The organism is Rothia nasimurium, from assembly GCF_928381415.1.
GTDB classification, from domain to species: domain Bacteria; phylum Actinomycetota; class Actinomycetes; order Actinomycetales; family Micrococcaceae; genus Rothia; species Rothia nasimurium_H.
In genome coordinates this window covers 1-115,343 of the sequence record NZ_CAKMSF010000005.1, presented here as the reverse complement: position 1 = coordinate 115,343, position 115,343 = coordinate 1, and the positions used below count along the sequence as shown (strand labels likewise).

87 protein-coding genes (1 of these 87 running past the window's edge) are annotated in these 115,343 nt (G+C 59.4%); 45 read left to right on the top strand and 42 right to left on the bottom strand.

Going from position 1 to position 115,343, the window contains the following annotated elements; genetic code table 11:
• On the bottom strand, positions 1 to 1,090 hold the 5' portion of the coding sequence (locus L7A20_RS06985; protein WP_237222902.1) for a tyramine oxidase subunit B. 95 nt of this gene lie to the left of the window's left edge; only the first 1,090 of its 1,185 coding nucleotides appear in the window; the start codon lies at positions 1,088 to 1,090; its stop codon lies off the left edge, out of view.
• A 262-nt stretch (positions 1,091 to 1,352) separates the two neighbouring features.
• Here L7A20_RS06985 and L7A20_RS06980 point away from each other — a divergent pair, with 262 nt between their 5' ends.
• Complete coding sequence (locus L7A20_RS06980; protein ID WP_237222901.1) at positions 1,353 to 1,778, top strand: low molecular weight phosphatase family protein; 426 nt, start codon at positions 1,353 to 1,355, stop codon at positions 1,776 to 1,778.
• A 4-nt stretch (positions 1,779 to 1,782) separates the two neighbouring features.
• Here L7A20_RS06980 and L7A20_RS06975 read toward each other — a convergent pair whose 3' ends face one another.
• Positions 1,783 to 2,340, bottom strand: coding sequence for a DUF4870 domain-containing protein (locus tag L7A20_RS06975; RefSeq protein ID WP_237222900.1), 558 nt, complete (start codon positions 2,338 to 2,340; stop codon positions 1,783 to 1,785).
• A gap of 223 nt (positions 2,341 to 2,563) precedes the next feature.
• Between L7A20_RS06975 and L7A20_RS06970 the strand changes: the two genes are divergently transcribed.
• The 3 genes from L7A20_RS06970 (at position 2,564) to nadE (ending at position 11,470) form a co-directional block, all read left to right on the top strand.
• The gene (locus L7A20_RS06970; protein WP_237222899.1) at positions 2,564 to 6,451 is read left to right on the top strand and encodes a S8 family serine peptidase; all 3,888 of its coding nucleotides are present in this window, start codon (positions 2,564 to 2,566) and stop codon (positions 6,449 to 6,451) included.
• A 221-nt stretch (positions 6,452 to 6,672) separates the two neighbouring features.
• The gene (locus L7A20_RS06965; RefSeq protein ID WP_237222898.1) at positions 6,673 to 10,551 is read left to right on the top strand and encodes a S8 family serine peptidase; all 3,879 of its coding nucleotides are present in this window, start codon (positions 6,673 to 6,675) and stop codon (positions 10,549 to 10,551) included.
• Positions 10,552 to 10,645: 94 nt separating this feature from the next.
• Positions 10,646 to 11,470, top strand: coding sequence for an ammonia-dependent NAD(+) synthetase (nadE, locus tag L7A20_RS06960; RefSeq protein WP_237222897.1), 825 nt, complete (start codon positions 10,646 to 10,648; stop codon positions 11,468 to 11,470).
• On the opposite strand, the gene L7A20_RS06955 is transcribed toward nadE, so the two are convergent.
• The gene (locus L7A20_RS06955; protein ID WP_237222896.1) at positions 11,439 to 12,176 is read right to left on the bottom strand and encodes a phosphatase PAP2 family protein; all 738 of its coding nucleotides are present in this window, start codon (positions 12,174 to 12,176) and stop codon (positions 11,439 to 11,441) included. The two genes, nadE and L7A20_RS06955, sit on opposite strands and share 32 nt — an antisense overlap.
• Before the next feature lie 106 nt (positions 12,177 to 12,282).
• On the opposite strand from L7A20_RS06955, the gene L7A20_RS06950 reads away from it, so the two are divergent.
• Positions 12,283 to 12,738 (top strand): carboxymuconolactone decarboxylase family protein, encoded by a 456-nt coding sequence (locus L7A20_RS06950; protein ID WP_237186266.1) that lies wholly within the window; start codon positions 12,283 to 12,285, stop codon positions 12,736 to 12,738.
• A gap of 224 nt (positions 12,739 to 12,962) precedes the next feature.
• Here the strand turns inward: L7A20_RS06950 and L7A20_RS06945 are convergent, their stop codons facing one another.
• The 7 genes from L7A20_RS06945 to L7A20_RS06915 all read right to left on the bottom strand — a co-directional run bounded on the left by L7A20_RS06945 (position 12,963) and on the right by L7A20_RS06915 (position 19,089).
• Positions 12,963 to 14,267, bottom strand: a complete 1,305-nt coding sequence (locus tag L7A20_RS06945) for a M18 family aminopeptidase (protein ID WP_237222895.1) — start codon at positions 14,265 to 14,267, stop codon at positions 12,963 to 12,965.
• Positions 14,268 to 14,277: 10 nt separating this feature from the next.
• Entirely contained in the window at positions 14,278 to 15,405 is a 1,128-nt protein-coding gene (locus L7A20_RS06940) for a CPBP family intramembrane glutamic endopeptidase (protein WP_237196653.1), read from the bottom strand.
• Between the two features lie 106 nt (positions 15,406 to 15,511).
• Positions 15,512 to 16,024 carry a hypothetical protein gene (locus L7A20_RS06935; protein WP_237196651.1) on the bottom strand — a complete coding sequence of 171 codons (513 nt, stop codon included), beginning with the start codon at positions 16,022 to 16,024 and terminating at the stop codon, positions 15,512 to 15,514.
• Positions 16,014 to 16,673 (bottom strand): hypothetical protein, encoded by a 660-nt coding sequence (locus L7A20_RS06930; protein ID WP_237196649.1) that lies wholly within the window; start codon positions 16,671 to 16,673, stop codon positions 16,014 to 16,016. The genes L7A20_RS06935 and L7A20_RS06930 overlap by 11 nt, the downstream gene beginning before the upstream one ends.
• Positions 16,674 to 16,791: 118 nt before the next feature.
• The gene (locus L7A20_RS06925) at positions 16,792 to 18,093 is read right to left on the bottom strand and encodes a glycosyltransferase 87 family protein (protein ID WP_237196647.1); all 1,302 of its coding nucleotides are present in this window, start codon (positions 18,091 to 18,093) and stop codon (positions 16,792 to 16,794) included.
• A 6-nt stretch (positions 18,094 to 18,099) separates the two neighbouring features.
• Entirely contained in the window at positions 18,100 to 18,567 is a 468-nt protein-coding gene (locus tag L7A20_RS06920) for a hypothetical protein (RefSeq protein ID WP_237186279.1), read from the bottom strand.
• A gap of 18 nt (positions 18,568 to 18,585) precedes the next feature.
• Positions 18,586 to 19,089 carry a DUF456 domain-containing protein gene (locus L7A20_RS06915; RefSeq protein ID WP_237196645.1) on the bottom strand — a complete coding sequence of 168 codons (504 nt, stop codon included), beginning with the start codon at positions 19,087 to 19,089 and terminating at the stop codon, positions 18,586 to 18,588.
• A 199-nt stretch (positions 19,090 to 19,288) separates the two neighbouring features.
• On the opposite strand from L7A20_RS06915, the gene L7A20_RS06910 reads away from it, so the two are divergent.
• The 3 genes from L7A20_RS06910 to L7A20_RS06900 all read left to right on the top strand — a co-directional run bounded on the left by L7A20_RS06910 (position 19,289) and on the right by L7A20_RS06900 (position 23,453).
• Positions 19,289 to 22,129, top strand: a complete 2,841-nt coding sequence (locus L7A20_RS06910) for a multicopper oxidase domain-containing protein (RefSeq protein ID WP_237222894.1) — start codon at positions 19,289 to 19,291, stop codon at positions 22,127 to 22,129.
• 141 nt (positions 22,130 to 22,270) lie between these two features.
• The gene (locus L7A20_RS06905; protein WP_237222893.1) at positions 22,271 to 22,888 is read left to right on the top strand and encodes a lytic transglycosylase domain-containing protein; all 618 of its coding nucleotides are present in this window, start codon (positions 22,271 to 22,273) and stop codon (positions 22,886 to 22,888) included.
• 163 nt (positions 22,889 to 23,051) lie between these two features.
• Positions 23,052 to 23,453 (top strand): cupin domain-containing protein, encoded by a 402-nt coding sequence (locus L7A20_RS06900; RefSeq protein WP_237222892.1) that lies wholly within the window; start codon positions 23,052 to 23,054, stop codon positions 23,451 to 23,453.
• Between the two features lie 110 nt (positions 23,454 to 23,563).
• On the opposite strand, the gene L7A20_RS06895 is transcribed toward L7A20_RS06900, so the two are convergent.
• The 4 genes from L7A20_RS06895 to L7A20_RS06880 all read right to left on the bottom strand — a co-directional run bounded on the left by L7A20_RS06895 (position 23,564) and on the right by L7A20_RS06880 (position 27,443).
• Entirely contained in the window at positions 23,564 to 25,057 is a 1,494-nt protein-coding gene (locus L7A20_RS06895; protein WP_237222891.1) for a DUF1846 domain-containing protein, read from the bottom strand.
• A 77-nt stretch (positions 25,058 to 25,134) separates the two neighbouring features.
• Positions 25,135 to 25,866, bottom strand: coding sequence for a glycerophosphoryl diester phosphodiesterase (locus L7A20_RS06890; protein ID WP_237222890.1), 732 nt, complete (start codon positions 25,864 to 25,866; stop codon positions 25,135 to 25,137).
• A gap of 134 nt (positions 25,867 to 26,000) precedes the next feature.
• The gene (locus L7A20_RS06885) at positions 26,001 to 26,312 is read right to left on the bottom strand and encodes a hypothetical protein (protein ID WP_237222889.1); all 312 of its coding nucleotides are present in this window, start codon (positions 26,310 to 26,312) and stop codon (positions 26,001 to 26,003) included.
• Between the two features lie 3 nt (positions 26,313 to 26,315).
• Positions 26,316 to 27,443 carry a hypothetical protein gene (locus L7A20_RS06880; RefSeq protein WP_237222888.1) on the bottom strand — a complete coding sequence of 376 codons (1,128 nt, stop codon included), beginning with the start codon at positions 27,441 to 27,443 and terminating at the stop codon, positions 26,316 to 26,318.
• 220 nt (positions 27,444 to 27,663) lie between these two features.
• On the opposite strand from L7A20_RS06880, the gene L7A20_RS06875 reads away from it, so the two are divergent.
• Positions 27,664 to 30,777: a PD-(D/E)XK nuclease family protein gene (locus L7A20_RS06875; protein WP_237222887.1), complete on the top strand. Its 3,114-nt coding sequence runs from the start codon at positions 27,664 to 27,666 to the stop codon at positions 30,775 to 30,777.
• On the top strand, positions 30,774 to 34,280 hold the full coding sequence (locus L7A20_RS06870; protein ID WP_237222886.1) for a UvrD-helicase domain-containing protein: 3,507 nt from the start codon (positions 30,774 to 30,776) through the stop codon (positions 34,278 to 34,280). Before L7A20_RS06875 ends, L7A20_RS06870 begins: the two co-directional genes overlap by 4 nt.
• 91 nt (positions 34,281 to 34,371) lie before the next feature.
• On the opposite strand, the gene L7A20_RS06865 is transcribed toward L7A20_RS06870, so the two are convergent.
• From L7A20_RS06865 to L7A20_RS06830, 8 genes are all read right to left on the bottom strand, one after another.
• Positions 34,372 to 35,976, bottom strand: coding sequence for an McrC family protein (locus L7A20_RS06865; RefSeq protein WP_237222885.1), 1,605 nt, complete (start codon positions 35,974 to 35,976; stop codon positions 34,372 to 34,374).
• Positions 35,977 to 36,024: 48 nt separating this feature from the next.
• Positions 36,025 to 37,971 (bottom strand): McrB family protein, encoded by a 1,947-nt coding sequence (locus L7A20_RS06860; protein ID WP_237222884.1) that lies wholly within the window; start codon positions 37,969 to 37,971, stop codon positions 36,025 to 36,027.
• A gap of 318 nt (positions 37,972 to 38,289) precedes the next feature.
• Complete coding sequence (locus L7A20_RS06855) at positions 38,290 to 39,576, bottom strand: PLP-dependent aminotransferase family protein (protein WP_237222883.1); 1,287 nt, start codon at positions 39,574 to 39,576, stop codon at positions 38,290 to 38,292.
• A 2-nt stretch (positions 39,577 to 39,578) separates the two neighbouring features.
• The gene (gene speB, locus L7A20_RS06850) at positions 39,579 to 40,598 is read right to left on the bottom strand and encodes an agmatinase (protein WP_237222995.1); all 1,020 of its coding nucleotides are present in this window, start codon (positions 40,596 to 40,598) and stop codon (positions 39,579 to 39,581) included.
• A 389-nt stretch (positions 40,599 to 40,987) separates the two neighbouring features.
• Positions 40,988 to 41,920, bottom strand: coding sequence for an aldose 1-epimerase family protein (locus L7A20_RS06845; protein ID WP_237222882.1), 933 nt, complete (start codon positions 41,918 to 41,920; stop codon positions 40,988 to 40,990).
• Between the two features lie 8 nt (positions 41,921 to 41,928).
• Positions 41,929 to 43,263, bottom strand: coding sequence for a galactokinase (gene galK / locus L7A20_RS06840; protein ID WP_237222881.1), 1,335 nt, complete (start codon positions 43,261 to 43,263; stop codon positions 41,929 to 41,931).
• A 12-nt stretch (positions 43,264 to 43,275) separates the two neighbouring features.
• Positions 43,276 to 44,400: a galactose-1-phosphate uridylyltransferase gene (gene galT, locus L7A20_RS06835; RefSeq protein ID WP_237222880.1), complete on the bottom strand. Its 1,125-nt coding sequence runs from the start codon at positions 44,398 to 44,400 to the stop codon at positions 43,276 to 43,278.
• Complete coding sequence (locus L7A20_RS06830; RefSeq protein WP_237205416.1) at positions 44,397 to 45,167, bottom strand: DeoR/GlpR family DNA-binding transcription regulator; 771 nt, start codon at positions 45,165 to 45,167, stop codon at positions 44,397 to 44,399. The genes galT and L7A20_RS06830 overlap by 4 nt, the downstream gene beginning before the upstream one ends.
• A gap of 246 nt (positions 45,168 to 45,413) precedes the next feature.
• Here L7A20_RS06830 and L7A20_RS06825 point away from each other — a divergent pair, with 246 nt between their 5' ends.
• From L7A20_RS06825 to L7A20_RS06810, 4 genes are all read left to right on the top strand, one after another.
• Positions 45,414 to 48,479 (top strand): glycoside hydrolase family 2 TIM barrel-domain containing protein, encoded by a 3,066-nt coding sequence (locus L7A20_RS06825; RefSeq protein WP_237222879.1) that lies wholly within the window; start codon positions 45,414 to 45,416, stop codon positions 48,477 to 48,479.
• 27 nt (positions 48,480 to 48,506) lie between these two features.
• On the top strand, positions 48,507 to 49,916 hold the full coding sequence (locus L7A20_RS06820) for an MFS transporter (RefSeq protein WP_237222878.1): 1,410 nt from the start codon (positions 48,507 to 48,509) through the stop codon (positions 49,914 to 49,916).
• A gap of 203 nt (positions 49,917 to 50,119) precedes the next feature.
• Positions 50,120 to 51,538: a sodium:solute symporter gene (locus L7A20_RS06815; protein WP_237222877.1), complete on the top strand. Its 1,419-nt coding sequence runs from the start codon at positions 50,120 to 50,122 to the stop codon at positions 51,536 to 51,538.
• A 1-nt stretch (position 51,539) separates the two neighbouring features.
• The gene (locus L7A20_RS06810) at positions 51,540 to 52,412 is read left to right on the top strand and encodes a GNAT family N-acetyltransferase (protein ID WP_237222876.1); all 873 of its coding nucleotides are present in this window, start codon (positions 51,540 to 51,542) and stop codon (positions 52,410 to 52,412) included.
• 8 nt (positions 52,413 to 52,420) lie between these two features.
• Here the strand turns inward: L7A20_RS06810 and L7A20_RS06805 are convergent, their stop codons facing one another.
• Positions 52,421 to 53,482 carry a sugar phosphate isomerase/epimerase gene (locus tag L7A20_RS06805; protein ID WP_237222875.1) on the bottom strand — a complete coding sequence of 354 codons (1,062 nt, stop codon included), beginning with the start codon at positions 53,480 to 53,482 and terminating at the stop codon, positions 52,421 to 52,423.
• A gap of 257 nt (positions 53,483 to 53,739) precedes the next feature.
• Here L7A20_RS06805 and L7A20_RS06800 point away from each other — a divergent pair, with 257 nt between their 5' ends.
• Positions 53,740 to 55,389, top strand: coding sequence for a thiamine pyrophosphate-binding protein (locus L7A20_RS06800; protein ID WP_237222874.1), 1,650 nt, complete (start codon positions 53,740 to 53,742; stop codon positions 55,387 to 55,389).
• Between the two features lie 101 nt (positions 55,390 to 55,490).
• Here L7A20_RS06800 and L7A20_RS06795 read toward each other — a convergent pair whose 3' ends face one another.
• From L7A20_RS06795 to L7A20_RS06780, 4 genes are all read right to left on the bottom strand, one after another.
• Entirely contained in the window at positions 55,491 to 56,786 is a 1,296-nt protein-coding gene (locus L7A20_RS06795; RefSeq protein WP_237222873.1) for an ABC transporter permease, read from the bottom strand.
• Entirely contained in the window at positions 56,783 to 57,472 is a 690-nt protein-coding gene (locus L7A20_RS06790; protein WP_237222872.1) for an ABC transporter ATP-binding protein, read from the bottom strand. The genes L7A20_RS06795 and L7A20_RS06790 overlap by 4 nt, the downstream gene beginning before the upstream one ends.
• Before the next feature lie 3 nt (positions 57,473 to 57,475).
• Positions 57,476 to 58,972 carry an efflux RND transporter periplasmic adaptor subunit gene (locus L7A20_RS06785; RefSeq protein ID WP_237222871.1) on the bottom strand — a complete coding sequence of 499 codons (1,497 nt, stop codon included), beginning with the start codon at positions 58,970 to 58,972 and terminating at the stop codon, positions 57,476 to 57,478.
• A gap of 144 nt (positions 58,973 to 59,116) precedes the next feature.
• Positions 59,117 to 59,509: a hypothetical protein gene (locus tag L7A20_RS06780; protein WP_237222870.1), complete on the bottom strand. Its 393-nt coding sequence runs from the start codon at positions 59,507 to 59,509 to the stop codon at positions 59,117 to 59,119.
• A 252-nt stretch (positions 59,510 to 59,761) separates the two neighbouring features.
• Here L7A20_RS06780 and L7A20_RS11990 point away from each other — a divergent pair, with 252 nt between their 5' ends.
• Positions 59,762 to 60,214, top strand: a complete 453-nt coding sequence (locus tag L7A20_RS11990) for a DUF805 domain-containing protein (RefSeq protein WP_272879215.1) — start codon at positions 59,762 to 59,764, stop codon at positions 60,212 to 60,214.
• A gap of 232 nt (positions 60,215 to 60,446) precedes the next feature.
• Here L7A20_RS11990 and L7A20_RS06775 read toward each other — a convergent pair whose 3' ends face one another.
• A complete protein-coding gene (locus L7A20_RS06775) occupies positions 60,447 to 60,863 on the bottom strand; it encodes a tautomerase family protein (RefSeq protein WP_237222869.1) in 417 nt (138 codons plus the stop codon).
• A gap of 183 nt (positions 60,864 to 61,046) precedes the next feature.
• Here L7A20_RS06775 and L7A20_RS06770 point away from each other — a divergent pair, with 183 nt between their 5' ends.
• From L7A20_RS06770 to L7A20_RS06760, 3 genes are all read left to right on the top strand, one after another.
• Positions 61,047 to 61,784, top strand: a complete 738-nt coding sequence (locus L7A20_RS06770; protein ID WP_237222868.1) for a GntR family transcriptional regulator — start codon at positions 61,047 to 61,049, stop codon at positions 61,782 to 61,784.
• A 29-nt stretch (positions 61,785 to 61,813) separates the two neighbouring features.
• Positions 61,814 to 62,707, top strand: a complete 894-nt coding sequence (gene iolB, locus L7A20_RS06765; RefSeq protein ID WP_237222867.1) for a 5-deoxy-glucuronate isomerase — start codon at positions 61,814 to 61,816, stop codon at positions 62,705 to 62,707.
• Between the two features lie 70 nt (positions 62,708 to 62,777).
• Positions 62,778 to 63,527 carry a sulfite exporter TauE/SafE family protein gene (locus L7A20_RS06760; RefSeq protein ID WP_237222866.1) on the top strand — a complete coding sequence of 250 codons (750 nt, stop codon included), beginning with the start codon at positions 62,778 to 62,780 and terminating at the stop codon, positions 63,525 to 63,527.
• Positions 63,528 to 63,582: 55 nt separating this feature from the next.
• Here the strand turns inward: L7A20_RS06760 and L7A20_RS06755 are convergent, their stop codons facing one another.
• The gene (locus L7A20_RS06755; protein WP_237222865.1) at positions 63,583 to 65,031 is read right to left on the bottom strand and encodes a sugar porter family MFS transporter; all 1,449 of its coding nucleotides are present in this window, start codon (positions 65,029 to 65,031) and stop codon (positions 63,583 to 63,585) included.
• 40 nt (positions 65,032 to 65,071) lie between these two features.
• Positions 65,072 to 65,950 carry a sugar phosphate isomerase/epimerase family protein gene (locus L7A20_RS06750; protein ID WP_237222864.1) on the bottom strand — a complete coding sequence of 293 codons (879 nt, stop codon included), beginning with the start codon at positions 65,948 to 65,950 and terminating at the stop codon, positions 65,072 to 65,074.
• A 247-nt stretch (positions 65,951 to 66,197) separates the two neighbouring features.
• Between L7A20_RS06750 and L7A20_RS06745 the strand changes: the two genes are divergently transcribed.
• Together L7A20_RS06745 and L7A20_RS06740 are read left to right on the top strand one after the other, a co-directional pair.
• Positions 66,198 to 67,178, top strand: coding sequence for a Gfo/Idh/MocA family protein (locus L7A20_RS06745; protein ID WP_237222863.1), 981 nt, complete (start codon positions 66,198 to 66,200; stop codon positions 67,176 to 67,178).
• Positions 67,179 to 67,246: 68 nt separating this feature from the next.
• Positions 67,247 to 67,519, top strand: a complete 273-nt coding sequence (locus L7A20_RS06740; protein WP_237222862.1) for a hypothetical protein — start codon at positions 67,247 to 67,249, stop codon at positions 67,517 to 67,519.
• A 56-nt stretch (positions 67,520 to 67,575) separates the two neighbouring features.
• Here L7A20_RS06740 and L7A20_RS06735 read toward each other — a convergent pair whose 3' ends face one another.
• From L7A20_RS06735 to iolC, 6 genes are all read right to left on the bottom strand, one after another.
• A complete protein-coding gene (locus L7A20_RS06735; protein ID WP_237222861.1) occupies positions 67,576 to 68,451 on the bottom strand; it encodes a TIM barrel protein in 876 nt (291 codons plus the stop codon).
• A gap of 109 nt (positions 68,452 to 68,560) precedes the next feature.
• Positions 68,561 to 69,475 (bottom strand): sugar phosphate isomerase/epimerase family protein, encoded by a 915-nt coding sequence (locus tag L7A20_RS06730; protein WP_237222860.1) that lies wholly within the window; start codon positions 69,473 to 69,475, stop codon positions 68,561 to 68,563.
• A 187-nt stretch (positions 69,476 to 69,662) separates the two neighbouring features.
• The gene (locus L7A20_RS06725; RefSeq protein ID WP_237222859.1) at positions 69,663 to 71,168 is read right to left on the bottom strand and encodes a CoA-acylating methylmalonate-semialdehyde dehydrogenase; all 1,506 of its coding nucleotides are present in this window, start codon (positions 71,166 to 71,168) and stop codon (positions 69,663 to 69,665) included.
• 137 nt (positions 71,169 to 71,305) lie between these two features.
• Complete coding sequence (gene iolD / locus L7A20_RS06720; protein WP_237222994.1) at positions 71,306 to 73,222, bottom strand: 3D-(3,5/4)-trihydroxycyclohexane-1,2-dione acylhydrolase (decyclizing); 1,917 nt, start codon at positions 73,220 to 73,222, stop codon at positions 71,306 to 71,308.
• 48 nt (positions 73,223 to 73,270) lie between these two features.
• Entirely contained in the window at positions 73,271 to 74,179 is a 909-nt protein-coding gene (locus L7A20_RS06715; RefSeq protein WP_237222858.1) for a Cgl0159 family (beta/alpha)8-fold protein, read from the bottom strand.
• A 19-nt stretch (positions 74,180 to 74,198) separates the two neighbouring features.
• Positions 74,199 to 75,167, bottom strand: a complete 969-nt coding sequence (iolC, locus tag L7A20_RS06710; RefSeq protein WP_237222857.1) for a 5-dehydro-2-deoxygluconokinase — start codon at positions 75,165 to 75,167, stop codon at positions 74,199 to 74,201.
• 418 nt (positions 75,168 to 75,585) lie between these two features.
• On the opposite strand from iolC, the gene L7A20_RS06705 reads away from it, so the two are divergent.
• The 4 genes from L7A20_RS06705 (at position 75,586) to L7A20_RS06690 (ending at position 81,620) form a co-directional block, all read left to right on the top strand.
• Positions 75,586 to 76,764, top strand: coding sequence for a Gfo/Idh/MocA family protein (locus tag L7A20_RS06705; RefSeq protein ID WP_237222856.1), 1,179 nt, complete (start codon positions 75,586 to 75,588; stop codon positions 76,762 to 76,764).
• 342 nt (positions 76,765 to 77,106) lie between these two features.
• Entirely contained in the window at positions 77,107 to 77,868 is a 762-nt protein-coding gene (locus tag L7A20_RS06700) for a LamB/YcsF family protein (RefSeq protein WP_237222855.1), read from the top strand.
• A 141-nt stretch (positions 77,869 to 78,009) separates the two neighbouring features.
• Positions 78,010 to 79,803 carry a carboxyltransferase domain-containing protein gene (locus L7A20_RS06695; RefSeq protein WP_237222854.1) on the top strand — a complete coding sequence of 598 codons (1,794 nt, stop codon included), beginning with the start codon at positions 78,010 to 78,012 and terminating at the stop codon, positions 79,801 to 79,803.
• An 8-nt stretch (positions 79,804 to 79,811) separates the two neighbouring features.
• The gene (locus L7A20_RS06690) at positions 79,812 to 81,620 is read left to right on the top strand and encodes an acetyl/propionyl/methylcrotonyl-CoA carboxylase subunit alpha (RefSeq protein ID WP_237222853.1); all 1,809 of its coding nucleotides are present in this window, start codon (positions 79,812 to 79,814) and stop codon (positions 81,618 to 81,620) included.
• Between the two features lie 167 nt (positions 81,621 to 81,787).
• Here the strand turns inward: L7A20_RS06690 and L7A20_RS06685 are convergent, their stop codons facing one another.
• Positions 81,788 to 82,444: a hypothetical protein gene (locus L7A20_RS06685; RefSeq protein WP_237222852.1), complete on the bottom strand. Its 657-nt coding sequence runs from the start codon at positions 82,442 to 82,444 to the stop codon at positions 81,788 to 81,790.
• A gap of 156 nt (positions 82,445 to 82,600) precedes the next feature.
• Here L7A20_RS06685 and L7A20_RS06680 point away from each other — a divergent pair, with 156 nt between their 5' ends.
• Entirely contained in the window at positions 82,601 to 83,287 is a 687-nt protein-coding gene (locus L7A20_RS06680) for a GntR family transcriptional regulator (RefSeq protein WP_237196589.1), read from the top strand.
• Between the two features lie 87 nt (positions 83,288 to 83,374).
• Here the strand turns inward: L7A20_RS06680 and L7A20_RS06675 are convergent, their stop codons facing one another.
• The gene (locus tag L7A20_RS06675) at positions 83,375 to 84,610 is read right to left on the bottom strand and encodes an NRAMP family divalent metal transporter (RefSeq protein ID WP_237222851.1); all 1,236 of its coding nucleotides are present in this window, start codon (positions 84,608 to 84,610) and stop codon (positions 83,375 to 83,377) included.
• A gap of 186 nt (positions 84,611 to 84,796) precedes the next feature.
• Complete coding sequence (locus tag L7A20_RS06670; RefSeq protein WP_237222850.1) at positions 84,797 to 87,526, bottom strand: choice-of-anchor M domain-containing protein; 2,730 nt, start codon at positions 87,524 to 87,526, stop codon at positions 84,797 to 84,799.
• Positions 87,527 to 87,651: 125 nt separating this feature from the next.
• Between L7A20_RS06670 and L7A20_RS06665 the strand changes: the two genes are divergently transcribed.
• The 8 genes from L7A20_RS06665 to L7A20_RS06630 all read left to right on the top strand — a co-directional run bounded on the left by L7A20_RS06665 (position 87,652) and on the right by L7A20_RS06630 (position 96,641).
• Entirely contained in the window at positions 87,652 to 89,748 is a 2,097-nt protein-coding gene (locus L7A20_RS06665; protein ID WP_237222849.1) for a TIGR03773 family transporter-associated surface protein, read from the top strand.
• Complete coding sequence (locus L7A20_RS06660) at positions 89,714 to 91,321, top strand: anchored repeat ABC transporter, substrate-binding protein (RefSeq protein WP_237222848.1); 1,608 nt, start codon at positions 89,714 to 89,716, stop codon at positions 91,319 to 91,321. Before L7A20_RS06665 ends, L7A20_RS06660 begins: the two co-directional genes overlap by 35 nt.
• Positions 91,322 to 91,358: 37 nt before the next feature.
• A complete protein-coding gene (locus L7A20_RS06655) occupies positions 91,359 to 92,399 on the top strand; it encodes a choice-of-anchor M domain-containing protein (protein WP_237222847.1) in 1,041 nt (346 codons plus the stop codon).
• Complete coding sequence (locus tag L7A20_RS06650; RefSeq protein WP_237205377.1) at positions 92,396 to 93,187, top strand: anchored repeat-type ABC transporter ATP-binding subunit; 792 nt, start codon at positions 92,396 to 92,398, stop codon at positions 93,185 to 93,187. Before L7A20_RS06655 ends, L7A20_RS06650 begins: the two co-directional genes overlap by 4 nt.
• 149 nt (positions 93,188 to 93,336) lie before the next feature.
• On the top strand, positions 93,337 to 94,188 hold the full coding sequence (locus L7A20_RS06645) for an anchored repeat-type ABC transporter permease subunit (RefSeq protein WP_237222846.1): 852 nt from the start codon (positions 93,337 to 93,339) through the stop codon (positions 94,186 to 94,188).
• A 128-nt stretch (positions 94,189 to 94,316) separates the two neighbouring features.
• Complete coding sequence (locus L7A20_RS06640) at positions 94,317 to 94,637, top strand: putative quinol monooxygenase (protein ID WP_237222845.1); 321 nt, start codon at positions 94,317 to 94,319, stop codon at positions 94,635 to 94,637.
• A gap of 322 nt (positions 94,638 to 94,959) precedes the next feature.
• Positions 94,960 to 95,784 (top strand): NUDIX hydrolase, encoded by an 825-nt coding sequence (locus L7A20_RS06635; RefSeq protein WP_237206920.1) that lies wholly within the window; start codon positions 94,960 to 94,962, stop codon positions 95,782 to 95,784.
• A complete protein-coding gene (locus L7A20_RS06630; protein ID WP_336603567.1) occupies positions 95,781 to 96,641 on the top strand; it encodes a hypothetical protein in 861 nt (286 codons plus the stop codon). Before L7A20_RS06635 ends, L7A20_RS06630 begins: the two co-directional genes overlap by 4 nt.
• Before the next feature lie 96 nt (positions 96,642 to 96,737).
• Here L7A20_RS06630 and L7A20_RS06625 read toward each other — a convergent pair whose 3' ends face one another.
• The 3 genes from L7A20_RS06625 to L7A20_RS06615 all read right to left on the bottom strand — a co-directional run bounded on the left by L7A20_RS06625 (position 96,738) and on the right by L7A20_RS06615 (position 99,646).
• On the bottom strand, positions 96,738 to 97,715 hold the full coding sequence (locus L7A20_RS06625) for a thermonuclease family protein (RefSeq protein WP_237222844.1): 978 nt from the start codon (positions 97,713 to 97,715) through the stop codon (positions 96,738 to 96,740).
• Between the two features lie 162 nt (positions 97,716 to 97,877).
• Positions 97,878 to 98,510: a superoxide dismutase gene (locus tag L7A20_RS06620; protein WP_237186488.1), complete on the bottom strand. Its 633-nt coding sequence runs from the start codon at positions 98,508 to 98,510 to the stop codon at positions 97,878 to 97,880.
• Between the two features lie 617 nt (positions 98,511 to 99,127).
• Positions 99,128 to 99,646, bottom strand: a complete 519-nt coding sequence (locus tag L7A20_RS06615; RefSeq protein WP_237199677.1) for a MarR family winged helix-turn-helix transcriptional regulator — start codon at positions 99,644 to 99,646, stop codon at positions 99,128 to 99,130.
• 414 nt (positions 99,647 to 100,060) lie between these two features.
• Here L7A20_RS06615 and nhaA (L7A20_RS06610) point away from each other — a divergent pair, with 414 nt between their 5' ends.
• The 11 genes from nhaA (L7A20_RS06610) (at position 100,061) to L7A20_RS06560 (ending at position 115,269) form a co-directional block, all read left to right on the top strand.
• Positions 100,061 to 101,410 carry a Na+/H+ antiporter NhaA gene (gene nhaA, locus L7A20_RS06610; protein ID WP_237222843.1) on the top strand — a complete coding sequence of 450 codons (1,350 nt, stop codon included), beginning with the start codon at positions 100,061 to 100,063 and terminating at the stop codon, positions 101,408 to 101,410.
• Between the two features lie 233 nt (positions 101,411 to 101,643).
• Entirely contained in the window at positions 101,644 to 103,002 is a 1,359-nt protein-coding gene (gene nhaA, locus L7A20_RS06605) for a Na+/H+ antiporter NhaA (protein WP_237222842.1), read from the top strand.
• Positions 103,003 to 103,311: 309 nt separating this feature from the next.
• Positions 103,312 to 104,862, top strand: a complete 1,551-nt coding sequence (locus L7A20_RS06600; RefSeq protein WP_237222841.1) for an alanine/glycine:cation symporter family protein — start codon at positions 103,312 to 103,314, stop codon at positions 104,860 to 104,862.
• Positions 104,863 to 105,038: 176 nt separating this feature from the next.
• Positions 105,039 to 106,541 (top strand): APC family permease, encoded by a 1,503-nt coding sequence (locus L7A20_RS06595; protein ID WP_237222840.1) that lies wholly within the window; start codon positions 105,039 to 105,041, stop codon positions 106,539 to 106,541.
• A 455-nt stretch (positions 106,542 to 106,996) separates the two neighbouring features.
• The gene (locus L7A20_RS06590; RefSeq protein ID WP_237222839.1) at positions 106,997 to 107,455 is read left to right on the top strand and encodes a hypothetical protein; all 459 of its coding nucleotides are present in this window, start codon (positions 106,997 to 106,999) and stop codon (positions 107,453 to 107,455) included.
• Between the two features lie 98 nt (positions 107,456 to 107,553).
• Positions 107,554 to 108,972, top strand: coding sequence for a TIGR01777 family oxidoreductase (locus L7A20_RS06585; protein WP_237222838.1), 1,419 nt, complete (start codon positions 107,554 to 107,556; stop codon positions 108,970 to 108,972).
• Positions 108,973 to 109,075: 103 nt separating this feature from the next.
• Entirely contained in the window at positions 109,076 to 111,526 is a 2,451-nt protein-coding gene (locus L7A20_RS06580) for a 5'-nucleotidase C-terminal domain-containing protein (protein ID WP_237222837.1), read from the top strand.
• A gap of 145 nt (positions 111,527 to 111,671) precedes the next feature.
• Entirely contained in the window at positions 111,672 to 112,016 is a 345-nt protein-coding gene (locus tag L7A20_RS06575; protein WP_237222836.1) for a PLD nuclease N-terminal domain-containing protein, read from the top strand.
• 64 nt (positions 112,017 to 112,080) lie between these two features.
• Positions 112,081 to 113,145 carry an NAD(P)-dependent alcohol dehydrogenase gene (locus L7A20_RS06570; protein ID WP_237222835.1) on the top strand — a complete coding sequence of 355 codons (1,065 nt, stop codon included), beginning with the start codon at positions 112,081 to 112,083 and terminating at the stop codon, positions 113,143 to 113,145.
• 137 nt (positions 113,146 to 113,282) lie between these two features.
• Positions 113,283 to 114,221 carry a DUF808 domain-containing protein gene (locus L7A20_RS06565; RefSeq protein ID WP_237222834.1) on the top strand — a complete coding sequence of 313 codons (939 nt, stop codon included), beginning with the start codon at positions 113,283 to 113,285 and terminating at the stop codon, positions 114,219 to 114,221.
• 259 nt (positions 114,222 to 114,480) lie between these two features.
• Entirely contained in the window at positions 114,481 to 115,269 is a 789-nt protein-coding gene (locus tag L7A20_RS06560) for a hypothetical protein (RefSeq protein ID WP_237222833.1), read from the top strand.
• The last annotated feature ends 74 nt before the right edge of the window (positions 115,270 to 115,343 follow it).

Below are 115,343 nucleotides of genomic sequence, written 5' to 3'. Positions count from 1 at the left end.
CGATGGGCATGCCGCCGACGGAGTAGACGGTGATTTTTTCTTCGTCGTCCTCGGGGGCGGGGTGGTTGAGGGCTTCGCCCATGTCGCGCAGTTCTTCAGGGGCCATGAGGCCGTTGTGGATGCGGTCGTTGAACTTGCAACCGATGATGGATACGTAGTTGTGGGACTTGCCGGGTTCGGTTTCTTCGGCCCAGGCGTCGTACATACCGGCGTTGTCGACGAGTTTACGCACGTCAGGTTCGAACATACCCTCGTCGAGGTTGCAGGCGGCGGGCATGGCGAAGAAGGCACCGGGCTTGACCCATTCGCGGCGGACGGTGGGGTAGGTTTCGGGGTCGCCCACGTGGATTGAGGTGCAGAAGGTGACGATGTCTGAGTCGCACACGACTTCTTCGAGTTCTTCAACGGCGATGACGTTCATGCCGGGGTAGGTTTCTTCGGCCCAGCTGATGAAGGTATCGATGCCTTTTTGGGAGCGGCCGAGTACTTTGATGGTGTCGACGGTGGGGCGGGCTTCGATGAGGGCTGCGACGGTTGCTTTGGCGATGACGCCGGGGCCCAGCAGGCCGAGCACCTTGGCGTTCTTGGGGGCGAAGCGGCGGGCGCCGACGCCGGAGGCGCAGCCGGTGCGGTAGGCCGAGAGCAGGTTGGCGCTCATGTAGGCCAGGGGGGCGCCGGAGGTCGCGTCGTTGAGGGTGAGCATGAGAATGGAGCGGGGTAGGCCAATCTCGCGGTTGTCGATGTTAGAAGCGTAGGTTTTGACGCCCATGGTGCGGAAGGAGCCGCCCAGGTAGGCGGGCATGGCGACGTAGCGGCGGTCGGGGCCGTCGGCGGGCATGCCTTCGTGGGCGGGGTTGACGGGGAACTGTACCTTAGCGCCGTGGGATTCGCCGTTGTGGCCGGCCATGCGGTAGTCGCCGCGGGCGTGCAGGGCCAGGGCTTCTTCCATGGCATCGGTGCAGGCGGCGACGTCTTCTACGCCCGCTGCAATCATGTCGGCTTCTGAGAGGTAGCGGAAGTCGATGCGGGGGAAGACGGGGTTGAGTTCGGGGTCAACGGCTGCGTTGAGGTAGGCGTCGTGTGAAGTCAAGCGGGGGATCTCCAACTGTGAGTGTTAAAAGTTCAGACGAATCAACATAACACTTTTGCCGGGTGCAGATAAATGAGTTTTTGGGCATACCTGGCAGGTGGTAGGGCCCTGTTCCGCGTGCTTTCGCTGTAGAGCGGCTCAGTCTGCTAGACAGGTCGTTGAAGAATTCATGCGATGTTAAGCAAGAGGCGGTAAGGTCGTCTCTGTACGCGTCTCACCAGGGTGGGTAGTAGCCCACCCGCACCAGTCCCGAGGAGGCCCCGTGAACCCCACCCCCAGCGTCCTTTTTATTTGCCAGTCCAACAAGGGTAAGTCGCAGATGGCTGAGGCCCTCATGAACCTTCATGCGCAAGGACGCGTGCGCGCGACGTCCGCGGGTACCAAGGCTGCGGTGGGTAGTGCGGTGAACGCTGAGTCGGCCGCTTCGCTGGCCGAAATTGGGGCAGATATGAGCGCAGGTACCCCCAAGTTCGCGTCGGCCGAAGATCTAGCTGCCGCGGACCGCATTGTTATTGTGGGGGCTGCTGCCCAGCTTGAAACCGATGCCCCTGAGATCCTGGCTAAGACTGAGCGTTGGGAAACGGTAGAACCTTCTCACCAGGGTATTGAGGGTGCAGAGCGTATGGCCCTGATTCGCGACGATATTGATAGCCGCGTCAGGGCCCTGCTCGACGAACTCACCCGCTAAGGCTTTATTTCAGCACGGTGAGGGTCATAGGGTAGGTGAAAACCTCACCGTTATTGGCCTTCACCGCTGCAAGAATATGCACGACAATCAGGGCTACCCACACTGCAACGAAGACAATCCAGGTAACCAGCCCCGCTATCCCAAAAGTCACGATAGTAAGTACCAAGGCGGCAATATTCACTAGCCAGAGGGTGAAATTGAAGTTGAAGGCGCCCGCAGCGGCCACGCGTACAAAGGCGTACCCCGGCTTGTCCTTGTAGATAGCCCAGAAGATCAGGGGCCCCACAAAGCTCGCGAAAGATGCGGTCAGTATCAGGCCCAGCAGGCCCGAGAGATGGGCAAACATGGCCATACTCTTGGCATCAGCAGGAATAAGGTTGCCGTAAGCATCATAGGTCGGGGAAGCAACATTGGAACCCTGCCCATAACCGTGCTGGCCACTGTAGGGTTGTCCCGGGGCGCCAGGTTGCTGGTATGCGGGGCCAGGCTGACCAACGGGGCCCTGCCCCGGCCCGCTCTGATTGCCGTAGTTGCCGTAGGGGTTGTGATTCTGTTCAGTCATGGTAGTACGCCTTTGCTTGTCTCCACTGTGCTATCTAGCTTATCTATTCGACCGTCTTCGCCAGGGCATGGCACCCCATAAGCATATGTATTTCTGTGTTACGCCAGCGCTTCAAAATCACGTTGTTTTTGCAAAACACTTGACACAGAACCCCCACAGACTGCTTATTAGATAGTGACATACACCACTCATGTATGCAGAACATGCACACCTAAGGAATCCCATGAAAGAATCCTCCTTCCACAAGAAAGCAGCTCAGGGTAGCGCTGCAGCCTTGCTGGGCCTGGCTCTTTCCCTGCCGCTTGTCGCACCCCCGGCGCAGGCATACGACAGCGATCTGGCACCCCAGTCCAGCAACACCGCAGGCAAGATCAGCGAATCCCTGGCTAATGCAGAGGGCACCGTTGAGGCCTTCGTCCAGTTCCGCGGCACCGGTGCTTTTGAGAGCACCCAGCCCCAGAACGTCCGCTCCGGCCAGCGTGAGCCTGTGAGTGCTCAAGCCCAGGTGAATGCCATTGCCCAGCGCGTTGAGTCGCAGGCCCAGCAGGTTGCCTCACAGGCCGGCGCAGAGATTATCTACACCACCCACAACACCGTACGTGGCACCGCCATCACCGGTGATGCCGAGGCTATCCGCGCCCTGGCAGAGCGTGGCGATGTGGAACGAATCTCCCGCATCATCCCCAAGGAGCGCACCACCACAGGTACAGCCCTCGATACCGAGACGGTCAATACTTGGGTACAGACCGGCAAAACCGGTAAGGACGTTACCATCGCCGTAGTCGATACGGGCATCGACTACACCCACGCCCTTTTTGGCGGCCCCGGCACGATTGATGCCTACGAAGAGGCTATCCGCATGGCTGATTTGCCTGCGGAAGACTCCGGCCTCTACGACCCTGAAAAGTTTGTTGGAGGTTACGACTTCTCGGGCGACAGCTACAACGGCATGAACCGCCCCAAGCCCGACACCAACCCCATTGACTGCTCTTTTGCAGGCCACGGAACCCACGTCGCCGGTAGCGCCGCAGGCTACGGCATCAACGCCGACGGCAGCACCTTCGAGGGCGACTACACCACCCTGCAGCCTGAAGACGTCAAGGACATGCTCATCGGCCCGGGCTCAGCCCCCGAAGCTAAACTTCTAGGCTTCCGAGTATTCGGCTGCTCCGGCTCAACCTCCCTGACCGGTCAGGCTCTCGACCGCGCCCTCGACCCCAACGGTGACGGCGATTTCTCCGACAAGGCAGACATCGTCAACCTCTCCCTGGGCACCGACTTCGGCCCGGCCGACGACCCCGAAAACGCAATGATGGACGCCCTGTACCGCAACGGCGTCCTGGCTGTCACCGCAGCCGGTAACGCCAACAACAACCAGGGCGTTGGCGACACCTACAACATCCTGGGCAACCCCGCCAATAACGTAGCTTCACTGGCGGTTGCCAACTCCGTAGGCACCTACTCCTACGGCGACGGCGCCGAAATTATCGCCCCCGAAGGCCTCGCCGGCAAGGTCGTTGGCGATTACAGCGTCAACTTTAACTACGCTGACGCCACCGAAGAGCGCCTCACCGGCGAAATTGTCATGACCACTCCCGAAAACCCCTACGCCTGCGACGCCTACCCAGAAGACGTTGATTTTGAGGGTAAGTGGGTCTTCATCGACTGGGCAGACTCCCCCACTACCTTCCCCTGCGGCTCAGCTGTGCGATTCAACAACATCGCTAAGGCTGGCGGTGCAGGCGTCGTCCTCGCCTCCCGCGTCAAGGACGAGACCACCGGTATCGCGGGCAACAACACTATCCCCGGCGTCCGCCTGACCGTGGACGATGCCGAGAAGGTGCGCGCAGCCGTGGCAGCAGGCGAGAATGTCACCATCCGCCTCAATGCAGACTGGATTGGTAACACCGTCAAGGAAACCGGCGCACTCGATACCCTGAACACCTCGACCTCCCGTGGCCAGCACGGCAGCAAGGGCTTTACCAAGCCGGACGTCGCAGCCCCCGGAACCTCCATCCGTTCAGCTGCCGCAGGTGGCGGCACCCTTCATGCCACCATGACCGGCACCTCGATGGCAGCTCCTCACGTTGCTGGTATTGCTGCGCTGGTTGCTGAGGCACACCCTGACTACGGCCCGGCCGATATCAAGGCCGCCATCATGAACACCGCTGTTCACGATCTGCGCGACGCTGAGGGCGACATCTTCACCGTGGAGCGCGTGGGCTCAGGCCGCGTAGACGCCTACAAGGCCGTCAATACTGACGTCCTGCTCTACAATGCAGACCGCAAGGAACAGGTATCCAGCAGCTTCGGCGTAGTTGAGGTTGCCCCGGGTGATACCCAGACCCTCACCCGGAGCTTCATCGTAGAGAATCGTGGCGATACCACCCGCACGTTCAAGGTCGGCTTCACCGGGAGCAACACCCTGCAGGGCGTAAGCATCTCTGCCCCCGAAACCGTCACCGTGGCCCCGGGTGCTACTGCAGGTATCCCCGTCACCGTTACTATCAACGGCTCAGAGCTGGCCAAGGACCTTGACCAGAGCACCTTAGCCACCCACTACTCGGGTGATTTGAAGACTGACATTGCCCGTCAGTACATTGCCTCCCTCTCTAGCCGCCTCACCCTGACCGACGGCGACGAGCAGCTGCGTGCCCCCGTGCAGGTAGCTCCCAAGCCCGTTGCTAATATGAGCGTCGATGGCAATATCAACTTTGAACCCTTCGAAGAAACTGCACCGGTTACCCTCAAGGGCACCGAGCTCAACCAGGGTAACTACGTCTCTGCGGTAGCAGGTTTTGAGCTGGGCTACTCAAGCCCCCGCCAGCAGACCAGCACCCTCGGTGTACCTTCTGCCCAGGCTGGCGACCTGCAGTACGTAGGTGCCAACAGCAACTACGCCTACCAGCTCTACACCGATACCACCGACCAGGACACCTACCTGAGCTTTGGTATCTCAACCTGGGCTAACTGGGAATCACTTACGCCGGCACTTACCTTCAATATCGAGGTAGACACCAACGGCGACGGCGGTGCCGAATACCTGATTGTCACCCAGCGCCTCCCCGGCGTGGATTACCCGGTAGCAGTGGTCTACGGCAGCAACGGTTGGAGCCGCAAGATCGTAGATATCGTCCCCATCAACGGTGTATGGGGTGATGTTGATACCAACATCATGGATAACAACGCCATGGTCATTCCTATCTCACTGACCAAGCTCGGCATCACCAAGGACTCCCTGAAGTCACTGCGCTACCTGGTATATACCGTAGCTGCAGGCCACGACACCCTTGTAGATACCACCGGCTGGATTTCCTACAACCCCTTTGTGCCCGATCTGGCGTTCGGCTCTGATCAGCAGATTGGCCCCGGTCTCTACGTAGACTCCCCCGATAACGAAATCACCGCCTACCGCGGCACCGACAATAAGGCCCAGGGCCTCTTCTTACACCTGCACAACGCCACCGGCGACCTGAGCGGCATCAAGAAGGGCGAGGACGGCGGACGCGCCGAAATCGTGAACGCCGGCAGCGCGGCCCCTGTCCAGGTGAATGCACCGCGTTTTACCGACGTCCAACCTGGTGATCTCTTCTATGAAGAAATTTCATGGCTAGCCCAGCGTGGCATTAGCCGCGGCTGGTCAGACGGCACCTTCCGCCCTCAGGAAGAAGTAAAACGCGATGCAATGGCAGCATTCTTCTACCGCCTCGCAGGGTCACCCCAGTACACCGCACCGACGGTCTCACCCTTTACCGATGTGCCCACCGATCATACTTTCTACAAGGAAATCACTTGGATGCACTCCATGGGTATCACCACCGGTTGGCCTGATGGTACTTACCGCCCCGATGCACCCGTCAATCGAGATGCGATGGCTGCCTTCTTCTATCGCTACGCAGGTTCACCGGACTTCACTGCTCCCGCTGAATCTCCCTTCGTTGACGTAAGCTCAGCAGATATTTTCCACAAGGAGATTCTCTGGCTACAGTCAACCGGCATCACCTATGGCTGGGAGGACGGCACCTACCGTCCATACACCCCCATCAAGCGTGATGCGATGGCAGCATTCCTCTACCGCTACGACCAGAGCGTCCTGGCTAAAAAGAGGTAAACCTGTAGCAGAAGGTTCGCACTGAGTCGGATCCTCTCACTAGCGACCCCTATACGTTCTACTGATTACCCCAGTAAAACGATAGGGGTCGCTCACTATCTGTCCAGTTAATTCCGTACACATTATGAGAAACCCCTTGACAGAGACCCACCTCACAACGGTTAGATAGATAATGACACTCACCACCCGTGGGCGTTAATACACACACCCTAAGGAAACCCATGAAGAAGAATCCTATGCGACGGAAGGCCGCACAAGGCAGTGCAGCTGCCCTGCTTGGTCTCGCGCTTTCCTTGCCTATGGCCGCTCCACCGGCCCAGGCATACGATGTAGACCTCAACCCTTCAACCCAAGCTAACGATGTCACCAGCAAAATTGGGGGCTCACTGGCAGAGGCTGAAGGCACAGTTGAGGTCTTCGTTCAGTTCCGAGGAAATGGCGCCTACGAAAGCACCCAGCCCCGCAGCGTCCTTTCTGGCGAAAGCGACCCTGTGCAGGCCCAGGCCCAGGTTGAAGCCATCGCCCAGCGTGTAGAATCCCAGACCCAGCAGGTCGCCACCCAGGCTAATGCAGAGGTCATCTACACCACCCACAACGTCCTGCGAGGAACCGCTCTGCGCGGTGATGCCGAAGAGCTCCGCGCGCTGGCCCAGCGTAGCGACGTTGTTCGCATCTCCCGCATCGTCCCCAAGGAACGCACCAACGGCGGTACCGCTATCACCACCGAGGCCCTCAACACCTGGGTACAGACCGGCAAGACCGGTAAGGACGTCACCATCGCTGTCATCGACTCCGGTGTGGACTACACCCACGCAGCGTTTGGTGGCCCCGGCACCGTTGAAGCCTACAATGAAGCTAAGGCCTCAACCGATATGCCCGCTGCAGACAGTGGCCTCTACGACCCCAAAAAGTTCGTCGGTGGCTACGACCTAGCCGGTGACGACTACCTCGGCTCTAACGCACCGAAGCCCGATAACAACCCCCTTGACTGCACCGCCAACGGCCACGGCACTCACGTGGCAGGTAGCGCTGCGGGCTTTGCCGTCAATGCAGATGGCAGCACCTTCCGCGGTGACTACACCAAGCTCACCCAGGACGATGTTCTGGGCATGAAGATTGGCCCGGGTGCAGCCCCCGAAGCTAAGGTCGTCGGCCTACGTGTCTTCGGCTGTGACGGTAGCACCAACCTCACCGGTCAAGCCCTCGACCGTGCCCTCGATCCCAACGGCGACGGCGATTTCTCCGACAAGGCAGATATCGTCAATCTCTCCCTGGGTGCTGACTTCGGCGCGGTAGATGACCCCGAAAACTACATCATTGACTCCCTCTACCGCCAGGGTGTTCTCTCGGTTATTGCAGCCGGTAACGCCAACAGCTACCAGGGCCAGGGCGATACCTACTCGATCCTGGGTACTCCCGGTAACACCATCTCAGCTCTGACCGTAGCTAACTCCATCGGAACCTACGCCTACGCTGACAAGGCCGAGATTCTCTCCCCTGCCAATATCGCTGGCCCCGTCCAGGGCGACTACAGCATCAGCTTCAACTACGCCGCAGCATCTGAAGACCAGCTCACCGGTGAAGTTGTCATGGCCCCCGAAAACAACCGCTACGGTTGTGAAGCTTTCCCCGCGGGAACCGACTTCAACGGCAAGTGGGTCTGGATTGACTGGGCCGAAGACCTCGAAGGCAACTTCCCCTGTGGCTCCGCCGTCCGCTTCAACAACATTGAGAAGGCCGGTGGCGCAGGTGTCGTCCTTGCGTCCAAGGTACTGAAGGAAACCTCAGGTATCGCCGGTAACTCAACCATCCCCGGCGTCCGCCTGACCGTAGCAGATGCCGAGAAGGCTCTGCCTGCCGCCCAGGCCGGCACCCTGCGCATCAAGCTGGATTCTGACTGGATTGGCAAGACCGTCTTTGAGACCGGCGCGCTCGACACTCTCAACTCATCAAGCGGCCGTGGCCAGTTTGGTGTAAACGGCTTCACTAAGCCCGACGTCGCTGCTCCCGGTACCTCCATCAGCTCCGCTGGTGTTGGTCTGGGCTCTGACCCGATGATTATGACCGGCACCTCAATGTCATCTCCCCACGTTGCAGGTATCGCTGCCCTTGTGCTGGAGGCCCACCAGAATTACGGCCCTGCCGAAATCAAGGCCGCCATCATGAACACCGCTAACCACGACCTGGTTACCGATGAAGGCAATGTCTACTCTGTTGAACGAGTTGGCTCGGGCCGTGTTGACGCCCTGGCTGCCGTCAACACCGACGTTCTGGTCTACAACTCCAACCGCCCCGAGCAGGTCTCAACCAGCTTCGGTGCACCCGAAGTTCCCGTAGGTGAGTCTCTGACCATCTCCCGCAACGTCACCGTTGAGAACTACTCCGACCGTGAGCGTACCTTCAAGGTAGCCCTGGCCGATAGCTCCACCGTAACCGGCGCGACCATCAGTGCCCCCAGCACCGTCACCGTTCCTGCCGGTGGCCAGGCTGAAATCACTCTCACCGCAACCCTTGACGGTTCCCAGCTCGCTAAGGACCGTGACCCTGCGGCTCTCGAAACCCATAAGGAAATTGCCCGCCAGTACCTGGCAACCGTTTCTTCACGTCTGATTCTGACCGAGGGCGATACTCAGCTGCGCGTACCTGTTCAGGTAGCTCCCAAGCCCGTTGCCGATATGAAGGTAGCTAACTCAGCTATCGAGTTCGGCCCCGGCTCAAACGCCACCGAAGTCACTCTCTCCGGCACTGAACTCAACCAGGGCGGCTACCGTTCCGCTGTTGGTGCCTTCCAGCTGGGTGTTGAAAGCTCCCGCATTCCCACCAGCTCCCTGGGCAGTGTCTCATCTCAGGTAGCTGACCTCATGTATGCAGGTGCTAACTCAACCGCCCCTGTTCTGGAAGCTCAGGGTGAAGACCCCACTACCGGCTACCTCAACATCGGTATCGCCTCTTGGGCTAACTGGGCAACCATTAACCGCACCTGGTTCTATGAAGTAGACCTCGATGTCAACGGTGACGGCCGCCCTGACTTCTACGCTATTACTACCCGCATCCCGGGTATCGACCTGCCCGTTGTGAACCTCTACAAGCAGGTCAACGGCCAGTGGTCAGTGATTGACTCACAGCCTGTCAACGGCACCTTCGGTGACGTAGACACCAACCTGATGGGCTCCAACACCCTGGTTATGCCTCTTAGCCTGGAGGCTCTGAACCTGACCTCAGCTCAGGCCCAGGCTCTGCGCTACAAGATCTACTCAGGCACCTGGTACCACAACGGTGATATCGAAAGCACTGAATGGGTCAAGTACAACCCCTACGCACCCGCTCTCTACTTCAGCAGCGAGCAGGCTGTGGGTACCTCCCTCTTCGTTGATTCACCGGCCAACACTCTGACTGCCCACCGTGCAGCAGACACCACCGATGCTCGTGCACTCTTCCTGCACATGCACAACGCCACCGGTGACCTGGCAGGCATCAAGGCAGGTGCTCGTGGTGACAAGGCTCAGGTTGTAAACGTTAGCGGTTTGAAGACCCCTAATACCAACAACCCGCGCTTCACCGACGTACCCACTGACCATGTCTTCTACAACGAGATTGCATGGCTGGCTAACCGCGGTATCACCACCGGCTGGTCCGATGGCACCTTCCGCCCCTACGAGCCCGTCAAGCGCGATCAGATGGCAGCCTTCTTCTACCGCATGGCTGGCTCACCTCAGTACACTCCGCCCGCTGTCTCCCCCTTCTCAGACGTACCGACCGATTACGTCTTCTACAAGGAGATTGCTTGGATGGCTGAGCAGGGTATCACCACCGGCTGGCCCGATGGTACCTTCCGCCCCGCTGATCCTGTGAACCGTGACCAGATGGCAGCCTTCTTCTACCGCATGGCTGGCTCACCTGAATACACCGTTCCTGCAAACAGCCCCTTCAAGGATCTTTCAGCAAGCGAGCACGTCTTCTACAAGGAGATTGCTTGGATGGCTGAGCAGGGTATCACCACCGGCTGGCCCGATGGTACCTTCCGCCCCTACGACCCGGTTAACCGCGATCAGATGGCAGCTTTCATCTACCGCTTTGACCAGAAGGTCCTTAACAAGTAATCCGCTTGTGTAAGGAAGGTTAGAAGCGCCCCGACCTCTGTTACAGAGGTCGGGGCGTCTTTCTGTCTGTAGGAGCTGGCAGTAGCATAGAGTCATGCGCGATTTACAGGCTCACATCATTGAAGAACTGGGCGTGAAGCCCTCCATCGACCCGGCTGAGGAGGTGCGCAAGCGCGTCCAATTCCTCGTGGACTACCTCAAAGCCACCGGCACCCGCGGTTTTGTGCTGGGCATTTCGGGCGGGCTGGATTCCACTCTGGCCGGACGCCTGTGCCAGCTGGCTGTGGAGCAGCTGGAACTAGAGGGTGTTGAGGCTGAGTTTATTGCCGTCCGCCTACCCTACAAGGTGCAGGCCGACGAGGACGACGCCCAGGCTGCCCTGCGCTTCATCATGCCCCAGCAGACCGTCACCTACAACATTGCAGAGGCTGTTGACGGCTTCGAGTCCGCTTTTGCTACCGCGACCGGCCGCCCCATCGCTGACTTCAACAAGGGCAACGTGAAGGCCCGTGCCCGCATGATTGCCCAGTACGCCCTGGCGGGTGAGAAGAACCTGCTGGTGGTCGGCACCGATCACGGCGCTGAGGCTGTCACCGGCTTCTTTACCAAGTTCGGTGACGGTGGAGCTGACATCATGCCCCTCTTCGGTCTGAATAAGCGCCAGAACCGGGCTCTGCTCAAGGTACTGGGCGCTGATACCCGCCTGTGGGAGAAAGTACCCACTGCCGATCTGCTCGACGGCAAGCCCGGCCGTACCGACGAGGACGAACTGGGCGTCACCTACGACCAGATTGACGACTACCTAGAAGGTAAGGACATCGACCCGGCGGCAGCAGAAAATATCGAGGGCAGGTTCCTGCGGTCGCGCCACAAGCGCACCACCCCGGTCACGATTTTTGACTCCTGGTATAAGCAGTAACCAGAACCAGGTGGACCAAGCAGGCGATGGCTAGCCCCAGGGCTAGGCCGCCTAGCACATCGCTTGCCCAGTGCACCCCCACATAGATACGGGAAAACCCGATGGTCACCGCGAGGACGCCGAGCCCTACTCCCAGGGCGCGGCGTCCTCGCTGCGTCAGGGCGGGGTAGGCGGTAAGGAAGAGGGCAGCGCAGAAGGCAGCGGTGCTGGTGGAATGCCCCGACGGGAACGAGAAGGTCAGCTCCTCAACGAGGCGGTGCGTGAGGGAGGGACGCGGGCGGTCCACAAGGTTTTTGATGAGGGTGACGGTGAGCGGGGCCAGAATCATGGTTACGCCCAGGGTCGCCAGGGGCCAGGCAGAGCGGTAGCGCCAGATGAAGAACCCCAGAGTCACCAGCACATAGATTGTCATGGGCAGGGTGTTGAAGGCCTGGGTGAGCACCGAGAAAAAGGCATCGAGCGTGCCCGTGCGCCAGGTCAGCGACGCCTGCCAGACGGCGTTATCCACGGGGTTGGTGAGGGACTGGGCGTTGACCAGCCACATTGCTATGAAAACCAGAAAGCCCGTGAGGCTGGCACGGGCCAGACGGGCCCGGAGCCCCGCCAGCTCGCCGGGGGCTGGAGCGGGCGCGGGGGCGTCCTTGGGCGCAGCGGGCGGACGGACGCGCGACCCGGCAGGGCTGGACGGTTCAGGGGTGGGGTTCACGGGTTTACCTCTTCTTGACGGGGCACCCTCTAGATTACCGGCCCTCCTCGGCTGAGGGGCAGGCTGGTGGTCAGCACAAGGAAGGTGGGGCACGTAAGCTGGTGCTATGTCTGATACACCCAAAGAGTTTTATCTCGATAAATCCGACCCGGCAGCCTGGGCAGCTTTTGGTGCCCTGAGCAAGCAGGCGGGCGAGTCAGCCCGCGCGGCGGGCCTGGACGACCAGCTCATTGAACTGGTCTGCCTGCGTATCTCGCAGATTAACGGCTGTGCCTACTGCCTGAAGGTGCACACAAAGCGAGCCATCAAGGCGGGGCTGAGCGAGAACCGTCGGGCCCTGGTGAGCGTCTGGGAGGAAAGCAGCGAATACAGCCTCACTGAAAAGGCGGCGCTCTTCCTGGCTGAAACCGTCACGAAGCTCCCCTGCCCCGAGGACCGCGACTTTGCCCGCACCTACGCCCGGGGTGTGCTCACTGATGAGCAGTACAGTGCCGTGCAGTGGCTAGCGATTTCTATGAACGCAGCTAACCGTATTTCAATTATGTCGCAGCACCCGGCCTAGCCACCCGCCCTTATTCAGCAGGTTACACAGGCTCACGCTGGATGGAGCCCAGCAGATTCCGAGCGCGCGAGGAAATAAATCTGCGGGCGCAATAGGCGCAAGCCTGACCCTCACGCCCCGCCTAACGGCGGATTCCGTTCGCTCTTATGTGCTCGCGCGCTCGCACCCGCTCACTTCATCCAAGCCAGCAGCTTCGCTGTGAACCTTCGTCGCTTCTTTCCGCGTTAGACCCGGTAGAACCCCTCAATCGCGCGGGTCAGGTGGGCCATGTCGGCTACGGTGGTGAGTTCGCGGGCCGAATGCATGGAGAGCAGCCCGACGCCAACGTCCACGGTGCGCATGCCTAAGCGGGTGGCGGTGATGGGACCGATAGTGGAACCGCAGGGCACATTGTTGTTGGAGACAAACTCCTGGTAGGGCACCTTGGCCAGGGCGCAGGCCTGGGCGAAGATTCCGGCGCCGACGGCGTCGGTGGCGTAGCGCTGGTTGGCGTTGATTTTGAGCAGGGGCCCGCCACCGGGCACGGGGCGGACGGTCGGGTCATGGTGCCCGGCGTAGTTGGGGTGCACCAGGTGGCCAGCATCCGAGGAGAGACAGACCGACTCAGAGATGGAGCGGCGGTAGGCTTCAGCGGACTCGCCGCGGGCTTCGGAGAGCCGAACCAGGACGTCCTCAAGGAAGGGCCCGGCGGCCCCGGAGCGCGATTCTGAGCCGATTTCTTCGTGGTCAAAGGCGGCGAGCACGGCGGTCTGGGCCGACTCTACCCCGGCCTCGGCGTAGCGGATGAGGGCGGTGAGGCCTGCGTGGACGGAGCTGAGGTTGTCCAGGCGGCCCGACGCAAAGAGCTCGTCGTTTTCACCGAAGACGCGGGGTTCGGCGGAGTCGGCGAACATGAGGTCGTAGCCCACGATGGTTTCGGGGTCGATGGGCCCGCCCTCGGCACGTTCGGCCAGGTAGGCGAGCACGTCGCCGGTGGAGTCGCCGAAGCCCCAGACGGGGTAGAGGTTGCCTTGCTTATCGAGTTTGAGGCCCTCGTTGGCGGCGCGGTCCAGGTGGATGGCGAGCTGGGGGACGCGGGCGATTGGCCCGGTGGCGACCAGGTGGGTTTCGAGTGCCCCGTCGACCAGGATGGTGAGACGCCCGGCCAGGCGCAGTTCGCGGTCCAGCCAGGAGTTGAGCAGGGGGCCACCGTAGACTTCAACCCCCACCTGGTTCCAGGTCAGGGTGCGCACCGAGGACTTGGGCTTGACCTTGAAGCCGGGGGAATCGGTGTGAGCCCCCAGCACCCGGTAGCTCTCATGCTGAGCACTACCGGCCCAGGCGATGATGGCACCATCGCGCACCACGAAGTGCTTGCCGGTCGCCGCTGTGCTGCCCCAGGCGTCCTGCTCACTCAGCTCGGTGAAGCCGGCGGCGGTGAGGCGGCGGGCGGCCTCGGCCGCCGCGTGGAAGGAGGTGGGGGACGCGGTGACGAAGGCGGCTAAATCATCAATGTTGGTTCGGGCATCAAAGGTCTGTGAAAGAGTCATAGACCACATTTTACCGGACAGGCTGCGACTCTTCAGGGTGGCCTTCCTTGACCCAGACCAGGGCTGGGCGGGTACGTTCTAGCCCGCGACGGTTCGCCGCCCAGATAACGACCAGCACGAACAGGCCGTTCGACACCAGCGACGAGATGAACATACCCACGGTGGAACCTTCCTGCAGGAAGGGGTCGGCCATGCCCAGCACACCGAAGCTCATGGCCAGCAGGTTGTTGACCACGTGTAGGGCGATCGCCGCTTCGAGCCCGCCGGTGCGCCAGGTGATGTACCCTGCAGCCAGGCCCATGACCAGCACGGAAAGCTGGCCCCACAGGTCGTAGAGGTGCCCCAGCATAAAGAGCGGGGCCGGAATCACGATGGCCCAGGCGGGGTGTTTGAGCCAGCGGCCGATGGTCTGCATGAGGTAGCCGCGGAAGACCAGTTCTTCTGCGTAAGCCTGCACCGGTACCACCAGGGCGATAGCGACCAGCATAGCGATGAGGCCGCTCACCGGCAGGGTCGTGCTGGGAACGTAGCGGGCCCCCAGGGCCGTATCAAAGGCGAGGGGCAGGGCCACAATGAGCAGGGCGGCTATCCCAAAGCAGGTAGCCAGCCAGCCCCAGCGCATACGCCCGGCGACCGAGTGAATCAGGCCCCAGGGCTTGGGTCCCAGGATCAGGCGGGCAACCCAGAGGGCGGGGAACATGAGGGCTACAGACCCGAACAGGAAGACGAACGTGGCGGGGCTCCGCAGGGCCTCTTGTTCAAGGATTCCCGGGCTCGCAGCGAGGATGAGGTAGCTGGGGTCAGCGGGCAGGGCGGGGTCAAGACCCAGTAGGAGCACGAAGAAGAAGGCGACAACCAGTAGCAGAGAGAGCACCAGGTAGAGTGGCACCCCGATGACAGCTTCGACCGGGGGCTTCCACCAGGCACCTTTAGGGTCGGCGTGGGAGAGCCGGTGGTAGCCCAGGTTCTGCTTCTCCTGCCGATAACCGGGGCGCCAGCCGACCGGTGGCAGGGGCACCGGGTTCGGGTGGGTTGCTAGCGGGTGGGCGGACGCCGCCCCGTAGCCCGGTGCCGCAGCCTGCGGTGGATTGGGGGCGGGCGTCTGCCAGGGAATACGAGGCTCGTTGGGTGTGCTCATGCCTCTACCCTACAGGGCATGTTTACAGAGAAAACCGAGGAAGGGCTTTCTTACACAGGTCTAACGCTCGAGAATTTTAAGCAACCGGTTAAGCGATTCAACTGACTCAGCATCTGAAGACGCGCTCAACGAACCCTGGATTCCTTTTTCGGTTAACGATGCCTTGACGCTCGTTCACCTGCACCAGCACCTTTTCGACATCAAATAAAACGAATTGCGCTCCCCGAGTCGGCAAAAGCTTGCCAAATCCCGGGTAGTTCCACGATAGCGTCCTCAAGCTCAACCCAGAGGGAACAAGAACATCAATCTGAGCTCGGCCTCGTACCCACCGATGATTCTGCCCACTTGCATTATGTCCATCTACAGAAAATCCAACCCGGTCAAGAGCCTCATAAAACTCGGAGACATTTGCACGACGAGCTCTCACATCAAGTACAACGTCAATGTCGTTTGTCGCCCGCGCGCCAAGGTGCTGTCTTTCTTCAAGAAGAAGTCTCATGAGACTTCCACCGGTTATTGCCCACCCGTCTGGCATTTGGAGGGCAATATCAAAGAGGGCCCACCAGGTCTCTTTTTCAGCTTCACTAAGAGCATTGATTTTAACGACGTTAGTCTCCATGGCTTAGTCCTTGTTGCATTACTTGCTCAAAGAGTTCTCGTGCACGAGTTTGTGAACGAGGAGTAGCATCCTCATAGAGGTCAGCGGCAATATGCAAACGTGAGATGTTCTTAGGTACATCCCCTACTCTGAGCCGCACATTATGGTGTGCTTTTGTTGCGGGAGATAGAGAGTAGAAAAGTACGATATCTTCTAGCTGTTCCCTGGATACGTAGGCGTCAACGAGAGTTCCGTTTATTCCTGCTATCGGATTACTAACGCCGGTGAGCTGTGAAGCAAGCTCTTGAGAAAGTTCAGCAATCTCCTGGTGGGAGAGCAAGAAGTACTGCACATCGAGATCTGTTCTACGAGCAAAACCAAGAAAACTGCTAAAGCCTTCTACTTTTAGCTGTTGAAGTCTTTGTTTAGCCCGGTGCTTGCGCTGAGGTGGAAGTTCTGGGGAAAAATTGTCAGCAATAAGAGCTAAGTCGTTAAAAGCCCGAGTTGAGAGGGGGCGACCAGCAGATAACTTTTCAGCAGATGAGGGATCTTCTTCGATAACCCACTGATTTCCAAATTTATGTGCCTTTATCAGCCCCCGCTGAGCTTTGGCTCGCACTGCCCTGGGGGTTATGCCTGCTTTTTGGGAGTAAGCTTCAACGGTTATCATTCCATAATTGTACTGCCTCCGGCACAATTATGGAATGTCTCTCCGTCAGGCTCCACTATCAAAGCACTAAATTGTCTCACTCCCCTAAATTTCAGGCGTCCTCGTGAAAACTTGCACGTCACACGGCCTTGCGGGCAGAAAGATAGCTGGCAAGCACCCGCCGGTAGCGCACCGCAACCGCGACCCAGAGCAACACCGCTGCGGTGAGGCAGATGATGGGGGCAGAGGACACCGCCAGGGCCGCCTGGCTGAGCTCGTCGAGGTTGTGGGTGGTGGGGTCGAGGCGAATGCCGATGCGCATAGGCCCGTAGATGAGCCCGGCGAAGCCGATGATCGTTAGGGCACCGGCCAGTAGGCGGACAGCGCGGGGGACGAGGGTGAAGAAGGTGGGGAAGGCGTCCAGCCAGAAGGCGGCAATCAGCAGGGGTAGCCAGATGTTGTGGTGGGACCAAGAAATGGGCGACATGGCCATCATGAGAAACCCGTTGAGAGCTATCTGGGAGAGCACCATGCCGCGGCGGTACAGCACCGGAATTAGGTAGGCTACGCCCACCAGCAGGGCCAGAATAAGGCCGTAGCGCAGGGCTGAGAGCAGCGGCCCTTCAGCAAGACCCAGGTGCAGAAGCCAGCCCAGGGTGGAGATGTTATCGACATAGGCGATGTTGCCCACGCGGGAGGGGTCTGAGATAGCGAAGAACCAGAATTCGCGGGCGGTGGCGGGCATGAAGATGAACCCTGCCGCGACCGTGGCTGCGAAGGTGGCGCCCAGGGTGAGCACCCCCTTGATGTCCCGGCGCATGAGCAGGATTAGGCCGAAGGCTAGCGGGGTGAGTTTGATACCGCCAGCGATACCGATGAGTACACCGCGGGGCACCCGGGTGGCTGGGCGGAGCAGGTCGATGAGCACCAGCAGCAGGATTAGGGCGTTGATTTGGGCTAGGCCAATACCTCGGTCCCAGGGGCTGAACATGGTGATGCAGGTAGCCATCACTACAACCGTTGAGCGGCTACCCAGCAGGGCCTCGCCGGGGACGGTGATTCCGCGAGCGCGCGCGTGGTTGAGAATCAGCACCGAGATCCAGAGGGCTGCTAGGACGGCCAGGAGGGTCATGACCCCGGCACCGGTCCAGAGGGGCAGGAAGGCGAAGGGGGCGAAGACCATGACCGCAAAGGGCGGGTAGGTGAAGGGCAGAGTGATGGGCTGCCCGTCTTCGAGGTAGTAGTTGTAGAGGGTTTTACCGGGGTAGAGGTCGCCGAAGACTACGCCTGCGCCGGTGCGGTAGACCTCGAAGTCTTGGCCGTTGAGGATCATGGAGTGGCGGATGTGCCACTGCATGACCGCTATGAAAAAGATGCCGGTGAGGGCCGGCCAGATGATGTGCCGGGCGGGCAGGCGGGTGGTGAGGCTGAAGAGGGGCACCTGGGGCTACTTTTCGGTGGGGGTTGCGGCGTCCTGGTCTGCGGTCTTGCGGACGGCTACCAGGTTGGTGCCGCGCTTGGTTTTGGCGCGGCCGGGTAGGCGTTTGGCAGGACGCTCCTCGGCGGCTTTCTTGGGCAGGGCGGCAATGCGCAGGGCGAGTTCGAGAACGAGTAGGCCAAGGGCTGCGTAGAAGACGTAGTAGGAGGGGTAGAAGTAGTAGAGGCTAGCGCTCCACCCAGCGATGGTGGCGCCCAGGGCTACAACGGCGAGGGCAGCGATGATGATGTGGGCGAGGGGGAAGGCACCGTTGTTTTCTTTGTTGCGCCAGGTGATGTAGATGGCCATGAGCGCAAAGAGCACGGGGAAGAAGATTTGACCGGAGAGGGCCATGGTGTCTTCGGTGTAGCGGAAGATACCGAGGGCCTGGACGATGGCGGTGGCGGCAAGGATGAGGGAAGCAGGCAGTGTTTTCACGGGAAACCAGTCTACCGGCTAGGCGGTGATGAAGTAGGTGATGGCGCAGATAGTGAAGATGGTGCCGGTGGTGAGGGCTGCGGCGAGTTCGATGAGGATGCCGATGCCCATTGATTTGAGGGCGGCCAGGGTGCTGCGTGCTGAGGTGGCGATATCGCCCTGGCTGCGCACGGTTTCGCTGAGCAGCAGGGCTACCGCGAAGCCGACGAAGAGGCCGATGACGGGGATTACGAACATGCCGATTACCGCGCCGAGCACGCCCCAGAGAATAGAGCGGTTGGGAATGGCTCGCTGTTTGAGGGTCTTGCCGGTGAGTAGGGCCTGGGCGGCCATGCCCGCAATCATGATGGGAAGGCCTAGGCCGAGGAGCCACCAGCCTTCCGGACCGCGCAGGGTAAGCCCCCAGAGCAGCACGCCGCCGAGCACGGCGAAGGAGCCGGGCAGGATGGGGTAGACGATACCGACGATACCAACGGCAATGAGGACGACGGCGATAAGGGTCATCACGATAGCTAGGGTCATACTGTTCAGTTTACCGGTGCGGTTACTGGCAAGCATTGGGCATGCCGAAGCCTATTGGCCGGGGCTGGCGTGAATTGCGACGAGCCCCCAGGCGAGGAGCAAGAGGGTCGATAGGCAGAGGTATGCCCAATGCTTAGCTATCTCATCGTAAAACCACACTGATATAATCAGCATTACGCATACAAGTTTTGGAGTAGAGATGCCAGATAAGGACGCCACCCCCCGCCCCGGTTACCGCGAGCAGCTGACTCTGGGGGCGCGTCCGCTCGATGCCCCCGGCGCACCTATCACCGACCGGCAGGCCCGCGATATCGCCACCGGCCGCCGCACCTGGCACCGCAGGGCTTCTAAGCCGGTGTCCCTGTGGATGTTCGCCCTGTTCATTGTGCTCATGACCCACCGGTGGATTCCAGAGTCTCTTTGGCTGATGGTTCATATGGTCACCCTAGGTCTCATCACAAACTCGATTCTGGTGTGGTCCCAGCATTTCACCGAGGCCCTGCTCAAGCACAAGCTCCCCGACACCGCTCGACCGGTGCAGCTGGCCCGTATCTACGCCCTCAACGCCTCGATGGTGGTGCTGATGGTGGGTGTGGTCTTTTCTCTCTACCCGCTGACGGTGCTCGGATCGGTGGGCGTGGGCGCTGCGGTGGCCTGGCACGGGGTTGCCCTGCTACAGCAGATGCGTGCTGCCCTACCTGCCCGCTTTGGGGTGACGATTCGCTACTACATTGCGGCCTCCTGGCTGCTGCCGGTGGGCGCTACTTTTGGTGCCCTGCTGGCCTATGACGGGCTGAGTGCCACCTGGCACGGTCGTCTTTTGCTGGCCCACGAGGCTATCAATGTGCTGGGCTTTGTGGGTATCACGGTGGTGGGCACCCTGATGACCCTCTGGCCGACCATGCTGCGCACGGTCATGGTGCCGGACGCCGTTGCCCGCTCCACCCGCGCCCTGGCAGGCCTGTGCGCGGGGTTGGGGCTCACCGTGACCGGTGCCCTGGCAGGTCTCACCTGGCTGGCTGTTACCGGCCTGCTGCTCTACGCCGGTGCCCTGGGGCTAGTTCTTGCCCTCATGGTGCGCACCGCTGCCGCCAAGAAGCCTGCCGACTACGCAACCTTCTCGGTAGCTGCCGGCATGGTCTGGCTGACCGCGGGCGTCCTTTTCTCTGCCTATCTGGTCGCTACCTCCCCCTTTGATTCCCTGACCCTGCGCCCGGTCACCCCCATATTTGTTGCCGGTTTCCTGGCTCAGACCCTGCTGGGTGCCATGACCTACCTACTGCCCGCCCGTATGGGCGGCGGCCCCAAGGCCGTCCGCGCCGCTAACAAGGAGTTCAACCGTTTCGCTGCGGGCCGCACCGTCATGGTCAACCTCTCCCTGCTCATCTTCATCCTGCCGGTTTCCCTCACCGGCTCTTGGGTGCGCACCGGCGCCTCCCTGCTCGGAGCCTTTACCCTCTTCGCCTTCATCCCCCTCATGATGCGCGGGGTGCGGGCCTCCGTCAGTGCGCGCAAGGCCATGATTCAGGCCCGAGCCCGCGGCGAGGCGCCCACCCCCGACCCCGAGGCGCTCGCGCCGACTCCCGTACCCCACCTGCGCAATGCCCTCATCGGTGCCCTGGCTGTGGCTCTGATCGTAGCCCTAGGGGTCGCGGTTGACCCGGCGGCCCGCGCCCGACTTGCCGCGCCCACGTCCGCCGGGATCGCCACCGGCCAAACCACCACCCTGGCCGTCGAAGCCACCGCCGACATGCGCTTTACCCCCGATACCGTGGAGGTGCCGGTGGGCAACCGCCTGGTCATTGAGGTCACCAACACCGACACCAAGAACGCCCACGACCTGACCTTCTCCAACGGAACCTCCACCGGCCGCATCGACCCCGGGGCAACCAAGAGCGTGGACGTCGGCATCATCACCGGTGACCTAGAGGGCTGGTGCTCGGTTGTCGGGCACAAGGCCATGGGTATGACCTTCACGGTGGTAGCAAGCGGGGCGGACGCCGCCCAGGCGGGCACCAGCGCCGCCGATAGTTCAGCCCACGCCGGGCACAGCACCGGCGGGTCGACCGACTCAGTACTAGCCCCCACCGATATTGACCTGCAGGGCGATATCTCTGAAAGCTACCAGACCCGCGACGCCACCCTGGCTCCCGTAGCCGACGGTGAAAGCATCGACGGCCGCACCGTGCACCGCCAGACCCTGGATGTGCAGGAACTCCCCCGCGAAATTGCCCCCGGGGTCAACCTCAACGCCTGGACCTTCAACGGCTCCTACATGGGCCCCACCCTGCGCGGGCGCGTGGGCGATATTTTTGAAATTACACTCGTCAACAACGGGAGCATGGGGCACTCGGTAGACTTCCACGCCGGAACCGTCTCCCCCGACGAGGTTATGCGCACCATCGCCCCCGGTGAATCCCTCACCTACCGCTTTGAAGCCGTGCGCTCGGGCATCTGGCTCTACCACTGCTCCACCATGCCCATGAGTACCCACCTGGCAGCGGGCATGTTTGGGGCAGTCATCATCGACCCCGCCGACCTGCCCGAGGTAGACCGCGAATACCTGCTGGTGCAGTCAGAGGTAGCCCTCACCGAAGCTGCCGGTAGCCAGAATCCCGCCGCGGAGCCGGGCGAGGGCGTCCTCACCGATATCTCGCCCGAGGGGCTGGCCGCTGGCACCCCTACTCTCACCCTCTTCAACGGGCACGCCACCCAATACCTACGCGACCCACTCACTGCCCGCGTCGGCGAGCGCGTGCGCATCTGGGTACTCAACGCCGGGCCCAACGGTGAGCTGAGCTTCCATGTGGTCGGCAGCCAGTTCGACACGGTCTATAAGGAGGGTGGCTACCTGCTACAGGGCGGCGTAGACCCATTTGGTTCCAGCGGGGGCGGCGCCCAAGCCCTCGACCTTTCAGCCGCCCAGGGCGGATTCGTTGAGATGGTCTTTACCGAGCCGGGCACCTACACCTTCGTCAACCACAACTTTGCCGCCGCCGAACGCGGGGCCCGCGGGCAGATCACCGTCGCCGGCAGCTAGAGCTGGCTTAAAGTCGCGGACGCCGCCACCAGCGGGCATCTGGCAGTAGCCCCCAGTGCCGGGGTTGGGTGCATCACCCTAGGGCGTGTAGGGCAGGTGAGCACCTGACGGGTAGGAGAGTTTTCAAGTAGTCTTGACCTGATGACAAGTGAACGCACCAAGCCCAATCTAGCCCTGCGCATCGGCGCAGGACTGGTCGCGCACTGGCAGATTGTGGCATCAGCAGTGCTGATGACGGCCGGTGTCGTGGGGCTTTCTGCTACCTACGAGGACTACTGCGGGCAAACCGACCTGACCTACGCCCCCACAGAACTGCGGGACGATATTGAAGCTGCAGCCCAAGTTTCTGGCTTCCGGGCAGGCGTTCTGGCAGCCCAGCTAGAAACCGAGTCAGGCTGGGTCACCACCGCCCAGTCCCACGCAGGCGCCCACGGTCTAGCCCAGTTCACCCAAGACACCTGGGACATCTGGGGCGAGGGCGATATCAACAGCCCCGAAGACTCCATCGCCGCCCAGGGCCGCTACCTGGCCTACCTTTCCGAGCGCCTAGCCCCCTATGTATCGGATGAAGCTTCGCTTCAGGATATTGTTCTAGCTGGCTACAACGCCGGGCCCGGCGCAGTCGAGGAATTCGGCGGCATCCCACCCTACTTTGAGACCCAGAACTACGTGGTCAAAATTGACGAGCTCGCCGCCACTAAATACGCGGTCACCTGCGCGCCTGACCCCGAGTTCAAGCAGGCTACCCTGGTGCGCTAGGAGAGCCGTAAAATACATATGGGGCTCAGCAAAAGGTTCTGCAGGCTCGCGCTCACTGCCGACCCTCTCGCCCGGTTCGCTAGCGCTCACAAGGCGATTCATGCCAGCCCCATGCCAGCAGCTTCGCTGCGAGCCTGCTTCACCAAACCCTCAGGAGGACCCCATGACCGCATCATCCGTTCCCTCAGATCAGCTCTTCCCGCAGGGCAAGCCTGCCCCTGCCGGTTCTTTCACCGGCCAGGCCTATATGCACCCCCTGGCACCCAGCAGCCAGCTACAGTCGCTTGCCGTCACCTTCGAGGCTGAAGCCCGCACCAACTGGCACACCCACGACGTCGGCCAGCTCATCGTGGTGACCTCCGGCATCTGCGTCTACCAGCTCGAAGGCCAGGAGCCCCAAACCCTCACACCCGGTGAGGCCTTCTTTTTCGAACCGGGCGTCAACCACTGGCACGGAGCCACCAGCGACGGGCCCATGACCCACATCGCCGTCACCCCCTTCAACGAGGACGGCGAATTCGTCAACTGGGGCGCCCCCGTCGACGACGCCACCTACACCGGCTAGTACCCCGGGTTCCTCCCCCGTCGTTAAGCGTAAAACCCCGCAGTTAAGTGCGGGGTTTTACGCTTAAGTACGGGGTTAAGTGGACCTTAGACCTCAGGACGGCGGGCAGCCTAGCGCTTCTGGTAGAGGGCCTTCTTCTGGAACTTGGGGTCAGAGGTAACCAGCATGCCCAGGGAGCGGAAGACCCCCTCGTCCACCGAGCCCAAAATGGTGGTGGTGTGTACATCAGCCCCGCGCAGGTTTTTCAGTTGCTCCAGGGCCTTGCGGGCGTCCTCGTCATGGGCTGCCGAGGTTGAGAGGGCAATCAGCACCTCGTCGGTGTGCAGGCGGGGGTTCTGGCTGCCCAGGTGCAGGGTCTTCAGGCGCTGGATGGGTTCCAGGGCCTCGTTCGACAGCAGGTGCTTGTTGTCGTCCAGGCCAGCCAGGTGCTTGAGGGCATTAAGCAGGGCAACGGCCGAGCAGCCCAGCAGGTCGGTGGTCTTGCCGGTAATGATGGTTCCATCTGCCAGCTCGATCGCCGCACCGGGGGCGCCGGTGGTCTCTTCGCGCAGGCGGGCGGGGGTGACGACCGGGCGGTCGGTTGCCTTGATACCGGCCTTAGCCATGACTACGGCGGCGCGATCTGACTGGGTAGAATCCAGGCCGCCGCGGGCCTCGTCCACCAGGGCCTTGAAGTAGCGGCGGATAATCTCCTGCTCAGAAGCGTACCGGCAGGCAGCATCATCGGTGATGCAGTTACCGGCCATGTTCACACCCATATCGGTGGGCGACTGGTAGGGGGTGGTGCCGGTCATCTTCTGCAGCAGCACCTTGAGCAGGGGGAAGGCCTCAACGTCGCGGTTGTAGTTGACGGTGGACTCGCCGTAAGCGGTCAGGTGGAAATGGTCGATGACGTTAGCGTCATCCAGGTCAACCGTGGCTGCTTCATAGGCCAGGTTGACGGGGTGCTCTAGGGGCAGGTTCCAGATGGGGAAGGTCTCGAACTTGGCATAGCCTGCCTTCACACCGCGCTTGTTCTCGTGGTACACCTGCGACAGGGCGGTTGCCAGCTTGCCAGACCCGGGGCCGGGGGCGGTAACAACCACCAGGTCACGGGTGGTTTCGGCAAACTCGTTGCGGCCCAGGCCGTCCTCGCTCACAATCAGGTCGGTGTTGGTGGGGTAGCCGGGAATGACGCGGTGGCGGGAGACTTTCAGGCCCAGGCGCTCTAGGCGCTGCTTGAAGGCAACAGCCTTGGCGTTGTCGTCCTCCATCTGGGTAAGCACCACGTGCTCGACCAGAAAGCCGCGGTCGCGGAAGACATCGACCAGGCGCAGCACGTCGTCCTCGTAGGTGATGCCCAGGTCAGCACGGATTTTGTTGCGCTGCAGGTCTTTGGCGTTGAGGCAGATAAGAATTTCTACCTCATCGCGGATTTGCTCCAGCATCGCAATCTTGTTGTCGGGTGTGAAGCCGGGCAGCACACGGGAGGCGTGCATGTCGTCAAAGAGTTTGCCACCCATTTCGAGGTAGAGCTTGCCGCCTATTTCTTCGCGGCGCTCCTGGATGTGTCGAGACTGCATCTCGATGTACTTCTCACGGTCAAAACCAATTTTGTTCACCATGGAATTCAAGCCTATCAAGACCATGGGTGCGAGCGCCCGCGCCCCGACCGCGTGGCGGCGGTGAGAGCGGGCACGCTTTACTCCTCTAGGTGCAGTAGCCGCTCGGGGTAGTCGGTAAAGACACCGGTGGCGCCCCAATTTTTCAGCTCGTTGGCGCGAGCGGGGCTGTTGACCGTCCAGACGTTAACCTCGTACCCGGCTTCACGCAGGGCGCGGACGGTGGCGCGGGTCAAGCCCCGGTCTTCTAGGTGGGCCGCGCTAGCATCGATGAGTTCTAGCACGGAGCGCCAGTCGGGCTGGAACATCTCGGTGACGAAGAGAGCCCCCACCGCATACTGCGGGGCGCGGCGCTTAAACTCGGCCAGAAGCAGGTGATTGAAGGAGGAGACGATTACCTTCCGCTCCGGCTGCAGGCGGGCCAGCTCGTTGATTACCCGGTCAATCAGCAGGCGGGAGCGCTCTGCCCCCTGCTCGTTGGATTTCAGTTCGATATTGAGGTTGAGCCCGCGCTCATTGGCCAGGTCGATGAGCGCTGCCAGGGTGGGCACCGGCTCCCCCGCCGTGTCGGGCGAGAACCAGGCACCGGCGTCCGCCCCGGAAAGCTGCTCGGCAGTGTAGTTGTAGAGGGGGCCGGAAAGGTTGGTGGTGCGGTCAAGGTCAGTGTCGTGAATCAGGACGGGCGTGCCACAGGCGGCCAGATCAACGTCGGTTTCGATCCAGGTCGCGCCGGAGTCGGCGGCGGCGGTGAAGGCGGCAAGGGTGTTTTCAGGGCAGGTTCCGGACGCCCCGCGATGAGCAAAAATACGCATGACACCAGTATGGGGTAGGGAGGTTAACGGGAGGTGGAGCAAGCACCCCAACGCGAATGTGCCACTTATTCCCGAGTGTGGGGGTCTAGCTGCCCCGCTCGGGAATAAGTGGCACATTCACGAAAAGGGCCGGTCTAGAACCCCGTCTTGATTGGCTCCTCAAGCGGCCCGTAGGAGCGCAGGTGCTGAATAATGGGTACGTCGCAGAAACGGTCGTGGTCTTCGAGCATTTTTGCTAGCGACAGCACATAATGCCGGGGGCAGAAAGTCTCAAATTCCCCGGCTGCCTCGCCAGAGTGGGGAAGGTACTCCAGCCGGTACTCCACGGTGTCAGTACACACCGAGTCATTCCAGGAACAACGTAGATTGCCGCCATCTCCTAGGTCTTCAATGCCCGGAATGAACGAGCCGTGGTCTAGTTTCTGCTCGGTCAATACTGTGGTCATGGCTTAGCGTCCTTCCTCAAGTTCAGCGTGTAGGGCAGCGATGTCAGCGGCGAGAGCATCATCGGAAATCACGGTGTTCTCATCGAGGTAGGCTCCCCAGCGGCGGTTGAACATCTCGGTCTTCTGCAGGTCCAGGTGGGTGTAGTCGAAGTTGCAGACCTCAAGCACGGTCATTGCGCCGTCCTGGTCAATATAGAGATGCAAAATGGCGTTGTCAGGCGGTAAGAGCAGCACCATAGGCAGGCCGGGGGCTCGTACAGCCAGCCACACGCCGTCCTCAAAATCTTCGTCGCGGGCAGGGGTCAGCAGGGGTGCAGCCCGGTCGTAGCTGAGCACCGCGAAGGAGTTAAAGTGGGTGATTTCCTGACCGTCCAAGCGGAAACCCAGGTAGGGGCGGACGGCGCGCTCTTCGCCCTCTCGAGTCAGCCTGAGGGTGTAATCATCGGCGGTAGCATCTGCGGTGATGGCATGAATAGGGTAGGTAATTTTGGGGTCGTCAGGGCCATGGTCTGCGTCGGTGTTAACGCTCTCAAGAATCAGGTAATCCTTACCCTCAATCTGAGGAATCAGACCGGTATTAACCCTGTAAAACTCCCACCCGCGGCTCTGATGAGGGGTGTGCTGCTCCAACCACGCTTTGATGCCGCCCCTGCCGTACAGGGAGCCGATAGCAACGTAGCGGTCATCAAATTCGACGATGTTCTTTTCAACGCGGTTCAGCTGGCTGGTGAGATCAGTGCCGCCGAAGCGGTTGTCGTTCGACGCCGGGTTAGCAGCGCTTGCTGCAGCCAGGTGCGCCTCAGCGTGTTCTCGTAGGACGGCGTCGAACCAGTAGGTCTGAAAGAGCGGGTTTTCAACCTCGAGAATATCGAGGCTCCCTCCCAGCGGGTACTCGTAGCCAAGGATGGAGAAATCCCAGGGTTCACCGTCTTTCGTAGACTCCCCCAGCGTCGTGCCGGGAACGACGCGCAGCACGTAGGTGTGGTCGGTGCCGTCAGGGAAGGACGCCGTGAGTTCAAGACGGACAGGGGCGTTACCGCCTTCTTGAATGAGGTCTGCCAGAGTCAGGTCAGTGCCGTAGGGGTAGCGGTAGTTGATGATGTTCTCTTCGAGGGTTTCGAAGGTCAGCATAGTGCCTCCCGGTGCGAGTTGGAGTCGAGTGGTTCCCTGCTTTTAGGGTATCGCTGTGATGGGCACTACGGCGGGTAAGGACGCGCCCGAAAAGGTGCATAAGTAAGCGAATACTGCGCGTAAAAACTCAAGTAGATAACGTATCGAGGTTTGGCTTCGCTATATAAGCCCACGATCTACAATATATGTAACGCACCTCATGTCATTCTAGGGAGATTCCATGACTAACCTACCCCCCAACATTCGTATCGATTTCGGTTGGGAGCTAGACGCTGTTGCATCCACCGGTAAGTCCCTGAACCAGGTCACGGTAGGGCCGTCAGGTCTTATTGCGCTTCTGGCAACCCGACTCGGTATGAGTGGCGCGGACGAGAACGAGGCACAGCGCGTCCTCCGCTATCATCAAGCACTCAAAGACCAAATAGCTGAAAATCCCAACACCTGGTATGCGGAGTCTTTCTCGGTCAATCCCTGGGGGACGGCTCGCAAGCTGCTTGCCCTCCGTGATTTTCTTGCCCGGTACGGCTGGCAGCCTGTTGAAAACATAAGCCCCGACGCGTCAGAGCGTCTGCGTGCAATTAATGCTCTTGAGCTTGCCTTAGCTCGCGAGCCCGGGTGGCTCACTCATTTCTCCAGTATGGCAAGCGCCGTGGCCCAGCGTCTTGAAGAGATGGCAGGTGACCCTGCCCGGGCTTGGCCTCTCGGCATCGGTTCGATAAGACTCCATGCCTGCGCTGGGTTCCCTGCAGAAGAGAGCAGTCATAGTCCCCTGCTACCCGATGTTTACCAGAATATTCTGGCTTCCCTTAAAGCCCTAGGGGTTGAGGTCCAGCAGGCAAGACCCCAGAAAAATCTGAAAGATTTTAGGCTGTATTCAGCAGCAACTGAGTGGGAGGCCGCCACCGTAGCGGCCCGCATTATGGCTAGTCGTGCGGACAGTCCGACAGCGGTTCTTGCAGGTTCCCCAACGGATATTTTGGATCGGGAACTGACCCGTCGGAATATTCCCCAGCTGGGTGCGCGCACCGCTGAGAACCGTGATGTCGTCGGGATTTTTTTGGCGGCAATTTCCCAGCCACATGATGTCCGTTCCCTCCTCGATTTTCTGCTGATGAGTTTCCCCTCCATGGATCGCACCCGGCGTTGCCCGGTAGTTTCCCCCGGGGTTACGGGTGCTTTTATTGAGGCTCTGAGCCGGGAGCCTGGGGTGGGTGGCCCTGCTTGGAAGGCTGCGGTGGCTCGGTTCGACGTTGGCCCGGAGGGGGAAGACCCTTCAAGGCGAAAGGCGCGGGCAAGTAACGCTGAGCTGGCGCGTACCCTCGATGACATGGTGCGTGGCCAGTTTGAGGGCCAAGTTCTTGCACTTGATCTGAACACTCCCACCGATAAGCCCCTCAACAAAGACCTTGTTATAGACCGTTTGAAGTGGTTGAAGAGGCGACTTAACTCGATTACCCGCGTACCGGGTAGCCCAGCCCAGGACGCGGGCGGGGAGGCCGTTTCGCTTAATCTTGAGCAGGCGGCAGAGGGCAGCGCCCAGCAAGTTTCCACCTCTGAGAGTGGAACAAAACTTACCGTGCCAGCTGAGTTACAGGCTGCCCTTAACCAGGTCACCACGGTCATTGAAGTACTCACCTCAATGCCCGATGTTACGTCGCGGGTGCTGATGGAACTGGTGAAATCCACTGTTGATTCCGGCCGTCTTCGGCTCAGTGCCCGAGCAGCTAATCCGCAGGTAGTTGCAGCAACCGCCCCTGCCGCTCTTGAGGGGCAGGACGATGGTTTCCTGCTCTGGTGGGCCCCGTTCGATGAGACCGTTAACGTGGACTTTCCCCTGATCGATTCTGAGCTTGAGACCGTTAACAGCCAGGGCGGTTTTAGCTTCCCTACTGCCCAGGGTCTTGCCCGCCTGACCCTGGTTGCCCAGCAGTCAGCTATCGAAAAGTTCAGTACGGTTCTTGCTGTTTACCCTGAAACCCGGGCGGGTGAGACCGTACACGAAGAGATAGAACTGGCGTCCCTGGTTTCCTTTATCTGGCAGTCTGCGCATGAGGGGCAGGGCCCTATTCCAGAGATGGAACCAACTCCTGTTGATAGTTTCTTCTCTGACCCCCGTCCGGCTGTCCAGGATGAGGCGCATACGGTACTCTGGCGGCTAGATGGCGAGGAGCCGCTTCCGGTTTCCCTCCCCGCTGCAACCGAGTTTGAGGTTCCCGACGAGGTTGAGTTTGAGGTTAACTTCAATGCTGACTTGCTGCCCGAGGCGCTCTCCCATTCGCAGATGACGAAGCTGCTGTCCCGTCCTTTCGAGTGGCTCCTGGAATACCCGCTGCAGGTTAAGGAGGCCGATAGCGCTAATGTCCCGACGGGCAACCGTATGGTGGGTACCTTTATGCACCGTATCGCTGAAGAGATTTTCCGGGAACAGCAAGGGGAATCGTCTGAGCCCGTCCTGGTGGTTGCTACTCCTGAGCTGATTGGGCAAAAGTACGATGAGTTACTGCCCATCATGGCAGCTGAACTCCAACTTCCTGGTTCCCTGCGCGAAAAGAATCTGCGCCGGGAGGAAGTCGTTGAATCCTTGAGCACCTTCTTTGCCCTCCTTGCTGAGCAGGATATCCGCATTTCTGCAATGGAGGCTCCCCTCGGCGATCAGGAGCTCGGCAACAAACAGGGTTTCTGGCTGGATATCCCCGTTGGCAGTGGCGAGCACCGGGTCCTGGTCAATGGCTACCAGGACGTCGTCGTCCAGCTACCCGGCGGAGATGGCAAGCGCCGGGGCGTGATCGACCTCAAGTACTCGGGATCCTCAACACAGGCCAAGAAGTTCCCTGGCTACGTTGAGAAGGGGGAGGCCACACAGTTAGCGACCTACGCAGCAGCGGTAGAAAACGCAGGGCTGGGGCAGGCGATGGACGACGTCCCCCTCGGCTATTTCCTCCTCAAGCAAGCTCAGATGCATTCTGCGTCTGAGGAATTCCAGGGCGCTCTCGAAACTAGCCGGAGCACGTCCGAGCTCTGGAACAGGCTCATCCGGCACCTGGGTATGGTCTTTGAAGACCTCCAGGAGGGCAGGGTCTACAACATTGACACCTACCGAACTGAGCTGAAGCAGCGGATTGACGTGGGCGTCACCGCCAAGGGCCGCACCAAAGAAGCAATAGCTCTCAAAAAAGAGCAGGCCCGGCAGATTGAACTCGATGATTTAGAAACCCGCTCTGAGGGGTTCACACAGCGTCTTCAGGCTGTCAAGGATGAAGGCTTCTACCCCACCAACCACAACCAGTACCCCAATTACTCCACTATTACCGGCCCTAAGGGAGACCTCCGATGAGCTCGATTGACTACTCAAAATTCACAATTTATAGCGCTTCCGCGGGGGCTGGGAAGACCCATACGATTATGGAGCAGCTGGTCACCCGTCTTGAGAGCGGCGCAATTACTCCGTCTCAAATTATTGCTACGACCTTCACCAAAAAGGCTGCCGCCGAACTTCGAGGGCGCCTGCGCAAGGAGCTGTTTAAAAAACAGCTTCTCGTGAAGGCCCAGGAGTTACCTTCTGCCCTGATCGGTACCGTCAACTCGGTAACCGGTGAGATTGTCAAGATCTTCTCCATTGACGCTGGCCTTGACCCGGACTTGTCCGTCCTGGACGAGGACTCCCAAAAAGAAGCCTTCCGCATCGCCACCGAGGAAGCCCTCTACGCGGTTGAAAGCAAAAACCGTGAGCTACTGGAATCCCTGGGGTACGAGAGAGAATCCAAGAGCTTCGCCGACGGAACCTGGGAATCTGCCGTCCGCCGAATCTGCGAACTAGCCCGAACTAACGATATCGGTGCTGACCAGCTCCGGGCTTCTGCTGAAGCTAGCTGGAAGTCCCTTCACGAGGCCTTGGGCGATGCAAGCAAAGAGGACTTCGGTCACCGCTATTTCCAAGAATGCTTACCTGCTCTAGAAGAGGCTGTTGCAGCAGCTGAAGAGGTCCTTCACAACCTAGAAGCAAACCCGAAAACAACGAAAGGGTACGCACAGGATCTCGAAAGAGCCTCTAACACCGTCCAGAAAGCTCAAGCCGGGCTCGCCAAAGCACAAAAGGCCCAAGCTGAGTACCCCTCAGCGGACTTGGCGCGTAGGGATGAGATTCTTTCCACCCCCTTTATCAAATGGATTCATAACGCCACCCAAAAGGTCTTCAAAACTACTCTTTCTGACCGGCAATTTTCACTTGAAGTTAGTGCCTATCAGGAAGCAAGTTTCCATGAGCTGGTAAAACAGGCAACGCAGCTTACTTTTGAGGCCGCAGCTGACGCCCTCGTCGCCTACGAAGACTACAAGAAGGCTAGGGGCCTCATTGACTTTATCGACCAGGAGCACCTGGCCCTCAAACTTCTCCGCGACAAAAAGGAAGTGCAAAAGTCTATCGCTGACCGATACAAGATACTCGTCGTCGATGAATTCCAGGACACCAGCCCCCTCCAGCTGGCCGTCTTCATGGAGTTAGCCAAGCATGTAGATGAGGTGATGTGGGTAGGGGACCCCAAACAGTCCATCTACCGCTTCCGCGGGGCTGATCCGGAACTCATGAATGCAACGCTCGAGAAACTGCTGGAAATTACCAACAACCAAGGTGGTGAAACTGAAGATCTTATCAGTACCCTAGGCCTCTCATACCGTACCAGCCAGGTCCCCCTGGAGTTCAGCAACCAGGTTTTCGCGCGCGCTCTTGTACCCCACATTGTCCTTGAACCCGACAACGTGATCCTCATGGTGCCCGAAGAAAAACTGGCTGATGGTTCGCAAGTAGGCGGTGAGGTCCAGATTTGGCGCCCGACCCCTGCTGAAGGCGAGGATTCCACTCAGCAAAAAGCCGACGTCTTCGATTTACTCGCAGCCGGTATCGCCGAAGAGATTGCGGCCCAGGGCGAGAAGCAAGTCAGCCGGGCCGTGCTCGTCCGCTCCAACGAGGACGTCCAAAAAGCACTTAACTCCCTCACTGCCCTGGGCATCCCGGTAGCCGGTGACCACTACAACCTGACACAAACCCGGGAGCTTCTTGCCCTACGCGCCGCCCTGGCCTACGCCCAGGACGCTTCAGATAGCAAGGCCCTCATCGAACTCATCGGCATTCTCCCGGACCACCCCGCCCATCAGACCTGGCTCAACGACCTGGCAGCCTGCCCCAACAAAAATGCCCGCTGGGAGCTATTTAGCCAGTGGGGCAGCCACGAAACCCTCGCTGGCCTGCGGGCACTCTCCGCCTACACCGGCGTCCTTGCTCCCTCCGACTTCGTCCGCCGAGCCATCGACGCCCTTGACCTGCCCCGGCTCATTTCCACCTGGACCAACCCCCGCATCCGCTTTACCGCGCTCGACGGTGCCGTCCAGGTGGCCGTAGCCTACGAGGAGAAAGCCGCAGCAGCCGGCCGGGTTGCCTCCCTCCAGGGCTACCTAGATACCCTAAATGGCGGCAAGGACGCCCCCACCTCCCGATTCCCCCAGCAGAAAAACTCGGTCACCGTCATGACCATGCACAAGGCTAAGGGACTCGAATGGGACCACGTTTACGTTGCCATTACGGAACATGAGGCTGGCGGTAAATTCTTTGCTGGCGGGTCCTGGGTTGACGAAGCTTCAGACCTCGATCTCGAAAACCCGCTCGCAGGCCGCTCCATCTGCTTCTGGCCCATAGGCTTCAAACGGGGCTCCAATGCCTATAAACGTCTGGGGCCCCAGCTTGAAACCCACAAGACGCAGACCACCCGGCTTGACGCAGAAATCGCTGAAGAACAACGCCTTTACTATGTGGCCCTCACCCGGTCAAAGAAGCGTACCGTGATAGCGCAAACCAGTGATTTCCTCAAGACCATGCCTGAGTTGTTCTACGGCCGTCCTGATGGAGGCAAGGTAGAACTGCTCTTCGGCCTGGGCGACGAACTGCCCAGTCCAGGCACTAATCAGCCTACAGAATCTACCCAGGGTTCATCTGAGCGTATGGTCCTGCGGCACAACCCAGCCTACGAGTTCCCAACTCCGGCAGAAGGGGAAACTAGGCTCTGGATTACGGCCAAGGCTGAATCTGAAAAACAAAAATTGGTTCCTTCAGTGCCCGTGACCCTCCGCTATTTTGGGCAGGCCGCAGAAGCACTTGTCCCGTCCACTGACCGTCCCCTCACCGCAGCCCTCGAGGACGGCCGGGCAAAGTCCTCAGAGATCGCCGGTGACTTCCTACCCGCTCGTTTTGTGGCGAGCATGGTGAAAGCTACCGAGGCGCAGAAAGCCGCTGTTGACGTCGTCTTGGTGGGGCCCCCGCTCGGCCCGGCCCTGATGGATCATGGTGGGCAGCATTGGGACGCGGTGGGTAACGCCGTCCACGGTTTTTTGGCCCTGCCCCTCAAGGGTCTGAGCGAAGCGGATCAGCTCAATATTGCCCAGAGCATCATTGACCGTTGGGGTGTAGGTGGCGCTATCTCTTCTGGGCTACTGCTTGACGCCGCTCGCCGCTGGAGGGATTGGGTTGAAGCCGAGTACCCGGCTGCTGCTGGGTGGGAGGAACGTACAGAAGTTCCATTCACCTGGAGCAACGACTCTGGCCAGTCAGTGTCTGGGTGGATTGACTCCCTGTTGATCCGCCCCACTGCTACCGGGGTTGAGACTGTGGTGATTGACCATAAGACCTTCCCAGGTGAGGATCCTGAGAGCAAGATCAAGAACGATTATGTCGGCCAGATGGGCATCTACTCTCGGGTGATTGAAGACCTGACGGGGGCGGCCCCCTCCCGGGTCCTGATGCACCTGCCCATGAGGGGTGAAGTCTGGGAGATGGTAGGGCTGCTGTAAACCAGCAAGCGAATGTGCCACTTATTCCCGAGTGTGGGCATCTAGCTGCCCCGCTCGGGAGTAAGTGGCACATTCGTTAGGATTTACCGGGTTAAGAACCGCTCAAGAGCTCGGAGATGTGGCTTCTGTAATCCTCACTCAGAGTGAAACCAGAGCCCCCTGGGCTGGGGAAGGGCAGGGAAAGGACGCCAATACGATGCCAACTTTCATCCTCTTCTGTCTCGACATAACCGTAACCAGGAGGCGGTAATAACAGGCAATTTTCTTTTAGAGTCAAACTACGCCAGGCAGATCGTTGTTGGGGATAGACCAAAAATGCACTACAGCCCATCCGGTAGGAGTAGGTAGTGAGCTGGTACTGGTCGCCCATGCCTGCTTCAGTAATTGAACTCTTGGCAAACTTGTATTTAGCATCAAAAACCACTGTTTGTTGCTCCTTGGAGACAACAATATCGGGTTTCTTAGGGCTTCCCGTATGGCTCTTCTTATCCTTGTTTGCGTAGTAGAGGTAGAGCTTCTCCTGCTCATGAACCTTAGCCCCTGTGATACTTCGCTGCATGTAACCAGCAACAATCTTTTCCCACAGATCGCTGGTGGTGTATTTGATGTTGGCGATGACGCCTCCCTCTGTGAGGGGTTCTTCAGCACCGATACCGAACTGTTCACTGATGATTGCCCGTCCCAGGAAGTAGGCCTTCTTCAGGTCTGTGCTCAGCCGAGCTAGTTCATTAGCGGCAATTCTGCTCGTCAGGAGTGTTGAAGGCTGAATCAGGCGGACATCTCGAATGTGGGCATCAACTTCAACAGCGGCGTCCAGGGTTCTTTGGTTGTTGCTGGTGGCAGCAAGCTGGGTAGCGGCACGAATGACCTGCCAGATGTAACTATCGGTTGTGAGAGCATCAAACTCACACAGGATAGGCATCCGTCGCTGGACTTTACGGTCAACGAGCCCTCTTGGCACCATGCGTCCCCGCACGAACCCCAGCTCTTCCTGAACAGGTAAGAAGGTGGGTTTACGGTGGCGAACAGCTTCACGGGCATAGCGTACGAACTGGGCGTAAAAAACTTCACGCATAGCAGGAATATGGGGGAAAAGATCCATACCTGATGGTGGGAAGTCGCGGTGACCAGCAACCCTGCTGGGGTGCTGGTCGTAGTGGGAGAGCATGTCCCACATGAACTTGGCCTGGTCGTCCTCTAGCGACTTGAGTTCGACTTTGCTGTGATCTTGTCCAGGCGCTGCAACCTCCTCCCAGAGGGGATCTACCTCGCCGTCTTCCTCGTCGTCTACCTCGTTTTGTTGTTTTACTTCTGTTACGAGCTCAGTTTCTTGGGTGTCCTCTTCAAACTCGGGGGAGTTTGGGGTGGCGACAGCTAGGCATCTAGCCCATTCGTCCGAAAGTTGGAGGGTGTCCATCTCGTAGAGGTAGCTGTGCCAAGTATCTTTCCCCTCGTGCTCTGAGGTGCTGAGGTCTGGGAGGGTACGCAGGAGCTTGAAGTCTTTCTCCTTGCGGTCTTTACCCTCGTCGAGCCACTCTTTTCGAAGTTTCTTGTAGTCTGACCAGACTTTGGGGAGGACGTGCAGGGTAAGGGTGGTTGGGCCAGTGGGGTTTTCTTCCCCCACCAGCCTCAACACGGTGATTCCTATACCGTTGCCCCTACCGCTCACACGAAAATAACGTAGATTGTCGGGCATATTTTCTCTTATTTATCCGCTTTCTCAGTGGCTTCTTTGCCTTAACCGTTACCCCTCTGCTTTAGCAATAGATACATTTTTAACAGTCTCAGGGCGACGGCCTAAGCCCTTACCCTCATATCTAATAGCCCAGTACACATCATTGACCTTAATAGCACCGATGCTCTTCTTATCTTCATTGTTCTGCCAGAAGTCAGCGTCTGTTTCCTGGCCTTTGTGACCCCAAAGAACCTTTTCATCAATGTTGAAAGTGAATGCAATTTCCTTGAGCTGGTTCAGCAGGGCCTCGGCGATAGCTTCTGTGTCGCCGTCTTTACCGAAGAAGTAGGCATGTCCTAGGCGAGCATCAGGACCAACTTCAGTTTTTAGCACTGTATTAGCATGCATAAACCAATCAACCACTAAACCAACTGATTCTTCCTTTCCCTCTGAAAGCTCCAAAGCCGTGAGCAGTTCATCCCTATCGCTCATGGGCTCCTGGGTAATCCAATGGAAGCGACGACGCAGAGCCAGGTCAATGGTGCCCACGGAACGGTCAGTGGTATTCATAGTGCCCAGGACGTGCAGGTTAGAGGGAACTACCAGCTTGTTATATTCTTTCCCGTTCTTATAGATGGGAGTTTGTAGGCGGACATATTCCCCTGGTATGTCTTGTACCGAAGCTTCAAGGAGGGCACCAGACCTGCCTGCTTCCGGTAAGTCTTTAAAGTCTTGGCGTTTACTCTCTTCAAGCACTAGCATAAGGTCACCAAAGACTCGGGAAGTATTGGCTCGGTTGATTTCGTCAATAAAGAGGAGGTATTTCTTATCTGGGGTATCGGCTGCCCGGTTGCACATTTCAACAAAAACACCCTCCTGAGAAACGAATTCCCCCTCCCCTTCCTCTTTCATGAAGTTGGGACGGATACCGGAAACAAACTCTTCGTAAGAAGTCGAAGGGTGGAAAACTACAACCTCAAGCTGGCTGCCGTCTTCGCCGTAAACCCCATTCTTACGCAGTTCCTGAAGCAGATGAGACTTACCAGCGCCAGCAACACCCTCAACAATCACATTTGTATTCGATTCCAATTCTCTTACAACACGCTCAGAAAATTCCATCACTTCCCCCTCATTAGTTTCATTATTTGAATTTTCCACCAAGTCAGAACTTGATCCTTTAAGAACCGCTTTAATCTCCATTGACTTCAGTTCATAATCTGCAAAATTTTCTTCAACAATTTCCCGAAATTTTTTCATCTGCTGGAGATTTGACCCGTTATTATTAACAGGAGATCCGTACCCTAATTGATTCAAGCCTTTAATTAGAGATTTAATATTTTTTCCACTAACAGCCCTTCCTTCCGGAAGCCCACTCAGGGAAATTTCACTGAAGTTAGGAACACATAATTTATTACCGAAAGAACTGGGATTTTCTCTGTCTTTATCTAATCTTTCTGCAAAATTAGGATAGCTAATTGTTTCTTCCGGACCCATAAAGCAATAGTAGTCCCACCCAGACTTACCATGCTCCCCGTTATTCATCGTGCAGAGCACGGGCCTAGACTTCTCAATTCCATTACGGTTTTGGGGGTTAAGTCGAGCTTCAATCCAATAATTATCAACCGAGATATCTTTGGAATCTTTAGACTCTAGAAATTCGATAAATTTTGAAAAAGTAAATAGCGGCTTAGACTGATCAATGCCGGTAAACATCTGATTATTAAGATTCTCGGGGATGCCATCCTTATTCAGAAGGCCTTCTTGAAAATAATTATCCTCAAAATATAAACGAAACTCATTATTCAAGTCTTCATTTTCGAGATGCTTACAAAACGAAACTATGAGCTCTTTAATTTTTGCATTATCAGCTACAAGACTGCCATCTTTTTTCAGAATCCTATACCTAAGGCTTCTGTCAGTAATATTTTCTTTTCCTAGCTCTTCAGCTTTATTCCTGTAGTCCTTAAAGGACATCCAAGAAACAAAATTCACTTCATTTACATCAAATAAACTCATGCCCACTCACCTTTCCTTAATTTTTCTTCCACAGCAGGCCTAGCAAAACCAATCTATACCCATTAGGTACTCATATAGTTAAACCTAACAGTATTCTGCCATGCTACTAGACCATATATGGATAATTCAGCACTTCAGACCGTACGTAAAATTTATCGATTTTTGGTATGGGCTAGGCTCCACATGCAACCGAAACCTTCATAAGTAAGTACTTACCAATGAAGGTTTCGATCCGGTTCAGTCAAGGCTACCGCTCCTAGCCCTTCAGCACGGTTCAGCGGTGTTCGCTACGCTCACCGCTCCCGCTTCGACCATCTCTTACGAGCTCACACGCTCGCTCCCGATGACCTCAGCAAGCCTCTTCACACCCTCGGTCAGGGCGTCCGGCTCGATGGCTGAGAAGGCGATACGTAGCTGGTTGGCACCGGGGTTGCGGGCGACCCCGTCCTCACCGACTACCGGCTCGTAGAAAGCCGAGCCAGGAATGAAGACCACACCGGCGTCGATCGCGGGGGCGAGGGCGTCCGTCGCGTCCTCATACTTGCCACCGGCAGGCAGGGTCAGCCAGGTGAAGAAGCCGCCCTCGGGTACCGTCCAGGTGGTGCCTTCGGGCATGTACTTCTCGCAGGCGTCCAGCACGGCCTTGCAGCGGGCCTCATAGAGGGCAGCGGTGGCGCGGGTATGGGACTCCCACAGGCCCTCGCTCATGAAGCCCAGCACCAGGCGCTGCGACAGCACCGACGGGCAAATCGTCACGGCCTCACCCGCAATCTGCAGGAACTTCCGCACGCGGAAGGGGGCAACCATCCAGCCTACGCGCACGCCGGGCGAGAATACCTTAGAGAAGGAGCCCAGGTAGAGCACGTTCTCGGGGTCCAGCGAGTAGAGGGAGCGGCGGCGTTCCCCGGTGAAGGAGAGCTGGCCGTAGGGGTTATCCTCAACGATCAGCACGTCGGCTTCGCGGCAGACGCGCACCAGCTCGGCGCGGCGCTCATCCGACAGGGAAATGCCGGTGGGGTTCTGGAAGTTGGGGATGGTGTAGAGGAACTTAACCTGCTTACCCTCAGCCCGAATCGCCTCAATAGCCCGAGCGACGGCGGCGGGGTCGAGGCCGTCCGCGTCCAGGGGTACCTGGCGGACGTCCGCCTGGTAGCCCTCGAAGACGCCCAGGGCGCCGGTGTAGGTGGGGCCCTCTGCCAGGATTACATCGCCGGGGTTGACGAAGAGTTTGGTGGCCAGGTCCAGGCCCATCTGGGAGCCCGCGGTCATCTGAATGTCATCGACCGCCGGGCGGGCACCTTCCGATTCCATGAAGTCGCACACCAGCTCGGCCAGGGCTTCAAGGCCGGCACCTGAGCCGTACTGCAGGACTTCCAGCCCCTCTTCTTCGATAATGCGGGCGCTCATGGCCCCGAGTCGGTCAAGGGGCAGCAGGTCGAGGTCGGGGTTGCCGCCGGCCAGGGAGATAATGCCGGGGCGCATGGCCACCTCAAAGACGTCACGCACGGCGGACGGGCGGAACCCGGCAGCGCGGTCAGCGAAGTGGCGCATAATGCGGGCTTCAGCAGGGTTAGCTTCGGCCAGGAGGGCTGCAATCTTGCTCATAGTTACTCCTTGCCACCGTAGGTAATGTCGGCGACGCCGGACGCCGGTGAGGTCGGCTCAGCGCCTACCCCGGCAGCGTGGAGGGAGATGAGTTCGTAGACGGTGTGGGCGGCGGCGATGCCGGTCAGTTCGGCGTGGTCGTAGGCCGGGGACACCTCAACAACCTCGGAACCCACCAGGTTGAGCCCGCGCAGGCCGCGCAGGATTTCCAGCAGCTCACGGGAGGTGATGCCACCTGCTTCGGGGGTACCGGTGCCAGGTGCGTGGGCGGGGTCGAGCACGTCGATGTCGATGGAGACATAGAGGGGCTTATCGCCAATGCGCTCCCGCAGGAGCTCAACGACCTTCTGCACGCCCAGGTAGTAGACGTCTGCGCTGGTGACGATGCCAAAGCCGAAGCGGGCGTCGTCCTCAAGGTCTTCGGTGCCGTAGAGGGGGCCGCGGGTGCCTACGTGGCAGAGGGCGTCGGCGTCGAGCAGGTCTTCTTCGAAGGCGCGGCGGAAGGGGGTGCCGTGGGTGTATTCGGCGCCGAAGTAGGTGTCCCAGGTGTCCAGGTGGGCGTCGAAGTGTAGTAGGGCGATTTTGCCGTGCTTCTTGGCCAGGTTGCGCAGGTTGGCGAGCGCGATCGTGTGGTCGCCGCCGATGGTGACCAGGCGGGCACCGTCCTTGGTGAGTTCGTGGGCTCCTGCCTCAAACATGGCGAGGGCTTCTTCGATGTTGAAGGGGTTGCCGATGATGTCACCGGCGTCGGCCACCTGGGCTTCCTTGAAGGGGGAGATGTTGGCAGCCGGGTTGAAGGGGCGCAGCAGGCGGGAGGATTCGCGCACGTGGTTGGAGCCGAAGCGGGCGCCGGGGCGGTAGGAGACGCCGGAGTCCCAGGGCATACCGGCCACGACGATGTCGGCTTTCTCGACCTCGTCCAGGCGGGGCAGGCGAGCGAAGGTGGCAAGGCCGGCCCAGCGGGGTACTTCGGCGGCGTTGACGGGGCCGATGCGTTCGACGCCGTCGGCTCCGGTGGCGATGACGCGGTTGGGGTCAGCTGAGAAGAAAGCTTGAGTCACGGGTTCTCCAAGAGGGTTAGGACGCGGGTAGCTGGCTTAGTGCGCGGGGCAGGTTGGGCACGGGCTGGGCCCGGGGTTAGTGTGGCCGGGCGCACTAGAATCGCTACCACTATAACCCGCCTGCGGGGCAGCGGCGGGGCAGGTTCTCCAGCTGGCAGACCTGCGCTACCGATACTTATTCAGGTGCCGGTAAAGCTATGCCAAGCCGCCGGGGGCACCCGGGCGGGGGCAAGCGTCCTTACCGCTCAAGGCGGGGGCGGGGGTGCATAAATTTGCAGCAGGGCGGGCATAAAAAATATGAGGGCACTATGACGCAAAGTCCCACACTTTTATATGCAGCCGGTTTGCCCCTAGTCTTCTTGGATTCGCCACCAGCTGGTGTGGCTTTGGTGTGGTTCTAGTTCAACGAGGTCTGTGCCGCTGTTGAAGGCGTTTGCGGGGGCTGTCATGGGTTCAGCAGCAAGGGCTCGCCGCTGAGTTCCGTCTGTATAGAACTGCAACCATTCGATACCGTCTCCGATTGTTAGTCGGGTGGCTTCACCGTTGGGAGCGGTGAGGACGATGTGTGCTTCTCCAGCAGTTTTTTGGATTCCTCCGAAGGCGTGGTCGAGATTTATGCCCTTGAGGGGGAGTGTATCTGCGAGATTGAGGTCTTCGGTGAGGGGGAGTTCCTGGGTGGGAATCATGGATTCGTTGACCTTGAGGTAGGTAGAGACAGGAGCAGTGAGGCTCCATGAGTCGACTGCGCCGGGGGTTTCCTGTTCTGTGCCTGCCATGAGGTAGGGGTGTGCGCCGAGGGCGTAGGGGGCTGTTGTTTCTCCAGTATTGAGTGCGGTGAAGGTTGTGGTGAGCCCTTGGGCGGTGAGGGTGTAGGTTGCGGTGAGTTTGAGGGGGAAGGGGTAGCCGGGTTGGGGTACTAGGTGGAGATTGGCAGTGACTGATGATGAGTCGGGGGTGTTAATTGCTTGGTTGAGTTCCCAGCGGGTCCAGTCAGCGAGTCCGTGGATTGCATTTCTAAGGGTGGGTTCATTGATGGGCAGCTGGTACTCAGCACCCTTCCAGGTGTATCGGCCTTCTGCTATGCGGTTGGGCCAGGGAGCGAGGAGGGCGCCTCGGGCGGCTTCTCGTATTTTGTGTGGTGGGGCGGAGAGTACGAGCTGGCGCCCTTTGGGGGAAGTGAGCGATGAGAGGTTGGCACCGACTTCGGTAATTATTGCTTGGTAGCCGGAGTGTTTGAGGGTGACTGCGGCTCCCTGTAGCTGGTTCTGGGTGGAGGTGGACATGGGGGGTCTTACTCCTTCTCCGCGGATCGGGAGGGGGTGGCTACCAAGAACTCTGGGGGGTTGAAGCCTTCACGGTCGAATGCTTCTGCAACTGCTTCAGCGAGGTTCTCCAGGTTTTCAGTAGGAACCAGTGCAATAGCAGAGCCACCGAAGCCACCTCCTGTCATACGGGCTCCTAGTGCTCCTGCTTCGCGGGCGGCGTTCACTGCGGTGTCTAGTTCGGGGCATGAGACTCGGTACTGGTCACGGAGGGAGTCGTGGGAGGCGTTGAGGAGTTCACCGAGCTTTTCCCATACGTCATCGGCTGGTGAGTTTACGCTGTCGAAGAGGGCGATACATTCTTCAACGCGGGCAATCTCGGTCCAGACATGGCGTAGGGCATCACGGATTACTGCCCGGTCTGTTCCGTCGGGCAGGTTGTAGGAGTCTACGTTGTTATCCCACTGTTCGATGAGTTCTTGGGCTTCTTTGAGGGTGGGGGTTCCTTGGAAAGCGTCTCGGAGGTGGTTCACGCCCAGGGCTTCGCGGGCAACCTCGGTTGCTGCCCGTCGGGCGGCGTATTGCCCGTCGGAGAGGCTGTGGTAGGCACGGGTGTCTATCACGAGTACGGAGAGGTTGGCTGAGGCGACATCGATGGTAAGAGGACGGGTGGAGAAGTCGCGGCAGTCGATGGCGAGGACGGAGCCTTCTTCTGCACGGAGGGAAATTGACTGGTCCATGCCCCCTGTTGAGGCCCCTGCGATGTCGTTTTCTGCTTGGATACAGGCTGAGGCCAGTGCGGCACGTCCCTGGTCGGTGCTGGCGAGAAGTTCTCTAGTGGGCTGTTGGGCGGTTAGCAGGTCGTCAACGCCGAGAGCTACAGCGCACTCTAGGGCAGCTGATGATGAGAGTCCTGCACCCAGGGGGACGGAAGAGTCGATGGCGATGTTGGCGCCGAACCCTTCCGACGAGAAACCAGCAAAATCGCCCTGCTTTTGCTGTTGCATAGCCCAGGGAACACCTGCAACGTAGGAGAGCCAGCCGGAGAGGGGCTGGGTGCCCACCTCAGCAAACTGAACGGTTTCAGTATTGTTATCAGGGGCGGTTGAACCGGCATCACCCTGAGCGGTGACTGCCGTAATTTTTCCGTCTTGGCGGGGGGTCATTGCTACGAAGGTGCGTTGGGGGAGGGCAAAGGGAAGGACGGTGCCACCGCAGTAGTCGATGTGTTCGCCCAGAAGGTTGACGCGCCCAGGGGCTGAGTACACTCCGTAAGGGGCTTCCCCAAAGGAAGTATAGAAGCGGTCTTCGACGTTCTTGCGGAGTGTCTGTGCAGGTACGGTGTTCTTCCAGATAGCAGGCATGGTGTGTTTCCTTTATGCGTCAGAAGCAAGTTCTTTGAATCGGGTGGCGATACGCTCGGGTGTGGTGTCAGATACCCACGCGGCCATAGCGGATTCTGAGCCAGCCAGGTATTTCATCTTTCCGGGGGCACGCAGGAGGGAGAAAACGTGGAGATACATGCGTGAGACGTTTTTTCCGCCGATGACGGGGGCCTGGTGCCAGGCTGAGATGTAGGGGAGTTTGTCTACCCCTTCGAAGAATTTGTCGAGTCGATGCAACAGGTCTAGGTACAGCTCGGTGAGTTCGTCTTTTTCTGCTTCGGTAAGTTCTGTGAAGTCACGAACCGGGCGTTTGGGCATGACCATAAGTTCTACAGGCCACTTGGCGGCATACGGTACATACGCCACAAAGGAGTCGGTTTTCCTAATGATTCGTTCTTCTGCTGCAAGTTCCGCAGCGAGAACATCTCCCAGGAGGTCTCCACCGGTTTCTGATGCCCATGCGTCTGCTCGCCGTGCAACAGAAGCTGTATAGGACGGCATGTAGGGGTAGGCGTAGATCTGACCGTGGGGGTGGGGCAGGGTTACACCAATTTCTTCTCCACGGTTTTCGAAAGGAAAGACCTGTACGACTCCGTCGAGGGCTGAGAGCTCCTTAGTGCGGTGGGTCCAAGCTTCTACAACGGTGCGTGCCCGTTCATAGCTGAGGGAGCCAAAAGAACCGTACTGGTCTGAGGTGAAGCTGATAACCTCGCAACGGCCACCTGGTGTGGTCTCCTTGAAAAGGGGCTCGTCTCGGAGGGTCTCTAGCGGCCCTTGCAGTGAAGGGAAACGGTTTTCAAAGACAACAACGTCATAGGATTCTTCCGGGATTTCACCGGGTACGGTTCCTACGCCAGCAGGTGCCAGGGGGTCCTCATCAGCAGGCGGCAGGAAGGTTCGGTTGTTGCGGTGAGCGGCGATAGCAATTGATTCGCCGGTCAGAGGGTCGGTACGCACGCAGGCAGCTTCGTGGGGAGGCAGAGTGCGAGGTTCCAGGGGGCGGGTATCGCGGATGGTTCGGGTTTTCCGGCCTGAGACGTAGGGTTCAGAGTCATCGAAGAAGATGATTTCTCGCCCGTCTGCGAGGGTTCCTTTAGTAACTTTTACGTTGGTCATGCGGTAATCACCTTAGCTACGTTGTCGGATAGGAAGTTGTGTCGTTCCTGGGTGAGTTCGTCGGTGACGACGGTGTCGATGTCTGCCCAGGAGGCAAACCGGGATAGCCCAGCCACATTCCATTTACTGGAGTCGAAAACAGCCACGGTGTCGTGGGCGTTTGCGATAAAAGTTCTGTTAGTACTGGTCTCGTTCATGTTGGGGGTGTACATGCCTTTCAGAGTCACCCCGTGAGCACCCAGAAACAGAACATCGATGTTGAGGTTTGCCAGGGTTGCGTCCGCAAGCGGTCCAACGAAGGCGTCAGAGGGTGTGCGCTCACCGCCGATAAGGAGCACTTTGGGCTTGTTCTTTGTATCAGCTAACCCGTGGAAGAAGTCAGAGACGGGGAGGGAGTTCGTGACGATGGTGAGGTTCTCAAGCTCTGTGCGGGCAGCTATTTCTTGGGCAAGGCGTGCGCTGGTTGACCCTCCGCCGATTGCAATTGATTGGCCGCTGCGGACTAGCTGGGCTGCGGCCTTTGCAATTTTTGCTTTCGACTCTGCGTTGAGCGTGGTCTTCTCAGCAAAGATTGGCTCATGGGTAGATTCAGAGATGGTTGCACCTCCGTGAACTCTGCTCAGTAACCCCTGTTCTTCTAGTTCTGCCAGGTCACGGCGAATCGTCATCGCAGATACATTCAGCAGGCCAGCCAGATCTTGAACCTGAACAGTGCCTTTTTCCTGTACTTTTGCAACGATTGCGTTGTGGCGTTGCTGAGCCAGCACTTAAACCTCATTCCGGTTGTAACGACTTCTTCTAAACTGAACAATATCAAACAAAAACAAGCATTTCCAGAGCTGAAACATGCTCAAAATGAGTCTTTTGAACAAAAAGGAACGATTTTTTGTTCAGATATCTACAAAAAGCAACAATCTTGAACTAATATGAACACCGTAGGGCTTGAACCTCAGCCCTCTCGATAGCAACAGGACCCGAGGTTCAGCCAATTCCATCAGGAAGGACAAGAGAGCATGCACCCCACCAAGCACCACGAGAGCCTCAACGTTCTCCACGAGAACGTCCTCGCCCCCCGGGCCTACTACGTCCCTGCCTCCCATGACATGGGCCCGCTGGTGAACAATCGTGAGTCCTCCGACCGCTTCCTCAACCTCAATGGAACCTGGCAGTTCACCTACTTCAACGACGATTCCGAACTACCACAGGACTTCTACACTGCCACATACGCCCACACCGACGCGTCCCCCATCATCGTCCCGGGCGCCTGGCAAACCCAGGGCTTCGACACCCACCAGTACACCAACTTCAAATACCCCTTCCCTCTTGACCCACCCTTCGTACCCCACGAAAACCCCTGCGGTCTTTACACTCTAGACTTCCAGTACACCCAGGATCAGCAGGCCCCGCTCGCCCACCTCACCTTTGAAGGCGTTGATTCATGCTTCTACCTCTGGGTCAACGGAAGCTACATCGGCTACAGCCAGGTATCCCACGCAAGCAGCGAATTCGACATCACCGAATACCTCACCAACGGCTCAAACCGTCTCACCGTACTCGTCTACAAGTGGTGCGATGGCTCCTACCTCGAAGACCAGGACAAATTCCGCATGAGTGGCATCTTCCGAGACGTCTACATCCTCAGCCGCCCCCGCCACGCCCTCTACGACTACTTCATCACCACCAACCTCAACGAAAAAACCAGCGACGCGACCCTCAACATCGCGGCACGCTTCCTCAGCCAAGAAACACACACCACACTCACCCTCACCAACGCTGAAGGCGAAGAGGTAGCGAGCTCCACACTCACACCCAATGCTGCCAACCCCAACTTCACTCACTCAGCAACCCTTCATATCCCTAACGCCCACACCTGGAACCCAGAAAACCCCTACCTCTACACCCTCCACCTAAAAACCCAGGACGAGGTCATCACCGAACGTGTGGGCGTCCGCACCATTCGCATTGAACACAATGTCATCCTACTCAATGGCAAGCCCATCACCTTCCGCGGCGTAAACCGCCACGACTCCGACCCCGTCACCGGCCCAACCGTGGACTACAACCACATCAAACGCGACCTCGGACTCATCAAACAGCACAACTTCAACGCTATCCGTAGCAGCCACTACCCCAACTCCCCCTACTTCTACCAAATGTGCGATGAGTACGGGTTCCTCGTCATGAGCGAAGCCGACAACGAAAGCCACGGCACCCAGGTCCAGTACCTCGAAGATGGCTCCTTCGACAACCAGGTAAATCACTGGAACGAACGCATCTCAGACAACCCAGAATGGACTGAAGCAACACTCGACCGTGTCCAGCTCTGCGTGCTCCGCGAAAAGAACCGCCCCAGCATTGTCTCCTGGTCAGCAGGTAACGAATGCGGCTACGGCGTTACCCTCGAAGAGTCCCTCGCCTGGGTCAAGTCCTACGACACCACCCGAATCACCCAGTACGAAAGCGCCTACTACGACGACAAAAAGCGCCGCTACGACTACTCCAACATCGACCTCTACAGCCGCATGTACCCGCCCTTCGAGGACATCGAACAGTACCTCAACAGCAACCCCAATAAGCCCTTCCTCCTCGTCGAGTACGCCCACGCTATGGGCAACGGCCCCGGCAACCTCGAAGACTACTTCCAGGTCATCGACCAGAACCAGGCAATGTGCGGCGGCTTCGTTTGGGAATGGTGCGACCACGCCATCTACGCTGGTACCACCGAAAATGGCACACCCAAATACCTCTACGGCGGCGACCACGGCGAAGAAGTACACGACGGAAACTTCTGCATGGACGGCCTTGTCTACCCCGACCGCACTCCCCACGTTGGTCTCCTCGAATACCGCAACGTCTACCGCCCCCTCAGAGTCGTCTCCTTCGACACCGTATCCGGCTCCCTCACCCTCAAGAACTACCTTGACTTCACCGACGCACAAGAAGCCATAGAACTGAAATACACCTTCAGCCAGGACGGCATAGAAGTAGCATCAGGCACCTACCACTTTGAGCAGGCATTCCTCCCCCACCAAGAAACCACCATTAACCTTGAGGCACCTTCGCTCACCAGCGGACGCTGCTACCTCCACATCGAATACATTCTCAAGAAGGACCTCCCCCTACTTCCCACAGGCCTCTTCCTCGGCCGCGACGAAGTACCCGTCCACACCATCAACCCCACCCATGCCAAGGCACTAGATATTCTGGGCACCACCAACAACGCACAGAACCTCGCTGTAACCGAAACAGGTAAGCACTACACCGTCCAAGGCGATGGATTCACCTACACCTTCAACCGACGAACCGGTGTATTCGACCAGCTCTCCACCAAAGACCACAACCTCCTCACCCAGCCCATGAACATCAATATCTGGCGGGCACCCACAGATAATGACATGTACATCAAACTCAAATGGGCAGAAGCGCACTACCACCAGGCCTACTCAAGGGTCTACACCAGTGGATACACGCACACCGAAAACGGTGTCACCATCTCCTGCACCCTGAGCATGGTAGCCCCCACAGTGCAACCTATCTTCACCGGCACCGTCCTCTGGAACATCACAAACGACGGAAAAATCACCGCTCGATTCAACATCGAACGCGCCCCAGAATTCCCCGATCTCCCCCGCTTCGGAGTTCGCCTCTTCCTCGACAAGTCTTTTGCCGATGTTGAGTACTTCGGCATGGGTCCCCATGAAAGCTACAGCGACAAACACGAAGCAAGCTACCACGGCACCTTCCAATCTTCCGTCGAAGATCTCCACGAGGACTACATCATGCCGCAGGAAAACGGTAGCCGATTCGACTGCGACTACGTCCACCTATCAAGCCCCCACCATCAGCTCTCTGTAGCCTCCGAACACCCCTTCTCGTTCAGCGCCTCCTACTACACGCAGGAAGAGCTGACGAACAAAAACCATAATTTCGAGCTGGTCGAAGCCGACTCAACAGTCCTCTGCCTCGACTACGCCCACAACGGAATCGGGTCCAACAGCTGCGGCCCCGAAGTCTTAGACGAGTACAAACTCAACGCACAAAACATCAACTTCGGTTTCACTCTCGCCCCCACCCTATAGCGCGAGAAACAGGTAAAAGGTAACACAATGAAAGAAACAAAATACCTGAAATGGTACAACGTAGTAGGTTACGGTTCCGGCGATGTTGCCGGCAACGTGGTCTACGCCTTCCTCGCATCATTCGTGATGATTTACCTTACCGACACGGTAGGACTCAACCCAGGAATTATCGGCACCCTCATTCTTGTCTCCAAGATTTTTGACGGTGTTTCCGACCTCTTCTTTGGGGCAATGATCGACAAAACCAACACCCGTATGGGTAAAGCACGCCCCTGGATGCTTTGGGGCTACGTCGGCTGCGCCGTAATGATTATCGCCATCTTCGCGATTCCGCCATCACTCGGTGATTTCGCCCAGTACGCCTGGTTCTTCATCGCCTACACCCTCCTCAACGGCGTGTTCTACACCGCCAACAACATTGCCTACTCCGCACTCACCTCCCTCATCACCAAGAACGGTAACGAGCGCGTACAGATGGGTTCAACCCGCTTCATGTTTGCATTCGGCACCAGCCTCCTCATTCAAAGCATCACTGTTCAAGGCGTCGAAATGTTCGGCAGCGGCGCAGAAGGCTGGCGCACCATCGCCATCATCTACGCCCTCATCGGCCTCGCCGTCAATACCCTCTCCGTCTTCTCCGTCAAGGAGCTCCCCAAATCAGTCCTTGAAGAAGAAACCCAGGCTATCCCCATCATTCACGAGAAGAACAACCCTGTTCCCGAGAAGTACAGCTTCAAAGAATCCCTCGGCCTGCTCGGAAGCAACAAGTTCTACCTCCTGATTCTTGCAGTCTTCCTGCTCAACCAAATTTTCAACACTACACTGAGCATGGGCATCTACTTCATGACCTATATCCTGGGTGATGCCAAGCTCCTCGGCCCCTTCGCCTGGGCTATCAACGTCCCCCTCATCATTGGCCTGCTCTTCACCCCCATCGTAGTGAAAAAATTCCAAGGCATGTACAAAATCAACGTCATCGGCTACATCATCGCGTTCGTTGCCCGCGTTCTTGTAATCGTGGCAGCCTACATGGGCAATATCCCCTTGATGCTGGTCTTCTCCGGTATTGCCTCCATCGGAATGAGCCCCCTCCAGGGCACCATCAACGCACTCATCGCTGAAGCCTCGGAATACACCTTCCTCTCCAAAAAGAAGAGGGTAGATGGCACCATGTTCTCCGCAACCTCACTGGGCGTCAAGATCGGTGGCGGTGTAGGCACTGCGCTCGCTGGCTGGCTACTAGCTTTCAGCGGCTACGTCGCTAACGCACCGGAGCAATCAGAATCTGCACTACAGATGCTCTACATCATGTACCTATGGATCCCGGCAGCGATCAACCTCATCATTCTTCTCCTGCTCACCCAGCTTAAGGTGGAGAAAGCCAACAAGGAACTAAGGGAAAACGCACCTATCAACTACACGGTGCTCGACAGGTAAAAGTATTCTGCTGAATCCCAAAAGCGTTGCACGCCATTCCCCTGGCGTGCAACGCTTTTATGCGGTTATTAGGTATTCCTCGTATCGAGGTCAGCGGGGAATCTACAAACGCCTTCCTAGGCTCACCAACAATTTCTATATGTGACAACCATCGCGTATGCTACATCACGACCTTAAAGTCGTATCACCACGAAAGGCGACCCATGAACCTCGCCATTATCCTGCTTTACCTCGGTGCCCTCGTTTTCTTCGGGTACCTCGGCAAGCGCCGCGCCAACAGTACCGAAGACTTCCGTGTTGCAGGTCGCCGCCTAGGGCCCGTCCTCTATACCGGCACCATGAGCGCCGTGGTGCTGGGCGGGGCCTCAACCGTGGGCGGTGTGGGCCTGGGCTATACCTATGGCCTGTCAGGTATGTGGCTGGTCGTGGCTATTGCGGCGGGTGTTCTACTGCTCTCCCTGGTCTTTGCGCCCATTATCTCGCGACTCAAGATCTATACCGTCTCGCAGATGCTTTCCCTGCGCTATGGGGTGCGAGCGACCCAGGTTTCTTCTATTGTCATGCTGGCATACACCGTCATGATTGCGGTGACATCCACAGCCGCCTACGCTTCAATCTTCCGCGTGATGTTCGATATGGATCGCACCTGGGCTATTCTTCTTGGCTCCCTGGTGGTCATTGGCTACTCGCTACTGGGCGGCATGTGGTCCATTACCCTGACCGACATGATGCAGTTCGCGATTATGACCGTGGGCATGTTCTTGCTGATGCTGCCCTTCTCACTGAGCCAGGCTGGCGGCTGGCAGGGCCTCACTGAACGCTTGGACGCCGAGTTCTTCCAGCTAGGTTCTATGGGCATGAACTCCATCATCACCATGTTCGTGATTTACACCCTGGGCATTTTGGTTGGCCAGGACATCTGGCAGCGTGTCTTCTCAGCCCGCTCCCCCGAGGTCGCCCGCTGGGGCGGTGCGAGCGCCGGTATCTACATCGCCCTCTACGGCGTAGCCGGTGCGGTGATCGGTATGGCGGCTGCGGTACTAGCTCCTCAGCTTGAGAGCCAGGACGACGCCTTCGCGGCTATTGCGCAGAACTACCTGCCTGCGGGTGTGGGAGGGGTTGTCTTGGCCGCCGGTGTGGCCGCCATGATGTCAACGGCCTCGGGTGCCCTGATTGCTTCTGCCACCGTAGCCCGTGTAGATGTAATTCCCTTTATCACCGGGCGCCCTGCGCTTGAGGAAGGCGAGGAAACCGATGCCACTCTCAAGGCTGACCGCCTGTACCTGCTGGTTCTGGGCGTGCTGGTTACTTTTATTGCCATCTTCTTGACCGACACCGTGACCTCTTTGACCATTGCCTACGACATCCTGGTGGGCGGCCTGATGGTTGCAATCCTGGGCGGGCTGGTGTGGAAGCGCGGCACAGGTATGGGTGCGGCGCTTTCTATGGCGGCAGGCTCCCTGGTGACCCTAGGGTGCATGCCGATCTTTGGCGTGCTGGCGAACGAGCCGATTTACTACGGCCTGGCAGTGTCGCTGGTGGTCTACGTGGTTGCTTCACTTGCTACTAAGCCCACAGCGCCCGAAGTCATGAAGGCATGGCAGGAACGGCTGAATAGCTAGTATGCAACTGGTTTATTCTGGAGCTCCAGCTGACCATCGGGAGCAGCTGCCGACCTGGGCGCAAGCCGTGTATTTTGAGGACTTCACGCGCGATGACCACACCCGCTGCCTACTGGCGCATAACGATGGGCAGCTGGTGGGGATTGTTGCCTGGTGGACTGCGCGCGCCCACCGCACCCGCTATGAACTCCAGCTTGCGGTGGCGCCCCATCTGCGGCGTCAAGGTATAGGTACTGCCCTCTACCAGCAGGCACGGGCGCAGGCGTCCGCTCCCCTACCCTTCTTCATGCGTGACTACCTGGGCGAACCCACCCTGCACTTTGCCGATTCACTAGGTGCCCAGACTCTTCAGATGGTTCCACCCGCCACCATGCCCACCGGCTCCGCGCAGAACCTGCGGGAGCACGCGTCCGCCCACTCTGCACGCAGCGTGAGCTACCCAGAATTCGAGCAGGCCTACGTCGATTTTTACGAGTGGACGCACGCCAGCTGGCACCCCGTATCGGGCGACCACCGGCCGGTACTGGCACGCCATGCCGCCGAAGCCTACAACGACTACTCGTCAATCGCAGTGGACGCCGGTGGGCAGGTGTGTGCGGTGATAGCGGTTTTTCCCGGTGATCAGCCTGAACTCTGCGGAGAGACGACCACCCCAACCCCTTACCAGGGGGAACTACTCTTAGAGGCCTGCCTGCGACGCTCCCTCGAAAAACTAGCAGACGTAGGGCACAGTACGGTCGAAGCTGACGGGCACATCTCAGACCCGCATCTATTCCCCGCCTGGGCAAAAACCGGAGCGAGCGGACGCTGGTACCGGCTCGTGGAGATACCGACAGCTTCCTCACATTCACGCCAGGGTTCGCTTGCCAGATAACCCCGACCCTACTGGTAGGTCACCACATAGGGCTTGGGGGTAAGGGCATAGGTCTGGGCGGGGGTCAGGGTGGGGGTGTCCTCATCGTAGAAGTTCTTCCACGAAGGCTTGATAGCCGGGTCGAGATCGCGAATGAGCTCCTGGTAGGTTGAGTCCTTGAGCTCGGGGGTGCCGTGGCCGTCCGCATGCAGGGTGAGGGCCAGCTCGGGGTGGCTCGTATCGAGTGTCGCCCGGTTAGTAATCATGGAGTGCGTGAACTGGTGCAACACCACCATTTTCTGAGGCAGGCGGTGTTTATCGGTCAGAGCTGCCAGATAGTCCAGGGTTTCATTGATTTCTGAGGCATCTACAGTACCGATTTGTTGCAGGTGCACCTGGCCGGGGTAGATACGCCACTCAGGGTCGATGCCCAGGCCAACATGGGGTTCCTTGAGCAACTCCTCATACTGCTTGACCTGCTCGGTGAAGGTGCTGCGACCGGGTTGGAAGTCCAAGATAACGTAGACCCCGCTCTTACGGGCTTCGTCGATGAGCGGGCGCAAGCTGTCGATGGTTGCCTCATCGGAGTAGTCGCCGTCAGGTCCGGGGGCAGAGCTTGCCACTGTAGTAATGATTTCAAAGGCGGGGATGACCTTTTCGTCGCTGTGCACCTGGTATTCAGCGGCAAGGTTTTTGACGCGAGCAACAGATTCAGCCGGTCCCTGCTCACCAAGCACTCCCAGGGACGGGCCGCCGGGGTTGCCGTAGAGTGCCACGTAGCGGTGGGCAAAAATCTGGTCGCCACCACCGAGTACCTCGCTCTTGGGGGCGTTAGCCCGCGGTTGGGCTTGCACGGAGGCGGACGCGGTCGCGCTAGCACTTGCCGAGGGGCTAGCGGTCGACGCGGTAGGAGCGAGTGAGGACGCCGTCGCGCTAGCGCTGCGTGTGGGGCTGGGGGTTACAGAGCTGCTTGCGGCCGTTGTGGGGGTGGTTTCGCTCGCAGAGTTATCAGCTGGAGTAGCTGAGCACCCTGTCAGGACGAGGGCAGAGAGGGTCGCAAGGGCAAGAAGATAAGTGTGACGAGTAGGCATGGTGTCCTGGGAGTTGACTGCAAATGTTTAATCAGTCTACTGAATATTTGCCCTTAATGTCTTTCTGTGACGCAGCATGAAACCATAACAGAGCCCCTACCACCAGAGCCACCCAGCGCAACCAAGTCGCCACGCGCGTCCGCTCATAAACATACTGTGCTCCGCATAACATTTCAGGCACGAAAATCCCGCATATCTATGCATTGACCCCGTATGCTAAAGCGGAAGCCCGCACCCCGCGCCCACGAAAGGCCACCATGACTCACCCCTCACTCCCCGACCGTTCCGGTGAAACCACCGAGCCCCGCCGCAACGCCGGCTACGCCATTCTGGCGACCCTGCGTAGCTACGGCATCGACACCGTTTTCGGCATTCCCGGCACCCACAACCTCGAGTTCTACCGCCACCTCGAAGAGCTCGACATCCACCCCGTCACTACCCGCCACGAGCAGGGTGCCTCCTACGGGGCGGACGGCTGGTCGCTGACCCGCGGCCTGCCCGGCGTCGTCATCACCACTTCGGGCCCCGGCCTGCTCAACTCCCTCTCGGGTGCCGCCACCGCCTATGCCGAGTCGCGCCCCATGATTATCCTCTCCCCCGGCCGCCCCGTGGGTCACGAGTTCCGCGACATCGGCGCCCTGCACGAGACCAAGAACCCCACCGGTGCCGTCAACTCCATCGTCGAGTTCTCCCGCCGCGTGAACTCCGCCGAAGAAGCCGTGGACATCATCCACAACGCCTTCCGCTCCTTCGCCCACAACCGTCCGCGCCCCATCCACATCGAAGTACCCCTCGACGTGCTCGAACGCGAAGTTGAGCTTGACCCCGCCATCCTGCAGGCCCGCCCCCTCGGCAAGCCCCAGCCCGCACCCATCGACGATGTGCGCGAGGCTGCCCGCATGCTGGCTGAATCAAAGAAACCCATCATCGTTGCCGGTGGCGGCTCTATCGGCGCGGCAGCCGACCTGCTCCGCCTGGCAGAAACCCTGGAAGCCCCCGTGATCACCTCGGTCAACGGCAAGGGCGCCATCCCCGAAAAGCACCGCCTCTCCCTCGGCGCCGACCTGCGCCTGAGCGCAGCCCACGCCTTCTGCCGTGAGGCAGACGCCATGCTGATTATCGGCTCCAAGATCGGTGAAGCGGAGCTCTGGGACGGCGACATCCGCCCCGCTGGCCCCGTCATTCGCATCGATATTACGCGTGACCAGATGCTGACCAACATCACCCCCGACATTGAGCTGCCGGGCAACTCCAAGGCCGTCATCCCCCAGCTGCTCGACGCCCTCGCCGAGCTTGGCCTGGCTCCCGGCTCCCGCGAACCCCGCGACCTGCAAAACATCTTCGATGCCCTCGATAACGAAGGTCGTGCCCTGGCACCCGAGCTGGCCGAGCTCAACGAGAAGATTATGGAGATCCTGCCCGAGGACACCATCATCGCCGGTGACTCCTCCCAGGTCACCTACATGGGCACCACCACCTTCTACCGCGCAGCCCGCCCCAACTCCCTGCTCTACATGGCAACCTACGCCACCCTGGGCTACGGCCTGCCCGCCGCTATCGGTGCCAAGGTAGCTGCACCCGAACGTCCGGTGGTCTGTCTGCTCGGCGACGGCGCCCTTATGTTCGCCATCCAGGAGCTCATGACCGCCGTTGAGCAGCAGCTTGACCTACCCATCATCTGTGTGGAGAACGGCGGCTACGGCGAGATCCGCCAGAACGAGCGCGACCGCGGCATCGCCCCTGTGGCTGTGGACCTGGTGCAGCCTGACTGGGTCAAACTGGCCGAGGGCTTCGGCGCTACAGGCTTCTCAGCCACCATGGAGACCCTGGCAGAGACAGTCCAGCAGGCCCTGGCAACCCGCGGCCCCTCGGTCGTGCACCTAAAGATTGGTGAGACCCTGCGCTAGGCGCAGGTAGCGCACAGAGATAAGGACGCCGCCTCCCACTCCCCTGCCGCAGGGCAGGAAGGTGGGGGCGGCGTCCTGGTCTCTCTTCCCTGAGAGGTGAGCTACTCGTAACGCAGGGCGTCGATGGGGTCGAGCTTGGCTGCCTTGTTGGCTGGGTAGTAGCCGAAGAAGAGACCAATGGCCAGGGAGAACCCCAGAGCTAGAAGCACGGCGCTGAGCGGCGGGAAGACGAAGGTGCCCAGCATGTTGGCACCCAGCATGCCCAGGCCACCGCCCAGCAGGACGCCGAGAATACCGCCGACCAGGCAGACCATCATGGCCTCGACCACGAACTGTAGGCGGATTGCCCCTCGCGTTGCTCCCAGAGCCTTGCGGATGCCGATTTCGCGGGTGCGTTCAGTGACGGTCACGAGCATAATGTTCATGACGCCAATGCCACCTACCAGCAGCGAGATGCCGGCGATAGCCGAGATGGCTGCGCTGATGCCGTCCAAAACCGCGTTGAACTGCTCGGTCATCGCCGAGAAGTCCTGGATCTCGGCCATGAACTGGTCGTCGCTGCGGTACATACTGGTCAGGTGGGCCTGGAGCAGGGCCTTGACCTGGCCCAGATCCTTGCCTTCGGCGGGGCGCACGGTGATGCTATTCCAGCCGTCGCTGTTATAGGAGTTAAAGTCGGGTTCCAGCGAAACCGGTAGGTAGACTGTGCCCGGCCCTGTGTAGGCGAAGATACCGCTGCCCACAGACTCGGTTTGATAGACCCCGACCACCATAAGGCCTCGTGAGGTCATGCCAAACTGCGCATCAATTTCACTTCCCACTGCCGCCTGGGGGTCGCCAAAGAGCTGATACGCCTGATCAGTTGAAAGCAGGATGACCGGTCGTTTAGCATCCATGTCGGCTTGCGTCAGAGAACGCCCCGCCACCAGACTGACCGGGTTGAGCTCCAGGTAGTCCATATTGACGAACTGGGCACTGGCGTAAGGAGCCTCGCTCCCACCAGCACTGAGATCTACGCTGGTGTAAGAGTTTGCCCCGAGGGGAATACCCGCGATGTTATCACCCAGGGCCTCTTTGAGGCGGGCGATGTCGTGCTCATCGAACTTAGACTCAGCTGCGGGCTCAATGTATTCACCATTCGGCATGCCCATCGGTCCCGAGGTCAAACCAGCTTCTTCCTGCTCCTCGGTGGGCCGCTGCACCACATTCACCATCAGGTCGTTGGCACCGGAGCTTACGATCGACTCAGAGGCCTGGGTTTTGAGCGAATGGCCCAGGGTCAGAATCGTAATGACCGAGGCGATGCCCACGATGATGCCGAGCAGGGTGAGGAAGGAGCGCATCTTGTTGTTGCGCAGGCTGCCCAGGGCTAGGGAGATTGATTCACGCACATTCATTGCGAAACCTCCTCTGTAATCCGACCGTCGACCATGGTGACGATGCGGTCGGTCTCAGCCGCCAGTTCGGGGTTGTGGGTAATGAAGACGATAGTCTTGCCCTGCTCGCGGTTGAGCTCGTGGAAGAGGTCCATGACCATACGGCCGGTTTGGGAGTCCAGGGCGCCGGTGGGCTCATCTGCCAGGAGCAGGGGCGGGTCGTTGGCCAGGGCGCGGGCGATAGCGACGCGCTGCTTCTGGCCGCCCGAGAGGGCCGCGGGGCTGTGATTCATGCGGTCGGCCATGCCCATCTGCTCTAGCAGGTGGGCGGCTCGTTCGCGACGGTCACGGGGGTTGATGCCGGCGTACATCATGGGCATTTCCACGTTCTTGAGGGCAGAAATACGGCCCACCAGGTTGAAGCTCTGGAAGATAAACCCGATGTTCTGGCTGCGGTAGTAGGCTAGCTCGTCATCACTGAGGGAAGGGATATTCTCACCGGCGAAGGTGTAATACCCCTGGGTAGCCCGGTCGAGCAGGCCGATGATGTTCATCAGTGTGGTCTTACCCGAGCCGGACTGGCCGACCACCGACACAAATTCACCATGGTCCACGTGGAAGTCGATACCGGGCAGCACCGTGATAGCGCTGGGTGTTCCCGCGTTGAAGGTTTTGACGATACCTCGCATATCGAGCAGAGTGCTCATGGCCTACCACCCGAAGCTGGTGCCGGCATTGAGGGTGACGGTTTCACCCACGCGGTGGCGGTAGGCCTCACCGTAGGTGAGCACCATGTCGCCTGAGGCTACGTCGCCGCCGGTGATGGCAATGTCGAATTCGTTGGCCAGGCCGGTTTCAACGGAGCGCTCTTCGAGGGTGAAGGAGCCGTCGTCGTTGGGCACAGCTACTACAACGCTCTCGCTCCCCAGGTCGTTGGTGTAGACCGCATCGAGGGGTACAGCCAGTGAGCTCTCTTCTTCAGCGGTGATAATGCTGGCCTTGACGGAAGAGCCCAAGTAGAGGCCGTCTCGGTTGCCGGTTACCTCGATAGTGACGGTGAAGGTGGGCGAACCACCGGCTGCCATACCTGCGGCGGCGGCCTCAGGGTTGGTCTGCTGGGCTGAGTCAGCGATGGACGCAACCGAGGTGACAGTACCCGAGTACTCCTTGGTGCCGGTTGCCCCGGCGGTAAAGGTGACGCGGTTGCCTTCCTTGATGGTGGCAACGTCAGCCTCGCGGACGCTGGTGGTTATGGTGAGCTTGGAATCGTCACCGATGGTTACGACGGGGCCGGTTGCCGGCGCACCGGGCTTAGCAACACTCATGACCACGCCGTTGATGGGCGAGGTGAGGGTGGCCGAGGTGAGGTCGCCCTGTAGGGCACCGAGGGTCTGGTCGCGGGTGGTTTCTGCGCTGGTCAGGGCGGTGCGGGCGCTGTTGAGTTCGGTTTCGAGGGCCGCGAGCTGGGCGTTGGCGGAGTTGCGGGCGGTTGTGACGCCGGTGTCTGCGTCCGCCTTTGCCCCGTTTGCCAGGCGCAGGGCCGACTCAGCGGCGGCTACTTCGGCGTTGATCATGGTGAGGTCTTCGCCAGCGGCAGCGGCCTGGTCGCGCATCTGGTACTTGGCGTTCAGGTCGGTGGCTGCCAGGGATGCCTGTTCGTTGGCGGATCGCTGGGTGGCGAAGGCTGCCAGAATTTCAGGGTTGGTGCCGTTGGCGATTCCCTGGTTGTACTGGTCGTAGGCGGTTTGCGCTGCGGTCAGGGCGCCCTGGGCGCTGGTGACGGCCCCGTCGAGCTGGGTGCGCTGGGTGTCGAGATCGCCCTGCACAGCGGAGGTGTCGATGGTGGCTAGGGTCTGGCCGAGCTCAACCCGGTCGCCAACCTCTACCTCAACGGAGCTAATGGGGCTGGTCAGGTGGGTGGTGATGGAGCGAACCTCACCGGGGGCGATGGTGCCGTCCACCCGCACCTTGTTGCTGACGCCTTCGTCGCTCAAAATCAGGTAGTCGGTGGAGGGGATGGAGTTCTGAGCGCTGGTGTTGCCGCCAAACATGCTACCTACGACTAGCGCTCCGATGGCGATGATGGCGATGACGCCTATAGCCAGACCAATGAGCACCTTGGTGAGGGTGCTCATTTTCTTTTTGGCAGGCGGACGCCGGTGCGCAGCTTCCGGTGCTTGGGTCGGAGGTGTGGGGGTTGTGCTCATGGTGCTGGCCCTTCACTAGCGGAGATAAATGTGGTGCAGTTCTCTTTTAGTGTAAGCGTTAACCTGCCCAGACAACACCCGGTTGCTGCCCAGAAAACGACAAATCATACCGGGGTATGAGGGGTAGGCTTGCAACCTCATCCTCTAGGCGAAGCCTCCTCCCACCCACATGATGAAGGTTATGGCGAGAATGAAGAACAGCGGGGCAGCAACGATAATCAACACCCCTAAAATCAGGGCAAAAATCGCGGTTATTTTCTCTCGGCCTCTCACGAAGAGGGCCCCTATTGCCAGCCCCATGGCGCCAAGCCAGGTAAACCCTGTGGGCAGGGCTATGCTGAGTTCCCAGTCGAAGAAGATGAAGTTGGCGAGCCCTATACAGATCATGAGTAGCACCATCACGAGGGCGGTGAGGCCGTAGGGGTTGAGCCTGTTTGTCTCGTGGGGCGGGCGGACGCCGGTAGGCTGGGTCGGGTGAGCCGGGGCAGTGGGCAGCGGATAGGGCTGATGTTCGGAGTGCCAATGTGTAGTATTCATGGCACCAGTATGGGAAAAAATTTTGGCCCCCACTAGGTCTTTTAGAAATCTGTGGATAACTCCGGGGTACCCGGCGGGTTTATGACCGAGCATTGCGAGAGTTATCCACAGACGCGCCAACAAAACATGCTTCCTAGGAGCCCTATGTAGAATGTGGTAAACGGACTAACAAGGAGGTTTTCCGTGACCACCCCTCTTTTCTTTTCCTCTGAACCTATCCCAGGAGCAAGCCCCCTTCTAGCAACACGTCGAATGTTCGCCAAGACCTTCACCTGCTCGGGGCGGGCATCTCGTAGTGAGTTCTGGTGGCCCAATATGCTTGCCTTGAGTGTACTGATGGCATGCGATATTGCGGCACGACGTTACGACCGCTCCCGAAACCCTGATTCCTATACGGGGCCTCACAACAAGGATGCCTTCTGGCCCTTCCCTGATCGACCGGCCCCAGGCATGCCCGAGACGCAAGAAGAACAGGCAGCGCGTAAACAACGTTTTAACAGAGCTGAGATGACTTCCTTGGCTTTTAGTGCTCCGGCGCTTGCAGCACTTGGCGTGCCTACGTTGTCGCTTTCGGTTCGACGCCTCCATGATGCTAATTTGTCAGGTCATTGGATGTGGATTCATGCATTCCCTTTTATAGGTTCCCTCGTAACCTTCGCGCTCTCAGCCCTACCCAGTAACCCCAAGGGTAAGAGATTTGACTAGAGCAAACGACTTTTAACGAGAGAAAGCGAGCCATTCGGCTCGCTTTTCTCAAACACACACATTTCTCGCGGCCCTCACGGGCGGCTACCTTCTCGAGAATGAAACACACTTTTCTCTTGAGAAGGATTCTCACGAATCTTGAGCTTTCCGGTTGTCTCTCCTTGAGCTCTTGATATAAGTATGGCAAGCCTGGCTATGCCAGGACCTAGTCGAAGCTGTGAGAAAGCTGTGGTTAGTTTTGTTCCTTGCGGCGGGGAACTGCCAGCTCGCCGGTGACATACTGAGCACGGCCGAACCCGAAGGACCAGTCGTAGAAGGTATTTTCAACATAGCCAATAAACACATCTTCACCTTCAACGCCAACTTCTTTTAGCGCTGCAGCGATGGTGGCGTACAGTTTTTGCTTATCGTCAGAGCTGCGCCCCTCCTGGGTGAAAATCTGAATCATCACCACGTTTTCACTGCGCTCAAAGCCCAGTCCGGCATCTTCAGCAATAATCTCGTTTGCTTCATGGCGGGTGATGATCTGGAAGCGATCACGCTGAGGGATTCCATAGACCTCAACAATTGATGCGTGAATAGCATCTGCAATCGCCCGCACCTGGCTATCAGTGCGGTTCTTATTGAGATCGATACGAACAAGTGGCATGGCAAGGTTCCTTTCTAAGCAGGTTCACCTCCACCCTAAACTTTGTCCTTACAAAGTTCAACTGCTACCAAAAATTTTCTTCCCCTCACCCTCATAACCCGCACAATATACGGCATTCAGAAGCATGCTGAGGTAAAATATCCTTTGTCGTAACAAACTAACATTAGCGATAAGGGAACCACAGTGGCCTCACTCCCCCCCATAACAATTGATCGCACCTCACCGGTGCCCCTCTACCATCAACTCACCAGCGGCATCAAAAGCGCAATCTCCACAGGTCAGCTCACAGCAGGATCCATGCTGCCCAACGAGCTCGACATCGCCCAAAGACTCCACCTTTCACGGCCCACCGTGCGCAAGGCAATGGATGACCTAGTCCGAGCTGGACTCCTTGTTCGCAAACGCGGAGTAGGCACGCAGGTTGTCTCCAACGAAATTCGACGCCCCCTTTCCCTCAGCTCCCTCTACGACGACCTTGCCCGCAGCGGCATCTCCCCCACCACCCGCGTCCTTGAATTCGAAGAAATCCTCCCCCCAGAACATATCCGCGAAGAACTTCAACTCAACGACGGCGACACCACCTACCACATCAAACGTCTCCGCTACGAAAACGGAACCCCCCTAGCCCTCATGGAAAACTGGGTCCCCACCCACCTAGGCAGCATTACCCCCTCCACCCTAGAAAGCCAAGGACTGTATCAGGCAATGCGAGACCTAGGCGCCACCTTTAGCGTCGGCCACCAAAAAATAGGCGCCACCACCGCAACCAAAGAACAAGCCCAGCACCTCGATACAAGCGCAGGTGCTGCACTAGTAACCATGCGACGCACCATCATGAATGACGTTGGAACCCGCATTGAAACCGGATCCCATGTCTACAGAGCAGACCTCTACACCTTCGAGATGACCCTCTCCCAATAACAATTCCCACACCTCAAGGAGACACAACTATGGCAAACTGGTTCTACCCAGCTGGCACCGCAGCCGACGGCCCCTGGGACCTATCCCTAGGAACCTACAACTCAACCACCACCGTCGACGGCTGGAAGCACACCGGCATCAAAACCGCCACGTTTACAGACCAGCCACTTACCCTCGCAGCAACCCCCGAAGAACGCATAATCGTCCCCCTCACCGGCGATGTTTCAGCCACAGTACATGGAACCACCTACCACCTGGCTGGACGCCCCAGCGTCTTCCATGGCCCGACTGACGTTCTCTACACCGGTGTCAATGCCGAAGTGACCCTAACAGCTGAGCCTGGCGTCCGCGTCGCCATTGCCTCCGGCCCGGCACAGCAGGAGTACCCCGTTCGCCACATCACTAAGGATGAGATTCCCGTCGAGTTGCGCGGCGCCGGCATCAGCTCCCGCCAGGTTCATAACTTCGGCACACCGGCAGCTCTCGAAGCTGACCGCATCATCGTCTGTGAAGTTATCACCCCCGCCGGCAACTGGTCTTCTTACCCGCCCCACAAGCACGATGAAGAAAAGGACGGGGAAACCGCCCTCGAAGAAATCTACTACTTCGAAACCCGCCCCACCCCCGGTGCCCCTGCAGAAGCAACAGACGCTATCGGCTACCAGAGGGTCTATGCCTCTGACGACCGCCCCATCGACGTCAATGAAGAAGTACGCACCGGTGACGTCGTTCTCGTCCCCTACGGCTGGCATGGCCCTGCCATGGCCGCTCCCGGTTACGACCTCTACTACCTCAACGTCATGGCTGGCCCCGGCCCCGTCCGTGACTGGCTCATCAGCGACGACCCCCACCACGGCTGGGTTCGTAGCACCTGGGAAGGCCAGGATATTGACCCCCGCCTCCCTTTCACCGCTGACCAGTAGCATCCGCTACCTACCGCCCAAGCCCACCACCCCAGTGGGCCTGGGCATCCACCAGCTCTAAGGGACAGCCATGGACATCACCCTCTTCTCCTGGGCTCTCCTTGCCCTTGCTGCCCTCCTGACAGGGCTTTCTAAAACGGCAGTTCCGGGCATAAACACTGTTGCTGTTGCCCTCGCCGCTGCCCTCCTGCCAGCCAAGGCCTCTACCGGGCTTATCCTTCTTCTCTTCATGGTGGGTGATGTTTTTGCCCTGGCCATGTACCGCAAGCACGCCCACTGGCCAACTCTACTCGGCATGATCCCGGCCGTCCTAACCGGCTTACTGGCCGGGGCTGCGTTCCTAGCCCAGGCAACAGATAACGGGGTTAAACAGCTGATTGGGGTGATCCTCCTACTTGCCCTGGGAATCACCGTGTGGCAGAGACGAACCCAGCAGAAACCGGACAGGGCCATTTCGTCTGCTCGTTCCCGCACCCGTATTGCAGGCTATGGCTTCCTGGCCGGTTTCACGACGATGGTGGCTAACGCGGGCGGGCCCATGATGGGCTTGTACTTCCTAGCCTCCCGGTTTGATGTTAAGGCCTTCCTGGGCACAGCGGCCTGGTTCTTTGCTCTAGTCAACCTCGCTAAACTCCCCTTTTCCATCGGGCTGGGGATTATTACCCCATCAAATCTGGGTGCAGCAGCCCTTTTAGCTCCTGCTGTGGTTGTGGGAGCTTTTCTGGGAAGGTCCCTCGTTAGGGTCCTAAGCCAGGCTCTCTTTGACAGGCTTGTCATGATTATGACCCTCATAGGCGCCCTCTACCTTCTTCTCGGATAACAGAAACCGCCCGCCAGACTCGCTGGCGGGCGGAAGAAGACTCACACTAGATTCTTTAGCGCGTGGTCTTAGGCTGAACAATGTAGATTGCGCCGGTTGTTACTCCAACTTCTACTTCTTCAAGGGATTTACCACGAGTTTCAGGCAGGAACTTAACCATTACCAGGACAGCTGCGGCGTTGATAACAGCAAAACCGAAGAAGGTAGTGTTCAAACCAACTGCTTCAAGCACAACGGGGAAAGTAAAGGAGATCGCTGCATTGGCAATCCACATACAGAAGACAGCGGTCCCCATGCCGAAGGCACGAATTTGCTGGGGGAAAATTTCAGATAGCAGCACCCAGGTTGAGACGTTAAGGAAGGTCTGCATGGACCCAACGAAACCGACGATAAGAACGAGCAGAATCCAGGGGCGGGCTGCGGAATCTTCAGGAATTGCAAGGGATGCAAGACCGATCAGAAGGTGAAGGAGAGTTACCAGAGAGTAGCCAGTGATTACGGTAGTGCGGCGGTTAATCTTCTCCATCATCCAGAGGGCGATAAAGGCGCCGAGGACGGCAATAACGCCGGGAGCAACGTTAGCAATGAGGGCCGCCTGGTGGGAGAACCCAGCATCCTGCAGGACGATGGTGCCGTAGTACATGATGGAGTTGATACCAGTGAACTGCTGGAAGACAGCAAGTGCAATACCAACCATAAGGATACGGAAGACCCACTTATCCTTAAGCATCGAAGAAACGCTGGGAGTCACCATACGTGCGTCTTTTTCAAGGGTACGCTCAACATCGTGCAGCTCGGCGATGGCACGTTCCTCAGAACGTACGGTCTTCATGACGGCAAGAGCCTCATCGTGACGCCCCTTAGAGAGCAACCAGCGAGGAGATTCAGGCATGCGCAGCATCCCGAAGAAGAGGAAGACAGCAGGCAGCGCACAGATGGCAAGCATAATGCGCCAAACATGGTCGAGGTGCCCGAGGGTGGTTCCTAAAATAGCGTTGACGATGAAAGCGGCAAGCTGACCAACCACAATCATCATCTCGTTGCGTCCCGAGAGAGAACCACGAATCTCGTAAGGGGCCATTTCTGCAAGGAACACCGGTACTACGGTTGAAGCTCCGCCAACGCCCAAGCCTAGAAGTACACGGCCAACAAGCAGAATACCTAGGTTGGGGGCAAGCGCACAGAGAATTGCTCCCGCGAAAAAGATTGTTGCCAAAATTAGGATAGTCTTACGGCGGCCAATGGCATCCGATAGATACCCGATAGTCAATGCACCAATAGCTGCACCCACTAGAAGTGTGGCTGTTACAAGACCGATGCCGCTTGCCTCAAGGCCAAGTTCTGCGGTCATGGGCTCAATGGCGCCGTTAATAACACCGGTGTCGTAACCGAAAAGCAAACCACCAAGAGTTGCAACAAGAGCTACAGTGCCCAGACGCTTTCGGTGGGGGCCATCGGTGAGGGGAGGCAGATTACTTTCTGCTGCTGTGGGTGTGTGACTCATAGGAAAACCTTACTTTCTGTCGAGTACTCAGCAATGAGCACTATGCTTTCTGAGCCTGTTGGATCATAGATCTAATAGTGGAAAGTTGATAACGGGAAACCTCGGTTGCGTTCTCGTTCTCGGCAAAGACAGATGAAGCCATGACGGTATCTGCGCTGTTGAGGAAACCGATTTCATCAAGACCGCTGAAAAACTCTTGCCAGTTGACATCGCCGTCACCGATTTTCAGATGCTGGTGAACGCGTACTGGGTTGCCCGGAGGATTAGTGATGTAGCGGAGTCCATGGGAACGGTGATGGTCCATAGTGTCAGCAACATGGACGATACGAATTCGGTCCCCAGCTGCCCGCATGATATCGAGCGGGGCGTCCTTCATATGGAAGGTGTGGGGTGCTACATAGACCATACCCAGGTTTTTAGAATTGACTCCGCGAATGACGCGCCAGGCAGCAAGGCCTTCTTCGACGAAGTCATCGGGGTGGGGGTCAATAGCTACATGGATACCCTCACGTTCAATGATGGGCAGCAACTCTTCTATTGACCGGTAGAAGGCTCGTTCTGATTCTTCGGCAAGTTCGGGGCGGCCCGAGAACTCTGTGCCTATCTGCTGCACTCCAAGATCTACAGCGATTTGCAGGACTCGCTTCCAGTAGCGGACTGCGGCTTCACGAGCATCAGGGTCGGGGGATGACCAGCGAAGAACAGGGAGCAGGGAGGCGATTTCAATTTCTGCGTTTTTGCAGGCGGCAGCTAGTTGTTGCACCAAGTCGTCATCTGCTTTGGGGTGGTTGAAGAAAGGAATGAAGTCCGCGTGAGGAGTCAGCTGCAGGTAGTCATACCCTAGATCTTTTGCAAGACGGGGGAATTCTAGCAGACTGTGGCTGTGATGGAAGGGGGTAGGGTCGAGTGCTATCTTCACGCCGTCCTCCATTGGCTCTGGGTGGTCATTGTGTGGGGCATCACTGAAACCCACTGTCAATCTTATGTCATAAACCACTATAGCTTTGTTACGTCATACAGACAATAGCACAACCTCGCAACACGCTGTTAACTTTGTTCTAACAAACATTTGACAGGACCAAGTTTGTCAGCCAGTCTTAAAGCAGAATAAGTTACAACAGTCACACCGCTCGCCAGGAGACTGATATGCCGTAGAAAGGGCAGCCATGAGCGCAGAACTCCGCATCGCCGTTGTAGGTGCAGGTCGCATGGGGTCAGACCACATCGACCGCATTCACCACCGTATGAACAATGCCCGCGTCACAGCCGTGGTAGATGTCAACGAAGAAGCCGCAACACATTCAATTGAGGGCATTGATGGGGCAAAAGTTTACACAAACTTCCTGGAGGCCCTAGAGTCAGATTCCGTAGACGCGGTCCTTATTGCCACCCCCGGCTTTCTTCACGAAGCTGTCCTACTCCCCGCCATTGACCGCGGTCTGCCCATTCTCTGTGAAAAGCCCCTGACCACCGACTCAGAGTCAGCCTGGCGCGTAGTTGAAGCAGAAGTCAAGGCTGGCAAAAAGCTAGTTCAGGTCGGCTTCATGCGCCGTTTTGATGCAGGCTACATGGACATCAAGACCAAGATTGGCTCCGGCGAATACGGTGATCTTCTGCAGCTGAACCTCGAACACGTCAACCCTGATGTTCCCGATTGGTACACCGGCCGTAACCTCATCGATGACACCGTAGTTCATGAATTCGATGCCGTCCGTTACTTCACCGACGAAGAAATCACTACCGTTCAGGTTCGCGCAGGTAAGAAATCATCAAGCGTTACCAATCCCGACCTTAAAGACCCCGCCCAGGTGCTCATTGAAACCACCTCAGGCGTTTTAGTCACTGTCAACACCCACGTGGTCTCCAACTACGGCTACGAGGTAACCACACGAGCGATTACCGAAAAGGCTCACCTTTCAGCAGGCGTCGGCGATATCGCAGAGAGCTTCGAGCCCCGCTTCAAAGAAGCTTACGATCGTGAGGTTCAGGCCTGGATTGATGCAAGCCTAGCGGGCGAACAGGTTGGCCCTTCGGCCTGGGACGGCTACGCCGCTACCGCCTGCGGTGAAGCAGGTGTGCAGGCAGTAGAGAACATCGGTTCTGTTGTTGAGGTGTCCCTCAATCAGAAGCCCGACCTCTACAAGTAAGACCACCTCACCAAGAGCCCCGTCCCCACGGGGCTCTTGCTATACCCTTCTAAGCACAAAGGAACACCGTGCTCTACCAGTTGGCCGTCTGTGCTGAAATGCACTACCTAGGTCTGCCCCTCCTTGACCGTGTCACCACTATCCATAACCGGGGTTTCCAGGTTGAGATTTGGGATTTTTCCACAAAAGACCTCACCTCGCTATCAGCCACAGGTGCTACCTTCTCGTCCATGACCGGCTACCGCCGGGGCAACTTCACTACCCAGGAGGGAAGGAAAGAGCTCTTAGAGACTGCTCGCGAAGCCCTGCAAACCTTCCGCAGTATTTTCGCACTCTCTTAGAAAACCAAAAAGCCCGGCCTACTCGTGATACGAGCAGGCCGGTCTTTTTGAGAGGTTTAGCTATCTAGACATTTCTTCAAGAAGTCCAAGGAGGCCTTGGCATCAAGCAGGGGACCTTCACCGGCCTGCGGTTCAGCATCCACCACATTGTCCTGCTCAAGAACAAACCAGCCATCATAACTGCTAGCAACCAGGCTTGAGACAATACGGGCAATATCAACATCACCCTGCCCCAGGGGGGTATACATGCCCTGTACAACCCCCTCGTAGTAGGTAATGTCGCCATCCTGGACCTTACGAGCCAAGTCGAGACGGACATCCTTGAGGTGAACGTGGGAAACACGGTCAGCGTGGTCAACAGCGAACTGTACAGGGTCGATACCGCCAATGAACATATGCCCGGTATCGAAGCAGATGTTTACTGAAGTGTTCTCCAGGATCTGTGCCAGGTCTTCTGCCTGCTCAACCATGGTGCCCGCATGGGGGTGAAGTGACACTGCAATACCTACAGCTGAGGCTGCCTCTTCGATTCGCTTCAGGTTGGTAAAGACGGTCTGCCACTGCTCTGCAGTTAGCACCGGGCGAGGAGCATCGTAGCCATTGACGCCGGTAGCTGCGGCAAGCACCAGGGTCTGGGCACCGGCGGCTACAAAGCCCTCTAGCTCACGCTTGATGGTGGGGAGGGGGTCTTCATCAGCGTTGTGAAGCACGACGGGTACGAACCCGGCAATTGCCTTCATACCGTATTCTTCAAGGACGCTGGCCTTTTCCGCTGGAGTATCGGGCAAGAACCCTTCTGGGCCGAACTCGGTTGCAGCAAAGCCCAGCTCCTTCATCTCAGTCAGAACCCGCTGGGGATCCATCTGGTGCCCCCAGCCCTCTACTTCGCAAACGCCCCAGGAAATCGGTGCGGCAGAAATTTTGTACGACATTGTTGCTCCTAACACAACGATTGTTAAATGACGGCCGGGGAATCATTCCCCCAAAAAGATTTCTCTTCTGACAGCCTGAAATGATCTGACAGCGAGCCCCGTAGGTGAATTACCCTACGGTAGTACGAGATCCGCACCCCAGTAGGTATTGCTTAGTCCGCTGAGCTATAGGTAGAGGCGCATCGAAGCTAGCTACCGGGTACATATCTTGCTCGACGATTCCAAAGAGGGGACGGCCCAACTTTTCGGCGGCTTCAATTACCTTGCTCAAGTCAGGTAGACCGTTCGGGGGCTCGCACATGACACCGGCGGCGGTGGCGTCCTTGAAAGTCATATCTTCTGCCCGCACCTTTGCGTGGACGGCGGGGTCTACCTGCTTGAGATGAAGATAACCGATGCGGTCGGGGTACCTTTCAATGAGCTCTACCGATGAGGCGCCGCCATACTCGGCGTGCCCGGTATCGAGGCAGAGGGTGACCAGTTTAGGGTCGGTAACTGCCAGGAACTTTTCGATATCCTGCATAGTCTCGACATGAGAGTCTGCGTGGGAGTGGAACTGCTGGAAGAGCCCATAGTCACGCTGGAGGGTTTCACCCAGACGGTTGTGACCTGCTGCAAGATTCTCCCATTGTTTGTCGGTGAGGACGCGGGGTTCAACAGCCTGTCCGGTTTTATCATCACGCCAGAGGGCAGGAATGACAACCATGTGCTTGGCTCCCATGGCAGCGGTGAGTTCAGCAACCTTGCGAGCAGGCTCCCAGGCGATGTCCCACTGGTCAAGGCCCCGGTGGAAAGCCGTGAAAACAGTACCAGCAGACACCTTCAAATCGCGCTCTTTAAGCTCCTGCGCCAGAGTTTCAGGATCTGTTGGCATATACCCATAGGGACCAAGTTCAATCCACTTGTAACCAGCTTCAGCCACCTCGTCGAGGAAGCGCTGCCAGGGTGTCTGACGCTCGTCTTCCGGGAACCATACGCCCCAGGAATCAGGGGCAGTGCCAATAATAAGGTTGTTTTCCGGCATAGTTTCTTCTTTCTCCAGTGAAAGATCGCGGAACCATAGCTCCATATTTGTAATTACATTCTATCAAATAAGCTCTTTGGTCTTACCACGACTTCCGATAAGACACATCTATTTCTTCTCAAAAACAGGCCCCAGCCTCCCTAACGGGGAAGCTGGGGTCTGCGTATGACGACTACATCAGTAGCACCTAAGAATTAGACCGTGATTCAAAGTTGAAGGAAGCTCCTGATGCCTGCTTGGGCTCAGGCCAGCGCTGGGTAACGGCCTTAGCGCGGGTGTAGAAACGTACGCCCTCTTCACCGTAGATGTGATGCTCACCGAAGAGAGAATCGTTCCAGCCACCGAAGGAGTGGTTAGCCAGGGGTACGGGCAGGGGAACATTCACGCCCACCATGCCAACCTTGATATCGCGAGTGAAGCGGCGGGCAGCAGCACCCGAGGAGGTGAAGATGCAGGTACCGTTACCGAAGGGGTTGGAGTTAATCAGTTCGATACCCTCTTCAAGAGACTCAACTCGTACTACCACCAGCACGGGGCCAAAAATCTCTTCCCCGTAAGCAGCCATCTCGGTCTTGACCTGGTCCAAGATGGTGGGACCAACAAAGTTGCCGCCCTCATAGCCTTCAACCACCAGGTTACGGCCGTCAACAACAACCGCCGCACCAGCCTGCTCTGCTTCGGTAATGATGCGCTTGACGCGATCGCGGGAGGCAGGAGTAATCAGCGGGCCCATATCGGCGTCTTGGTCCATACCGTTAGACACCTTGATCTTGTTGGCGCGCTCTGCAACCTTAGCGATAGAAACCTCAGCGGCATCACCCACGGCTACCGCTACAGAGATAGCCATGCAACGCTGGCCAGCGGCACCGAAGGCGGCCGCACTCAGGTGGTCAGCAACAACGTCCATATCGGCGTCCGGCATAATCAGGGCGTGGTTCTTGGCCCCGCCCAGAGCCTGGACGCGCTTGCCGTGGGAGGTTCCGGTTTCATAGACATACTTGGCAATAGGAGTAGAGCCAACAAAGGAAATACCGTCAACATCGGGGTGGGTCAGCAGACCGTCCACCATTTCCTTGCCACCGTGCAGGACGTTGAAAACACCGTCAGGCAGACCGGCTTCCTTCCACAGCTTAGCAATAAAGTTAGCGGCAGAGGGGTCACGCTCAGAGGGCTTGAGGATAAAGGCGTTACCTGATGCGATAGCGAGGGGGGCCATCCAGAGCTGAATCATCACGGGGAAGTTGAAGGGGGTGATGCCTGCAACGACGCCCAGGGGCTGACGCATGGAGTAGGCGTCGATACCGGTGGCAGCCTGGGGGGTGTAGGCACCTGAGATGATGTTGGTGATACCGCAGGCATATTCAACGATTTCCTGGCCTCGGGCAATTTCGCCCTTGGCATCTGAGAACACCTTGCCGTGTTCACGAACGACAAGCTCAGCAAGCTCGTCAGTGCGCTCAACCAGCAGTTCACGGAAGCGGAAGAGGACGGCGGTGCGCTTGGCTAGAGAAATCTCGGACCAGCTTTCAGCAGCGGTCTTAGCGGCGGCAACGGCGGCCTGAAGCTCATCTTGACCACCCATATGTAGGGTGCCGATGGTTTCACCGGTTGCAGGATTGAAGATATCTTGACGGGCGTCACCTGCGCTGGCGACCTCGTTGCCCTGAATAAAGTGTACGACCTCGTATGACATGAGATTATTCCTTCTTTTGATCTAAAAGTGACACATCTATGGGGTTCCAGCCTCTTGAGCACGAAGCTCATGGAGACTTATGCGGGTAAACAAAGAGGCTGGAACCCAAACTCGGTTACCTCTGGTGGGGAGGTTCTTTAGCCAAGGAGCGGACGCTGCTTAGCCTTTTGCTCGACGTAGGTCTTGTAGGCCTGCTGGGTGGATTCCAGTTCGCTCTGCCCGGTGACCGGAACATCCCACCAAGACTCTGATGAGGGAGCGTCAATCATGGGGTCAGATTCAACGTGGATGACGATGGGGCCAGAGCCCTCCGGTGCGGCCTTAGCTTCCTTGACAGCGGCGATCAGATCCTCGCGGACGTTGTCGCCCGGCTCGACGCGGATGACGCGGGCGCCCAGCGATTCAGCGTTGGTAGCCAAATCAATAGGTAGTTTCTCGCCGGTATCAAAGGTGTGGTGTTCGGCATCTAGGGTGCGGTACTTGGTACCGAAACGCTGGGAACCCAGCGATTCTGAGAGCGCACCGATAGAGGCGTAACCGTGGTTCTGAATCAGAACGGTAATCAGCTTGATGCCCTCTGCAACTGCGGTCACCAGTTCGGTGTGCATCATCAGGTAGGAGCCATCTCCCACCATGACGACGACGTCGCGTCCATCTTGGGCGTCCAGGGAGGCTCGCTTGACGCCTAAACCGCCGGGGATTTCGTAACCCATGCAGGAGTAGGCATATTCGACGTGGTAGCCGAAGGCATCCTTAACCCGCCACATCTTGTGGAGGTCACCGGGTAGAGAACCGGCAGCGCACACAACGACATCCCGGTCATCCATAGCTTCATTGACGGCACCGATGATTTCATTCTGGCTCATCAGGGGGCGGAAGCGCTGGGCGAAGGCCTCGTTCACAATGCCGTCCCACCGCTGCTTCTCGTCGGCAACCTGCTGACGGACAGCGCCCGAGACGCTAAAGCCGCTCATCGCTTCATTGAGCTTAACCAGGGCCTTGCGAGCGTCAGCAACCATAGATACGGTGGCGCCCTGCTTGTAGGCGTCGAAGGCAGCCACGTTGATGTTGACGAATTTAACGTCGGGGTTCTGGAAGGCAGTGCGGGAGGCCGTGGTGAAGTCCTCGTAGCGGGTGCCAATACCGATAATCAGGTCTGCCTCACGGACCAGGGCGTTTGAAGCAGTAGAACCGGTGGATCCGACAGCGCCCAGGCAGAGGGGGTGGTCCCAGTCCATGACACCTACGGCAGCCTGGGTGTAGGTTACGGGGATACCGGTTGCCTCAACGAACTTCTTGAGATCATCTGTTGCAAAGGCATAGTGGACACCGCCACCGGCAATAATCACAGGCTTCTTGGCTGAGCGGATTGCGTCAACTGCTGCACGGATGTCTACATCTTCTGCCTCGGGACGGCGAATCCGCCACTCGCGGGGGGCCAAGAACTCTTCCGGCACATCCAGGACCTCAGCCTGGACGTCCTGGGGCAGGGCAATGGTGACAGCACCGGTATCGACCGGATCGGTCAGCACCCGCATACCGTTCAGGAGGGCTGAGAAGACCTGCTCAGGACGCTGGACCCGGTCGAAATAGCGGGAAACGGGGCGGAAAATATCATTGACCGTGATATCACCGGCATCAAAGCGTTCCAGTTGCTGGAGCACCGGATCGGGGGTGCGGGTTGCAAACTGGTCTGAGGGGAAGAGCAAGGCGGGGAGGCGGTTAGTGGTCGCCAAGGCGGCGCCGGTAACCATATTGGAGGAGCCGGGGCCGATAGAGGTTGTCACCGCGAAGGTCTGACGGCGACGGGTGTGGCGGGCGTAGCCAACAGCCTGGTGAACCTGGGCCTGCTCATTGCGACCCTGGTAGTAGGGCATAAGACCCGGAGCGGTTTCCTGGTACTGACGCAGGGCCTGCCCCATACCGGCGACGTTGCCGTGGCCAAAAATACCGAACATGCCCGGAACAGTGCGGGCCCGGAAAGTTTCGTCGCCGATAGTATCGACGGTGTACTGGTTGCCAAGGAAGGTAACGACTGCCTGGGCGACGGACATTCTCTGATGAGCCATGAGGGTTTCTTTCTAACCGGAGTGATACTTCTTTTAAGCGGTGTGGTGGAGCAGGGAAGCTGCGGTCGCAACGGCCCCGGCGACGTCGCCGTCCTCGGGGTAGAGCAGGGTTCGGCCAACCGTAAGTCCCTGGACGCCGGGTAGCTTGAGCGCAGCCTGCCAGGTGGCGAAAACCTCGTCGGGTGAGCTTGCGGGGTCTCCGCCTAGGAGCACGGTGGGTAGGGTGGTTGAGGCCATGACCCGTTCCATCTCATCAACAACGGGTAGCTTCATCCAGGTGTAGGCGCTGTTAGTACCGAGGGCGCTGGCAATACCTACTGATTTGATGACGGCGTCGGGGGTGAGGTCGTTGCGAATTGCCCCGTTGACTGTTTCTGAGATGAAGGGTTCAACCATAGCGTAGAGACCCTGCTCAGCCAGAGAGTCAACGGCCTTAGCGGTCGCTTCGAGGGTAGCTACTGTGTGGGGGTCTCCATAGTGGATCCGAGTGAGCATCTTGCCGCCGTTCGCTCCAATGGACTTGAGGTAGCTGGCGGTATGGCCGGTGAAACGGTCGTCCATTTCGTTGGTAAGCCCTGAGAGCCCGCCCCGGTTCATGGAACCAAAAATCAGCTTGCCGTCAAGGGCTCCGATTAGGAGCAGGTCATCAAGGATATCTGGGGAGGCAAGGACGCCGTCCACAGCCGGGTTTTCAAGGGCGATGAGCAGGCGGTCAAGCAAATCTCGGCGGTCTGCCATTGCCATGGGATTGGTTCCTACTTTGTTGGCACCGCGTGCGGGGTGGTCTGCTGCCACGATAAAGTTCTGGCGACCGTAGACGGGACCGGTGTGGGGGGTTCGCTCTTCCGCAGCGCGGGCTACAGCCTGAGGGTCCTCTAGACGAATCTTAGTAAGGTGCTCATATCGGCGGGGGTCACGGTCTTGGGTAAGATCAATAGTCATAACGAAGTCCTCTTTTTCTTTAGAAGCCGCGGTTGCGCTCGTTGAGGAAGTCCATTACTTCTGCTTCAACGGGCATAGCTTCTGAACAGGCAATCTGTGAGGCGACGATTGCGCCAGCAGCATTTGCGAAGGTCAAAGCGTTTTCAAGGGACCAGCCGGAGAGAATACCGTGGGTGAAGGCTCCGCCGAAGGAGTCACCTGCTCCCAGGCCGTTTGCAGTTTCAACGGGGGTGGGGGCTGAGACAACACGTTCTGTAGCGGTTTTTGCCATCACGCCTTCTGCGCCCATCTTGACGACCGCGATTTTCACACCGGCATCAAGCAGTCGGTCTGCCTGTTCGTCCGGGGTACCGTCACCTACTGCCACTGCGCATTCTTCACGGTTACCGATGGCGATAGTGGCGTACTTGAGAAGTTCCTGGGCAGCTGCAGTAGCGTCCTCCTTGTTCTCCCAGAACATCTCTCGGTAGTCCAGGTCGAGGATAGTGTGCTGACCTTCTGCCAGGGTGTCACGTCCACGGGCTTCGTGGGCGGCAAGCTGGGCTGAGCGGGCAGGCTCTTGGCACATGCCAGTGAGGGTAGTCCAGAAGACTGTGGCGTCTTTGACGGCCTGCATGTCAACGTCGTCTGCGGTGATTTGCAGGTCAGGGGCGGTAGGGAAGCGCCCATAGAAGTAAAGGGGGAAGTCTTCTGGGGGCTTGATGGCACAGAAGGTGACACAGGTCTGTAAGGTTGGGTCAACCGATACGTTGGCATCGTCTGAACCGTATCGGTTAAGTTCGCGACGCAGGTAGGTGCCGAAGGGGTCATTACCTACTCGGGTAATGACTGAAGTTTTGTGCCCGTACTTTGCAGCTGCAACTGCTACGTTGGCAGGTGAACCTCCCAAGTACTTGCTGAAAATAGTGACGTCTTCTAGCCCGACCCCGATGTCATTGGGGTAGACATCAACACTGATGCGACCCATGGTAAGAAGTTCGTAGCTCATCTGTTCCGGTCCTTTGCGCAGTGAGGCACAAGTGCCTGTTGTTGTTTTCTCTATAAACTAGCGTGCTACACGGCACACCTATCTGTCAATCTTTGTACTTACATATTGACAAAATAACTTGTGGTGTAACTTAATAACTGAAGGACATGCAAACACCCACCCACTTCATTCAAAGGAGAAACATGAAGCTTGGCTTCTATAGTGAAATCCTGCATGACCGCCCCCTCACAGAAGCCCTGGCCACCGTCAAAAAAAATTAGGACTTTCAGGCTACGAAATTAACACCGGGGGGCTTCCTCCCGCCTGTCCACGTGCCCATTGACAATCTGCTCCAAAACCCAGAATCAAATACGCCACCCAAGCACTCCACCAGGCTGCCCGCATTGCAGGCATTAACATCACCAAAAGGTAAAACATCATGACCGAAAAGAAGACCCTCGGCATCGGCCTTATCAGCGTCGGCTGGATGGGCAAAGTCCACACCAAGGCCTACCGCGAACTCCCCAGCGTCTACCCTGAACTCGGGGTCAAGACCCGCCTCGTCCAGGCAGCAGACACCAGCGAAGAACGCGTACAGTACGCCCAAGAAGTCCTCGGCTACGAAAGCGGAACCACCGACTACCATGAAGTTCTCGCTAACCCAGACGTAGACGTCGTCTCCATCTGCGCCCCCAACTTCCTTCACCGAGAAATGGGCATCGCAGCTGCCAAGGCGGGCAAGCCCTTCTGGATCGAAAAGCCCGCAGGACGTTCCGGTGACGAAACCAGCGACATCGCCCAAGCCGCAGCAGAAGCTCAGGTAAATACCGCCGTAGGTTTCAACTACCGCAACGCCCCCGCCATTGAACACGCCAAAAAAATCATTGCAGAAGGAAAACTCGGCCGCATCATACACGTCCGCGGCGTATTCTTCGCCGACTACTCCTCCAACCCCAAGGGAGCTCTGTCATGGCGCTTCCTCAAAGAACAGGCCGGCACCGGGGTACTCGGTGATCTCATGGGGCACCTTGTAGATCTGATGCACTACATTGTCGCCCCCATTGACGAAGTTTCCGCTCTGACGAGCACCTTCTATACAGAACGCCCCATTCTACCCATGGGCCAGGCAACCCACTTTGCGGTGGTCGAAGACGGTGAACTCGGCCCAGTAGAAAACGAAGACTACGCCGCAATGCTCGTCCGTTTCAAAGCCGATGAAAGCGGCCTACCCGCTGTTGGAACTCTTGAGGCTTCTCGTGCCTCGTCCGGCCCTCGGGCCCGCTACGCCCTTGAAATCTACGGAACTGAAGGATCCCTCATGTGGGATTTCGAGCGCATGAACGAGCTTGAGATTGCCCTAAACTCCGCAGAGTACACCGGCTACACCCGTGTTATGGCTGACCCTCTCATGGGAGATTTCATGCGCTTTCAGCCAGGTGCTGGAACCTCCATGGGCTACGACGATCTAAAGATCATCGAGGCTCAGAAATTTGTACGTGCTCTCCTCGGCCAAGACAGCGGACATGCCACCATTCAAGACGCCGTCGCCTCAGCCCGTGTGCTTGACGCGGCTGAACGGTCCGCGGCATCCGGATCCTGGGAAACCGTAACGCCCTAGAGGTGCCGGGTCACCGCGCTAAGCGACAAAAACGAGAGAAGGCGAGCCAAGCGGCTCGCTTTTCTCAAACCCACACATTTCTCGCGGTCCTCACGGGTAGTTCTAGGTCTTATGCGAAGAAAGACCTACCCTTCTGCGCCTGGGAGACCTCTAGAATAGCCGCCTGCTACTCCGGAGTATAGGTAGCATTAACGGTACGAATAGCCTCACCCAGGTCATAGGCGTCCTCATCAGCGTCAGCACCCCCTTACCCCGCCCTGGGAACATGCCCGCCCAGGTGCGGCGGACGTCCGCACCCCAGCAGGTGCGCCCGGCAGGCAGGCGCGGCGGTAGGCTAGTGCCATGAGCACCCTACATATTGATGTGAATTCTGATTCTGGGGAGTCCTTTGGCTCCTGGACCATGGGCGACGACGCTGCAATGATGCAGACCGTCTCTTCAGCCAATATCGCCTGCGGTTTCCACGCGGGTGACCCCTCGGTTGCGCGCACCACCGTGCGGGCGGCGCGCGAGAACGGCGTGACGATTGGAGCCCACGTTTCTTACCCTGACCTGACCGGCTTTGGCCGCCGGTTCATGGATATGACCGCCACCGAACTCACCGATGCGGTGATCTACCAGGTGGGGGCGCTTGAGGCGGTGGCCCGGGTTGAGGGTACCGAGGTGCGCTACTGCAAGCCCCACGGCGGTCTCTACAACGCTATTGTTCACCACGAGGTGCAGGCTGCGGCAGTAGCTCAGGCCCTGCACGAGCTGGGTGATCTGCCGATTCTCTGCCTGCCCAACTCCGCGGTGGCCCGCGCGGCTGGTGCCCTGGGCGTTCCTGTTTTCTATGAGGCTTTTGCCGACCGCGGCTACACCCCTGAGGGCACCCTGGTGTCCCGACGTGAGGCAGGCGCCGTAATCCACGACCCGCAGGCTGTGGCCGAGCGTGTGGTGCGCATGGCGGTGGACCGCGAAGTTGTAGCCGTGGACGGCTCAGTTGTGCCCCTGCAGGCCGATAGCATCTGCGTGCACGGCGACACCCCCGGTGCAGTTGCTCTTGCCCGGCAGGTGCGGGCAGCTCTTGAGGAGGCTGGGGCGGACGTCCGCGCCTTCGCTTAGGAAGGCGGGCGGCGGCGCAGCTTGCGTGGGCGGCGCCACATCTGCCAGAATTGTTGAACAATCATGAGCGGTGGTTGAGAGCTCTCCGTTTACTCCAACCACCGACAGGCCGTTCAGCACAACCGGGCAGAGAGGGGCGCCATGACCACCGCACATACACCCAGCGGGCGCACAGCCAGCAAGCGCGACGCCACCATCTATACGGTCAAGCCCTTCGGCCTACTAGCCGTTATGGTTGACTGCCGAACCCTCGAAAATGCCCTGCACCTGCACGGCCACCTGCAGCAACACCCTGCCGCAGGGCAGACCGAGCTGGTCCCGGCGGCCCAAACAGTGCTCGTCCGCTTTGAAACCGCCCAGCAGGCCGCTGACTTTCTTGCCGCACCCGACCTGCCGCAGGCGTCCGGAGACGTACGCACCCACGGCCGCACGGTCACCATCCCGGTCGTCTACGACGGCCAGGATCTCACCGACGTCGCCACCCACCTGGGCATGAGCGAGCAGGCGGTCATTTACGCCCACACAACCGGCCACTGGTCGGTTGCCTTTGCGGGCTTTGCCCCAGGCTTCTTTTACCTGCACCGGCACGATAATGTGCTGGACGTTCCCCGCCGCTCCACTCCGCGCACCTCGGTTCCTGCCGGTGCTGTTGGCCTGGCCGGTGATTTTTCGGGTATTTACCCGCGTACCTCCCCCGGCGGCTGGCAGCTCATTGGCCGCACGAATGCGCCCCTCTGGGACCTCACCCAGAACCCGCCCGCCCTGCTCGAGCCCGGTATGCAGGTGCAGTTTGAGGCGGTGCGTGAGCTGATTTCTGCAGGTCAGGCAGGGGTTCAGGACGCTCCCGCCCCGGCCCAGCAGCCCCGGGCAAGTTCGTGCCCGGTTAGCTCCGAGCAGGCGGACGCCCCCGCAGCAGTTCCCGGCCAGGTGCTGGAGGTTAAAAGCCCCGGCCTGCTCACCCTCTTCCAGGATTCCGGTCGAGCGGGGCTAACCCACTGGGGTGTCTCTCCTTCCGGCCCGGCTGACCGGGAAGCGGCAGCCGAAGCTAACCGTTTGGTCGGTAATTGCGCGGGTACTACCGTTCTCGAGAACCTGACTGGCGGGCTAAAAATTACCGCCCTAGCCGACGTCGAGTTGGCCCTGACCGGAGCGGATACCCCAGCGCAGATAACCGAGGACGCCAGCGGGCAGGCCGCTGAGCCCGGGCAGGGCGCAGCCCAGGCGACAGGCACCCCTCTGGCCGTCCGCCCCTACGCCCCCTTTGCCCTGAAGCCCGGGCAGACCCTGACCCTGGGGGTACCCGCACGCGGTCTGCGTACCTACCTTGCAGTGCGCGGCGGGTTTGCCGCCAGAACCGAGGCGGTGAGCGCCTCCCGCGACACCCTGGCCGGGCTGGGCCCGAAGCCGCTGGCGGCCGGTGAAAGGCTTTCGCTGGCTAACCCGCCGGTGGCCGTGGTAGCTGACCCGGCGCCCGCCCTCCCCCTGCCGGAACCGGGTAAGGTGCTGGAGGTCCGTGCCCTGCCCGGCCCCCGCGACGACTGGTTTACGCCCGACTCCCTGGGCCGTTTTGCCGAAGTGACATGGGAGGTCTCCCAGTCCAGTGACCGCATTGGGGTCAGGCTCCTGCTGGCAGATACCCCAGCCGACGGGGGCGCAGGCGCCCAGCTCACCGACGCCCATCCCACCGACGTCCTTACCCGGGCCGTGACCCGGGAGCTGCCCAGCGAGGGCATGGTGGCTGGGGCTATCCAGGTGCCGCCGAGCGGTGAGCCCGTGGTCTTCTTGGCCGACCACCCGGTCACCGGCGGCTACCCCGTGATCGCCACGGTTCACCCGGCTGACCTGCGCCTACTGGCCCAGGCCCCGCCCGGCGCCCGCCTGCGCTTCACCCTGCTAACCCCACTCCAGACCACCCCTACCCCGACCGAAAAGTGAGCCCCCGCATGCGTAAAGTTCTTGTTGCCAACCGTGGCGAAATTGCCGTCCGTATTATTGGTGCTTGCGCCGCCCAGGGTATCGCGTCGGTAGCGGTTTACGCCGATTCGGACGCCGAGGCCCTGCACACCGCCCTGGCCGATGAGGCCTACGCCCTGGAGGGCACCGGCGCAGCCGAAACCTACCTGGATATTGAGAAGGTCCTGGCGGTTGCGGTGACCTCGGGGGCTACCGACGTTCACCCCGGCTACGGTTTTTTGGCGGAGAACGCTGACTTTGCCCGGGCGGTAATGGCCGCCGGGCTAACCTGGATTGGTCCTGCCCCCGAGACCATTGAAGCCCTGGGTGATAAGGTCAAGGCCCGCGAGCTAGCCCAGTCGGTGGGCGCCCCGCTGGCGCCGGGGTCGGACGGCCCCGTGACCTCCCCCGAGGAGGCTCGCGCCTTTGCCCAGGAACACGGCCTGCCCTCTATTATCAAGGCCGCCCACGGTGGCGGCGGGCGCGGTATGCGCATTGTGCGGGAGCTGGGCGAGGTTGAGGACGCCTTCGTCGCAGCTTCGCGGGAGGCTGTGGCTGCTTTCGGTAACGGGGAGTGCTTCATTGAGCGCTTCCTAGAGAAGCCCCGCCATGTGGAGGCCCAAGTGGCAGCCGATTCCCACGGCAATGTGGTGGTGGTAGGCACCCGCGACTGCTCTCTGCAGCGCCGTAATCAGAAGCTGATTGAGGAGGCCCCCGCCCCCTTCCTCACCGAAGAGCAGCGAGCCCAGATTGAGCGGGCGTCCGCTGAGATTTTCCGGGCTGCCGGGTATGTGGGTGTGGGTACCGCCGAGTTTATGGTGGCCCTTGATGGCGCCATTTCCTTCCTGGAGGTCAATACCCGTATTCAGGTGGAGCACCCGGTCACTGAGGAAGTCACCGGCGTTGACCTGGTAGCCCTGCAGCTTGATATCGCGGCGGGCAAGCCCCTGCCCTTTACTGAGACTCCTGAGCCGGTTGGCCATGCCTTTGAGTTCCGCATCAATGCTGAGGACCCGGCCCGGGGCTTCCTGCCCGCAGCCGGCCGTCTTGAGTCCATCACCGTGCCCTCTGGCCCCGGAATCCGCTGGGACGCCGGGGTGCGCCCGGGCTCTGTGGTCAGCGGTGAGTTTGATTCTATGCTGGCTAAGCTGATTGTCACCGGCCCGACCCGCGAGGTGGCCCTGCGCCGGGCCCGTTTCGCCCTGGCCCAGATGGACATCGCCGGGGTGGCAACCGTGCTGCCCTTTGACCGACAGGTGCTTGAAGCACCCGCCTTTACCGCTGAAGGCGGAGATTTCGGGGTCTACACCACCTGGATTGAGGACGTCTTCCTCCCCTCCCTTGCCCAGGGCAAGGACGCTGCCACCACCTCTACAAGCACCGAGGCTGGGGGCGGGGCGCAGGCGTCCTACCGTCAGCCCCTGCTGCCGGTAGGCGCTAGCGTCTTCCCGGGCACCGGTATCACCCGCTTCACCCTGGAAATTGACGGCACCCCGCACCGGGTGGGTCTACCCGATTCGGTGTTTGCTTCTTTGGGTTCGGGCGCGGACGCCGTCGCCCCCACCAGCGGGCAGGGGCAGGAGGGTGCCGGGCAGGTACTGGCGCCTATGGGCGGGGCCCTGCTCAAGTACACCGTTGCCGTGGGCGATGAGGTAGCCGCCGGCGACCAGGTGGCCCTACTGGAGGCCATGAAGACCGAGGTTCCGGTACTGGCTGAAACCGCCGGTACCGTGGCTGACCTCCCCGCCCAAGCAGGCGAGCGCCTGACTGCGGGCCAGGTGCTGGTGGTCTTTGAGTAAAAATTTTGATTAAAACTAATGACAAGGGGGATCAGCTTATTGCTACCCCAAACCTTGAATTTAGTACTACTTTTCGAGATACTAGAGGCAGTAGAGTTAGCCCTGGTGCCTAGAGCATCACAGCAACTCGACCCCCACTGTGGCTACGGCAGGTGGGGGTCATCTTTTTAAAATTCATACACTCGAGCTATGTCGCTAAGATACTTCTCAAAGTAGTGAGCTGTCATATCGCTGTGGGTTCGAGTACGCCGATAAGCCATGCACATAGCATCGGGAGCCCACAACAGTCTCTCATCCTGTGGAGACACCCATGCTGCTCCGACTTCATCGCTTAGAAGCCCTTCCTTTCGAAGGTATTTCAAGAAGCTTCTATCACGGTTATTATCTTTTCGCTCATGTCGGGCTTCAAAGATAAGTCCGCGTAGCAAGGGTACCTCAGGAATGTATTTTTCAATGAGGGTTTTCAGGCAACGGCGTCGTGCCTGCTCAAGGTCTTCCTCCGGGGCAAGATTAATATTGCAGGTAATAAAAGTAGGCTCTCGGTTATCAGAGAAGTATTTCAGCATCTCTTCAAAAATTCTCTGCCCCTCGTAGGTCCGTAAGGCCTCAGTACTGTGGAAGTAGTCTCCATTCACAATATCTCTGAGGTCAGCACGGATTACGTCCAATTCTGAAGCGTTAAACTGCACCGCTGTCAGCGCATAAAAACTGTTCTCATGAAGCGGGTCGCCAGGGGATGTGTAGGTCTCATCAAAATAAAGGAACTCACTCTCCAAAGAACATTTGTAGAGACGAGCGAGAGATGGGTGAAGAGGCCGTGACATAGAAATATTCTATAGGGCGGAGGTTTACTGCAGCAGAATCAGGTTCTGCTACCTACTTCTGCGCAGGTGGTTGTCACGGCCACAAAACCTCGGGAGCAAGATAACAATGTGCAGGGGCGCACCCTTTTCAAGGTTGTCACAACTACACTTGAAACCGTGAACCCCGAGACTACCAGCATCGATATTGCCCCTTCCCTGGCAGAGATTGCCCGTACCCGGCCCAACCATGCCCAGGCTACCGATTGGGCGGCCGATACCCTGCGTTCCGCTATGGACGCCGGTGCCCTCGCCCCCGGCGCCAAGCTCACAGAGGAGCACCTGGCTGCTACTTTGGGGGTCTCCCGCAACACCCTGCGGGCAGCATTCACGCTGTTGGAGGCCCAGAACCTGGTGGAGCGCGTTCCTAATCGGGGGGTTTTTGTGGTTAACCCCGGCCCGGAACAGGTCGCTGATCTTTTTATCGAGCGGTGGGCGATTCAAGCTGCGGCCCTTGATGTAGCAGCTGCTGGCTCTATCCCCCGGGCCCACCGAGCCCTAGCCCGGGCTGGCGAGGCCCGGGAGCGCGGGTCGGTCGCGGGCATGGCGGGGGCCAACCAGGATTTTCACCGGGCCCTGGTCGATCATGCAGGCTCCGCTCGCCTGACCCAGGCAATGTCACGCATCCTGGCTGAAATGCGCCTGCTCTTCTTTTCTCAGGTGACGGTGCCGGGTTTTCACGCCCCCTATGTGGAGCGCAACGCCCACCTCTTGAACCTGGTCGAATCAGGTCAGCGGGAGGCCGCCCGCGCCTACCTGCGGGATTACCTGGCGGAGTCCCGCAACTACTTCACCCAGGGTTTTTAACGTCAGGACGCCCCCGCCCCGCCTTTCGTGGTGAAAGGTGGTGCGGGGGCGTCCTTGTTACCCACGGCCTGGGGCAGACCCGAGGGCTTAGCCTGCCCAGAGGGCGGCGATACCGCTGAGGGACTTGTAGCCCAGGTAGATGGTCAGCAGCCAGGAGATCCAGCCGATTACGATAAGCCAGGCGGGGTAGCGGTAGCCGCCCAGCAGGGTTTTGGCGCGGAAGGTTGCCACGAAGAGAAGCACCGCAAAACCTACCGGCAGGATGAGGCCGTTGACGGCACCTGCCACAATCAGCAGGGTGGCGGGGGCCTTGCCCGCAACGATGAAGACGACGGTTGAGACGACGATGAAGCCGATGGTCAGGGCGTTCTTGACGGTTACGGAAGTCTTAGCGGTGGTTAGGAAGGACACCGAGGTGAAGGCTGCACCGATTACGGATGAGATTGCTGCGCCCCAGAGAATCAGACCGAAGAGGCGGGTTCCGATCTCACCGGCAGCGATGCCGAAGGCCTGACCGGCGATGGACTTATCGGTATCGAGGGCTACGCCGGTAGCGACCACACCCAGAATGGCGAGGAAGAGCAGGAAGCGCATGATACCGGTGATGACGATGCCGGTGACGGATGAGCGGGAGATGTCCTTGACGTACTCGGGGCCGTGGATACCGGCGTCCAGCATGCGGTGGGCACCGGCGTAGGTGATGTAACCGCCCACGGTGCCGCCAACCAGGGTGGTGATGACGGTGAAGTTCACTTCACTGGGAATAACGGTGTTCTTGAGAGCTTCACCGACGGGCGGGTTGGAGACAATCGCAACGTAGAGGGTTGCCAGAATCATGACGGCGCCGAGCACCACGACGATGCGGTCCAGGGCAACCCCGGCTCGCTTGGAGAGGAAGACGCCGATAGCGAGGGCGGCGGTGATGATGCCGCCAGTGGTGGCGTCCATGCCGAGCATGGAGTTGAGGCCCAGGCCGCCGCCGGCGACGTTACCGACGTTGAAGACGAAGCCACCGAGGGCGACCAGGATAGCGAGGAAGATGCCGAGGCCAGGAAGGACGGAGTTAGCAAGTTCCTGGGCTTTCATGCCGGAGACGCCAATAACGCGCCAGACATTGAGCTGCACGGCGATGTCGATGAGGATCGATACCAGAATCGCGAAGGCGAAGGCTGCGCCCATCTGGTAGGTGAACTGGCCGGTCTGGGTGATGAAGCCGGGGCCGATGGCACTGGTGGCCATGAGGAAGAGGGAGCCGAGCAGAGCTGTACGGCGCCCCTTGGCGGCCTGGTCTTTGGGGGTGATCAGGGCGTTTGCGTCTGCCATGTCTCTCCTTGGGGGTGCGGGCACGCGACGGGGGCGTCATAGTGCGTGCTAGGTCATAGACATAGATTACACAATTGTTGAACAATCGCAAGAGGAGAGCTCGCGTACGTGCCATCGTAAAAGTGCAACTGCCCGTCACTTAGTGAAGGGCAGTTGCACTTTTAAGGGGGCGGGTTCAGCAGGGGGTTAGCGCTGACGGCGGCGCAGCGTCAGGACGCCCGCCCCCAGTGCCAGGGCACCGGCGGCAGCTACACCCAGCACCGACGCGCCGGTTGAGGCCAGGCTTCCACCACTGCCCGAGGCCTGTTGGCTCTGACCGGTGCCAGACTGGCCGGTGACCGCCCCGGCGCCGCCACTTGTGCCGTCATTGCCAGCTGCGCGGACGCCGTCCGCCAGCTCCCCTGCCCCCGGCGAGGTGGAGCCAGGCCCACCTACCCCGGCGGTCGGCTGATTGCTGGGCTGCACAGAAGGCTGCCCTGAGGGCTGGGCGGAAGACTCCCCTGAGGGCTGGGCAGTCGGCTGCTGGCTGGGCTCAGGGCTGGGGGCGTTCTCAGCTGCAACCAGGCAGCCGTCAATCGCCGCGCCGCCTACAGCAAAGACCGCACGCTGGGTCTCACTGCGGGCCGTGGTTCCATCGGGCAGCGGGGCGCTGTAGTAGACATCGAACCCGTAGACACCTGGATCGGTAAAGACCCAGTTAGCATGGGCGTGGGTAGCAAAATCAATGTCGATGGTGGTGTCCTTGGTAGCGCCCCCGGCGTGCAGGGTGACGGCCCCGGCGAAGTCCTGCTCGTAGACCCCGTAGGCAGCGCCGTCCGGAACCTCAACCGGCACCAGATGCAGGGTGACCGGCCCAGCAAGCTGGGCATAGTCAACGTCCTGGGTGTTCCAGCCGGGCCAGAGAATACCGGCCTGCTGGGTCTGCGGCAGGCCGTAGAACTCGCTACCGGCCTCGCCCAGGAAGTCCAGCTCGGGGGCCATCATCTGCTCCTGGCGGGTGAAGCGGGTGTTATCGCCCAGGCCCAGCACCACATCATTCAGGGAGCGCTCAGCAGCTTCACGGGTGACAGCCCCGGTCTCGTCCTTCAGCGCCAGCTTCAGCGCCCCGCCTGCCAGGGATGCCTTGATATCGACGTGCCCGTCGGTGAGCAGGTAGCGACCTTCAAGCTCAGGTGCCTGGCACTGGCGGGCATCAGGCAGGGGCTGGGCGGGGGCGGATGGGCTAGCGGTGGGCTCAGGCTGGGCAGGAGCAGACGGGGTCGGAGCTGGAGTGCTGGGTGAAGGAGCAGGTGAGCTGGGCTCAGGGCTGGGCTCAGGCTGGCTAGGAGCTACCACGGGGTCGGTGAGTGTAAGGGAGCCACTGGAGCTATATTCCTGGCCGGGCACATAGTCGCTGGTGACGGTGTGCCGGTCGGTGCGGGCGTCCATGTCGGGGTGGGGGGTGATGTTGAAGATGGCATGGTAGCCCTTGAGCCAGCTGGCTGCGCTCAGGTAGCAGCTGGCAACCCCGTTATCGATGTGGGCGTAGCAGTTGGCAGCCCCCGAGGCGTCCTCGGCCCGGCGGAACATGCCACCTGAAACGTAGCCGCGCACGGTGGGGTCGGCGAACTTAATCTGCACCAGGTTGTAGCCCTCATGCTCTGAGGGCTTGATGGTAACCGTGTAGTCACCGCTGGTCAGGGCATGGTGGCCGGTGGGGAGCAGGGTGTTACCGGGGTCAGCGGCAGGGGCGGGCCAGCGTCCTTCACCCGCATCTGAGCGCACGGACGCGCTCTCCCCGGGTGCGTAGGTCAGGGCGGGGGTCACCCACTTGGCAGCACTGGCCCCCGAATCTGCCGCGGCGCCGTCCGGAATGAAGACGCCCTGAATCTGGGAATCTAGAGAGCCCAGCATTTCTGACCAGGTGGCTTTTCCGCCTTCAACTCGCACATCGGTCAGGAAGTAGCCCTGGTTGTAGAGGGTGAGGGTTCCCGAGATGTCGGTGCGCCCGGCGTCGAAGGTGATGTCGGTCAGAGATTCGTCGCCGTCCTGCTCCACAGCGGCCTTGGGTGCCAGGGTGAGGCTGTAGTTTTCTGCGGCAAGAGAGGTGGTGAGGGCCTTGTTGTAGGTATCGATGAGCGGGGTTTCGCTGGCAGCCCCCGAGCCGTCAATGGGGCGATTGCCGCCCACCTGCCAGACGGCAGTGGTGGGCTTGGATTCGATGGTTTGGCCGTCAAGCCCGCGGGCTACAGTGCGGTAGGTGACCTCGTAGCGGCCGGGACGGGAGAAGGTGGTGAAGTTGTGGGTGTGGGAACCGGGGGTCAGCACGGCCGACTGGAAGTCGGGATCAGTGGAGCTGAGCATGCGGCGCACATCGTTGGGGAAGTAGTTGGAGCGGTAGGTAAACATTTCCATGACGCCGGGGCCATTGACGCTCAGGAGGTCCAGGGTGAAGGTGCCGTCACGGAAGTTTTCTACGGGCACGTTAGTGTCTGCCCCGAAGCCGACCCAAGCCGGGTTGTGGTTGCCATAGGGCAGGGAGGGGGCCATGTAGAGCTTGTCGCCGGGCTTGCCCAGGAAGCTGGCGTTGGGGGAGTCGGGCACGGTGAAGATGTACTGATTTTTGGCCTCGGCACGGGCGGAGTAACCCTTGCCCAGCCAGAGAACAGACTGGTCAAAGGGTACGAGGGCGTCATTTTTGTCACCGTGGGGCATCTTGGCGTAGAGGCTGAAGCTGTTGTTTTCCCAGACGGTTTGCGGGGCGTCAATGTGAGCCTGGGTGCCTACGATTTTGCCGTCGTCGGGGCCTGCGGCGGCGGGCAGGGCTGAGCCGACCAGGGTGGCGATGGCCAGGGCCGAGAGGGTTAGGGCACGGTAAGGACGCCTGCGGGCAGCCGGGCGCAGTGAGGGGGAGGACGCGGGTGCTTGGTTCTGCATTGCGGTCTTTCTAGTGTGTGCGGGGTGGGTGGCAAGAAGACCACCCACAAGTTGAGAATGATTATCATTAAAGATATTCTATGTGTCAAGAAAAGCCAAACAACACACATAGAAGGCACCCACCCATGCACCAGTTCCCCCGCGCCCTCTCGGTTGCAGCCCTTTCCGTGGCTCTACTTGCAGGCCCCCTAGCAGCCTCACCCGTAGTAGCCGAGCAGGAGCGTCCTGCCCCTACCGCCAGCCAGGCAGCCCCCACCGCAAACGAAGAAGCCGCGGCGCGCACTATCCTTACCGTCGAGCACACCGACGCCCTGGCCATGGCTCTAGCCGACGGCCAGCTAGACCTCTTCACCTACGCCGACCTACCCGGCGCCCCCCGCACCCGCCTTGACCCCGCCCAGACAGTCTTCAACCTGCAAGACCGCGCTGAAACCAGGGTCAGTGTACCCGCAGGGTTCGATTTCTTGGGTGCCGATGGGTCAACCATCTGGCTAGCACCCCAGACCCAGGTAGCCGGGGTGCTCTGGCCCGGCTGGAACACCGAGGGGATCCGCCCCGGTGAGCTAGCCGGCGACAAACTGACCCTAGAACTCGTAAAAACCAAGGCCCCCGAAGGCGGTGCGGTCGAGGTCTTCCAGTCCTCCCCCTTCGGCACCGAACGGGTCTTTAGCTCCCGCGAGAAACTGCCCACCCTGCAGCAGCCGGTTGGCTCCCACGTGCACGCCAACTGGGCCTTCACTGCCACCGGCGCCTACGAGCTCACCTTCCGTGCCAGCGCCACTCGGGCGGACGGCACCCCCGTCAGCACCGAGCAGACCTACACCTTTGTGGTGGGGCAGCTCCCTGCCGAACTGGGCGGCCCAACCGAGGCAGCGCAGCCAACTGCCACTCCCTCCCCCAGCGCGGCACCCGAGGCACCTTCATCTACTAGCCCCGAGCCCAGTGCACCTGCACCGGTAGAGACAACCGAGGCAGCGGCGTCCGCACCGGCAGCACCAAGCTACGCCCCCTTCAACCCGGCATCGGCCCCCGGCAGTAGCCAGGAAAGTGCCAGCGCCCAGACCAGCCAGCAGCATGCGGCCCCGGCGGCGGGAAGCAGCAACCAGGTTCACCGGGCACCGGCCGTCCAGAACCCAGCTCAACAGCACCCCGCCCAGCAGCACTCAGCGGCAGGCGGTAGCGGGGGCACCGCGTCCCAACAGTGCATGGCCACCGAGGAACTGGTCAAACCTGCTGAGCAGGCCCAGCAGGGTGAGGCAGGTACGGCTAACTGGGCGTCCGCGCGCACCCTGGACAAGCCCGCCTTCACCATCCAAAAAGCCGTCAACACAAGCACCAGCAAGGCCACCAGCGGCCACTTTGATTTTGGTGCGGTCCTGAGCGGCGGCAACCTCTCAGCCCAGGTCAAGGACGACCGCACCTCCCCTGCCACCTGGAAGCAGCCCGGCGCCCTGACCTTTGTGCTGGGTGACGGCGCCAAGACCACCATGCCCGGCGGCATGGACCATATCGCCCCGGCGGGGGCCGAGGTCTACCTGATCGGGGCAACCCAGCAGGCCACCGTGCCCTGGGTCGGCTGGAACACCCAGAACCCCGAACTGGTTGCCCAGGCCTCCGGCCCAGCAACCCTCACCCTGACCGACCTACAGGGGCCAGGCAAGCTGTCGGTCTTCCTCTCCGGCAACTTTGGATCAGCCGGGACCACCGTCTTTAACGGGGTGGGCGACTCCTTCTCGGTTCCGCTCAACACCCACCAGCACGCCAACTGGGTCTTCACCACCCCCGGCGTCTACTCCGCGACCCTCACCTGGTCTGTGCCGCTCAAGAGCGGCGGGCAGGTTTCGGCCAGCGGCACCCTGAATTTTGAGGTGGGCGATATGGCCCAGGCCCAACAGCAGACCCAGCAGCAGGACGCCGGTAGCAGCTCTAGCACCCAGCCCCCCGCAGGCGATGGGCAGGGCTCGGTTGATAGTGCCACCGGCCTGGTCACCCGCCCTGATGGCTCCCAGGTGCGCATCGTGGGCAAGACCGCCGACGGGCGTGACTGCACCCTGAGCGAGGATGAGCTCGCCAAGGCCCAGCAGGCCTCAGCCCGGGGCGAGCTGGCCTACACCGGCACCTCTTCTACTGGCGCCCTCGTCGCAGCCGGTACCCTGACCCTGCTGGCCGGGGCGGGCGTCCTGCTCTTTGTTCGTCGCCGCTCTGCCCGCCGTGCAGCGTAACCGTTTTCGCCGCTTCGCCCCTCTCCTGCTGACCGCCCTGCTGACCCTCACCGGCTGTGGCGGTACAGGGGATCGGGGCCGGGAGGGCCTGCAGGTGGTGGCTTCCACCCCCATTGTGGCCGACCTGACCTCGGCCGTTGCCGGGGACAGGGCCCGGGTGACCTCGCTGGTCCCTGCCGGGGCTGACCCCCACACCTACGAGCCCTCCCTGCGCGATGTTCGCGACGTAGCCTACGCCGACGTAGCCTTCACCAACGGTCTACTGTTGGAGCAGCAGAAGCTGGTGCGCACGGTCGACGCTAACCTGCCCGAGGGGGCGCTCTCGGTGGCGGTTGCCGAAGAGATTGAGAGCTACGGGGGCAGCCTGATTCCGATTGTTGAGGACGCCTCCCTCGACTCCATCTGGCTGGGTCTGCGCACCTCTGGTGCTCCGCGCGATGCCGACCTGGGTCGCGACGCCTCGGTCACCTTCAGGGCCACTGCCGCCAGCGGGCCGGGCCAGCTCGCCGCCTTTATTACCGGAACCTTCGGGTCGGTTGAGAAGGTGGCGGACTCCGGTGCGGACGGCCGCACGCAGGCCGGGAATCTGGGGGAAACCTCCCTGCCCCTTCAGGCCCATACCCATCTTTCATGGGCATATACCCAACCCGGTATATACTCCCTGGAGCTTGAAGCTCAGGCCCGCGGCGCTGACGGCGCGTCCCTGGACGGCCTCACCGACGTCCGCCCAACCACCGTACACTTTGCTGTCGGTGTCTCCCCCGACGCCCAGGCACGCGCCCTACAGGAGGCCACCGGCCAGCCCGTCACCGTCCTCGATGCCGGGCATGCCGACCTCACCGCCCAGCTCGACACCGGCCGCCTGGTGATTCGCACCGACTCCGACGGGCAGGTCACCGAACACGACCCCGCTACCACCGTCATTGCGGTACCCTCCCGCACCCTGCAGGAACTCCCCGCCGGGCCCCAGTACCGCTTCCTCGGCAAGCCCGGCGACCAGGTCTACCTGCTGGCCCAGGCGGTGCTGGGCAAACACGTCCACGGCGAAATCGACCCCCACATCTGGCACTCGGTTCCCAACGCCATGGCCGCCGCCCAGCTCATGCGCGACACCCTCACCGCCGCCGACCCCGCCGGGGCCGCCACCTACCGGGCCAACACCGAAGCCCTGCTCACCGAACTGGCAGACACCGACCGAGAACTCCACCGCATCTACGGCCAGCTCCCCGACGCTGCCAAAAACCTGGTCACCACCCACGACGGCTACCGCTACCTGGCCTCAACCTACGGGCTCACCGTCGCCGGGTACGTCTCCCCCGGCGCGGGCGTAGAACCCAGCATCCAGCAGCGCGAGCGCCTGCGCCGCACCATCGACGACCTAGCCGTGCCCGCCCTCTACACCGAGCGCGGGTCAATGAACAGGACGCCGGTGCTCCAACAGGTAGGCAAGGAGGCCGGGGTGCGGGTCTGCGAACTCTACTCCGACTCCCTCGATGCAGATGCCCCCAGGTACTCCCAAATGATGCTGGCCAACGCGCAGGCCATTACCGACTGTTCCACAGCTTCGCTGTGAGCCCCTAGCACCTGTTCCACCTAACCCAAGGATTTCCATGAAAATCTCTCCCCGATTCACCACTGCCCTGGCCCTGGCAGCCCTGCTGGTGCCGGCGTCCGCGCTGACCCCCGCAGCCTACGCGGCCGAAGAGAATAAGAGCGCCGAAGAGCGCGCCCTGGAACAGACCCTCTCGCCCGACGAGCCGGTCATCAGCGGCCAGCACGAGATCGCCGCTGGGCACGTTGATATGGGCCCGGCCTTTGTCGAGGGCTCCTGGGAACTCATGTTCCGCGATGATTCAACTGCCGAGCCTGTTTGGCGCGACCCTGCCGACGTGGTGCTGCGCGGCGATGACACCGCTATGATGGCCGTGCCCGATGACCCCCGCTACTCCTTTGTGCAGGCCTCCCCCGGGGAGCAGGTCTATGTGATCCCACAGACCGAGCTGGCCGGGGTGGTCTGGCCCGGCTGGAACACCCAGAACCCCCAGATGGTGGAGCGCCTTGGCCGCGGCGTCACCTTCACCCTTGAGGGGGTAGAGGGCCCCGGCAGGTTCTCCATGTACCTGGAAAACGGCACCTTCGGGGCGCCGGAAGTGCTGTGGACCTCCGACAGCACCAACCCCCAGGACATCTTCGTTGAACCCAACGTGCACACCCACGCCAACTGGGTCTTCACCGCCCCCGGCGCCTACTACCTGACCGTGCGCGCCCACGCTGAACTGGCCGACGGCACCGTCGTCAGCGACACCGCCCGCCTGCTCTTCGCCGTTGGCTCGACCGTGACTAACGAGCAGGTCTTTGCCGGGGCGGACGCCCTCGGTGCGGTTGACGAGGGCAGCTCAGGGGGCGAGAGCCAGGGGGAAGACCAGGACGCGAGCGCCCAGGCGACCGAGGCAACCTCCACCGCTGCGGCAGCTGGCGATTCAAGCACCAGCAGTGAAGCAGAGAACAGCGACTCAACCCTACCGATTGGCCTCATGGCCGGTGGTGGCGCGCTACTTCTGGCCCTCACCGTCGGTGGTGTTCTCCTAGCCCGTCGCTCCGCAGCCGCTAAGGCTGAAGCCTTCGAGCAGTCCACCGGGGGCCGCGCATGACCACCGCCTCACCTACCCCCGTGCGAGAAACCGGCGCAGCGGCGTCCGCCCCCACCGTCACCATCACCGACCTGCACGCAGGCTACCCGGGGCGGCCCGTCCTCGCCGGTCTCAACCTCACCCTGCACCCCGGCGAATTTGTCGGGCTGATCGGAGCAAACGGCGCAGGCAAAACCACCCTGCTGCGCTCCCTACTCGGGCTTGTGCCGACCAGTAAAGGGCGTATCGACATTCTCGGCGAACCGCCCCTCAAAGCCCGCGCCCACATCGGCTACGTACCCCAAAAGCACCTCTTCCAGTGGGACTTCCCCATCACCGTTGAAAACGCCGTCATGAGCGGGCGCACCCGCACCATCGGCTGGTTCCGCCGCCCCCGCCGCGCCGACTGGCAGGCAGTCTACTCCGCCCTCGACAAGGCAGAGCTGACCGACCTCAAAGACCGCCCCGTGGGCGAACTCTCCGGCGGGCAAAAGCAGAGAGTCCTGCTGGCCCGCGCCCTGGCGTCAGCCCCCAAGCTCCTGCTTCTCGACGAACCCTTCACCGGCGTGGACGCCCCCACCCAGGACTCCCTCAACCGCCTCTACCGGGCGCTAGCCGCCGAGGGGATGACCATTCTGATGTCCACCCACGACATGATCGCCGCCCGCACCTGGTGCACCCGCATCGTCGGGGTGCGCGGCCACCTCGCCGTGGACGCCCCCACCCAGCAACACAGCATCGAAGAACTCTACGCCTTCCTGCATGGGCAGCATGAAGGGTGTGAGAGGGATGCCAAGCATATAAGTTAGGCGCTCAGGACGCCCCCGCGCCGACTAACCTTCTTGCGGGTTCGCTAGCGCTCACACGCAATTCATGCCAGCCCCAGCCAGTCGGCTTTCGGGGGCGTCCATTCACGCCTCGTACGATTCATCTCCAGATTCCCCACCGATACAAACACATGATTACTCCCTACGAATTTATCCAAGACCTTTTCAACCCCAACCTGGCTTTCCTGGCGCGAGCACTGGCGGCGGTCGTCCTTGCCTCCCTGATTACCGGGCTGGTGGGCTGCCATGTGGTCATGCGCGGCATGGTCTTCATCGGCGACGCTGTTGCCCACTCGGTCTTCCCAGGCCTGGCGGTGGCCTTTGTCGTGGGTGGGTCGCTGGTCGTGGGCGGCCTGGTGGCAGGCGTCATCACCGCTATTTTGGTGGCGATTTTTAGCCAGAACCAGAAACTCAAAGAGGACTCGGTCATCGGTATTTTCTTTGCCGGTTCCTTCGCTCTGGGTATCACCATCATTTCCCTGGCCCCGGGGTATTCGGGGTCGGTGCAGGACTTTTTGTTCGGTTCCATCGTGGGTATTTCAGGGGCGGACGTTGCCCAGGCGGCGGCTATTGCTGCTGTGCTGGTGCTTGTGTTGGGGCTCTTCCATAAGGAGATTGTGGCGGTATCGCTCGATAAGGAGAGCGCGAAAGCGGCGGGTCTGCCGGTGCTGGCCCTGGATATTTTGCTCTACGTGGTGGTCACCGTGTCTGTTGTGATTTCTCTGCAGACCCTGGGCAATGTGCTGGTGCTGGCCCTGCTGGTGGTTCCGGCGGCGAGCGCCCGCCTACTCTGCTCCACCCTGGGGCGCATGATGGTCTTTGCACCGGCCTTCGGGGCAGTGACATCCACGGTGGGGCTTTACCTTTCCTGGGCTTTTAACCTGCCCACCGGCGGCGTCATCGTGCTGACCATGATTGCCGGGTTCCTGCTCTGCTGGGCGGCCCGCGGGCGGTTCCCCCTGAAAAGTGCAACTTCCCGTTAAAAAGTGACAGGCATGTGCACTTTTCGAAGGGCATCTTCGTTACAGGAAGTTGGTCTCTGCCTTGCTTTTGCTTCTTTACCTCGGAAAGATAGTAAGTGAACTGTTATCAATCGAGTGAAGGAACACCCGTGATTTTCATTGTTGTGAAATACCAGGTTAAGGACGGCGATCGCGAGGGCTTTTTGGCCGCTACCCGCGAGTTCACCGAGGCCACCCGCGCTGAGCCGGGCAACAAGTGGTTTGAGTGGTCACTGAGCGTGGAAGACCCCAACGAGGTTGTTCTCGTTGAGGCTTTTGAGGACGACGCCGCGGCAGCTCACGTAGAGTCGGATCACTTCGCCAAGGGGCTGGAAGCCATGAAGCCCTGGCTGGCCGAGACCCCCAAGATTATTTCCCGCACGATCGACGGCAACGACTGGGATGAGATGGGAGAGCTGAAAATTTCGTAGCTTGCGAAGAAATTTTCAGCTCGGCCGAAGGGATGAGCCAGAATTTCCGCGAAGCGAAATAGCAATTCTGGCGAATCGGCGGAGCCTGCGGAGCCGCAGGCATTAGCCGAATCAGCCGAGCTTGCGAGGCTGGAAAATTTCGTAGCTTGCTCCGCGCCAGGACGCCGGTGGGCAGGTTGCTGTCTGCCGGCGTCCTTGTTTTTGTTCCCGGGCTTGTGCCCGGGGTGTTGGGCTGGGGTTATCTCTTGACCGATTGACTAGAATGGGTGTAGAGGTCGCCGTGGGGCGTCCTGATTTTTACTGCCTACGACCGGGGAGCCACATGACTTTGCCGAATGCCGCCCAGGCCCACCACGATGAGCATCTTGATGCTGACCATACGTCGGTTTCGCTTGCTGTTTCTACCGTGATTTTGGCTCTGCGCCGCAAGGAGGGCGAGTCTCACCATTCGCTGTGGCTGCCGCTGGTGCGTCGCTTGCGTGAGCCCTATAAGGGCCAGTGGGCTCTGCCGGGTGGCCCGCTTCAGCCCGATATGTCGCTTGAAGAGGCAGCTGGTTATACCCTTCAGCGGGCGACCGGCCTGGTGCCGGGTTACCTTGAGCAGCTCTATGCTTTTGGCGATGTGCACCGCACCCCGGATTACAAGATTATGCGTGAGGGTGGCTCTCTGCCTGTTCCTGCTGAGGAAGATAAGCATGAGCGGGTGGTGTCGGTGATTTACTGGGCATCGATCCCCCAGACCGAGGTGAACCGCACCCGCGTGCACGAGAACATCCGCTGGTTCCCCATCGAAGAGCTCCCTATCCTGGCCTTTGACCACAACGAGATCGTTGAATACGCCCTCTACCGCCTGCAGAATAAGGTGGAGTACTCCCGTATCGCCCACTCCTTCTTGGGTGAGGAGTTCACGCTCGCCCAGCTGCGTGAGGTCTATGAGGCGATTTTGGGTCGGACGCTTGACCCGGCGAACTTCCGCCGCCAGATTGCGGCGTCCAAGTCTATTATTGATACAGGTAAGCGTGTTGAGGGCACCCGTCACCGCCCGCCGCGCCTTTACCGCTACAACCACTCGCGCGCCTTTGCGGACCAGGGCCCTCTGGGTATGTACCGCGAGGCCGCCTATAACGCTGAGAACGGTGATGCTTGATGAAGCGTTTAGCCCCGCTGCTTGCTCTCGCCCTGGTGTCTCTCACAGCCTGTGGGTCCGGTGATACGGCCGGTAGCACCGCGAGTGCCCCGACTATTACTTACACTGATGGCATGACGGCTACGGTGGTGTCGGTTGAGTCGGCTAATACTTTTACCGCCAGTTTTGATGGGGTTGAGAAGCAGGTTCGCCTGATTAACACTTCTTCCCCCACCGATAACGGTGTGGCCCTCTCTTCTAACTGCCTGGTGAGTGAGTCAAAGGCCCTTCTGGCTGAGAAGCTACCGGAGGGTAGCCAGGTGACTCTGAATTTTGATGAGTCCCAGCGCGGGGCGACCGGCTATGTTGAGGCTGCGGTGTATTCGGGTGACGCTTTTATCAACCGGGATATGGCGCGGGCCGGCATGGTGGCTACTACTTTTACTACCGCTACAGATGAGTTCTATGGCGAGATTTCTCAGGCCCAGCAGGACGCCGCCAACGAAGGTATCGGCCTATACTCCAAAGACATTGAGTGCACGATTCCCGCACAAATTCAAGCACAAAAAACAGCTGTAGAAGATGCTAAAAGCTGGGAAGTAGACACGTCAGCCGAAGCACCGGTAGAACAGAGGCAACGTGAAGCTGAACGCCAGACCATCTACCAAAATGCCTCTGCCCTCTACAGGGATTTAGAAGACCAGACTAAAGCCCCTGCTCAGTGGGTGGGGTCAATTGTGACCCTAGATGCTGTAAACACACAGCTGAATGAACTTCGCTCGCTCCTGGGCGATGATTTCTACCCTGAAAACGGTACCAGCGTGAACCAGCAGAAGAAGGCTGAGGCAGAGGCTACTCCGGTACGCCCGGGTTCCTAGACAACGGTTGAACGTAGCGGACGCCGCCCCTCACCTCCGTGCCTGTAGGCAGGAGGGTGAGGGGCGGCGTCCTTGTGTTTGGTTTGGTGGGTGAATTTAGGGGGCTGAAGTGGAGCTTGCCGGGTCTTCGGGGTGGGGTGTATCGCCCGGGTGGGTGTTGTCCGGGTTGGCTGAGGTGGGTTCGGGAGCTGGCGGCTGGCTAGCTTCGGCCGGGGGTTCGCCCTTAGCGTCCTTTTCTGCTTTTTCGCGTTCTAGTCTTTCTCGTTCGGCTTCTTCTGCCAGGTTGTAGACGATGCGTTTGCTGTCGCGGGCGCGGACGAGGGCATCGCGCAGGGTTTTGACGGACTGGGTTTGGGCGACGGTTGAGAGCAGCGGCAGGTCGCTGGCAGTTTCGTACTCTTCAAGGCGGCGGGTGAGAGAATCTGCGGCTTCTAGGGGCTCTTTAAGACCTATTCCTTGGGCGTTATTTACACTGGTGAGAGTAGAATTTAACTGGGACGGGAGTGCGCAATCAACACTTCGACTGTAGATACCTGCCTGTTGCTGATCAGCCTCATCTTGGGCTGCGCTGATAGTTTCATAGAGGGTGGAGCTGCCCTCGGTAACGGCTACGCCGAAGCCCACTCTGGCCATCTCAGCGTTAAGTAGTCGCCCATCGGGCAGGGTGACTCCCGCCGTAACCTCAACGGTGGGGCTGGCGGAGGGCTCTGGCTGACTAGTTTCCCCCGCCCCTAGGGCCTCATCGTAAGTAAGGGTAACGGGTGAGCCGACAGGTAAAAGCTTGGTCAGGTACTCGGTGGCCTCTGTAGCCAGGCAACGCATATCCTCATTATCGTGCTTGGCCTGCGGGGTAACCAGATTCAGCAGGTTAACGGTGATAGTAGTGCCGTCCCTTTCCAGGCTGAGGGTATCGGCGTCGATCACGCGAAGGACGCGGGCTACCGAAGTTTCATCTGTCGCGCTGGGGGTGGCGGTACTGGCCGGTTCGGCGTCACTGCCGAAGAGGCCGCAGCCGGTAAGGGTGAGCATGCCAGCGGCCAGGGCGGCAGGCGTGAAAATGCGGGCAGGGCGCATGGATTTACTCCTTTGTGTTGCTCACCATACTAGGCACCCCAGTGGTTAACCTGCCAGTATTACAGTCCCAGGTTATGCCCTTAAAAGCCGGGTGCCGGCGTCCGCTCTGCTGAGAAGGACGCCGGCACCCGGCTTTTCACCTGCACACGGAGTGCGAGGGTTTTAGGCCTCGGGAATGATGAGACCCTTGGTCTGGGAGACAGCGCGGTCAAAGCGGGCTGCGACGTCTTCCCAGTTGACGATGTTCCAGAAGGCCTTGACGTAGTCAGCCTTGACGTTCTGGTAGTCCAGGTAGAAGGCGTGCTCCCACATGTCCAGCTGCAGGACGGGAATCAGCGCAACGGAGATGTTGCCCTGCTGATCGTAGAGCTGCTCGATGACGAGGCGCTTACCGACGGTGTCCCAGGCCAGAATAGCCCAGCCTGAGCCCTGGATGGTGAGGGCTACGTTTTCGAAGTGGGCGCGGAAGCCGTCGAAGGAGCCGAAGTCGTTGTCGATAGCTGCTGCCAGCTCGCCGACGGGCTTGTCGCCGCCCTCGGGGGAGAGGTTCTTCCAGAAGATGGAGTGGTTGGTGTGGCCGCCCAGGTTGAAGGCTAGGTCCTTGGAGAGCTTGCCGATGTTAGCGAAGTCGCCCTTTTCGCGGGCTTCTTCCATCTTCTCCAGGGCGGTGTTGGCGCCGCCGACGTAGGTGGCGTGGTGCTTGGAGTGGTGCAGCTCCATGATGCGGGCTGAGATGTGGGGCTCGAGGGCTGCGTAGTCGTAGTCGAGTTCAGGCAGAACGTACTTTTCTGACATGGTCATTCCTTTCGTTGAAGGCCCTTCTTTGGGTCTTTCTGGGTTTAACTCTACACACTGGGGCGCGCGGGGTCACGGGAGGTTACTTGATAAGTCCCCTTGTTTAGCCGTGGGCAAAACGGCTGAAAGGGGGCAGGCGGACGCCGGCAGCGGGTTTTCCACAGTTTTCCACTTAAGAACTGGGAAAGTTATCCACAGGTGGGGATAAAACTGGGGATATTCGAATTACACGGGTGGGAGTTTCGAAGATGTTCGAGAGAATACAGGGCAGAATGGGGCAACTCGGGGGTTAGTCTTTCGAAAATACACCGGTGTTGTTCGAAAATCACACCGGTGTCACTTATCCACGGGTGTGGATAAGTGCTGTGGAAAACATACTTTTTAGGCACTTCAACTCGGTGATGAGCGCACTTTTGAGCGTTTTTACCCACAGGGGGCAGTACTTTTCCACGCTTTAAGTGGATATTGTTCACAGACTTATCCACAGGTGGGGATAAAAGGTGCCCCGGCCGCCCAAACAGGCTGACCGGGGCACCTTTTAATAGATAATCCAGATTAAAAGCTGTGGATAAGAGCTGTGCATAGACGCAGCTGTTACCACCAGGGGTTTAAATCATCTAGTCAAGAGAAGCTACATTTGAGACGTTAATGACCGTGCTGGGCTTGTCCCCCAGGACTGATTCACCGATTTTGGCGAGGGACTTCACCTGGCGGGCATTAAGCTGATCAAAGATAATGCGGCGAACAGCCTCGACGTGGCCGGGGGCAGCTTCCTGCACCTTAGCCAGACCGCCAGGTAGTAGGTGGCAGATAGACACACGGCGGTCTTTCTCCCAGGTGCTGCGCTCTACAAAATTGTCTTTCTCCAGGCGGGTTACCACCCGTGACAGTCGAGGTAGCAGGGTGTTGGTCTGCCGAGCCAGGTCGGTCATGGTGAGTTTGTGCTGGGGAGATTCTGAGAGCATAGCTAGAACCATGTACTCAACGAAGCTGAGACCCGAGTCCTTCTGCAGCTGGCTTTCAAGCTGCCCGGGCAGGTTAAACATAATGGATGAGATGAAGAGCCAGCCTTCGCGCTCTTCTTCAGTCAGCCAGCGGGTGGCATCGGTAGCGGCTGCGGGGGTTTCTTCGCTCATGGTTCCTCTGGTCGGTGCAATGGGGAGGACTGGGGGTTGTCTATACCTAGTCTAAGTTTCTTTCGAAAGGGTTTCTGCTTCTGGTGCACCCGTGTTGGCGCGTTTTGCGAAAAATATCGATTATTTAGGGCTAGTTTTTGCCTCCAGGTCTCGGTAGGTACCCCTCAAGCCGTCCTCTTGCTAGCATGGCTCGCTCCCAAAACTTGTTCCCGTTATCTAATTCCCCTCCTCACCTCGCATTTGATAAGCTAGATTACTAAGGTGTGCCGGGAAGACTGGTCGGCCCGCCCAACTCACCACCGCCCCACCTGAAGGTAGGCACCCGCGGCGCTGTAGGCGTCCGCCCCGGTAACTCTTCAGAAGCGGCCGGTGAGTAGGCGGTTTATCGTTACTCATCGACCTCAAAGAGCGTTTATGTCATCAGAAAACACCGTCCTATCGCGCGGCTCCTACAAGGAATCCCAGCGCATTTCAGAGATCCTCTCCAAGGAATCCACCGGCGGCATCATCCTGCTGGTTGCCACCGTCCTCGCCCTCATCTTTGCTAACTCAGCGGCCGCCGAGCACTACTTCGGCCTGCGCGACAGCTACCTGGGCGCTGACTTCTGGGGGCTGCACCTTAAACTCTCCATCGGCCACTGGGCAGCGGACGGCCTGCTAGCAGTCTTCTTCTTCCTGGTCGGCCTTGAACTCAAAAAGGAATTTGTCGAGGGCGACTTGCGCAACCCCGGCAAGGCCCTGGTGCCCATCGTGGCAGCAGCAGGTGGCGTTGCCCTGCCCGCCATCATCTACGCACTGGTCAACCTCAACAGCAGCTCTGAGGCCCTCGGGGGCTGGGCTATTCCCGCAGCAACGGATATCGCCTTCGCGGTGGCCGTCCTCGCTGTTATCGGCTCCCACCTGCCCTCTGCCCTGCGCACCTTCCTGCTCACCCTGGCCGTGGTCGATGACCTCATCGCTATCACCATCATCGCCCTCTTCTACACCTCTGACCTACAGATTGGCTACCTGGCGCTCTCTATCATTCCGATTGCCCTCTACGCCCTGATCGCGCGCAAGGGCGAGAAGCTCTTCCACCTCTCCCCCGCCGCGTCCTGGTTCATCCTGCTGCCCATCGGTTTTGTGGTCTGGGTACTCTTCCTCAATTCCGGTATTCACGCCACCATCGCGGGCGTCATTCTGGCCTTCATGATTCCCGTGCGCAAGAACAAGCGCACCGAAGCAGCGGACGCCCACCACGGCCTGGCCGAGGTCATGGAGCACCGCGTGCGCCCCTTCTCCGCAGGTTTCTGCGTCCCCGTCTTCGCCTTCTTCTCAGCGGGCGTCGCTATCGGCGGCTTCCAGGGCTTCATTGACGCGGTCACCGAGCCTATTGCTTACGGCATCATTCTGGCCCTAATTTTCGGCAAGATGATCGGTATTACGGTCTCTACCTGGCTCATTACCCGCCTGCGTCGTGCCAACCTCGACCCCGATATCGCCTGGATTGACGTCATCGGCGTAGCCACCCTGGCCGGCATCGGCTTCACCGTCTCCCTGCTGATTGCCGAGCTGTCCTTCGGCCTGGGCTCCGACTACAACGACGCCGCTAAGGTCGCGATTCTGACCGCCTCGGTCACTGCCGCCCTGCTCGGTGCCATCATCCTGTCAATCCGCAACAAGCACTACAAGCAGGTTGCGCTCAAGGAGACTGTGGACGAGAACCAGGACGGCATCCCCGACGTCTTCACCGACAATACGGACGCACCCCGCCCCGGCGCCTAGCGTCCGCCCCCCGCTACCTCAAGGGGACCTTATTTCCTCAAAGGGACCGCATAATTTGCGGTCCCTTTTGGGTTATGCGGTCCCCTTGCGTGCGGGACAGATGCGCGGAGGCTTTTCAAACGGGGCGGACGCCGGTGTGCAGTTCTGCATCTCAGATTCCGGCATTAGCTGGGCTAAAGGAGCATAATGGAACCTGAAGCAAGTGATGACACCTACCCGACCTAAGGAGAGGCATGACTCAGACGCCTCACAAGGACCCGCTCTTTTCCCGCGGATCGTACGCCGAGACCAGCCGCGTCTCAGAGATTATGCGCAAGGAATCGGTGGGTGGTTTTATTCTGCTCGCCGCCACCGTGCTCGCCGTTATTCTGGCTAACTCCCAAGCCGCACATTTCTACGAGAGTGTGCGCGATACCGAGCTGGGCTTGAGCATTCCCGGCTTCAGCCACCTGATGATGAACGTGCATCTGTGGGCCGCTGACGGCCTGCTCACGGTCTTCTTCTTCCTCACCGGTCTAGAACTCAAAAAAGAGTTCGTGGTGGGCGACCTGCGTGACCCGGGTAAAGCCGTCGTCCCCATCGCGGCCGCCTTCGGCGGTGCCATGACCCCGGCTATTATCTATTTCGCCATCAACCACGGCAATGAGACCGCTGTGCACGGCTGGGCTATTCCCGCCGCTACCGATATCGCTTTCGCGGTGGCCGTGCTGGCCGGTGTGGGCACCTTCCTACCCGCGGCCCTGCGCACCTTCCTACTGACCCTGGCTGTGGTCGATGACCTGATTGCCATCGTTATTATCGCCCTCTTCTACACCAGTAACTTCCACGCCTGGTACCTGATTATCTCTATCATTCCCATTGGGCTATATTTCTGGCTGACTCACAAGCATGAGAAGTTCTTCCACGAGAAAAAGTGGGCGGCCTGGGTCATCTTGCTACCCCTGGGGCTTATCACCTGGGCTCTCTTCCTAGAGTCAGGCATTCACGCCACCATCGCGGGCGTCATTCTGGGCTTCTGCGTCCCCGTCCGCATGACCGCCCAGGCCAAGCAAGCTGATGCTCACGCCTCCCTGGCCGAGACCCTGGAGCACCGCCTGCGTCCGCTCTCTACCGGCTTCTGTGTCCCCGTCTTCGCCTTCTTCTCCGCCGGTGTAGCCGTTGGCGGCTGGGACGGTCTCAAAACCGCCCTGGCAGATTCCGTTGCCATCGGTATTATGGTCGGTCTGGTGCTGGGTAAAACCGTTGGCATTACCGGCACCACCTGGCTCATTACCCGTTTCCGCGGGGTTAATCTCGACCCCGATATTAAGTGGATCGATGTCATTGGCCTGGCAGTCACCGGCGGTATCGGCTTCACCGTCTCCATGCTGGTTGCCGAACTCTCCTTCGAGGCAGGCTCCCTGCACACCGAGGACGCCAAGGTCGGCATCATGATCGGCTCCCTCATTGCTGCAATTCTGGGTGCCGCCATCCTGTCGATCCGCAACAAGCACTACAAGGAAGTCGCCCTGAAGGAAAGCGTGGACGAGAACCAGGACGGCATCCCCGACGTCTTCACCGACAACACGGACGCACCCCGCCCCGGCGCCTAGCGTCCGCCCACCCCAGCACACCTGCAAGGGGACCGCAAAACCTAAAAGGGACCGCATATCACGTGGTCCCTTTTAGGTTTTGCGGTCCCCTTCTAGGGTGAATTCTAAGAGCGAAACGGCAACATCACACCGTACCTGTTTTGCACAATCGCAAGCGAGCTGTGAGAATTACCCCTAGTGTTCACCGCCCTAGCGCCGGTGATTCTCCGCCCTTACTGCCCACCGTGCCGCAGCTAAGGCGCCCCACCAAGTGCAACCGGCCCACCCATACCCCGGACCGGTCCGCCCTTATAACGATTTGGAGCACGCATGGATACTCTGCTCAAGGCAGTGAACTGGATCAATGAATCCACCGCTGGAGCAACCGAGATGATCACCGGCATCTCAGATGCACTCTGGGCCTACTTTCTTCTTTTTGTCCTGGTAGCAGCAGGCCTGGGCATCACGATTGCCACACGTGGTGTGCAGTTCCGCCTGATTGGCGAAATGTTCCGCACCCTCAAGGACCCGGCAGGTACCGAGTACAACGGCAAGAAGAGCATCTCAGCCTTCCGCGCCTTTACAGTTTCGGCAGCCTCCCGCGTGGGTGTGGGTAATATCGTCGGCGTTGCCATGGCTATCATCCTGGGTGGTCCCGGCGCTGTCTTCTGGATGTGGGTCATCGCCTCCATCGGTGCCGCGTCCGCCTTCGCAGAATCCCTGCTGGGTCAGCTCTACAAGCGCAAAGGTGAGGACTCCTACATCGGCGGTCCTGCCTACTACATGGCCCGCGGCCTCAACGCTCGCTGGCTGGGTCTCATCTTCGTTGCCTTCATCGTGATCACCTACGCCTTCGTGTTCGTGGCCGTGCAGACCAACTCCATCGTGGGGGCAGCAGCTGGCTCCTTCGGCGTTGACATCAGCGGTACCAACGGCATGGGATTCCGCGTCACCCTCGGTATTATCATCGCGGTCATTGCGGGCTTTATTATCTTCGGCGGCATCCGCACCATTTCCTCGGTCACCGAGATCCTGGTTCCCTTCATGGCAGTTCTCTACCTGATTCTGGGTCTGATCATTGTTGCAATGAACCTGGGTGAGGTTCCCGCTGTACTGGGGGCTATCTTCGCCGGTGCTTTCGGTCTGGAAGAGTTCGTGACCGGCACCCTCATCGGTGTGATTACCCAGGGCATGCGCCGCGGCCTGCTCTCCAACGAGGCCGGTATGGGTACCGCCCCCAACGCCGGTGCAACTGCGTCCGTCTCCCACCCCGCCAAGCAGGGCTTCGTGCAGGCTCTGGGTGTCTACTTCGATACCATGCTGGTCTGCTCCGTGACCGCCTTCATCGTGCTGGTAGCCGGCGATATCCCCTACGGCAACCGCGATGCCTCCGGCACTCTCACCCAGACCGCTCTCTCGACCCACCTGGGTCCCTGGGCGGTTCACTTCCTGACCGTGGCGATTGCCCTCTTCGCCTTCTCATCCATCATCGGTAACTACTACTACGGCGAGTCCAATATCCGCTTCGTCACCGAGAAGCACCTGCCCATGAACATCTTCCGCGTCATCGTGATTCTGTTCGTGTTCTTCGGTGCCATCGCTTCACTGGATCTGCTGTGGAACCTCGCCGACTTGCTCAACGGCGGCATGGTCATCGTCAACCTGACCGCGGTCTGCCTGCTGATGCCTAAGGTCATGAAGGTGCTCCGCAACTACGAGGCCCAGCGCAAGGCCGGCCTGGAACCGATCTTCCAGGCCTCAGACCTGCCCGAGATTAAGAACCTGGACGCCTGGGACGGCACCGACGAGCTCACCCAGCGCGAATACTGGCAGGCCTACGACCGCGAGCAGGCTGAAAAGCGCGCCGCCCGCGGCAAGTAGTTCACCCTTCGGGTAGCTACCCCGTTAGGACGCCGTCGCCCGCCACCCTGCCCCTTGGCAGGGAAGGTGAGCGGCGGCGTCCTGGTTTTAAACCCCTATACTGAAAGCTGTTCTTAACCGCCACCGGGGCGGGCTTCTTACGCCCACCGCACCGCAGAGGATGATCTTTAGCGACAATGACCAACGACTTCCGCCACAAAGGCCTCGCCGCAGGGCGCCTGGGGCTAGCTTCTTCAACCGTCATCGGGGTTGCGTCAACCGCCCCCATGTACTCACTGGCTGCCTCTATTGGCTTCATCGTGATAGCCGTGGGCTATCAAGCCCCCATAGCCCTGATTTTGGGCTTTATCCCTATGCTCCTGACGGCGCTCTCCTATAAGGAGCTGAACGAGGCGGTGCCGGATTCAGGCACGGTCTTCACCTGGGGCGCTAAGGCTTTTGGGCCGAAGACCGGCTGGATTTCTGGCTGGGGCGTTATCGTGGCGGGCGTGATTGCTATGGCTAATCAGACCCAGATTGCGGCGATCTATTTTTGGCTGTTGATGGGGCAGGACGATCTGGCCCACAACAAGCACGTCATCGTGGCGACCGGCGTTCTGGTAATTTCCCTAACCACCTGGATTTCTTACCGCAATATTGAGGCTGGTTCACTGACCCAGTGGCTGCTGGTGGGCATTCAGTACGTGGCGATTGTTTTGCTGGCTCTGGGTGTCTTTAATTCCCTGGCATCGGGTGCAGTGACAGGCTTTGAGTTTGAGTCCAGCTGGTTTAACCCCTTTGAGGCTAGCTTTGACGGAATGATTCAGGCTGTTCTCATCGCTATCTTCATCTACTGGGGTTGGGACACCTGCCTGGCCATTGCCGAAGAGACCAAGGACCCTCACCGCACTCCCGGCCGCGCAGCCGTCCTTTCTAGCTCCATCCTGGTGGTCACCTACGTTTTCGTGACCGTGGTAGCCCTGATGTATGCGGGGGCAGGTTCAGGCGGTATTGGCCTGGCTAACCCCGATAATTCGGACGACGTCTTCACCCCTTTTAAGGACGCCGCCCTGGGCTCCTGGGGTTGGATCATCATTCTGGCGGTGGCTGTATCTGCTCTGGCGACCTGCCAGACCACGATTCTGCCCTCTTCCCGCGGTATTTTTGCTATGGCGGTTTACCGGTCAATTCCGGCCAAGTTCGGCGATGTTCACCCCAAGTTCAAGACCCCCAAGACTTCTACCGTCTACATGGGTGTTTGCTCGGCTCTCTTCTACGCGGGCATGACCTACATCAGCGAGAACATGCTGGCCGATACGATTGAGGCCGCCAGTGTGGCTGTGGCCCTGTACTATGCGGTGACATCCTTCGCCTGCATCAAGTACTACCGGGGTGATATTTTCACTAGCGCCCGCAATGTGGTGTTCCGTCTGCTGATTCCGGCAACCGGTGGACTCATGATGACCGGTATTCTGGTGATTTCTCTGGTCAATATGGCTGACCCTGAGTACGGCTATACCCAGATGCTGGGGACCAGCGGTGTCTTTGTCACTGCGGTAGCTTCTTTTGTGATTGGTTTTGGCCTGATGGCGCTGTTGATGGGACGGGATGAGTTCAAGCCCTTCTTCCGGGGTGAGACTCTGAATATGGACACCCGGGTCAAGGTACCCGAGTCTGCTGACCTGGACGAGGTGAAATAGAGCGACTGTACCACCATGCCCTCTCTAGCACCGGTCAAGCGTGTGACAGAGAGGGCAACACGCCCTGAAGGTCTAGAAATTTTTTACAGATAGATAAAATTTGCACTATTTAGGGGTGGTTTTGTTTGGCCTTGCCAGACCCAAATTAGGGGGCAACCCTATATACCTGCCTAGTTTTTATCCCCTTTTATACCTACAGAATCTCAGGTTTTGCAGAGGTTGAGGTGTCATACTTGGTGTAGTAGGTCTGGAAGAGTTTGGGCTGACAGACCTGCGATTCAGAGTATGAGTGTGTTTCAAATTTATCGTCTCTGATAGCTGCCCGCAGGGGTGTGGGCAGTGCATCGAAGTGGAGGCGAGCCCCCTGGGAAGGGCTCGTCTCCACTTCTCTTTATCCCCTTTCTTTGACTCCGAGTACAGTAGATACGAAACATCCGCCTCGGCAAGGAGTATCAATGGCCGTCGATCCGCAGCATACCCAGATTAAAGAGACCGCTTTTGCGTTGGCCCGTAAGTTTGGGTGGGCGCTGGAGTACAACGGTGGGCTGGAGCTCGACGGTGAGTTCCTTGACGATGCTGATCTGTCGGTGGAGCGCTCCGAGGACGGTGTGCAGGTGGAGTATGTGCTCAATATCAGTTATGCCGATTCGACCGCCTACGGGTACACCCTCACGCGCGAGGCGGCGAGCGCCCCGGCGTCCGCCTTTGGCGTGGGCGCTTTTGGCCAGGACGCAGGCGGTGTGGCACCTGCACCCAGCAGCTTTGATGCGGGGGCGGGTTTTGGCCTGGGGTCTTTCGCTACGGATGGTCTGCCGGGTGAGAATGCGGTGACCCTGGCTGAGAAGTATTACATCACTACGCTGGCTGAGCTGATTGAGGCTGTGGAGGCGAAACTAACCGCTCTGGCTATCTAGGAAAGCTTTCTTTTCTATCAATCACGCGTGCCTGCTGCGCATTACCCCTCCTAAAAGGTAAGGTTGCTTAAAATTCCTTTGATCCCAGGAGGGCTCCCATGGCTGACTTTACCTATACCGCCGCCTACCCCTACGCCGAGGAAACTGTGCGCACCTGGTTTATGCGTCCGGGTGCCCTGACCCGGGCGACCCCTCACTGGGCTGGGTCTGTGGTTGAGGAGGGCAGTCCTCAGGAACCGGGAAGTACCGCTCATACCCGGGTGGCCCTGCCCCTGACCTCGGGCCTGCTGACCCTGCCGCGGGCAGCTCGCCATACTCGGGCGTCCGCAGATTCCTTCACTGACGAAATGGTCCGCGGCCCCTTTTCTTCCTGGGAGCACACCCACGATTTTCTGTCGACGCCGGGCGATACGGTGGTGCGCGATAGCATTACCTTCACAGCTCTTCCCACGCTGCCAGCACCCGCGGAAAAGGTAGGAGCTGCGGCTGAACGGCTTGCCCGGGCAGCGGCGCAAAAGCAGCTAGAGAAAGTCTTTGCCGCCCGCGAGCGCCGTATCCACGCTGATCTTGATTTCCAGCAGCGCTATGAAAGTGACCCCCTGACGGTCGTGGTGGCTGGGGCGTCCGGCATGGTGGGGCGCCAGGTGGTTGCCCTGCTGACCGGGGGCGGGCATACGGTGCGCACGCTGGTGCGTCGCGCCCCCGAGGCTGAGTACGAGTTCCGTTGGGATCCGTCTGCTGGCGAGATTGATACCGCCGCTTTTGAGGGTGCGGACGCCGTGATTCACCTGGGCGGGGCCAGCATCAACCAGCGCTTCACCGAGGAGAATAAGAAGAAGATTCTTACCTCCCGTGTTGAGTCCACGACCCTGCTGGCAACTACCCTGGCCAACCTGGTGCGGCAGAGGGGTGCGGACGCCGCCCCGCGCGTTTTTGTCTGCGCTTCTGCGGTGGGTTTCTACGGCCCTGACCGGGGCCAAGAGATACTCACCGAGAATCAGGACGCCGGGAGCGGCTTCCTGGCGCAGGTATGCCAGGCGTGGGAGGCAGCCTGCCAACCTGCTCGTGAGGCAGGGGTGCGGGTGGTTAACGTGCGCACCGGCCTGGTGCAGTCTGCCCTGGGTGGTATGTTGCGCCTGCAGCTGCCGGCTTTCTTGAGCGGGACCGGTGGCTGGGTTGGTTCGGGTGAGCAGGTGCAGAGCTGGATCAGCCTGGACGATATTGCCGGTATCTATGTGCACGCGGTGCTGACCGAGAAGCTGGAGGGGCCGGTGAACGCGGTGGCTCCCACGCCGGTAACGGCGAAGGCCCTGGCAAAGACGGTGGGGAAGGTGCTGCGTCGCCCCGTCCTGCTCCCTATTCCGCCTGCTGTGCCTGCTCTGGTCCTGGGGCAAGAGGGAGTGAAGGAATTAGCGCTGGCGAGCCAGCGGGCCAGTGCCGATAAGCTCTTGGCTAGTGGCTACGTTTTCTTTGAGCCGGAATTAGAGCGGGCTCTGGCTCACGAGCTGGTTCGCTAGGGCTTTTTGTTCACCGAAATGTTACTGTAAACACCGGTAAGACGGCACGGAGCGGGCTATTCTGTTGAATGACACACATCATCATTCTCACCGAAAGATAAGCATGTCTTCTTCTCTCTCCCGCCGTCTTGCTGGCCTGGCAGCCAGCGGTGCAACCGTTGTTGCCCTGGTTGTTGCCCCCGTTCCGGGTGCAGGTGCAGCCGATACCACCACCCTGACCCTGCTGAACATTAACGACTTCCACGGTCGTATTTCTACCAGCATTGCTATGGGCCTGGCCAACACCATCCAGACCGAGCGTGCCGCTGCCACCGACGGCTCCCTGCTGCTCTCAGCTGGCGATAACGTAGGTGCCTCCCTCTACGTTTCCAGCGTGCAGAAGGATCAGCCCACTCTGGACTACCTGAACGCCCTGGGCCTTTCTGCCAGCGCCGTGGGTAACCACGAGTTCGATGCCGGCATGGACGACCTGGTCAACCGCATTATCCCTGCTTCCTCTTTCACCTACCTGGGCGCCAACGTCCTGAAGGCTGACGGCACCCCCGCCCTGGAGCCCTACTACACCACCGAGGTCAACGGCACCACCGTGGCCGTCATTGGTGCTGTCACCACCGAAACCCCGCAGCTGACTGACCCCTCAGCGCTGGCGTCCGTACAGTTCACCGACCCCATCGAGGCCGTGAACAAGTACGCCGCCCAGCTCTCTGACGGCGATGCAAGCAACGGCGAAGCCGACGTGATTATCGCTGAGTACCACGAGGGTGTAGACACCTCAGCTCCCGAAGCTGACGCGATTATCAACCAGACCAGCGCCGCCGTGGACGCCATTTTCACCGGCCACACCCACGCCGAGTACGTCATTGATGGCGCAGTTCCCGGCCAGGCAGGCAAGACCCGCCCCGTTATTCAGACCGGCAACTACGGCGATAACCTGGGCAAGGTTGTGCTGACTCTGGATGCCGAGAAGAACGTCACCGCCTACTCCTCTGAGCTGGTCAAGCGTCTGGATGCACCCACCTCTGAGCAGATTGCTGCTGACCCCGTCCTGGCTAACGTGAACACCATCATCACCAACGCCAACGCCTACGCCACCGAGCAGGGCTCTGTGGTAGCTGGCCAGGTCAGCGCCCCCATCACCACCGGTTTTGACTCCGCCAAGGACACCCAGGGTGGCTTTGACATGCGCAACTACGAGTCCACCATGGGTCACCTGGTAGCGGATATGTACCTGGCTGCTGCTAACTCCACCGGCCGCACCCCCGCCGATATAGGCATCGTCAACCCCGGCGGTCTGCGCGATGAGCTGCCCGGCGGCCTGCGCACCTCACTGGGCCTGGCCGTGAACAAGAACGTGCGCGTCATGGACATCGTCAACGTGACCCCCTTCGCCAACAACCTCTGGACCACCGAGCTCACCGGCGCCCAGCTCAAGACCGTGCTTGAAGAGCAGTGGCAGCAGAACTCGGCAGGCGAGATGGCAACCCGCCCCTACCTGCAGCTGGGCTTCTCCTCAAACGTCACCTACACCTACACCGGCTCCCCCGACGCTGAGGGCTACGCAAGCCGCGGTTCCAATGTGCTCGATGTGTACGTCAACGGCACAAAGGTTGAGGACGCCGACACCTACACCGTCGCTATCCCCAGCTTCCTGCTGGGCGGCGGCGACAACTTCGGCACCCTCTCCCAGGGCGCTAACGCCAAGGACACCGCCCTGGTGGATTCGGACGCCTTCGTTGAATACTTCAAGAACGCTGGCACCGTTGACCCCAACTTCGCCAAGCAGGCTGTGCGCGTTGCTGGTCTGGCTGAGAGCTACGACGTCAACGGTACTCTGACCTTCTCCCTGTCTGACCTGAACGTCCGTAGCTACGGCGTACCCGCCCTGACCGAGCTGAAGGTGACCGTGGGTGGCATTGAGGCTGGCACCGTTGCTGTTGCTGAGGACGGCACCGCGGCAGTTTCCCTTGACCTGGCAGGTAAGGGCATCACCAACGGCACCCACGAGGTTGTTCTGACTGATGCGACCGGCGTTGCTGGCACCACCGTCCGCCTCTCAGCCAACTTCACCGGTGAGGTTGCCGAACCCACCCCTGCTCCCTCTGAGGAACCCACTCCCGCTCCTTCTGAAGAGCCGACTGTAGCTCCCAGCGAAGAGCCCACTGTCGCTCCCTCTGTTGAGCCGACTGCTGAGCCGACCGTAGCTCCTAGCTCCGAGAGCACTGTTGTTGCACCTGCCCCCTCAGCTACCGCTTTTGAGTACGAGAACTGCGCCGCTGTGTGGGACGCTTTGGGTCGCCCCATCAAGTCCGACGAGGCAGGCTTCCACAAGGGCCTGGATGCAGATAAGGACGGCGTAGGCTGCGAACAGGACCCCAACTACACCAACAAGGCTGAGGACGGCAGCGCCATCAAGACCTCTACCTCTTCAGGTAGCAGCTCTTCCGGCCGCCTGGCTAACACCGGTTTCACCGCCTCTATGATCGCTGGCGCGGGCGCCCTGGCCCTGTTTGCCGGTGGCGCTGCCCTGGTAGCTAACCGCCGCCGCAAGGCCTAGAGGTTTACACCGTAGGCTCCACGCCCTAGAACGGTGAACACCTAGTCTGCCCTCACAAAGGGACCAGATTACTCTGAATTGTATGTGTTGTGTACAAGGACTATGGGAGTAATCTGGTCCCTTTCTCTCTGCTCTGACCGCTACCATGGACACTATGCCCCTCGATGTCTTTTCCACCCCCGCCCTTTCCCTTACAGGCCTACTTGCGGCGGGCGTCCGCGCCGCTGAAGAAACCGGAACCCAGCTCAGCCTCTTCGGCTGGTTCTTCTACCCCCTGCTCTTTCTTGCCATGGGCCTGGCCATTTTCTGCGTGCTCACCGTGCACCGTCAGCCCCACCTGAGTGAGACGCAGAAGCTCAAGTGGCTGCTCTTCACTCTTTTTATCCCTATCGTTGGCCCCCTAGCCTACTGGCTGCGCATGCGCTCTGACCGGCGCGAATTGGCTGAAACCACCAGCTCTCACTCTGAGAGCGAACCGGCCGCGCAGTAGGTAGCGCAAGAAGCGGGCAGGTGTAGAGTGAGAGGTGACAAGACCACTTCACTCAGGAGACTCTATGCCTATCACAGTCAAGGCCCTGCAAAAGTTTGGCCCCGACCAGCCCTTCAAAGTCACCGAAATCGAGCGTCGCGACCCCCGCGAGGACGATGTCGTCATCAAGATTGAGGCAGCCGGTATCTGCCATTCCGATATCCACACCATCCGTAACGAGTGGGGTGAGGCCCACTTCCCCCTGGCCGTAGGCCACGAGATCGCGGGTACTGTTGAGGCTGTCGGCTCTGCCGTCACCAAGTTCAAGGTGGGCGACCGCGTGGGCGTTGGCTGCCTGGTCAACTCCTGCGGCGAGTGCGAGCAGTGCGCCGCTGGCTTCGAGAATAACTGCCTGAACGGCTCTGTGGGCACCTACAATTCCAAGGACGTAGACGGCACCATCACCCAGGGCGGCTACGCCCAGAAGGTCACCGTCAATGAGCGCTTCGTTCTGCGCATTCCCGACGCCCTGGACTTCGACGTGGCAGCGCCCCTGCTCTGCGCCGGCATCACCACCTACTCACCCCTGGCCCGCTGGGGCGTTAAGCCCGGCATGAAGGTAGCCGTGATGGGCCTGGGCGGCCTGGGGCACATGGGCGTGCAGATTGCTGCCGCCATGGGCGCTGAGGTCACCGTGCTCTCCCGCAACCTCAAGAAGGCGGACGCCGCAGCCAAGCTGGGTGCCGCCCGCACCCTGGCTACCACCGACGAGGGTTTCTTCACCGAACACCGCGGTGAGTTCGACCTGATCCTCAACACCATCTCTGCCCCCATCGACCTGGATTCTTACCTGGGCCTGCTTAAGCCCCGCGGTATCCTCTCGGTGGTGGGCCTACCCCCGGAGGCCCTGGAGATTCACATGAACCGCCTGATTGGGGGCGGCAAGGTGCTCACCGGCAACAACATCGGTGGCATTCCCGAAACCCAGGAAATGCTGGACTTCTGCGCCGAGCATGGTATCGGCGCCGTCATCGAAAAGATTGGTGTGGACGAGGTCGACGCCGCCTACGAGCGCGTTGTCGCCGGCGACGTGCAGTTCCGCGTGGTTATCGACACCGCAACCTTCGACAGCGCTGAGGTCAGCGCCTAGCCGACCACCGGCGTCCTCATCTTGAGGTAACGAGGGCCCCGCCCACCAAAGTGTGCGCGGGGTCTTAGCGCACCCGGAGCCGCCGGGCAGTATTCTTAGGAACAACACAAACCTATTTGTTCCCCGAGGAGATTTCTATGGCCGGTGGTTTAGCGGCTCTCTTAGATGACGTAGCGGCCCTCGCCAAGCTGGCAGCCGCAAGCGCGGACGACGTAGCAGCGGCAGCTGGCCGCGCCAGCGTGAAGGCAGCCGGTGTGGTGGTGGACGACGCCGCCGTCACCCCGCAGTACGTGCGCAATATCGAACCCAAGCGTGAGCTGCCCATCATCAAGAAAATTGCGGTAGGGTCCCTGCGCAACAAGCTGGTCTTCATTCTTCCTGCAGCCCTGCTGCTGAGCCAGTACCTGCCCTGGATGCTCACCCCCCTGCTTATGCTGGGCGGCACCTACCTCTGCTTTGAGGGCGCCGAAAAGGTCATCGAGATGTTCTCGAAGAAGGAGCACGCCGCGGAAGAAACCCCCGCGGTGGTGCAGGGGGAGGACGCTGAGAAGAAAATTGTCTCGGGGGCTGTGCGCACCGACTTCATTTTGAGCGCCGAAATCATGGTGATTGCCCTGAACGAGGTTGCTTCTGAGGGCTTCTGGGCCCGCGCCGCTATTCTGGCTGTGGTCGGTATCGGCATTACCCTGCTGGTGTACGGTGCTGTGGGTCTGCTGGTCAAGATGGACGACATCGGCCTGGCGATGGCTCAGCGTGAATCTGCCGGGGCGCAGAAGTTTGGCCTGGGCCTGGTGAAGGCTATGCCCGTGGTCATGAACGTTATTTCTGTCGTGGGTACGTTCGCCATGCTCTGGGTCGGTGGCCACATTATTCTGCTGGGTCTTTACGATATGCACTGGTGGGAGGCTCCCTACCAGTTCGTGCACCATCTTGAGGAGTACGGCCACCACCTGCCCGCCCTCGGTAACGTGGCAGCCTGGCTGATTAACACCTTCTGCTCTATGGTGATTGGCCTGATCTGGGGTGGCCTTATTGCCGCTGTGGTCCACTTCCTGCCCGGCAAGAAGCACCACTAGGCTTTGTAGCTTCTCGTGGAGGGGTTCTGCAGGCTCACGCTCTCCCCTATGAACCCCTCCCCCTAGTTTGTACCGTGCCCTGCCCGTTTTTAGCGTTAAAAGCGGGCAGGGCACGGTACAAACTATTTAAGATGGCATTCTAGGTATCAAGTAGTACCTTTTGGCCAGCAGGTTAAAGGGCGAGGGTAGGGGAGACAGGGGGGCCGGGTAGCAGATATAAGTGGAATATTTTTAACGGACTAAAAGGAATGCTTAGCTAATGACAACCTACGAGATAACTCCAGCTATTCTTTTTTGTATAGGATTGATTGTTATTAGTCTTGGTGGCTGGGCCCTCCTCGGCGCAGGCAAAAACCGCACCTACGCCCTCACCAAAGACCCCTATTGGATGGACCTCTACCTATTCATTCTTGGCGCCAGCGGGATTTTTTTCTTAGGTCTCCTAGTTGCGTCCATCTTGTTGCATTACTTCGGCAATGAGAATCTATTATTTTTATTGGCAGGCTTTGTGTCTGCTGGATCTTTAGGCTGGCTTGTGTTGACCTGGACCGCAGCCTCCTTCACCCCTGCCCCCTTCATAGGCCCCCGCCCCCGCTGGTGGAAAGAAGCCCACCACACCCTCTACGCCTGGACCCGCCACACAAAACACCACCACATCCACGCCACCCGCCTCTACCGCATCCCCACCCCCACAGCACCCCCCACAGAACCCATCACCAACATCCGCAAAACCAACCAACCCTACGCCATCGAACTCTCAGCCTTCACCAACACCCACACTAGCTTTAAGCTCTACCACCACTTCGTCCCTTCTAACCCCACTCACCGCTACACCCTCAGAGGAACCATCACCGGCCCCTTCACTTTCACTGGTCAAGTGCCCACTCAGCACCTATCAGCACAAGATCTTCACTACCGCAAGTCCATGTACTTTGAACAAGAGCCAAATCTTGAACCAACCCGTACACGCACCGTTGAGATGTTTGTGGATAAGAGGGACTGTCAGGAAAACGGTGTAAACCCTCCCAACCCCAACAGGAGAAAATAACACCATGACAACAGAACACCAACTCGCCCAAAACCTCATCACCCAAGCCAAAGAACAAGGCCTAGACCTCAGCA

Bases quoted from the DNA above. Each gene is read 5' to 3' on its own strand.
- L7A20_RS06975 (WP_237222900.1), bottom strand. From the start codon at position 2,340: ATGACTGAACAGAATCACAACCCCTACGGCAACTACGGCAATCAGAGC.
- L7A20_RS06970 (WP_237222899.1), top strand. From the start codon at position 2,564: ATGAAAGAATCCTCCTTCCACAAGAAAGCAGCTCAGGGTAGCGCTGCA.
- L7A20_RS06965 (WP_237222898.1), top strand. From the start codon at position 6,673: ATGAAGAAGAATCCTATGCGACGGAAGGCCGCACAAGGCAGTGCAGCT.
- nadE (WP_237222897.1), top strand. From the start codon at position 10,646: ATGCGCGATTTACAGGCTCACATCATTGAAGAACTGGGCGTGAAGCCC.
- L7A20_RS06950 (WP_237186266.1), top strand. From the start codon at position 12,283: ATGTCTGATACACCCAAAGAGTTTTATCTCGATAAATCCGACCCGGCA.
- L7A20_RS06945 (WP_237222895.1), bottom strand. From the start codon at position 14,267: ATGACTCTTTCACAGACCTTTGATGCCCGAACCAACATTGATGATTTA.
- L7A20_RS06940 (WP_237196653.1), bottom strand. From the start codon at position 15,405: ATGAGCACACCCAACGAGCCTCGTATTCCCTGGCAGACGCCCGCCCCC.
- L7A20_RS06935 (WP_237196651.1), bottom strand. From the start codon at position 16,024: ATGGAGACTAACGTCGTTAAAATCAATGCTCTTAGTGAAGCTGAAAAA.
- L7A20_RS06930 (WP_237196649.1), bottom strand. From the start codon at position 16,673: ATGATAACCGTTGAAGCTTACTCCCAAAAAGCAGGCATAACCCCCAGG.
- L7A20_RS06915 (WP_237196645.1), bottom strand. From the start codon at position 19,089: ATGACCCTAGCTATCGTGATGACCCTTATCGCCGTCGTCCTCATTGCC.
- L7A20_RS06910 (WP_237222894.1), top strand. From the start codon at position 19,289: ATGCCAGATAAGGACGCCACCCCCCGCCCCGGTTACCGCGAGCAGCTG.
- L7A20_RS06905 (WP_237222893.1), top strand. From the start codon at position 22,271: ATGACAAGTGAACGCACCAAGCCCAATCTAGCCCTGCGCATCGGCGCA.
- L7A20_RS06900 (WP_237222892.1), top strand. From the start codon at position 23,052: ATGACCGCATCATCCGTTCCCTCAGATCAGCTCTTCCCGCAGGGCAAG.
- L7A20_RS06895 (WP_237222891.1), bottom strand. From the start codon at position 25,057: ATGGTGAACAAAATTGGTTTTGACCGTGAGAAGTACATCGAGATGCAG.
- L7A20_RS06890 (WP_237222890.1), bottom strand. From the start codon at position 25,866: ATGCGTATTTTTGCTCATCGCGGGGCGTCCGGAACCTGCCCTGAAAAC.
- L7A20_RS06885 (WP_237222889.1), bottom strand. From the start codon at position 26,312: ATGACCACAGTATTGACCGAGCAGAAACTAGACCACGGCTCGTTCATT.
- L7A20_RS06880 (WP_237222888.1), bottom strand. From the start codon at position 27,443: ATGCTGACCTTCGAAACCCTCGAAGAGAACATCATCAACTACCGCTAC.
- L7A20_RS06875 (WP_237222887.1), top strand. From the start codon at position 27,664: ATGACTAACCTACCCCCCAACATTCGTATCGATTTCGGTTGGGAGCTA.
- L7A20_RS06870 (WP_237222886.1), top strand. From the start codon at position 30,774: ATGAGCTCGATTGACTACTCAAAATTCACAATTTATAGCGCTTCCGCG.
- L7A20_RS06865 (WP_237222885.1), bottom strand. From the start codon at position 35,976: ATGCCCGACAATCTACGTTATTTTCGTGTGAGCGGTAGGGGCAACGGT.
- L7A20_RS06860 (WP_237222884.1), bottom strand. From the start codon at position 37,971: ATGAGTTTATTTGATGTAAATGAAGTGAATTTTGTTTCTTGGATGTCC.
- L7A20_RS06855 (WP_237222883.1), bottom strand. From the start codon at position 39,576: ATGAGCAAGATTGCAGCCCTCCTGGCCGAAGCTAACCCTGCTGAAGCC.
- L7A20_RS06845 (WP_237222882.1), bottom strand. From the start codon at position 41,920: ATGTCCACCTCCACCCAGAACCAGCTACAGGGAGCCGCAGTCACCCTC.
- galK (WP_237222881.1), bottom strand. From the start codon at position 43,263: ATGCCTGCTATCTGGAAGAACACCGTACCTGCACAGACACTCCGCAAG.
- galT (WP_237222880.1), bottom strand. From the start codon at position 44,400: ATGACCAACGTAAAAGTTACTAAAGGAACCCTCGCAGACGGGCGAGAA.
- L7A20_RS06825 (WP_237222879.1), top strand. From the start codon at position 45,414: ATGCACCCCACCAAGCACCACGAGAGCCTCAACGTTCTCCACGAGAAC.
- L7A20_RS06820 (WP_237222878.1), top strand. From the start codon at position 48,507: ATGAAAGAAACAAAATACCTGAAATGGTACAACGTAGTAGGTTACGGT.
- L7A20_RS06815 (WP_237222877.1), top strand. From the start codon at position 50,120: ATGAACCTCGCCATTATCCTGCTTTACCTCGGTGCCCTCGTTTTCTTC.
- L7A20_RS06810 (WP_237222876.1), top strand. From the start codon at position 51,540: ATGCAACTGGTTTATTCTGGAGCTCCAGCTGACCATCGGGAGCAGCTG.
- L7A20_RS06805 (WP_237222875.1), bottom strand. From the start codon at position 53,482: ATGCCTACTCGTCACACTTATCTTCTTGCCCTTGCGACCCTCTCTGCC.
- L7A20_RS06800 (WP_237222874.1), top strand. From the start codon at position 53,740: ATGACTCACCCCTCACTCCCCGACCGTTCCGGTGAAACCACCGAGCCC.
- L7A20_RS06795 (WP_237222873.1), bottom strand. From the start codon at position 56,786: ATGAATGTGCGTGAATCAATCTCCCTAGCCCTGGGCAGCCTGCGCAAC.
- L7A20_RS06790 (WP_237222872.1), bottom strand. From the start codon at position 57,472: ATGAGCACTCTGCTCGATATGCGAGGTATCGTCAAAACCTTCAACGCG.
- L7A20_RS06785 (WP_237222871.1), bottom strand. From the start codon at position 58,972: ATGAGCACAACCCCCACACCTCCGACCCAAGCACCGGAAGCTGCGCAC.
- L7A20_RS06780 (WP_237222870.1), bottom strand. From the start codon at position 59,509: ATGAATACTACACATTGGCACTCCGAACATCAGCCCTATCCGCTGCCC.
- L7A20_RS11990 (WP_272879215.1), top strand. From the start codon at position 59,762: ATGTTCGCCAAGACCTTCACCTGCTCGGGGCGGGCATCTCGTAGTGAG.
- L7A20_RS06775 (WP_237222869.1), bottom strand. From the start codon at position 60,863: ATGCCACTTGTTCGTATCGATCTCAATAAGAACCGCACTGATAGCCAG.
- iolB (WP_237222867.1), top strand. From the start codon at position 61,814: ATGGCAAACTGGTTCTACCCAGCTGGCACCGCAGCCGACGGCCCCTGG.
- L7A20_RS06760 (WP_237222866.1), top strand. From the start codon at position 62,778: ATGGACATCACCCTCTTCTCCTGGGCTCTCCTTGCCCTTGCTGCCCTC.
- L7A20_RS06755 (WP_237222865.1), bottom strand. From the start codon at position 65,031: ATGAGTCACACACCCACAGCAGCAGAAAGTAATCTGCCTCCCCTCACC.
- L7A20_RS06745 (WP_237222863.1), top strand. From the start codon at position 66,198: ATGAGCGCAGAACTCCGCATCGCCGTTGTAGGTGCAGGTCGCATGGGG.
- L7A20_RS06735 (WP_237222861.1), bottom strand. From the start codon at position 68,451: ATGTCGTACAAAATTTCTGCCGCACCGATTTCCTGGGGCGTTTGCGAA.
- L7A20_RS06730 (WP_237222860.1), bottom strand. From the start codon at position 69,475: ATGCCGGAAAACAACCTTATTATTGGCACTGCCCCTGATTCCTGGGGC.
- L7A20_RS06725 (WP_237222859.1), bottom strand. From the start codon at position 71,168: ATGTCATACGAGGTCGTACACTTTATTCAGGGCAACGAGGTCGCCAGC.
- iolD (WP_237222994.1), bottom strand. From the start codon at position 73,222: ATGTCCGTCGCCCAGGCAGTCGTTACCTTCCTTGGCAACCAGTACACC.
- L7A20_RS06715 (WP_237222858.1), bottom strand. From the start codon at position 74,179: ATGACTATTGATCTTACCCAAGACCGTGACCCCCGCCGATATGAGCAC.
- iolC (WP_237222857.1), bottom strand. From the start codon at position 75,167: ATGAGCTACGAACTTCTTACCATGGGTCGCATCAGTGTTGATGTCTAC.
- L7A20_RS06705 (WP_237222856.1), top strand. From the start codon at position 75,586: ATGACCGAAAAGAAGACCCTCGGCATCGGCCTTATCAGCGTCGGCTGG.
- L7A20_RS06700 (WP_237222855.1), top strand. From the start codon at position 77,107: ATGAGCACCCTACATATTGATGTGAATTCTGATTCTGGGGAGTCCTTT.
- L7A20_RS06695 (WP_237222854.1), top strand. From the start codon at position 78,010: ATGACCACCGCACATACACCCAGCGGGCGCACAGCCAGCAAGCGCGAC.
- L7A20_RS06690 (WP_237222853.1), top strand. From the start codon at position 79,812: ATGCGTAAAGTTCTTGTTGCCAACCGTGGCGAAATTGCCGTCCGTATT.
- L7A20_RS06685 (WP_237222852.1), bottom strand. From the start codon at position 82,444: ATGTCACGGCCTCTTCACCCATCTCTCGCTCGTCTCTACAAATGTTCT.
- L7A20_RS06675 (WP_237222851.1), bottom strand. From the start codon at position 84,610: ATGGCAGACGCAAACGCCCTGATCACCCCCAAAGACCAGGCCGCCAAG.
- L7A20_RS06670 (WP_237222850.1), bottom strand. From the start codon at position 87,526: ATGCAGAACCAAGCACCCGCGTCCTCCCCCTCACTGCGCCCGGCTGCC.
- L7A20_RS06665 (WP_237222849.1), top strand. From the start codon at position 87,652: ATGCACCAGTTCCCCCGCGCCCTCTCGGTTGCAGCCCTTTCCGTGGCT.
- L7A20_RS06655 (WP_237222847.1), top strand. From the start codon at position 91,359: ATGAAAATCTCTCCCCGATTCACCACTGCCCTGGCCCTGGCAGCCCTG.
- L7A20_RS06650 (WP_237205377.1), top strand. From the start codon at position 92,396: ATGACCACCGCCTCACCTACCCCCGTGCGAGAAACCGGCGCAGCGGCG.
- L7A20_RS06645 (WP_237222846.1), top strand. From the start codon at position 93,337: ATGATTACTCCCTACGAATTTATCCAAGACCTTTTCAACCCCAACCTG.
- L7A20_RS06635 (WP_237206920.1), top strand. From the start codon at position 94,960: ATGACTTTGCCGAATGCCGCCCAGGCCCACCACGATGAGCATCTTGAT.
- L7A20_RS06625 (WP_237222844.1), bottom strand. From the start codon at position 97,715: ATGCGCCCTGCCCGCATTTTCACGCCTGCCGCCCTGGCCGCTGGCATG.
- L7A20_RS06620 (WP_237186488.1), bottom strand. From the start codon at position 98,510: ATGTCAGAAAAGTACGTTCTGCCTGAACTCGACTACGACTACGCAGCC.
- L7A20_RS06615 (WP_237199677.1), bottom strand. From the start codon at position 99,646: ATGAGCGAAGAAACCCCCGCAGCCGCTACCGATGCCACCCGCTGGCTG.
- nhaA (WP_237222843.1), top strand. From the start codon at position 100,061: ATGTCATCAGAAAACACCGTCCTATCGCGCGGCTCCTACAAGGAATCC.
- nhaA (WP_237222842.1), top strand. From the start codon at position 101,644: ATGACTCAGACGCCTCACAAGGACCCGCTCTTTTCCCGCGGATCGTAC.
- L7A20_RS06600 (WP_237222841.1), top strand. From the start codon at position 103,312: ATGGATACTCTGCTCAAGGCAGTGAACTGGATCAATGAATCCACCGCT.
- L7A20_RS06595 (WP_237222840.1), top strand. From the start codon at position 105,039: ATGACCAACGACTTCCGCCACAAAGGCCTCGCCGCAGGGCGCCTGGGG.
- L7A20_RS06590 (WP_237222839.1), top strand. From the start codon at position 106,997: ATGGCCGTCGATCCGCAGCATACCCAGATTAAAGAGACCGCTTTTGCG.
- L7A20_RS06585 (WP_237222838.1), top strand. From the start codon at position 107,554: ATGGCTGACTTTACCTATACCGCCGCCTACCCCTACGCCGAGGAAACT.
- L7A20_RS06580 (WP_237222837.1), top strand. From the start codon at position 109,076: ATGTCTTCTTCTCTCTCCCGCCGTCTTGCTGGCCTGGCAGCCAGCGGT.
- L7A20_RS06575 (WP_237222836.1), top strand. From the start codon at position 111,672: ATGGACACTATGCCCCTCGATGTCTTTTCCACCCCCGCCCTTTCCCTT.
- L7A20_RS06570 (WP_237222835.1), top strand. From the start codon at position 112,081: ATGCCTATCACAGTCAAGGCCCTGCAAAAGTTTGGCCCCGACCAGCCC.
- L7A20_RS06565 (WP_237222834.1), top strand. From the start codon at position 113,283: ATGGCCGGTGGTTTAGCGGCTCTCTTAGATGACGTAGCGGCCCTCGCC.
- L7A20_RS06560 (WP_237222833.1), top strand. From the start codon at position 114,481: ATGACAACCTACGAGATAACTCCAGCTATTCTTTTTTGTATAGGATTG.